The sequence below is a fragment of the Thalassospira sp. MCCC 1A02898 genome, from assembly GCF_001618185.1.
In the GTDB taxonomy this organism is placed as follows: Bacteria; Pseudomonadota; Alphaproteobacteria; order Rhodospirillales; family Thalassospiraceae; genus Thalassospira; species Thalassospira tepidiphila.
Genome location: NZ_LPXK01000011.1, coordinates 344,651 through 459,993, shown reverse-complemented (window position 1 = coordinate 459,993; position 115,343 = coordinate 344,651). Strand labels below are relative to the sequence as shown.

At 54.6% G+C, this 115,343-nt stretch carries 98 protein-coding genes and 1 tRNA gene (2 of these 99 running past the window's edge); 41 read left to right on the top strand and 58 right to left on the bottom strand.

Translation table 11 applies throughout. From position 1 onward, the window contains the following. The 3 genes in view from AUQ41_RS13115 to AUQ41_RS13105 are tightly spaced (at most 11 nt apart) and all read right to left on the bottom strand, a layout consistent with a single transcriptional unit that may run on beyond the window. Positions 1–1,912, bottom strand: the 5' portion of a protein-coding gene (locus AUQ41_RS13115; protein ID WP_063088803.1) for a sarcosine oxidase subunit alpha. It extends 1,082 nt beyond the left edge of the window; the window shows 1,912 of its 2,994 coding nt (coding positions 1–1,912); its start codon is at positions 1,910–1,912; its stop codon lies off the left edge, out of view. Continuing rightward, positions 1,909–2,211, bottom strand: a complete 303-nt coding sequence (locus AUQ41_RS13110; RefSeq protein ID WP_063088802.1) for a sarcosine oxidase subunit delta — start codon at positions 2,209–2,211, stop codon at positions 1,909–1,911. The genes AUQ41_RS13115 and AUQ41_RS13110 overlap by 4 nt, the downstream gene beginning before the upstream one ends. An 11-nt stretch (positions 2,212–2,222) precedes the next feature. Next, a complete protein-coding gene (locus tag AUQ41_RS13105) occupies positions 2,223–3,476 on the bottom strand; it encodes a sarcosine oxidase subunit beta family protein (RefSeq protein ID WP_008889546.1) in 1,254 nt (417 codons plus the stop codon). A 97-nt stretch (positions 3,477–3,573) separates the two neighbouring features. Between AUQ41_RS13105 and AUQ41_RS13100 the strand changes: the two genes are divergently transcribed. Then, positions 3,574–4,593, top strand: a complete 1,020-nt coding sequence (locus tag AUQ41_RS13100; RefSeq protein ID WP_083952726.1) for a GlxA family transcriptional regulator — start codon at positions 3,574–3,576, stop codon at positions 4,591–4,593. On the opposite strand, the gene AUQ41_RS13095 is transcribed toward AUQ41_RS13100, so the two are convergent. Next, positions 4,594–5,661, bottom strand: coding sequence for a hybrid-cluster NAD(P)-dependent oxidoreductase (locus AUQ41_RS13095; protein WP_063088800.1), 1,068 nt, complete (start codon positions 5,659–5,661; stop codon positions 4,594–4,596). Positions 5,662–5,665: 4 nt separating this feature from the next. Beyond that, on the bottom strand, positions 5,666–6,907 hold the full coding sequence (locus AUQ41_RS13090) for an aromatic ring-hydroxylating dioxygenase subunit alpha (RefSeq protein WP_083952666.1): 1,242 nt from the start codon (positions 6,905–6,907) through the stop codon (positions 5,666–5,668). 149 nt (positions 6,908–7,056) lie between these two features. Here AUQ41_RS13090 and AUQ41_RS13085 point away from each other — a divergent pair, with 149 nt between their 5' ends. Next, positions 7,057–7,935, top strand: a complete 879-nt coding sequence (locus AUQ41_RS13085) for a LysR substrate-binding domain-containing protein (RefSeq protein WP_008889542.1) — start codon at positions 7,057–7,059, stop codon at positions 7,933–7,935. Between the two features lie 49 nt (positions 7,936–7,984). Here the strand turns inward: AUQ41_RS13085 and AUQ41_RS13080 are convergent, their stop codons facing one another. Next, positions 7,985–10,021, bottom strand: coding sequence for an NADH:flavin oxidoreductase (locus AUQ41_RS13080; protein WP_063088799.1), 2,037 nt, complete (start codon positions 10,019–10,021; stop codon positions 7,985–7,987). 148 nt (positions 10,022–10,169) lie between these two features. Here AUQ41_RS13080 and AUQ41_RS13075 point away from each other — a divergent pair, with 148 nt between their 5' ends. Further along, entirely contained in the window at positions 10,170–10,811 is a 642-nt protein-coding gene (locus tag AUQ41_RS13075; protein WP_063088798.1) for a TetR/AcrR family transcriptional regulator, read from the top strand. 53 nt (positions 10,812–10,864) lie between these two features. On the opposite strand, the gene AUQ41_RS13070 is transcribed toward AUQ41_RS13075, so the two are convergent. The 3 genes from AUQ41_RS13070 to AUQ41_RS13060 form a co-directional block, all read right to left on the bottom strand. Next, the gene (locus AUQ41_RS13070) at positions 10,865–12,040 is read right to left on the bottom strand and encodes a CmpA/NrtA family ABC transporter substrate-binding protein (protein WP_063088797.1); all 1,176 of its coding nucleotides are present in this window, start codon (positions 12,038–12,040) and stop codon (positions 10,865–10,867) included. 3 nt (positions 12,041–12,043) lie between these two features. Then, positions 12,044–12,631 carry an ANTAR domain-containing response regulator gene (locus tag AUQ41_RS13065; protein WP_063089024.1) on the bottom strand — a complete coding sequence of 196 codons (588 nt, stop codon included), beginning with the start codon at positions 12,629–12,631 and terminating at the stop codon, positions 12,044–12,046. Positions 12,632–12,779: 148 nt separating this feature from the next. Next, positions 12,780–14,087 (bottom strand): MFS transporter, encoded by a 1,308-nt coding sequence (locus AUQ41_RS13060; protein WP_232308388.1) that lies wholly within the window; start codon positions 14,085–14,087, stop codon positions 12,780–12,782. Between the two features lie 94 nt (positions 14,088–14,181). Between AUQ41_RS13060 and AUQ41_RS20730 the strand changes: the two genes are divergently transcribed. The 5 genes from AUQ41_RS20730 to AUQ41_RS13035 all read left to right on the top strand — a co-directional run bounded on the left by AUQ41_RS20730 (position 14,182) and on the right by AUQ41_RS13035 (position 21,367). Beyond that, positions 14,182–14,559, top strand: coding sequence for a hypothetical protein (locus AUQ41_RS20730; RefSeq protein WP_083952667.1), 378 nt, complete (start codon positions 14,182–14,184; stop codon positions 14,557–14,559). Between the two features lie 303 nt (positions 14,560–14,862). Then, positions 14,863–17,334: a nitrite reductase large subunit NirB gene (gene nirB, locus AUQ41_RS13050; RefSeq protein ID WP_063088794.1), complete on the top strand. Its 2,472-nt coding sequence runs from the start codon at positions 14,863–14,865 to the stop codon at positions 17,332–17,334. Positions 17,335–17,339: 5 nt separating this feature from the next. Continuing rightward, the gene (gene nirD / locus AUQ41_RS13045) at positions 17,340–17,690 is read left to right on the top strand and encodes a nitrite reductase small subunit NirD (RefSeq protein ID WP_063088793.1); all 351 of its coding nucleotides are present in this window, start codon (positions 17,340–17,342) and stop codon (positions 17,688–17,690) included. Next, positions 17,680–20,388: a nitrate reductase gene (locus AUQ41_RS13040; RefSeq protein ID WP_063088792.1), complete on the top strand. Its 2,709-nt coding sequence runs from the start codon at positions 17,680–17,682 to the stop codon at positions 20,386–20,388. The genes nirD and AUQ41_RS13040 overlap by 11 nt, the downstream gene beginning before the upstream one ends. Beyond that, positions 20,360–21,367: a bifunctional precorrin-2 dehydrogenase/sirohydrochlorin ferrochelatase gene (locus AUQ41_RS13035; protein ID WP_063088791.1), complete on the top strand. Its 1,008-nt coding sequence runs from the start codon at positions 20,360–20,362 to the stop codon at positions 21,365–21,367. The genes AUQ41_RS13040 and AUQ41_RS13035 overlap by 29 nt, the downstream gene beginning before the upstream one ends. A gap of 409 nt (positions 21,368–21,776) precedes the next feature. On the opposite strand, the gene iolB is transcribed toward AUQ41_RS13035, so the two are convergent. The 9 genes from iolB to AUQ41_RS12985 all read right to left on the bottom strand — a co-directional run bounded on the left by iolB (position 21,777) and on the right by AUQ41_RS12985 (position 32,596). Then, positions 21,777–22,580 carry a 5-deoxy-glucuronate isomerase gene (gene iolB, locus AUQ41_RS13025; protein ID WP_063088789.1) on the bottom strand — a complete coding sequence of 268 codons (804 nt, stop codon included), beginning with the start codon at positions 22,578–22,580 and terminating at the stop codon, positions 21,777–21,779. Continuing rightward, positions 22,580–23,485, bottom strand: coding sequence for a myo-inosose-2 dehydratase (gene iolE / locus AUQ41_RS13020; protein WP_063088788.1), 906 nt, complete (start codon positions 23,483–23,485; stop codon positions 22,580–22,582). The genes iolB and iolE overlap by 1 nt, the downstream gene beginning before the upstream one ends. A gap of 4 nt (positions 23,486–23,489) precedes the next feature. After that, entirely contained in the window at positions 23,490–25,319 is a 1,830-nt protein-coding gene (gene iolD / locus AUQ41_RS13015; protein ID WP_063088787.1) for a 3D-(3,5/4)-trihydroxycyclohexane-1,2-dione acylhydrolase (decyclizing), read from the bottom strand. Continuing rightward, positions 25,316–27,229 (bottom strand): 5-dehydro-2-deoxygluconokinase, encoded by a 1,914-nt coding sequence (gene iolC / locus AUQ41_RS13010; RefSeq protein WP_063088786.1) that lies wholly within the window; start codon positions 27,227–27,229, stop codon positions 25,316–25,318. The genes iolD and iolC overlap by 4 nt, the downstream gene beginning before the upstream one ends. Beyond that, positions 27,229–28,008, bottom strand: coding sequence for an ATP-binding cassette domain-containing protein (locus AUQ41_RS13005; protein ID WP_063088785.1), 780 nt, complete (start codon positions 28,006–28,008; stop codon positions 27,229–27,231). Before AUQ41_RS13005 ends, iolC begins: the two co-directional genes overlap by 1 nt. After that, positions 28,008–29,105 (bottom strand): ABC transporter permease, encoded by a 1,098-nt coding sequence (locus tag AUQ41_RS13000; RefSeq protein ID WP_063088784.1) that lies wholly within the window; start codon positions 29,103–29,105, stop codon positions 28,008–28,010. The genes AUQ41_RS13005 and AUQ41_RS13000 overlap by 1 nt, the downstream gene beginning before the upstream one ends. A gap of 70 nt (positions 29,106–29,175) precedes the next feature. Beyond that, positions 29,176–30,117, bottom strand: a complete 942-nt coding sequence (locus AUQ41_RS12995; RefSeq protein WP_063088783.1) for a sugar ABC transporter substrate-binding protein — start codon at positions 30,115–30,117, stop codon at positions 29,176–29,178. A 428-nt stretch (positions 30,118–30,545) separates the two neighbouring features. Then, positions 30,546–31,550: an inositol 2-dehydrogenase gene (gene iolG, locus AUQ41_RS12990; protein ID WP_063088782.1), complete on the bottom strand. Its 1,005-nt coding sequence runs from the start codon at positions 31,548–31,550 to the stop codon at positions 30,546–30,548. 215 nt (positions 31,551–31,765) lie between these two features. Further along, on the bottom strand, positions 31,766–32,596 hold the full coding sequence (locus AUQ41_RS12985; protein WP_063088781.1) for a MurR/RpiR family transcriptional regulator: 831 nt from the start codon (positions 32,594–32,596) through the stop codon (positions 31,766–31,768). A gap of 108 nt (positions 32,597–32,704) precedes the next feature. Between AUQ41_RS12985 and AUQ41_RS12980 the strand changes: the two genes are divergently transcribed. Continuing rightward, complete coding sequence (locus tag AUQ41_RS12980; protein WP_063088780.1) at positions 32,705–33,832, top strand: Gfo/Idh/MocA family protein; 1,128 nt, start codon at positions 32,705–32,707, stop codon at positions 33,830–33,832. Positions 33,833–33,940: 108 nt separating this feature from the next. Here the strand turns inward: AUQ41_RS12980 and AUQ41_RS12975 are convergent, their stop codons facing one another. Then, positions 33,941–34,339 (bottom strand): hypothetical protein, encoded by a 399-nt coding sequence (locus AUQ41_RS12975; protein WP_063088779.1) that lies wholly within the window; start codon positions 34,337–34,339, stop codon positions 33,941–33,943. Between the two features lie 196 nt (positions 34,340–34,535). On the opposite strand from AUQ41_RS12975, the gene AUQ41_RS12970 reads away from it, so the two are divergent. After that, entirely contained in the window at positions 34,536–34,757 is a 222-nt protein-coding gene (locus AUQ41_RS12970) for a hypothetical protein (RefSeq protein ID WP_063088778.1), read from the top strand. Positions 34,758–34,780: 23 nt separating this feature from the next. On the opposite strand, the gene AUQ41_RS12965 is transcribed toward AUQ41_RS12970, so the two are convergent. The 5 genes from AUQ41_RS12965 to AUQ41_RS12940 all read right to left on the bottom strand — a co-directional run bounded on the left by AUQ41_RS12965 (position 34,781) and on the right by AUQ41_RS12940 (position 38,643). Beyond that, positions 34,781–35,515 (bottom strand): Crp/Fnr family transcriptional regulator, encoded by a 735-nt coding sequence (locus AUQ41_RS12965; protein ID WP_063088777.1) that lies wholly within the window; start codon positions 35,513–35,515, stop codon positions 34,781–34,783. A gap of 479 nt (positions 35,516–35,994) precedes the next feature. Then, entirely contained in the window at positions 35,995–36,855 is an 861-nt protein-coding gene (locus AUQ41_RS12955; RefSeq protein WP_063088775.1) for a transglutaminase family protein, read from the bottom strand. Between the two features lie 54 nt (positions 36,856–36,909). Continuing rightward, positions 36,910–37,713 carry a transglutaminase family protein gene (locus AUQ41_RS12950; protein ID WP_063088774.1) on the bottom strand — a complete coding sequence of 268 codons (804 nt, stop codon included), beginning with the start codon at positions 37,711–37,713 and terminating at the stop codon, positions 36,910–36,912. Between the two features lie 55 nt (positions 37,714–37,768). After that, on the bottom strand, positions 37,769–38,104 hold the full coding sequence (locus AUQ41_RS12945) for a hypothetical protein (RefSeq protein WP_198155637.1): 336 nt from the start codon (positions 38,102–38,104) through the stop codon (positions 37,769–37,771). 185 nt (positions 38,105–38,289) lie between these two features. Then, a complete protein-coding gene (locus tag AUQ41_RS12940) occupies positions 38,290–38,643 on the bottom strand; it encodes a hypothetical protein (protein WP_063088772.1) in 354 nt (117 codons plus the stop codon). A 566-nt stretch (positions 38,644–39,209) separates the two neighbouring features. Here AUQ41_RS12940 and AUQ41_RS12930 point away from each other — a divergent pair. After that, complete coding sequence (locus tag AUQ41_RS12930; RefSeq protein WP_143588659.1) at positions 39,210–39,485, top strand: hypothetical protein; 276 nt, start codon at positions 39,210–39,212, stop codon at positions 39,483–39,485. Positions 39,486–39,666: 181 nt separating this feature from the next. Here the strand turns inward: AUQ41_RS12930 and AUQ41_RS12925 are convergent, their stop codons facing one another. The 8 genes from AUQ41_RS12925 to AUQ41_RS12890 all read right to left on the bottom strand — a co-directional run bounded on the left by AUQ41_RS12925 (position 39,667) and on the right by AUQ41_RS12890 (position 48,281). Continuing rightward, on the bottom strand, positions 39,667–40,662 hold the full coding sequence (locus tag AUQ41_RS12925; protein ID WP_063088769.1) for an ABC transporter permease: 996 nt from the start codon (positions 40,660–40,662) through the stop codon (positions 39,667–39,669). Positions 40,663–40,688: 26 nt separating this feature from the next. Then, on the bottom strand, positions 40,689–41,429 hold the full coding sequence (locus AUQ41_RS12920; RefSeq protein ID WP_063088768.1) for an ATP-binding cassette domain-containing protein: 741 nt from the start codon (positions 41,427–41,429) through the stop codon (positions 40,689–40,691). Positions 41,430–41,493: 64 nt separating this feature from the next. Then, complete coding sequence (locus tag AUQ41_RS12915; protein ID WP_063088767.1) at positions 41,494–42,477, bottom strand: ABC transporter permease; 984 nt, start codon at positions 42,475–42,477, stop codon at positions 41,494–41,496. Between the two features lie 3 nt (positions 42,478–42,480). Beyond that, positions 42,481–43,998 (bottom strand): sugar ABC transporter ATP-binding protein, encoded by a 1,518-nt coding sequence (locus tag AUQ41_RS12910; protein ID WP_063088766.1) that lies wholly within the window; start codon positions 43,996–43,998, stop codon positions 42,481–42,483. Positions 43,999–44,097: 99 nt separating this feature from the next. Further along, positions 44,098–45,045, bottom strand: coding sequence for a sugar-binding protein (locus AUQ41_RS12905; protein ID WP_083952669.1), 948 nt, complete (start codon positions 45,043–45,045; stop codon positions 44,098–44,100). A gap of 134 nt (positions 45,046–45,179) precedes the next feature. After that, positions 45,180–46,256 carry a Gfo/Idh/MocA family protein gene (locus AUQ41_RS12900; protein WP_083952670.1) on the bottom strand — a complete coding sequence of 359 codons (1,077 nt, stop codon included), beginning with the start codon at positions 46,254–46,256 and terminating at the stop codon, positions 45,180–45,182. A 12-nt stretch (positions 46,257–46,268) separates the two neighbouring features. Beyond that, complete coding sequence (locus tag AUQ41_RS12895; RefSeq protein ID WP_063088765.1) at positions 46,269–47,252, bottom strand: substrate-binding domain-containing protein; 984 nt, start codon at positions 47,250–47,252, stop codon at positions 46,269–46,271. Positions 47,253–47,300: 48 nt separating this feature from the next. Next, entirely contained in the window at positions 47,301–48,281 is a 981-nt protein-coding gene (locus AUQ41_RS12890) for an NAD(P)-dependent oxidoreductase (RefSeq protein WP_063088764.1), read from the bottom strand. A 302-nt stretch (positions 48,282–48,583) separates the two neighbouring features. Here AUQ41_RS12890 and AUQ41_RS12885 point away from each other — a divergent pair, with 302 nt between their 5' ends. Next, positions 48,584–49,636, top strand: a complete 1,053-nt coding sequence (locus AUQ41_RS12885; RefSeq protein WP_198155636.1) for a LacI family DNA-binding transcriptional regulator — start codon at positions 48,584–48,586, stop codon at positions 49,634–49,636. 554 nt (positions 49,637–50,190) lie between these two features. After that, positions 50,191–50,511 carry a U32 family peptidase gene (locus AUQ41_RS12880; RefSeq protein ID WP_063088763.1) on the top strand — a complete coding sequence of 107 codons (321 nt, stop codon included), beginning with the start codon at positions 50,191–50,193 and terminating at the stop codon, positions 50,509–50,511. Positions 50,512–50,705: 194 nt separating this feature from the next. On the opposite strand, the gene AUQ41_RS12875 is transcribed toward AUQ41_RS12880, so the two are convergent. Both AUQ41_RS12875 and AUQ41_RS12870 read right to left on the bottom strand, forming a co-directional pair. Continuing rightward, positions 50,706–51,011, bottom strand: coding sequence for a carboxymuconolactone decarboxylase family protein (locus tag AUQ41_RS12875; RefSeq protein ID WP_063088762.1), 306 nt, complete (start codon positions 51,009–51,011; stop codon positions 50,706–50,708). Positions 51,012–51,022: 11 nt separating this feature from the next. Next, positions 51,023–51,721, bottom strand: coding sequence for a helix-turn-helix domain-containing protein (locus tag AUQ41_RS12870; protein ID WP_063089020.1), 699 nt, complete (start codon positions 51,719–51,721; stop codon positions 51,023–51,025). A 257-nt stretch (positions 51,722–51,978) separates the two neighbouring features. On the opposite strand from AUQ41_RS12870, the gene AUQ41_RS12865 reads away from it, so the two are divergent. The 9 genes from AUQ41_RS12865 to AUQ41_RS12825 all read left to right on the top strand — a co-directional run bounded on the left by AUQ41_RS12865 (position 51,979) and on the right by AUQ41_RS12825 (position 63,651). Continuing rightward, positions 51,979–53,343 carry a nitrate/nitrite transporter gene (locus AUQ41_RS12865; RefSeq protein WP_063088761.1) on the top strand — a complete coding sequence of 455 codons (1,365 nt, stop codon included), beginning with the start codon at positions 51,979–51,981 and terminating at the stop codon, positions 53,341–53,343. Positions 53,344–53,404: 61 nt separating this feature from the next. Beyond that, positions 53,405–54,799 (top strand): NarK family nitrate/nitrite MFS transporter, encoded by a 1,395-nt coding sequence (locus tag AUQ41_RS12860; protein WP_281491858.1) that lies wholly within the window; start codon positions 53,405–53,407, stop codon positions 54,797–54,799. A 68-nt stretch (positions 54,800–54,867) separates the two neighbouring features. Beyond that, complete coding sequence (locus tag AUQ41_RS12855; RefSeq protein WP_063088760.1) at positions 54,868–58,608, top strand: nitrate reductase subunit alpha; 3,741 nt, start codon at positions 54,868–54,870, stop codon at positions 58,606–58,608. After that, a complete protein-coding gene (narH, locus tag AUQ41_RS12850; protein ID WP_063088759.1) occupies positions 58,605–60,128 on the top strand; it encodes a nitrate reductase subunit beta in 1,524 nt (507 codons plus the stop codon). Before AUQ41_RS12855 ends, narH begins: the two co-directional genes overlap by 4 nt. Next, positions 60,128–60,832, top strand: coding sequence for a nitrate reductase molybdenum cofactor assembly chaperone (gene narJ / locus AUQ41_RS12845; protein WP_063088758.1), 705 nt, complete (start codon positions 60,128–60,130; stop codon positions 60,830–60,832). Before narH ends, narJ begins: the two co-directional genes overlap by 1 nt. A gap of 11 nt (positions 60,833–60,843) precedes the next feature. Further along, on the top strand, positions 60,844–61,539 hold the full coding sequence (gene narI / locus AUQ41_RS12840) for a respiratory nitrate reductase subunit gamma (RefSeq protein WP_063088757.1): 696 nt from the start codon (positions 60,844–60,846) through the stop codon (positions 61,537–61,539). A 57-nt stretch (positions 61,540–61,596) separates the two neighbouring features. Then, positions 61,597–62,415: a peptidylprolyl isomerase gene (locus AUQ41_RS12835; protein ID WP_063088756.1), complete on the top strand. Its 819-nt coding sequence runs from the start codon at positions 61,597–61,599 to the stop codon at positions 62,413–62,415. Between the two features lie 46 nt (positions 62,416–62,461). Beyond that, positions 62,462–63,085 (top strand): carbonic anhydrase, encoded by a 624-nt coding sequence (locus tag AUQ41_RS12830; protein ID WP_063088755.1) that lies wholly within the window; start codon positions 62,462–62,464, stop codon positions 63,083–63,085. Positions 63,086–63,132: 47 nt separating this feature from the next. Further along, on the top strand, positions 63,133–63,651 hold the full coding sequence (locus tag AUQ41_RS12825; RefSeq protein WP_063088754.1) for a DUF2478 domain-containing protein: 519 nt from the start codon (positions 63,133–63,135) through the stop codon (positions 63,649–63,651). Between the two features lie 350 nt (positions 63,652–64,001). Here AUQ41_RS12825 and AUQ41_RS12820 read toward each other — a convergent pair whose 3' ends face one another. The 4 genes from AUQ41_RS12820 to AUQ41_RS12805 all read right to left on the bottom strand — a co-directional run bounded on the left by AUQ41_RS12820 (position 64,002) and on the right by AUQ41_RS12805 (position 69,384). Further along, the gene (locus AUQ41_RS12820; RefSeq protein ID WP_063088753.1) at positions 64,002–65,057 is read right to left on the bottom strand and encodes an isocitrate/isopropylmalate dehydrogenase family protein; all 1,056 of its coding nucleotides are present in this window, start codon (positions 65,055–65,057) and stop codon (positions 64,002–64,004) included. Further along, the gene (locus AUQ41_RS12815; protein ID WP_232308387.1) at positions 65,057–66,175 is read right to left on the bottom strand and encodes a 4-oxalomesaconate tautomerase; all 1,119 of its coding nucleotides are present in this window, start codon (positions 66,173–66,175) and stop codon (positions 65,057–65,059) included. The genes AUQ41_RS12820 and AUQ41_RS12815 overlap by 1 nt, the downstream gene beginning before the upstream one ends. A 5-nt stretch (positions 66,176–66,180) precedes the next feature. Next, the gene (locus AUQ41_RS12810; RefSeq protein ID WP_063088752.1) at positions 66,181–68,160 is read right to left on the bottom strand and encodes a tripartite tricarboxylate transporter permease; all 1,980 of its coding nucleotides are present in this window, start codon (positions 68,158–68,160) and stop codon (positions 66,181–66,183) included. A gap of 123 nt (positions 68,161–68,283) precedes the next feature. Beyond that, positions 68,284–69,384: a tripartite tricarboxylate transporter substrate-binding protein gene (locus tag AUQ41_RS12805; RefSeq protein WP_063088751.1), complete on the bottom strand. Its 1,101-nt coding sequence runs from the start codon at positions 69,382–69,384 to the stop codon at positions 68,284–68,286. Between the two features lie 53 nt (positions 69,385–69,437). Here AUQ41_RS12805 and AUQ41_RS12800 point away from each other — a divergent pair, with 53 nt between their 5' ends. Then, complete coding sequence (locus AUQ41_RS12800) at positions 69,438–70,289, top strand: response regulator transcription factor (RefSeq protein WP_232308386.1); 852 nt, start codon at positions 69,438–69,440, stop codon at positions 70,287–70,289. After that, on the top strand, positions 70,286–71,695 hold the full coding sequence (locus AUQ41_RS12795) for a sensor histidine kinase (protein ID WP_063088749.1): 1,410 nt from the start codon (positions 70,286–70,288) through the stop codon (positions 71,693–71,695). The genes AUQ41_RS12800 and AUQ41_RS12795 overlap by 4 nt, the downstream gene beginning before the upstream one ends. Positions 71,696–71,771: 76 nt before the next feature. Here AUQ41_RS12795 and tcuB read toward each other — a convergent pair whose 3' ends face one another. Together tcuB and tcuA are read right to left on the bottom strand one after the other, a co-directional pair. Beyond that, entirely contained in the window at positions 71,772–72,902 is a 1,131-nt protein-coding gene (gene tcuB, locus AUQ41_RS12790) for a tricarballylate utilization 4Fe-4S protein TcuB (protein WP_063088748.1), read from the bottom strand. Next, a complete protein-coding gene (gene tcuA, locus AUQ41_RS12785) occupies positions 72,886–74,274 on the bottom strand; it encodes an FAD-dependent tricarballylate dehydrogenase TcuA (RefSeq protein ID WP_063089017.1) in 1,389 nt (462 codons plus the stop codon). Before tcuA ends, tcuB begins: the two co-directional genes overlap by 17 nt. A gap of 121 nt (positions 74,275–74,395) precedes the next feature. Here tcuA and AUQ41_RS12780 point away from each other — a divergent pair, with 121 nt between their 5' ends. After that, positions 74,396–75,046 carry a GntR family transcriptional regulator gene (locus tag AUQ41_RS12780; RefSeq protein WP_063088747.1) on the top strand — a complete coding sequence of 217 codons (651 nt, stop codon included), beginning with the start codon at positions 74,396–74,398 and terminating at the stop codon, positions 75,044–75,046. Positions 75,047–75,163: 117 nt separating this feature from the next. On the opposite strand, the gene AUQ41_RS12775 is transcribed toward AUQ41_RS12780, so the two are convergent. The 4 genes from AUQ41_RS12775 to AUQ41_RS12760 all read right to left on the bottom strand — a co-directional run bounded on the left by AUQ41_RS12775 (position 75,164) and on the right by AUQ41_RS12760 (position 80,050). Further along, positions 75,164–75,240: transfer RNA gene (locus tag AUQ41_RS12775), tRNA-Ile, on the bottom strand. A gap of 106 nt (positions 75,241–75,346) precedes the next feature. After that, the gene (rpoD, locus tag AUQ41_RS12770; RefSeq protein WP_063088746.1) at positions 75,347–77,428 is read right to left on the bottom strand and encodes an RNA polymerase sigma factor RpoD; all 2,082 of its coding nucleotides are present in this window, start codon (positions 77,426–77,428) and stop codon (positions 75,347–75,349) included. Positions 77,429–77,544: 116 nt separating this feature from the next. Further along, positions 77,545–79,434: a DNA primase gene (dnaG, locus tag AUQ41_RS12765; protein ID WP_008889524.1), complete on the bottom strand. Its 1,890-nt coding sequence runs from the start codon at positions 79,432–79,434 to the stop codon at positions 77,545–77,547. 160 nt (positions 79,435–79,594) lie between these two features. Beyond that, on the bottom strand, positions 79,595–80,050 hold the full coding sequence (locus AUQ41_RS12760) for a GatB/YqeY domain-containing protein (protein WP_008889523.1): 456 nt from the start codon (positions 80,048–80,050) through the stop codon (positions 79,595–79,597). Between the two features lie 367 nt (positions 80,051–80,417). On the opposite strand from AUQ41_RS12760, the gene carA reads away from it, so the two are divergent. The 3 genes from carA to greA all read left to right on the top strand — a co-directional run bounded on the left by carA (position 80,418) and on the right by greA (position 85,500). Continuing rightward, the gene (gene carA / locus AUQ41_RS12750) at positions 80,418–81,584 is read left to right on the top strand and encodes a glutamine-hydrolyzing carbamoyl-phosphate synthase small subunit (RefSeq protein ID WP_063088744.1); all 1,167 of its coding nucleotides are present in this window, start codon (positions 80,418–80,420) and stop codon (positions 81,582–81,584) included. Positions 81,585–81,680: 96 nt separating this feature from the next. After that, positions 81,681–84,923, top strand: a complete 3,243-nt coding sequence (gene carB, locus AUQ41_RS12745) for a carbamoyl-phosphate synthase large subunit (RefSeq protein ID WP_063088743.1) — start codon at positions 81,681–81,683, stop codon at positions 84,921–84,923. A 103-nt stretch (positions 84,924–85,026) separates the two neighbouring features. Further along, on the top strand, positions 85,027–85,500 hold the full coding sequence (gene greA, locus AUQ41_RS12740) for a transcription elongation factor GreA (protein ID WP_008889520.1): 474 nt from the start codon (positions 85,027–85,029) through the stop codon (positions 85,498–85,500). A 145-nt stretch (positions 85,501–85,645) separates the two neighbouring features. On the opposite strand, the gene AUQ41_RS12735 is transcribed toward greA, so the two are convergent. The 3 genes from AUQ41_RS12735 to AUQ41_RS12725 form a co-directional block, all read right to left on the bottom strand. Continuing rightward, positions 85,646–87,109, bottom strand: coding sequence for a methyl-accepting chemotaxis protein (locus AUQ41_RS12735; protein WP_063088742.1), 1,464 nt, complete (start codon positions 87,107–87,109; stop codon positions 85,646–85,648). A 17-nt stretch (positions 87,110–87,126) separates the two neighbouring features. Next, a complete protein-coding gene (locus AUQ41_RS12730; protein ID WP_063088741.1) occupies positions 87,127–87,504 on the bottom strand; it encodes a hypothetical protein in 378 nt (125 codons plus the stop codon). 369 nt (positions 87,505–87,873) lie between these two features. Further along, positions 87,874–88,359: an Lrp/AsnC family transcriptional regulator gene (locus AUQ41_RS12725; protein ID WP_044827853.1), complete on the bottom strand. Its 486-nt coding sequence runs from the start codon at positions 88,357–88,359 to the stop codon at positions 87,874–87,876. 345 nt (positions 88,360–88,704) lie between these two features. Here AUQ41_RS12725 and trxB point away from each other — a divergent pair, with 345 nt between their 5' ends. The 4 genes from trxB (at position 88,705) to AUQ41_RS12705 (ending at position 94,534) form a co-directional block, all read left to right on the top strand. After that, on the top strand, positions 88,705–89,655 hold the full coding sequence (trxB, locus tag AUQ41_RS12720) for a thioredoxin-disulfide reductase (RefSeq protein ID WP_008889516.1): 951 nt from the start codon (positions 88,705–88,707) through the stop codon (positions 89,653–89,655). 311 nt (positions 89,656–89,966) lie between these two features. After that, the gene (locus AUQ41_RS12715) at positions 89,967–90,899 is read left to right on the top strand and encodes a LysR family transcriptional regulator (protein ID WP_063088740.1); all 933 of its coding nucleotides are present in this window, start codon (positions 89,967–89,969) and stop codon (positions 90,897–90,899) included. A gap of 919 nt (positions 90,900–91,818) precedes the next feature. Next, on the top strand, positions 91,819–93,207 hold the full coding sequence (locus AUQ41_RS12710; RefSeq protein ID WP_063088739.1) for an adenylate/guanylate cyclase domain-containing protein: 1,389 nt from the start codon (positions 91,819–91,821) through the stop codon (positions 93,205–93,207). 856 nt (positions 93,208–94,063) lie between these two features. After that, positions 94,064–94,534 (top strand): Dps family protein, encoded by a 471-nt coding sequence (locus AUQ41_RS12705; RefSeq protein WP_063088738.1) that lies wholly within the window; start codon positions 94,064–94,066, stop codon positions 94,532–94,534. Positions 94,535–94,682: 148 nt separating this feature from the next. Here AUQ41_RS12705 and AUQ41_RS12700 read toward each other — a convergent pair whose 3' ends face one another. Both AUQ41_RS12700 and AUQ41_RS12695 read right to left on the bottom strand, forming a co-directional pair. Next, positions 94,683–95,717 carry a TRAP transporter substrate-binding protein gene (locus AUQ41_RS12700; protein ID WP_063088737.1) on the bottom strand — a complete coding sequence of 345 codons (1,035 nt, stop codon included), beginning with the start codon at positions 95,715–95,717 and terminating at the stop codon, positions 94,683–94,685. A 152-nt stretch (positions 95,718–95,869) separates the two neighbouring features. After that, complete coding sequence (locus tag AUQ41_RS12695) at positions 95,870–96,886, bottom strand: aromatic ring-hydroxylating dioxygenase subunit alpha (RefSeq protein ID WP_008889504.1); 1,017 nt, start codon at positions 96,884–96,886, stop codon at positions 95,870–95,872. A gap of 175 nt (positions 96,887–97,061) precedes the next feature. On the opposite strand from AUQ41_RS12695, the gene AUQ41_RS12690 reads away from it, so the two are divergent. Both AUQ41_RS12690 and AUQ41_RS12685 read left to right on the top strand, forming a co-directional pair. Then, positions 97,062–97,784, top strand: a complete 723-nt coding sequence (locus AUQ41_RS12690) for a GntR family transcriptional regulator (RefSeq protein WP_040822962.1) — start codon at positions 97,062–97,064, stop codon at positions 97,782–97,784. Between the two features lie 133 nt (positions 97,785–97,917). After that, positions 97,918–98,883 carry a PDR/VanB family oxidoreductase gene (locus AUQ41_RS12685; protein WP_063088736.1) on the top strand — a complete coding sequence of 322 codons (966 nt, stop codon included), beginning with the start codon at positions 97,918–97,920 and terminating at the stop codon, positions 98,881–98,883. A 50-nt stretch (positions 98,884–98,933) separates the two neighbouring features. On the opposite strand, the gene AUQ41_RS12680 is transcribed toward AUQ41_RS12685, so the two are convergent. Next, positions 98,934–100,208, bottom strand: a complete 1,275-nt coding sequence (locus AUQ41_RS12680) for an amidase (RefSeq protein WP_063088735.1) — start codon at positions 100,206–100,208, stop codon at positions 98,934–98,936. 245 nt (positions 100,209–100,453) lie between these two features. Between AUQ41_RS12680 and msrP the strand changes: the two genes are divergently transcribed. Then, complete coding sequence (gene msrP, locus AUQ41_RS12675) at positions 100,454–101,422, top strand: protein-methionine-sulfoxide reductase catalytic subunit MsrP (RefSeq protein WP_063088734.1); 969 nt, start codon at positions 100,454–100,456, stop codon at positions 101,420–101,422. An 87-nt stretch (positions 101,423–101,509) separates the two neighbouring features. Here msrP and AUQ41_RS12670 read toward each other — a convergent pair whose 3' ends face one another. Further along, positions 101,510–102,280 (bottom strand): ABC transporter substrate-binding protein, encoded by a 771-nt coding sequence (locus AUQ41_RS12670; protein WP_063088733.1) that lies wholly within the window; start codon positions 102,278–102,280, stop codon positions 101,510–101,512. Between the two features lie 112 nt (positions 102,281–102,392). After that, positions 102,393–104,528: an excinuclease ABC subunit UvrB gene (gene uvrB, locus AUQ41_RS12665; RefSeq protein ID WP_063088732.1), complete on the bottom strand. Its 2,136-nt coding sequence runs from the start codon at positions 104,526–104,528 to the stop codon at positions 102,393–102,395. A gap of 316 nt (positions 104,529–104,844) precedes the next feature. Between uvrB and AUQ41_RS12660 the strand changes: the two genes are divergently transcribed. Together AUQ41_RS12660 and AUQ41_RS12655 are read left to right on the top strand one after the other, a co-directional pair. Continuing rightward, a complete protein-coding gene (locus AUQ41_RS12660) occupies positions 104,845–106,047 on the top strand; it encodes an aspartate transaminase (RefSeq protein ID WP_008889491.1) in 1,203 nt (400 codons plus the stop codon). 153 nt (positions 106,048–106,200) lie between these two features. Further along, a complete protein-coding gene (locus tag AUQ41_RS12655; RefSeq protein WP_063088731.1) occupies positions 106,201–107,007 on the top strand; it encodes an alpha/beta fold hydrolase in 807 nt (268 codons plus the stop codon). A gap of 92 nt (positions 107,008–107,099) precedes the next feature. Here the strand turns inward: AUQ41_RS12655 and AUQ41_RS12650 are convergent, their stop codons facing one another. Beyond that, complete coding sequence (locus AUQ41_RS12650; protein WP_008889484.1) at positions 107,100–107,636, bottom strand: carboxymuconolactone decarboxylase family protein; 537 nt, start codon at positions 107,634–107,636, stop codon at positions 107,100–107,102. Positions 107,637–107,819: 183 nt separating this feature from the next. Continuing rightward, positions 107,820–108,347: a peroxiredoxin gene (locus AUQ41_RS12645; RefSeq protein ID WP_008889483.1), complete on the bottom strand. Its 528-nt coding sequence runs from the start codon at positions 108,345–108,347 to the stop codon at positions 107,820–107,822. 165 nt (positions 108,348–108,512) lie between these two features. Between AUQ41_RS12645 and AUQ41_RS12640 the strand changes: the two genes are divergently transcribed. The 4 genes from AUQ41_RS12640 to AUQ41_RS12625 are packed head-to-tail and all read left to right on the top strand — an operon-like array spanning position 108,513 to position 112,049. Further along, the gene (locus tag AUQ41_RS12640; protein WP_063088730.1) at positions 108,513–109,436 is read left to right on the top strand and encodes a LysR substrate-binding domain-containing protein; all 924 of its coding nucleotides are present in this window, start codon (positions 108,513–108,515) and stop codon (positions 109,434–109,436) included. A 54-nt stretch (positions 109,437–109,490) separates the two neighbouring features. Further along, positions 109,491–110,456, top strand: a complete 966-nt coding sequence (locus AUQ41_RS12635; protein WP_063088729.1) for a rhomboid family intramembrane serine protease — start codon at positions 109,491–109,493, stop codon at positions 110,454–110,456. A gap of 36 nt (positions 110,457–110,492) precedes the next feature. After that, entirely contained in the window at positions 110,493–111,533 is a 1,041-nt protein-coding gene (locus AUQ41_RS12630; RefSeq protein ID WP_063088728.1) for a zinc-dependent alcohol dehydrogenase family protein, read from the top strand. Positions 111,534–111,536: 3 nt separating this feature from the next. Next, positions 111,537–112,049 carry a DUF2478 domain-containing protein gene (locus AUQ41_RS12625; RefSeq protein ID WP_063088727.1) on the top strand — a complete coding sequence of 171 codons (513 nt, stop codon included), beginning with the start codon at positions 111,537–111,539 and terminating at the stop codon, positions 112,047–112,049. 9 nt (positions 112,050–112,058) lie between these two features. On the opposite strand, the gene AUQ41_RS12620 is transcribed toward AUQ41_RS12625, so the two are convergent. The 4 genes from AUQ41_RS12620 to AUQ41_RS12605 all read right to left on the bottom strand — a co-directional run. Next, positions 112,059–112,796 (bottom strand): GMP synthase, encoded by a 738-nt coding sequence (locus AUQ41_RS12620; protein WP_063088726.1) that lies wholly within the window; start codon positions 112,794–112,796, stop codon positions 112,059–112,061. Positions 112,797–112,939: 143 nt separating this feature from the next. Continuing rightward, positions 112,940–114,043 (bottom strand): redox-regulated ATPase YchF, encoded by a 1,104-nt coding sequence (gene ychF, locus AUQ41_RS12615; protein ID WP_063088725.1) that lies wholly within the window; start codon positions 114,041–114,043, stop codon positions 112,940–112,942. A gap of 64 nt (positions 114,044–114,107) precedes the next feature. After that, positions 114,108–114,887, bottom strand: a complete 780-nt coding sequence (gene pth / locus AUQ41_RS12610; protein WP_063088724.1) for an aminoacyl-tRNA hydrolase — start codon at positions 114,885–114,887, stop codon at positions 114,108–114,110. Positions 114,888–114,902: 15 nt separating this feature from the next. Then, on the bottom strand, positions 114,903–115,343 hold the 3' portion of the coding sequence (locus AUQ41_RS12605) for a 50S ribosomal protein L25/general stress protein Ctc (protein ID WP_063088723.1). It continues 189 nt past the right edge of the window; 441 of the gene's 630 nt are visible here — the last part of the coding sequence; its start codon lies beyond the right edge, outside the window; the stop codon is at positions 114,903–114,905.

Here is a 115,343-nt window from a genome sequence, read left to right as displayed (position 1 = left end):
TCGGGAAGTACCATGCACGGCGCCACAGGCTAACCGGCTCGTAAGCGGCACCATTTTCTTCGGCCCAGCTATCAATCGGAGTTTTTCGCGTCACTTCGAAGTGACTGCCCTTGTGATAACCACAGAAGGCGCCAAAGGTCGTCGGGGTGTAAGGCGGACGAAAAGTTGTCAGGCCAACTTTCGGCTGCGGCACACCCAACGCGTCAGAGGCAATGTTAAGGCCGTTGATGTTCGACATCTTGCCCTGATCGGTCGCCATGCCGTTGGTGGTGTAACGTTTGACATGTTCGATCGAACGCATGCCTTCGCGTACCGCCAGACGAAGGTCCTTGGCGGTCACGTCGTTCTGGTAATCGACAAAGGCACGTGCCTTGCCAGCATCCAGATCGGTCGGCAGTTCCTTGTGGCTGACACCGGTCCCCGGACGGTCGTTGGCAACGCCGTAGCTTGCAGCCTTGGCCTTTTTGCCAAGGCTTTTGGCCACAGCCGCGCCCATTTCCGCCCCGTCATTCAGAACGGCCTCAATGCCCCACAGGCCACGGCCCGCACCGGCGATTTCGCATTCCTCTGCCTTGTGGTCCGGCAGGAAGGTCTGGCGTTCGTCGTCCCACTTAAGCGTTCCCTTGGTGTGGGAAAACAGATGCAGCGACGGCGTCCAGCCCCCCGACATCAAAAGGCAATCACATCCGATCATTTCAGCCGGACCGACCGACGATCCACTGACCGGGTTAACGCGAACCGATTTGACACGCAGGCGGCCCTCGGTGCCGGTCACAGTATGACCGGCCATGATGCGAATGCCACGTTTGGTGGCCTCGGCAATCAGATCGGTATTCTGTTCTGAACGGGTATCAACGATGGCAGCAATGGTGGTGCCCGCATCGGCAAGATCAAAGGCCGCGTACCATGCGCTGTCATGGCTCGTGACGATGACAGCCTTGTCACCAACCCGAACGCCATAACGGTTGAGGTAGGTCTGGGCCGAACCGGCCAGCATCACGCCCGGGCGGTCATTGCCATCAAAGACCAGCGGCTTTTCAAGTGCGCCTTGCGCCAGAACAACCTGCTTGGCGCGGACACGCCACATGCGTTCACGCGGGGTTTCTGCATCCGGGCTGGCCAGGTGATCGGTCAGCTTCTCACACAGACCAACCATGTTTTGGTGGTAATAGCCAATCGCGGTCGTGCGGGTCATGACTTTGACGCCAAGCTCTTTGAGCTCTGCCACGGTTTTGGCAACCCAATCCCATGCCAGCATGTCTTCGATCATCGCTGATGGCTCAGACAGAAGCGAACCGCCCGCTTCGGGGTTTTCGTCAACAAGGGTCACTTGCGATCCGGCACGCGCCGCCGTAAGGGCCGCAGCAAGACCGGCAGGACCAGCACCAATGATCAGAACATCGGTATGCAGATACCGCGATGCATAGTGATCCGGATCGGGTTCGGTCGGCGAAACGCCAAGACCGGCTGCCGCACGAATGAACGGCTCATAGACCTTGTCCCAGAAGGATTTCGGCCACATGAAGGTCTTGTAATAGAACCCGGCCGAAAACAGCATGTAGGCCTTGTCATTGATCGCACCAATGTCAAAGGACAGGCTGGGATAGCGGTTCTGACTGTTGACCTGAAGACCGTCCCAGATTTCCTGAACAGTTGCACGGGTATTCGGCTCAAACCGGCCCGGACCACGGCGCGTGCCGACCAGTGCGTTCGGTTCTTCGGAACCGGCCGTCACGGCACCACGCGGGCGGTGATATTTGAACGAACGACCCATAAGGTGAATACCATTGGCCAGCAGGGCCGACGCAATGGTATCGCCTTTAAAACCTTTGATTTTCTTGCCATCAAAAGTGAACTGGATCGGTTGGGTGTGATCGACGCGACCACGCCCGGAAACGCGGAAGCTGCTCATTTCGATTTCTCCAACAATTTGGACAGTTCAGGACGGGGATCATCGATTTTATAGGTGATCAGGAACCGGTCACTGACAGTGTCACGCACTGCGTTGAAATATCGACCGCAGCCATGGAAGTGGCGCCAGCGTTCATAATGCGGGCCCTTCACGTTGGTGCGGATGAACAGGAAATCACGCCATTCTTCGTCACTGACCGACGACGGATCGGCCGGACGTGCAATATGCGCTTCACCGGCATAGGTAAATTCCAGTTCCGGCAGGGTCTGATTGCAATAGGGGCAATGGATCAGAAGCATGTCCGGTCTCCTTAGTGCGCAACAGCGGCAGCAGCGGCTTCGTCAATCAGACGACCGGTGCTGAAACGTTCAAGGGTGAAGGGCGCGTTGGCCGGATGCGGATCATCCTTGGCGACGGTCCATGCCAGTGTGTGGGCGGCACCCGGGGTCGCCTTGAACCCGCCTGTCCCCCAGCCACAGTTGACATAAAGACCCGGTACCGGCGTCTTGCCAAGGATGGCCGAACGGTCCGGGGTCACATCGACAATACCACCCCACTTACGCAGCATGCGCATGCGGTTAAAGATCGGGAAAATCTCGCAGATCGCGGCAACCGTATGCTCGATCAACGGCAAACCGCCACGCTGGGAATAACTGGTATACTGGTCGGTCCCCGACCCGATCACGAGCTCACCCTTGTCAGACTGGCTGATATAGGCATGCACGCTGTTGGACATGACAACACAGGGGAAGATCGGCTTGATCGGCTCGGACACCAGTGCCTGCAACGGATAGCTTTCAAGCGGCATGCGCACACCGGCCGTATCCATCACGACCGAGGTATGACCCGCGGCCGAAACAGCAACCTTTTTCGCACCAATGAAACCCTTGGCGGTTTCAACACCGGTGACACGGCCATCCGGGCCACGGCGAATGGCAGTTACCGGGCAGTTCTGAATGATATCAACACCACGTGCCGCCGCCCCACGGGCATAACCCCATGCCACCGCATCATGGCGTGCAGTACCCGCGCGACGCTGAAGCGCCGCGCCAACGACCGGGTAGCGCGCAGTCGGCGAAATATCGAGGGGTGGGCAGAATTCCTTGGCTTCCTCGGCCGACAGCCAGACGTTATCGACACCGTTAAGGCGGTTGGCATGCACATGGCGCTGGAAGCTTTGAACGTCATGGACATTGTGCGCGAGCATCAGAACGCCGCGCTGCGAATACATGACGTTGTAATTCAGCTCCTGGCTCAGGCCATCCCACAGATCAAGCGCGTGGTCATAAAGCTTGGCACTTTCGTCATAGAGGTAGTTCGACCGAATAATCGTCGTGTTACGGCCGGTGTTCCCACCGCCAAGCCAGCCCTTGTCGATCACGGCAACATTGGTGATGCCGTGTTCCTTGGCCAGATAATAAGCCGCACCAAGACCATGACCACCCGCGCCGACGATGATGACATCGTATTCGGCCTTCGGCTCACTGTCGGGCCATTGCGGCTCCCAGTTTTTTTGGCCGCTAAGGGCGTTTTTGATAAGCGATAGCGCAGAAAAATGGGTCATGATTATACGATCCCCCGATTTACCGTTGCCGGAACTCTATCAATGTCCATGCTCTGCGGACTGGATAATTGCGACAATTTCATTGTATATTTTTGCCATGAACTCTTTTTCGAGCCCGGGATCAAACCCCGGCAAACCCAATGCAAAAAAGCGCCTTCGCGTCGCCTTTCTGCTGGCAGACAATTTCACGCTGACAGCGTTTGCCAGTTTTGTCGATGTCTTGCGTCTTTCGGCCGATGAAGCCGACCGTTCGCGGCCCATTCATTGCGACTGGACGGTGCTGTCTGATACCATGAATCCGGTGCGTTCAAGTTGCGGGGTCAAGGTGCAGCCCGACACGCGTCTGCGCAATGCTGGTGACTACGACTATATCGTGGTTGTCGGCGGCCTTATTCAAGAACAAGGCGGGTTTTCATCCGATTGCATTGCCTATCTCAAGGCGGCTGCCGCCAAGGGCAAAAACCTGATCGGGTTGTGTACCGGTGTTTTCGCGCTGTATGAGGCCGGGTTGCTTGAAGGATACCGATGCTGTGTTAGCTGGTTTCACCATGACGAATTTGTCGCAAGGTTCGAAGCCGCCCAACCGGTTTCCGATCAAATCTTTGTCGTGGATCGGGATCGCCTGACCTGTTCGGGTGGGCATGGGGCCGCGCATTTGGCGGCCTGGGTGGTGGAAAAGCACATCGGGCGCACGGCGGCGACCAAAAGCCTGAGTATCATGATCATCAACGAGGCCATGACCGGTGAAAATCCGCAGCCAGGCTTTCAGACCGATCTGGTTGCCAAAGACGCACTGGTCAAAAAGGCGCTATTGCGGATGCGCCAGAATATTGAGTCGCCCGAAACCGTCGCCAAAATGGCCGAAAAACTTGGCGTCACACGCCGTAAGCTCGAACGCGCGTTTAATGCCGACATAGGCATTTCACCATCACGTGCCGCTTTGCGCATCCGGCTAGATGCCGCCAAAAAGCTGCTGGGCGAAACGGGAAAAACCACCACCCAGATCGCGCTTAGCACCGGCTTTTGTGATGCATCGCATTTCATTCATGCCTTCAAGGCCGAAATCGGCATGAACCCGTCGGAATACCGAAACACCGTTCCGACGGCCCAGCCGTAGTCAGGCATCAATGGTGACTTGCCCGATCGGGTTCGAGCAGCAGGCAAGGATGTAACCCTCTTCGATATCGTCGTCCGTGATCCCGCCATTATGAACCATATGAACCTGCCCTTCGGTCTTGCGCACCTTGCACGTCCCGCAAATCCCCATCGAACAGCCTGACGGGATCACAAGGCCTGCCGTGCGCGCCGCGGCAAGGACGGTATCGGTTTGGGTGCAATTTGCCGTGATGCCAGATGCGGTGAATGCGATGACCGCCTTGCTGTCTTCATCAGGCACGACATCATCTGGCACGTCTTCTGCTTCGAGTGTCGGCGCGTGGAAGCTTTCCTGATGGTAGCGATCCATATCATAGCCAAGCCCGACAAGAACTTCGCGCACCGCCTGCATGAACGGTTCCGGTCCGCAACAGAACACTTCACGTTCAAGATAATCCTGCGCCATCAGGCCCAGCATCAGCTGATTGAACGTGCCCAAATACCCGGTCCATGGCTTGTAGGGATCGGCTTCTTCAACCACCCATTTCAGGGCAATACCGTTAATCCGCGACGCGCTGTGTTCCAACCGTTCGCGAAAGATGATCTCGGACGGGCGTTTCGCACAATTAACGAAGACAATGTCGGGATCACGCCCGGCGTCATAAAGATAGGTCGTCATCGACATCATCGGTGTGATGCCCGACCCCGCCGAAATGAACAGGTATTTATCCGCCGGATGGTTAATCAGTGAAAAGCTTCCAGCCGGCCCCTTGGCCCGAATGCGCATGCCCGGACGCAAATTATCCAGCATCCAGCGCGTACCGACCGACCCAACTTGCGCCTTGACCGTTACCGTCAAGGATGTCGGGCGCGATGGCGAAGATGAAATCGTATAGGTGCGATAAAGCGGTCCACCCGGCACCGGGAGCTCCAAAGTCAAAAACTGCCCCGGGTCATAGCTGAACAACGCGCCCGATACCGACTGGAAGCAAAATGTCATGACATTGGGGGCTTCTGGCAGGAACGAAACACATTCCAGTTCCTCAGCGTCCGACCAGAAGGCAAGCTTTGGTTTTTCGATCACAGACATCGCCCTACTCCGCCACGATCAATCTGTTTTCGGCAAGCTTGTCCGACAGGGTTTTCGCATACCAGTTGCCAAACTGGGCAACACCGGCTTCGTGGATTTCGGAATACGGACCGACCTTGTAGGCTGGTGTCGCGATACCACGCTGATTGTTTTCGACCACTTCCTTGTCTTCGGCATTGGTCGCAAGCCAGACTTCGGTCAGACGTTTCAGATCATAGTCACGGCCTTCAACCGCGTCCTTGTGCACAAGCCACTTGGTGACGACTTCGGTTTCCATCGGGCTGATCGGCGTTACACGGAAAACAAGCGCATGGTCCGACAGAAAATGGTTCCAGGTTGACGGATAATGGAACTTTAAAAGTGATCCGGCATTTTGGAACGGGATGTTGGAGTTCGGCAGGCTGACAGCCGCCTTGGTGTCGAGTGTATAACTTTCGGCTTCCCCCAAAAGCGGCACACGCACCAGACGCCATTCACCACTATCGGACATCTGATAGGCAGATGGCGCGCCGACCGCCTCGCAGCGGGCCACATGATCATCAAGCACACTGGCCACGACACCATCAGATGTGCTGCCGATCGCACGCGCATCTTCCGGGAAGGTCCGGCACAGCGATGGGTGATTGCCCCCACAATGATAACATTCCCGATTATTCTCCCAGACCAGCTTCCAGTTGGCTTTTTCGATAATCGTGCTTTCAAACGCGACCTTGGAATTTTCCAGATCGTGCGGCGCAAGATAGCGTTCGGCGGCCTTGGCAAACGGTTCAATATCCGGCGCATTTTCAGCCAGGCAGATATAAACCAATCCGTGGATCACCCGGCAATGAACCGGGCTTAACCCGAATTTTGAGTTATCAAAATCCGGACCCATATCACGCGCCCAAAGCAACTTGCCATCAAGGTCATAGGTCCACTGGTGATACGGACAAACCAGCCTTGGATTTCGGCCCTTTTTGGTTTTGCACAGAACCGAGCCACGATGACGGCATGAATTGTGAAAGGCACGCACCACCTGATCATTGCCGCGCACGATCACGACGGAATAAGCACCGACTTCATAAATGACGTAATCACCCGCCTTGGGGATTTCGCATGCCGGGATCGCAAACAGCCATTCCTTGTAATGAATGTTTTCAAGGTCGAGCTCAAAGATCGACTGATCGGTATAGAACGGCTGTTCCAGGGAATATCCAGGAACGCGACGCGCCAAAAGCTCTTGAACTGATTGCGGCATAACAGGCATGGCGGAAATCCGTTTCTTGATGGTTGGAAGCAACCAAAAGTGTGAACTTCATGCCACGATTTACAACGGCATTAATTTTCATCTTGGTTTAGCTCACCTAATCTGAAAAACTCACAGAAATTACCTTGCGCTGTTTTCAGGAGAGGCCGTTGGCCCGCCCATATGATCTGTCTTCAATAAATGCCCTGATCTGCTTTGAGGCAGCTGGTCGCAACATGAGTTTCAAGGATGCGGCTGCGGAATTGAACGTGACACCTGCGGCTGTAAGCCATCAGATCAAGGCACTTGAGGCCGATATTGGCAGCGCCCTTTTCATTCGCCGCAACCGCGGGGTGGAGCTGACCGAGAAAGGCGCCTTCCTTCTCGTCGCCCTGCAACGGGGCTTTGAAACCATTTCCGACACGGTCATTCAGTTGCGCGATCAACCTGAAACGGTTGATGTCACAATCCGGACGACAACGGCAGTCAGTTCACTTTGGCTTACGCCAAAAATTGCCGCCTTCTGGAAAATTCATCCCAATATCACGGTGTCGCAAATTGTATCGGATGTGCCGGGCATGACGGGGTATTGCGATCTCAGCATCCATTACAGCAACCCCGATGATGGGGCGGACGGATATTATAAACTGTTTCAGGATCGCGTGGCCGCCATCGGCACACCGGCGTTTAAGGCCGAACAAAACATCGAAACGATTGATGATCTTTTGCGTGCACCCCTGATCCACCTGCATAACGAGGAAACGGACTGGACAACATGGACCGACTGGTTCCGTGCATTGGGACGCCCGGCCCCTAAGGGCCGCAGCTTTAAGCTCAACAATTACACGATTGCATTACAGGCCGCGCAGGATGACGTCGGTGCGGTGCTTGGATGGGACGAACTGGTTGGGCCACTGCTGGAAGACGGGCGCCTGATCAAACTTGTGCCTGACGAAATCCCCTCGCCGATGGGGTTTTATCTACGCGTCCATCCGCGCGCATCCGAAAAGGCCCGCATATTTGTCGACTGGCTGATTGACGCCGCCTGACAGGAAGGCAAATGGCAAGCGCAGCACATCGCCACACTTGCCGCACAGATCAGACGTCTTTTAACAAACGCAATGCATCATAGATCGCCGCATGGGTATTGCGTGCTGATACTGCATCCCCGATCCGGAAAAGCTGATAGGCACCATCTGGATTGCGCACAACCGATTGCGGTTTTCCGGCCAGAAGGTCGTCATGCGACATTTCACCATGGTTCGATGAGCCGGGCTTGAGATCGAAATAGATGTCATCAAGCGGAATGGTGCCGTGGTTAACCACGATCTGATCGACAATGCGTTGCTTGGCGACCCCGCCATAATCACTGCCAACATGCGCGATGAGTTGGTTGCCCTGCTTTTCCACCGCCTCAAGGCGATAGGTCACCGTAAAGGTCGTATCAAGCTTCTGCATGCTGCGCATATAGGGCACAAGGTTCATCGCCATGACTTCCGGTGCAAAGGACCGATCCGGTGTCATGATTTCGACTTTGGCACCACTTTGGGCAATCAGCTCCGCTGCCTGCAAACCGGCATGATCCCCGGCATCGTCATAGACCAGAACATTGGCGCCCGGCTTGACGTCGCCCGAAATGATATCCCAGGTCGACACGACCAGATCATTGCCCTTTGACAGGACTTCGGTATCGGGCATGCCGCCGGTGGCGATGATCACCACATCCGGGTTTTCGGCCGTAATCGTGTCGGCCTCGGCCCAGGTATTGAAATGGAAGGTTACGCCAAGTCGGGTGCACTCGGCCATCCGCCATTCAATGATGCTGATCATTTCGCGGCGGCGTTCATTCTGTGCGGTCAGGCGGATCTGCCCGCCCGGATTAGGCGCGGCTTCATAGACAACAACTTCATGACCACGTTCGCCGGCAACACGGGCGGCCTCCATCCCGGCCGGACCGGATCCGACAATCACGACCTTCTTTCGAGTTTGAGCCTTTTCAATGATTTGGGGCATCGAAAGCTCACGGCCGGTGGCGGCGTTATGGATGCAATAGGCCGACCCGCCCTGATAAATGCGATCTAGGCAATAGTTGGCCCCAACGCACGGGCGGATCTCATCTTCGCGCTTTTCAATGATCTTACGCACGATATGCGGATCGGTGATGTGTGCGCGCGTCATGCCGACCATATCGACCTTGCCCGATGCAATCGCATGGCGCGCAGTCGCAACATCGGGGATCTTGGCAGCATGGAATGTCGGAAAATCTGTGGCGGCGCGAATTTCACCGGCAAAATCCAGATGCGGCGAGTTCGCCATGCCCTGGATCGGGATCACATCCGTCAGACCGGCATCCGTATCGATATGCCCGCGAATGACATTGAGGAAATCGACCATGCCACTGTCTTTAAGCCGCTTGGAGATCGACAGGCCATCTTCCTTGGTCAAGCCACCCTCAAGGTCTTCATCACCGGTATAGCGCACACCGACAATGAAGTCGGGCCCGACCCGCTTGCGAATTTCAGTCAGAACATCAAAGGTGAACCGCAGGCGGTTATCAATGCTGCCGCCATAAGGACCATCTAGTTCATTGGTCAGCGGCGACCAGAACTGATCCATCAAATGGCCATAGGCCTGAAGCTCGATCCCGTCCATACCGCCTGCCTTCATGCGTTCGGCCGCATCGGCATAATCCTTGATGATGCGTTCGATATCCCAGTCTTCCATCTTTTTCGGGAAGGCCCGATGGGCGGCTTCGCGCTTGTGCGATGGGGATACTACCGGCAACCAGTTCGCCTTGTCCCAACGCGTGCGACGGCCAAGATGGGTCAGCTGGATCATGACCGCGGCACCCTGTTCATGCACCGCGTCGGTCAGGTCCTTCATCCAAGGAACGACTTCGTCTTTCCAGACCAGAAGGTTGTTGAAAACCGGCGGACTGTCCTTTGACACTGCAGCCGAGCCCGCCGTCATCGTCATGGCAACACCGCCCTTGGCGCGTTCGACATGATAGGCGCGATAACGGTCCTTTGGCATGCCATCCTCGGGATAGGCCGGTTCGTGCGACGTCATCATGATGCGGTTACGCAGCGTCAGATGTTTAAGCTGATAAGGCTGAAGAAGCGGGTCGTTGGACATGTGCGGGGCTCCGGGTTTGGACTCTCTGCCCATGACGATATTCAGAAATGTACAGTTGTGTCAATTTTAAGTTCACTGATGTATATTTTGGATACATTCATGTACACTCTGCTTGTCGCGATCCGGGCAGTTTGCTAAGGAAACGTCCATGGAAGAACAGATTGAAGATATCGCCGGACAAAATAGTGGCTGGCGCGGATCGGCCGAGATTTGGCTGAACGCGGCCTACGACGCCCTGCTTGAAACCGGCGTCGATGGCGTAAAAATCCAACCATTGGCAAAGCGCCTGAACCTGTCACGCACCAGCTTCTATTGGTTTTTCAAGGACCGAAAGGAGTTGCTTGGTGCCCTGCTGGATCTGTGGCGCGAAAAAAACACCGGTAATCTGATCAAACAAACAGAGGCCTATGCCGAGACCGTCTCGGAAGCGATGCTGAACATCATCGATTGCTGGCTGATGCCCGACCTGTTTGACTCGCGTCTTGAATTTGCCGTACGCAGCTGGTCGATGCAATCCGACGATGTAAGGGCCGAAATTGAAAAGGCCGATCAGCAACGCCTTGATGCGCTTGCCAAACTGTTCATCCATTTCGGACAGGATGAACGCATGGCCGACGTCCGTGCGCGTGCGATCTATCTGGTACAGATCGGCTATATCTCGATGAAAGCAAACGAAGATTTAGCCGTGCGCATGGCGCGCATTCCAGGCTATGTCGAAACATTCTGCGGCCAGGCCCCGACGCAAAGCGAACTCAACCGGTTCTATGCGCGGCACAATTTTGCACCCTGAACCGGGAAGCGGCATTCATCCGATTTTCACGGCGAACAAAGCCACCTTTGGGCTCAGAACTCTGCCTTGAAAATCGTATCATCAAGGAATTGATCCATACCTACAAGAGATCGATCCGGTGCATCTGCGGCACCTTCGACGCGCCAGTCATCCTGCGGAACCAGAACATCCAGCCCGGCAACCGCCGTTCGATAAAGGTCCGGTCGAAAGACATCTGGAATGACGGCTTTAAGATCCGTGTCTTGGGGAATTTGTCGCCAACGCTTCATTTGTTCGCCAATCCAGCGACCCTGTGACAACCACGGAAATGTTGCTGTGTACCGATAAAAGACATGACGGTCAGGAAGATCGATGGGTGGCTCACCCGGACGTAACACCGGCTTACCGCTCAGCGATGCCTTCAGCACTTCAAACGGCGCGCCGACATTGGCCTCCTCAGACAGTATGTGGGCCAGCTCAACGCGGTTCCCTGGCTGGTCCGCCCATTCAGCAGCCCGGACAAGCGCACGCACAAGTGCAGAAACAAGTTCCGGATTGCTCTGCGCCCAGTCTTCCCGCAAACCAAGAACTTTCTCCGGACTTCGTGACCAGATATCGTCCTTAAGCGCAACAATCACGCCATCGCCGTGAAACACCGCGCGCTGGTTCCATGGTTCGCCAACGCAGTAACCATCCACCCAGCCATTGCGCAGACTGTCAAACATGCGCGGCGGCGCGATCACACCGATATTCACATCCATGTCCGGATCAATACCGGCTGCCGCCATCCAGTAACGAAGCTCATAGTTGTGGCTTGAGAACGGAAACACGGTGGCAAAAGACAGGATCGGGCGCCCTTCAGCCTTGTCTTCATCAATGACCTTTTTAAGCGCCCTGGCCGACCGACCGCGCGGCCCAAGCATCGCATTCGGGTCGGCCTCCAACATGCGCTGATAAAGCTGGGTCGAGACCGTAATCGCATTGCCACCACGACCCAACGCCATCGGCACGACGATATTTTGAACCGGTAGTCCGCCAAGGCCAAGCCGCGCGGCGATCGGAATTCCCGCCAAAAGATGGGCTGCTTCAAACATGCCAAAGGAAAGCTTGTCACGAATGGCTGCCCATGACATTTCACGGACCAGTTCCAGATCGATATTTTCCTGCTGGGCAAACCCCATGGCACGCGCCACCACCGGAATGGCGCAATCGACCAGTGGAACAAAACCGAGACGAACCTTGTTAGCCATCCATCAAAACTCCAACTGAAACGCCGTGATGACGCTTTGCGCGATTTCATAAATCTTGCGATTTTGCTTCATGGCGTTTTTGCGCAGCAGCGCATAAGAATCTTCTTCGGACAGACCTTTTTCTTTCATCAGGATGCCCTTGGCCCGTTCAATCAGTTTGCGTTCATTGAGCTTCGCCTGCGCTTCATCACGTTCGCGGCGCAGCCGATCAAAGACGTTGAACCGTGAAATCGCCATTTCGACAATCGGGCGAATGCGGTCCTGACGCAGGCCATCAACCACATAGGCACTGACGCCTGCCGAAACCGCCTCGTGGATCATGGATGCGTCACTTTGATCAACGAACATCGCAATCGGGCGCGCAATGGCGCGCGACACCTGAAACATCTGTTCAAGCGTATCGCGGTCGGGGTTTTCAAGATCGATGATGATGATGTCTGGCGCCAACGCCTGAATGCGCTCAACCAGATTATGGGACGTGCCGATACGGGCCACGCGGGTATAGCCGCTTTCAACCAGACCACGTTCGACAATCGCCGCACGGTCCGGATTTTCGTCAATCACCAGAATATTGAATTCTTCCAGCTTCACCAACTAACCCTAACTCCCTGACAGCCTGACATGGCTGCGCCTCTCTGAGATATTTTTTATATGTTCCGCCCCGTTTGCGGGGCCGGATTATTGGTTTCGGGATGCGGCACCGACCGCATCCCGAGAAGATCATATCAAACAGCGTATCTTATTCAGCCGGAACCGGCTGCGCTGTACCCGAAGTCCCAAAACGTTCTGACTGTGCCGCATCGAAACGCGCCTTTTCTTCGGCCTGGGTTTCCGCCGAGAAACGCACCGCCAAAGCTGCGAACGAGCAGACGATCACGGCCAGACCGAGATACAGAAGACCTTCCTGATAGGTAAGTGCTTCGGACTTGAACAGGAAGCCCGCCGCGACCGCGCCAGCATTACCGCCCGCACCGACAATACCTGCAACAGAGCCAAGCGCCTTGCGATTAACGAACGGCACAATCCCGAAGGTCGCACCTTCTGACATCTGAACAAACAGCGAGAAGACGATCATCACCGAAACGGCAACAACCAGTGCTTCCATCTGCGAGAAGGCCACAAGTGCGACGCCTTCGATGAACAGTGCCATGAACAGGAATTTCACACGACCCGAAAGGCCGCCCTTGGCAGCAAATTTGTCAGAGAACACACCGCCCAGCGTGCGGGCAAAGATGTTCATCAAACCAAACAGACCGGCAATCATGCCAGCGGTTGCCAATGAAAGCTCGAACTTGTCGAAGAAATAGATCGCCGCAATGTTGTTGATCGTCAGCTCGACACCAAAGCAGGCGGCATACACCAGGAACAATGCCCAGACACGGTAATCGGAAACGGCTGCCATCATGCCCTTGGCGGCACCGGCAGTATCGTCTTCCGGCTTAAGCGCGCCACTTTTACGCATGTCGGCATAGTTGCCTCCCGGGCAGTCGGTGGTGAAGACCCAGTACAGCACGGCAACAACCAGCATGATCGCACCCGGGAACACCATCGCCAGACGCCAGCCCATGGTTTCAGCCACGCCAAAACCAAGAACCATCGCAAGGATTGCTGGCATGACCATTTGGGTCACGCCACCGCCAAGGTTACCCCAACCCGCCGTCGTGGCATTGGCCGTACCGACAACGTTTGGCGCAAACATCATGGAGGTATGATACTGCGTGATGACAAAGGATGCGCCGATTGACCCAATGGCCAGACGGGCAAGCAGGAAGGTTTCATAACTGTCGGCAAGACCGATCAGCATGACCGGAAGCGACCCCAGCACCAGAAGACCGGTATAGGTCTTGCGCGGGCCGATCTTGTCGCAAAGCGGTCCGATCAAAAGTCGGACCAGAACCGTAATCGCGACCGAGGCAATGATGGTACTGCCGATTTCGCTTTTGCTAAGGCCCAGATCATCGCGCACCAGCGGCATCAGCGGTGCGATCCCGAACCAGCCAAAGAAGCACAGGAAGAATGAAAGCCAGGTGAGGTGGAAAGTACGCATCTGGACAGTCTTGAGACTGAATAGATTTATGCGTGTAGCCTTGTTCTTGATTTCCATAACATTGAAGCCCTTCGTTTAGGTCGCGCAGAGCTTGATGTTTGCTTTGTACGACCGACGGTTTTTCCCCATGGGCCTCATGCTTCATCTGGAAGATGTCCGCAGGCGGCCCGTCATTCGTATCGGAAAGGCTGCGCGCTCATCGCGCTGCTGTTCCAAACGTCTGATCGTCCGCCGTTGGACGAAGAACTGTGAGCCACCCGTCATTGGGCATGCTTTCGTCAAAGCTGCTCACACGAAACCGGTATTGCAAACACCGCGCCAGTTCTTCCGCGATGCGGGACAATTCCATCAAATGGTTGAAAATAATCATAATTTGACGACCGCATCTGCACAGGATGTTTTTCAGTCCGCCAAAATGACTATTTTTTGCACAAATTTAAATCACTCGCTTTTATTGATGATTACTTTTTAATCATTACGGTGAACCCAGCCAAATTCGTCAATCTGCCGAGCAAACCTTTTCATCAATATTTTCAGTTTGTTAAAAGATAATTTTCTCAATCTTCAATTCTGGCACGGCACTTGAATACATTGATGCAAGAGCGCGGGCAGTGTCGCCTGCGGCTCCGGCGAAAAAGCCGATTGTATATATAAAGAATCCAAAGACGGGTTCACCGGATAACGACGTCCGTTGCGAAATGCCTCTTTTCAGGGCAGGCCGCATCGGGCGTTTTTTTGTGCCAATTCGCATCCCGCGACGAGGAGCCAGAGACAAATGAACCACGTCACTGCTGCATTACGAACCGCCAAAGCCCGCCTGGTTGTCATCGGCAACGGCATGGCCGGCATGCGGACCGTTGAAGAAATCCTGAACCGCGCCCCAGACAAATATGACATCACCGTTTTCGGTGCCGAGCCGCGCGTGAACTATAACCGCATCATGCTGTCGCCATTGCTGTCTGGCGAAAAGGATTTCGACGAAATCGTGATCAACACCCCGGAATGGTACACCGAAAACAACATCCATCTTTATTCCGGCGACCCGGTGATCAAGATCGACCGCGACCGCAAAGTGGTGATTTCCAAAAGCGGAACCGAAACCGAGTATGACCAGCTTTTGCTGGCAACCGGTTCTGATCCGATCATCATCCCGGTTCCCGGTCACAAGCTTGACGGCGTTGTCACCTTCCGCGATGTCGATGATGTCGACACCATGCTGGGTGCTGCTGCCAAGGGCGGCCCGGCAGTCGTCATCGGTGGCGGCCTTCTGGGCCTTGAAGCGGCCGTTGGCCTGCAATCGCGCGGCATGGATGTCACGGTTTTGCATCTGGCCGGCCATGTAATGGAACGCCAGCTTGACCCGTCGGCAGGTTACCTTCTGGCGCAAGAACTGGAACGTCGCGGCATTACGGTGATTACCGAGGCCGATACCGCCGAAATCGTTGGCAATGAACATGTTACCGGCGTTCGCCTTAAAGACGGACGTATGATCCCGGCAGATCTGGTGGTTATGGCTGTTGGCATTCGCCCCAATGGGCGCCTTGCCGCAGACGCGGGTGTTGCAGTCGAACGCGGCATCGTGGTTGACGATGTCATGACCACCAGTGATCCGGCGATCTTTGCCGTTGGCGAATGCGTTCAGCACCGCGGTCAATGTTATGGCCTGGTTGCCCCGCTGTTTGAAATGGCCAAATCACTGGCCGATCACATGGCCGAAATATACACTGATGGCTATACCGGCTCAGTCACCTCGACCAAGCTTAAGGTGACGGGCGTCGACGTCTTTTCCGCAGGTGATTTTTCCGGCGGCGGCGAGACAGAGGAAATCGTTTTCCGCGATGCCGGTCGCGGCGTTTACAAGCGCATCGTCCTTGAAGACGGCAAGATCAAGGGTGCGGTCCTGTATGGCGACACATCCGATGGCGGCTGGTATTTCCAGCTGATGAAAGACGGCGAAGATGTCACCGAACTGCGTGACACACTTGCCTTTGGTCAGGCATTTGCGGGGGGATCTTCTGGAAACCCTCTTGATGCCGTTGCAGCCCTGCCAGACGATGCAGAGATCTGTGGCTGTAACGGCGTTTGCAAAGGATCGATCGTTGCCGCGATCAATGAAAAAAGCCTGACCACCCTTGATGAGGTCAAAGGCCATACCAAGGCATCGGCATCCTGCGGGTCATGCTCTGGCCTTGTTGAAAACCTGTTGGCTGCAACCCTTGGCGGCGACTATCAGGCCGCGACGGTCAAGCCGATCTGTACCTGTACCGATCATGATCATGACAGCGTCCGTCGTCTGATCATTGCCAAAAACCTGAAATCCATGCCTGCCGTCATGCAGGAACTTGAATGGAAGTCATCCGATGGCTGCCATGTTTGCCGCCCGGCTTTGAACTATTATCTGCTGGCGGCGTGGCCAGGTGAATATGTCGATCACGGTGCGTCACGCTTTATCAACGAACGCGTTCACGCCAACATCCAGAAAGACGGCACTTATTCAGTTATTCCGCGCATGTGGGGTGGCTTGACCAACCCGCGTGAACTGCGGGCGATTGCCGATGTTGCCGACAAGTTCGAAATCCCCACCGTCAAGGTTACCGGTGGTCAGCGCATTGACCTTTTGGGGGTCAAAAAAGAAGACCTGCCGGCTGTCTGGGCCGATCTGAATGCGGCGGGCATGGTATCGGGTCATGCCTATGGCAAATCGCTTAGAACGGTCAAAAGCTGCGTCGGGCAGGAATGGTGTCGCTTTGGCACCCAGATGTCGATGGGCATGGCCGTCGAACTGGAAAAAATGACCTGGGGGTCCTGGATGCCCCACAAGTTCAAAATGGCCGTATCGGGTTGCCCGCGTAACTGCGCCGAAGCAACCATTAAGGATTTCGGCGTTGTGGCCACCGATGGCGGCTGGGATCTGCATGTTGGTGGCAATGGCGGCATTCATGTCCGTGCGACCGATCTTCTATGCAAGGTCACCTCTGACGACGAGGTCAAGGAATATTGCGGCGCCTTCATTCAGCTTTACCGCGAAGAGGCCCGTTACCTTGAACGCACGGCCCCCTGGATCGAACGGGTTGGCCTGAAACATGTTCAGGAACGGGTTGTCGATGACGAAGCCAACCGCAAGGCGCTGTTTGAACGCTTCATGATCAGTCAGAAAACATCGCAGATTGATCCATGGGCAGAACGCGCATCCGAAGGCGTTGACGCGCACGAATTCACCCCCCTTTCGATGGTCGCAGCGGAGTAAGACAGATGAGCAACACTCTGACATGGGTAGAAGTCGGGCCCGCAGCCAACATCCCGCAGCAAGGGGCACGCACCCTGCAAACCGAAACGGATCGCATTGCGATTTTCAGAACACTTGATGATCAGATCTTTGCATTGCTTGACCGCTGCCCGCACAAACAAGGGCCGCTGGCACAGGGCATCGTCCATGGTCATTTCGTGACCTGTCCGTTGCATAACATGGTGTTCTCGCTCGAAACCGGCGAGGCACAGGGGCCCGATGACGGCTGTGCCGCCAAGGTGGAATGCAAGGTCATTGATGGGATTGTGCGCATTGGCCTGACCGAACTGCAAGCTGGATTGCGCCATGCAGGATGAGGTCAAAACAACCTGCCCCTATTGCGGTGTTGGCTGTGGCCTGATCATTTCGCCAACCCGTGATGGATGGGCTGTCGGCGGTGATCCGGATCATCCGGCCAATTTCGGGCGGATATGCTCCAAGGGTGCCGCGCTGATCGATACCATCATGGCCGAGGAACAGCGCGATATTCGCCTGCTGGAACCCGAAGTCGATGGCAAGCCGGTCGCATGGAATGATGCCATTGGCGAAACGGCAAAGCGCCTGCGCGCAACCATCGAACAGCATGGCCCGAAGTCGGTGGCGTTCTATGTCTCGGGTCAACTTCTGACCGAGGATTACTATGTCGCCAACAAGCTGATCAAAGGCTTTATCGGATCACCGCATATCGATACCAATTCCCGGCTGTGCATGGCCTCGACCGTTGTCGGGCACAAACGGGCGTTTGGCGCGGACGTTGTGCCGGGCTGTTACGAGGATCTTGAAATCGCCGATCTGGTCATTCTGACCGGATCAAATTTGGCATGGTGTCACCCGGTGCTGAACCAGCGCCTGCGTGCGGCCAAGGAAAAACACGGCACAAAGATCGTCGTGATTGATCCTAGGCGGACGGCAAGTTGCGATATTGCTGATCTGCACCTGCCGATCAAACCGGGCAGCGACGTTGCCCTGTTTAACGGGTTGCTGGCCTGGCTTGATCAAACCCGCAACACCGACCTTCGTTACGTGGCCCGTCATGTGACCGGCTACGAACACGCCGTGGCAGAAGCACGTTCTGACTGCCCCGATATCGAGACAACCGCAGAAAAATGCGGGCTCGACACCCATGAAAGCGCTGATGAACTCGGCTCGGGCCTGGGAAAACTGGAAACGTTCTTTAATTGGTTTGCCGCCTTTGAACGCACTGTCACGGTGTTCTCGCAAGGGGTAAACCAGTCCTCAAGCGGATCGGACAAGGTCAACTCGATCCTGAATTGCCATCTGGCAACAGGGCGCGTAGGAAAGCCGGGTTCAAGCCCGTTTTCCGTCACCGGCCAGCCCAATGCCATGGGCGGACGCGAAGTTGGCGGGCTTGCCAATCAGTTGGCCGCCCACATGAACCCCAAAGACCCGGTTGATGTTGATCGCGTGCGTCGGTTCTGGAAATCCGATGTTCTTGAACAGGGCGAAGGATACAAAGCGGTTGATATGTTCCGCGCCGTTGAACGCGGCGAAATCAAGGCCGTGTGGATCATGGCGACCAATCCGGCAGTCAGCCTTCCGGATGCCGATCGTGTCCGGCTTGCGCTGTCGCGCTGTCCGCTTGTGATTGTTTCGGACGTAGTGAACGATACCGATACATTGCGTCATGCTGATATCAAACTCCCCGCTGCCGGTTGGGCCGAAAAATCCGGCACGGTCACCAATTCCGAACGTCGCATTTCGCGCCAACGCCCGTTCCGTCAGGCCCTTGGCAATGCCAAGCCAGACTGGTGGATCATGTCCGAAGTCGCCAAGGCCATGGGCTTTGCCAAGGCGTTCAAATACAAGGACCCAAGCGACATCTTTGCCGAGCACGCCGCCCTGTCGGAATTCGAAAATGATGGCACACGTGCCTTTGATATCGGTGCATGGCACAAGGCCAGAAAATCGGCCTATGACAGCATGGCACCTTTTCAATGGCCGGCCTCGCGCAAATCTCAGCCTGCGAATGGCGCAACCCGCCTTTATGGCGACGGCATTTTCACCACATCAAGTGGGCGCGCCAAGATGCTTGGCCTTACCCACAGCGGCCCGCAATCTCAAACCAGCCGGGAATACCCGCTGATTGCCAATAGCGGCCGTTACCGCGATCAGTGGCACACCATGACGCGCACGGGAACTGCCGCCCGGCTCAGCGCGCATCGCCCTGAACCGTTGCTTGAAATTCACCCAAAGGATGCTGCCCTTTACGGCCTTGCTGATGGCGGGATCGCCCGGATCAGAAGCCCGCATGGCACTGCGTTGATGCGGGTGGCAACTACGGATGCACAAACACCAGGACAGGTTTTCGTTCCGATGCACTGGAACGATGTCTTCTCGGCCGCGGGTGGGATTGGTCGACTACAGCCCCCCAATGTTGACCCCCACTCCGGCCAACCCGAAAGCAAACATATTCCGGTCACCCTCGAGCCGTTTAGCGCCAAATGGCAGGGATTGCTGTTTTCAAGTACGCCGGTCGATCTTTCCAAACTGCCCTACTGGGTCGGTGCGACCGGACCGGGCAGCATGGTGTACGAAATCGCCGGTGATGCCCCGATCCTGTTCAAATCCCTTTTGCCGATTACAGCAAACAGGGACGTTGAGCAGATCATTGAATACTCGGATGCCAACAAGGGTGTCCATCGGTTTGCCCGCCTCGAGGGTGATCGCATTACCGGGGCGCTGTTTGTCGGCCCCGATCGTCAGGCACTTGGTCGTGACTGGGTTTCAAACCTGTTTGGTGCGGATGCCATCGCGCCGGTTGAACGCAACGCGCTTTTGGCCGGGCGGATGCCCGATGCCGGGGCGATCAATGATCGTCTAATTTGTTCATGCTTCTCGGTCGGCTTGGCCGCAATCAGCAAAGCCATCTCTGAACAGAATGCCGTGACGGCGACCGATATCGGCCGCCTGCTTCAGGCCGGGACAGGATGCGGATCCTGCGTGCCGGAGATAAAGGAGATTCTCGATGACGTATTACCGCGCGCCGCAGAATAGCACTCTGAACGCCACGGCACATCGGGCAACCACCGATCAGCCGGACGAAAAATTCGCCTACTTCCCCGCATTCGTGAAAGTGCAGGGCAAGAAGGTCGTTGTGCTTGGGGGCGGCGAAGTTGCCGCAGGCAAGCTCCGCCTTCTGCTGCGCAGTCACGCCGACATCACGGTGATTGCGCCTGAAGTGTGCGATGATGTTGCAAACATGCACAATGCCGGCCAGATCACATGGGAACGCGCCCCGTTTGTCGATACCATGATTAATGGCGCGATCATGGTGTTTGACGCAACCGACAATCCCCACCTGACCAAGCGGGTCGAGGCGGCAACCAAACGACGCAATATCCTGCTGAATGTCGTCGACAAGACCGCGCATTGCGATTTCATTGTGCCCGCCATTCTTGATCGCGCACCAATCATGATCACGATTTCGACGGGTGCCTGCGCCCCGGCACTGGCGCGCATGTTGCGGCAACGACTTGAAACCGTGTTCCCGGCAACCTTGTCAAACCTCGCCAAAATCGCCCGTGATGCCCGCGAAACCGTGGCCGCACATTTAAGCGACAGCTTGTCTCGACAGCGCTTCTGGACGCGTTTTTTCCAAAACACCTTGCGCGCGGACAACACCGGCAAAGTCACCCCGGATGACCTTGCACATGAACTCCGCACCTTTGTCCCGCAAGGCAGCAGCGCAACCGTGCCGTCCGGCCAATCCTTGCAGGTCACGATCAGCGCCAATAACGCCTATGACATCCCGCATGGCGTTGCCGGCAACATCGAAACAGCCGATATCATTTTCCACGACAAAGATGTGGCACCCGACATCCTTGCCCTGGCCCGCCGGGATGCGACCCTCATCAGAATGAGCCCGTCTAGCGACAAACACGTCGAAATACCCGACGCCGGATTGGCGACCAGCAAACAGATCCAGTTCTTTACCCAACAGGGCATGAACGTCCTGCGGCTTTGTCGAAACTAACCAACAAAGCAAGCAGTTGGAGGTTATTCACCCCCCGACGATCAAGACCACTGGTGGCTTTTGCAATGTGAAGCGAGGTGATATCAAACCTCACCCGAAATCATAATCCGGTTTTAATACGACCACCCACATGGCGTTGCAGAGCGCGCGTTTGCAGGGCTTCCGCGTTCAGGTTGTTTGGAATCAGGCAGGCCCTTAAAGAGCCAGGTCCGACAGGCCATGCCCGTAATCGGAAAAACTTCGGTCGCCTCGTTCAGAATGTTGGAGCTGAGCAACGACGACGAAGAAAGAGCGGCACTAAACCAGAACACCACAAGCACGCTAAGCACAGCCATGACAACATGCACCGCAAGGCGTGTCACAACGTTGTAATTGTGCGCCTTGTTGGGTCCTGGATCAAATAAGGGCATCACTTGCTGTCGCGCTGGAATATCCAGTCATGGTCCGGGTGGTTCTGGAAACGCCATTTGCGCACCGGCCCTGCCATGACATTGAGGTAATACATCTCATAGCCATAAGGGCTGCCACATGGGTGATGTCCCTTGGGCACCAGCACAACATCACCGTCTGACACCGCCATGGTTTCATCAAGTTCGCCATCTTCGGTAAAGACGCGCTGGAAACCAAATCCCTGTCTGGGATTGAGGCGATGGTAATAGGTTTCTTCAAGATAGGTCATGTCGGGATAGTTATCCTCGTCATGGCGGTGCGGCGGATAGCTTGACCAGTTACCTTGCGGGGTAAAGACCTCGGTCACCAGAAGGCTATCGGCGATGTCTTTTTCTTCCATCGCAATCGGGTGGATATATCGGGTATTCGCCCCTTTGCCACGCTCCACGAGCTCAATGTTTTCGATTACGCGTGCAGGGAAATTTCCCTTGCCGGGTGCGGTACAAACCGCAAGCGTGCAATCGGTGGTCGCAACAGCTTTCCAGTTGGCATCATTGGGCGCATAGACACAGGCTGGCGGGATACGCTCAAACACGCTCATGCGTTTGCCGAGCTCACCGAAATCCTGATCATCGACAGATATCTCTGCCTTGCCTTCAACCAAGACCAGAATGACCTCACGGTCGCCGGTTGCTTCCCGGGCAGTTTCACCGGTTTTCAGATGATACAGCCCAAACCCGACATAACCCCAATTGGCACTATCCGTTGTGATATCGTGGACCTTCCCGGTCGTTCCATTCGGCTTTCTGAGCAGATCAGCCATCAGGCGTCTCCTTTATCCAGTCCGGTTTTCCGTGCCATGTCGCGCAGCGATTTCAGCCCCAAGGACTGATATTCAAACGGGTTACGAACGTTCGGATCCTGTTCTGCCTCGATCACCAGCCAGCCGGAATATCCATGGTCGGCTGCGATTTTCAGGACCGGTTCAAATGCAACGCCCCCCTCGATATCGCCAGGGACGGTAAAGACCCCGCGCCGCACACCTTCAAGGAAGCTAAGCCCTTCTTCACGGACCTGTTTGCTAATAGTCGGGCGCACGTTTTTGCAATGGATATGGCCGACACGATCCATGTAACGCGCCGCCAGTTCTTCGGGGTCGGCACCCCCGAACCAGGCATGACCGGTATCAAGCAGAAGCTTGGTTTTCGGCCCGGTATTTTTCATGAAGGCATGAATTTCATCGGCCGTTTCAACAATCGTGCCCATGTGATGGTGATAAACCAGATCAATGCCCTGATCGGCACAATAGGCGGCGATTTTTTCGACATCCGCACCGAACTTGGCCCAATGATCGGCATGGAGAACCGGGCTGTTATTAAGGGCTGCGTTATCATTGCCGTGAATGGCGTTTGACGTTTCACAGACAATGCAAACCTTGCATCCCATCGCCTTCAGAAGATCCAGATGCGGCTGAATGGCCTTTTTCTCGTCCTCGACCGAGTGGGTCAGAAGATTAAGCGAATGCCAACCTGAAATGAATTTAAGGCCATGTGGCGCAAGGGCAGCTTTCAGTGCGGCCGGCTCGGTCGGCATCTTGTGACCTTTTTCAATGCCGTCAAAGCCAATCTTTCCCGCCTCCGACAAACAGGTTTCAAGGCTGATGTCTGCGCCAAGGGTCTGGTCATCATCATTGGACCAGGCAATCGGATTGGTACCGTAAAGGATCATTATTTTAATCTCCCGGGCGCTGCTTTTTCAGCGCGGCTTCATAATTTTTTCTGGCTTCGTTGACGCTTGGGCGAACCGATACTTCCGGCACGGCGACATCCCACCAATGACCACCGGCTTCCGTGCTTGGCAACGGATCGGTATCAATCACAATGACGTAGGATCGATCAGCCTCTTTGGCGCGCACCATGGCGTCTTCAAGCTCGGTGATCGACGATACCTTTTCGGCAATCGCCCCCATCGCACCGGCATGCGCGGCAAAATCAATTGCCGAGGGCACGACATGGCGCGCGGTATCAAGAAGGTTGTTAAAGCTTTCCCCGCCGGTTGCCATCTGCAAACGGTTGATACAGCCAAAGCCCCGGTTATCAAGGACCACAGTGATGATCTTGTGCCCCAGCATCACACTGGTCGCGAGCTCGGAATTCATCATCATGTAGGAGCCATCCCCGACCATAACGACAACTTCGCGATCCGGGCAGGCCATCTTGACACCAAGCCCCCCGGCGATCTCGTATCCCATGCACGAGAAACCATATTCAACGTGATAGCCATTGGGTCGGGCTGCTTTCCAAAGCTTGTGAAGTTCGCCAGGAAGCCCACCGGCTGCACAAACAACAATCGCATTTTCATCTGTGCTGCGCTGAACCGCACCAATCACCTGTGCGTCCGTTGGCAACGCGTTTCCTGTTGGCGCCGCGGTGACACCCTCAACCGCATCCATCCAGCTTTGCTTGAGCGCCGGGTCCACCGCACTTGCACGATAGTCGCCCAGTTCCTTGGTGAGCTCCGTCAACGTGACCTTGGCATCACCGACGACGGAAATCGCGTCATGTTTACGCGCATCATAGGCCGCGACATTGATCGAAAGAATACGACGATCAGGGTTCTTAAAAAGCGACCAGCTGCCCGTCGTGAAATCTTGAAGACGTGTGCCAACCGCAATGATCAGATCGGCGTCCTCGGCAATGGCATTGGCACTGCTTGCCCCGGTAACACCAATCGAGCCCATATTGAGATCATCATCCCACGGCAAGGCGGATTTCCCTGCCTGCGTTTCGGCCACCGGAATATTGTGACGATGGGCAAATTCACGCAGATCACCGCAGGCTTGGGCATAATGCACGCCACCACCGGCAATAATCAGCGGCTTTTTCGCTGATTTGATCGCGCGAATGGCGTCTTCAATCTGTTGAAGGTCCGCACGGGGACGCAGGTGTTTCCATGTCTTTGGCGCAAAGAAACTTTCCGGCCAGTCATAGGCTTCTGCCTGCACATCCTGACAAAATGCCAGGGTCACCGGCCCACAATCAGCCGGATCTGCCAGAACCGCCATTGCGCGCGGCAATGCTGTCAGAAGCTGTTCCGGGCGGGTAATACGATCAAAGTACCGACTGACCGGTTTGAAGCAGTCATTGGCCGAAATCGTACCGTCCCCGAAATCTTCGATCTGTTGTAAAACCGGGTCCGGTGCACGATTGGCAAATACATCGCCGGGTATAAAAAGAACCGGCAACCGGTTCACATGCGCCAGTGCCGCGGCCGTCACCATATTGGTCGCACCTGGCCCGATCGACGTTGTCACGGCCATGGCCCGCTTGCGATTGGAGGCCTTGGCATAGGCAATCGCCGCGTGGGCCATGCTTTGTTCATTATGACCACGCCATGTCGGAAAACTGTCGCCAGCACCATGAAGCGCCTCGCCCATTCCGGCGACATTGCCATGACCGAAAATGGCCCAGCAGCCCCCGAAAAAGCTCTCGCCGTCGTGATTGCGCTGTACGCTGAGATACCGCACCATTGCTTGGGCGGCGGTTAATCGAACGGTTTTCATGCCGCTCCTCCCGATTTTTTGCGTGCCGCGTCCCAGATATCACACAGGGCGCGATATTTTTGGGCCATTACTGTAACAGCCTGATCATCGGCAATCGTACCTTGCATCCAGTCACGCGCAACATCGATAAAGATCGTGCGCCCGACAGCAAAGCCTTTGACCATGTTAAAGCGCGCCGCAACCTCGAAGCTTTCCACGAGCTCCGCTTCTGGTGCATCAAGACCAAGCACGACGATACCCCGGCAATAGGGATCATTTTGGGCAATCGCATCGCAGGCATTGCGCCATGCCGCATCCGATTTCATCGGTTCAAGCTTCCACCAATCGGGATAAACACCGATTTCATAGAAACGCTTGATCACCTTGGCCGTTGTTTCATCATCACAATCGCGAACCTTCGACGGAATAACTTCCAGAAGGAATTCCAAGCCATTGCCGCGCGCTGCATTGGCAAGCCGAATGATGGTGGCTTCCTGATCGGCCTTGGTCACATCATCATCATCGGGATGATAGAAACACAAAACCTTGACCACATGCTCCACCGGCCATTCCGCCAGTTTCGTGCCAAGATCGGGACCAATTTCCAGTTCAAGCGGACGCGATCCCGGAAGTTCAACCGGTCGCCCGATCCAAAGCCCGGTGCCCGCCGCCGCATAAAGGGCATCACGCCCCAGTCGGAGGTCGCAAAGGATGCCGTATCCATCCCTGCCGCCCGAAACATTCTGGACCGCGCGCAGGCACAGTTCCTTGAACGGACCAATGCGGTCATGCGAAACGCTGAGATCATCGGCAAGATCTTCAAGCTGCATCCGGTGATCAAATGCAAAAACCCGCATCTCCGGCCATTGGCCTGTGCGATTGGTTGACCAGTGGATTTGCTCCAACTCTGCATCGTTACGCAGTTCCGTCGTTTTGATACCGCGATCAAAGAAGAATTGCAGCTCATCCCAACTCGGATAGGCCGGTGTACAGCCATGTCGCGACACCGCGAATGCACCACAGGCATTGGCGTATTTCAGGGACGTTTCCCAGTCCGCGTCGCTCAGCCATCCTTTCAACAGGCCCGACATAAACCCGTCACCAGCCCCCAGGACATTAAACACATCAACCGTAAAGCCCGGCCCGGAAATACCGTCATCAAGGCTTTTGCCAATTGTGTCCGCAAACGCCACAGCCCCCATTGGACCACGTTTGCAAACCAGTGTCGCATTCGAAATCACCCGAACATTTTCAAGCGCTTCGAGCGTGTCAGTCACACCACCGGCAATATGGAATTCTTCCTCAGTGCCTACAATCAGGTCAAACAGATGCAGCGTCGCCTGCAATTCCTTGGTAACAGCGTCGGATGCAATGAAACGGTTTTCACCATCCCCATGCCCCGACAGCCCCCAAAGATTGGGACGGTAATCAATATCGAGTGCGGTTTTGGCACCGGCATCACGGGCCAGTCGAACAGCCTTAAGAACGGCCGCACGGGTTTTGGGATGCGAAAGGTGCGTCCCGGTAACCGTCACACAGCGTGCACTTGCAATGAAGTCGGGATCGATATCATCCTCACACAACGCCATATCAGCACAGTTTTCGCGATAGAAAATCAACGGAAACTGCTCCTGATCGCGCACGCCCAAAAGCACAAGTGCAGTCAGGCGCTCAGGGTCGGTTATGACACCCTGAACATCAACGCCTTCAGCAACCAGCTTTTCTCGGATGAAACGCCCCATATGCTCGTCGCCAACCCGCGTGATAAGCGCAGATTTCAATCCCAGCCGCGCAGTCCCGCACGCCATATTGGTCGGGGAACCGCCGATATATTTTTTGAACGACGCCATGTCCTCAAGGCGCCCGCCAATCTGGGTGCCATAAAGGTCAACGGATGATCGTCCAATCGTAATGACATCAAGCCGCTTCATTAAATCGTCCCTCCAAGGGACCCTTCGAGTTCGGCCAGTTCCTGACCGCCCGCCATAAGGTCTTGAAGCTCTTCGGGTTTGATTTCACCCCGCTTCGCCGTGCCGTGGGTTTGGCCGCGGTTCAAAACCGTAAACCTGTCGCCCACTGCCATGGCGTGGCGCACGTTGTGGGTAATGAAGATGACGCCAATTCCGGCTTTGCGCACCCGATCAATGGTCGCCAGAACGTTTGACGTCTGGCGCACACCAAGTGCCGATGTCGGTTCATCAAGGATCAGGACCTTGGCACCAAAATATACGGCACGCGCAATCGCAACTGTTTGCCGCTCCCCACCCGAAAGCGTGCCAACCGCCTGTTCAGGTTCGCGCAGATTGATGCCCATCGATGCCATTTCATCCAAGGTGACCTTGTTGGCATGTTTGAAGTCGATCCATTTGAATGGGCCAAAGCTTTTGCGTGGCTCGCGCCCCATCCAGAAATTGCGCGTTACAGACATCAGCGGGATCATCGCCAGATCCTGATAAACGGTGGCGATCCCGGCTTCCATCGCATCACGCGGACTGTCGAAAACCGTCTCCTGACCACTGACCCGCATGACACCCTTGGTCGGCTTGTGTACGCCTGACATCGTCTTGATGAAGGTCGACTTGCCCGCACCGTTATCACCCAGAAGACAGTGGCACTCGCCTTCCATCACATTGAAGGAAACACCGCCCAACGCGATTACCGGTCCAAAATGCTTTTCGATATTGTCCATTTCAATCAATGGCGTGCTCATTACCGTTCTCCCGTAATCATGCGGCGGATATAGGTATTCATGATCACAGCAAAGATCAGGATACCGCCCAGAAACACCCGGAAAAGCGAACTTTCCGCACCGGCAAAGAACAGGCCTTGCTGAACCACACCAAAGATCAAAGCCCCCAGCGCAGCACCAATGACCGAACCATACCCACCTGTCAGAAGTGCGCCGCCGATCACCACACAGATGATGGCTTCAAATTCCTTGAGCAAACCACGGTCGGCTGCAGCCGAACCAAATTCCATGACCTGGCAGGTCGCGAAGACGGTTGCGCAGAATGCGGTGAACATGAACATCAGGATTTTAACGCGATTGACCGGAACGCCAACATAACGTGCGGCCTGCGCATCCCCGCCTGATGCGAAGATCCAGTTGCCGAAACGTGTTTTGGTCAAAAGCCAATGACCAAAAATGATCAATGCCAGCGCCCAGATGACCAGCATCGGCAGACCTTCAACGACCGGCTGCCCGATACGGGAACCACGGGTAAAGGTATCAATGACACCGATATCGCCAAGCCATTGGAAGAAACCCTTGAAGATCACGCCGCCAAACAGCCAGGCAAGCGGGTCTCCCTCGGCAACTTCCTTAACCCCGCCAATAATGGTCTGTCGGGTTGTCAGAATGGAAAGCCAGATGGTCAGACCACGCAGAATATATAAAAATGCCAGGGTGACAATGAAGCTCGGCAGGCCTGTTTTGATCACCAGAAAACCGTTCAATGCGCCCAGTGCCGTGCATACGATGAAGGCCGCAATAATAGACAGCCAAACCGGCAGCCCCCATTGAACAGACAGAATGGCAATCACCACACCTGCAAAGCCGATCATTGAGCCGACCGAAAGATCGAACTCACCGGCAATCATCAACAGGCAAGCACCGACTGCGATGATGGCAAACTGGGCTGATACAACACCCCAGTTCTGGATGCCTTCCGGGGAAAACATGCCGCTATCACCGGCAATCATAAAGAAGAAAACAAAGACCAGGATCGTACCGCAGATCGCACCGAGTTCGGGCCTGATCATGGCACGGCGAATGGCTGAGACTTGCTTGAGCCGCTCGTCCGACATGGCATCACTCTTTTAACTATCAGGTGGGTACCAAGGGCGGCCTTGGGCGCGCCCTTGGCGGGAGGAAATCTTAACGATATTCGCCGGCGTATTTTTCGACCTGCGCGATGTTGTCTTTGGTAATGAAACCAGGGCCCGAGTTGATATGCCCAGACGGCAGAACGCTATAGCGCGCATAGTTGGTCAGAATGACGACCGGAAGATAACCCTGAAGGTAAGGCTGCTGATCGATGGCAAAGTTGATTTCACCAGCCTTGATGGCCTCGGCAATCTCGGATGACAGATCAAACGTGCCAAACATCATTTCACCGGCAAGACCCGCGTCACGCAGGGCTGCAAGGGTCGGATGGGCAGAGTTCGGGCCCAGTGTCAGCACAGCATCAACATCCTGATTGGTATTGAGATACGCGCTAACCTTGTTCTTTACTTCCGACGGGTCCTGACCGCTATCGATCATCTGGCTACCAAGCTCGACACCAAGCGCATCGGCAAAGCCACGGCAACGCTCAACAGACGCCGGGTTGGTGATGTAGTGGTTCACACAGACAAAGCTTTTCGCACCCGCTGCGGCGGCACGTTTACCGGCACCAAATCCGGCATCATATTCCGGCTGGCCGACATGCATCAGCGCGCCAAGTTCTTCGGATTGTTCCTGCGTGCCGGAGTTAATAGTAATGACCGGAATGCCCTTATCCACGGCATCGGTGATCGGCCCCTTAAGGACGTTGAAGTCAGCAATGGTAACGATGATGCCATCCGGATTGGTCGCAGCAGCCTGTTCGACAATACGCGCCATATCGGCAAGGTCACCGGTCGGCGGGTTACGATATTCGACTTCTGCACCCATCTGATCACCCGCGACCTTGATCGCGTTTTTAATCACGTTCCACCAGCTATCAGAATCTGGTGCGTGGCTGATGAGAACGAATTTTTCATTTTCTGCGGATGCGGTTGTGGACAAACCGGCAAATGCAAATGCTGCTGCCGCGATGGCAGTAAGCGCCTTTTTCATCTGTTGCCTCCCTAGTCGGCTGAAATATTGGGATTTTCCCATTGAATTTATGTGTTCCTCTGGCAGTCAGTCGTCTTTGTGCAACCTTTCTGCTTCTGGCGGCGTGGGTTGATATGACCCGTTGAAACCGTTGAATAGAATTTTTGTTCTATTTTATGCCGAAATCAACATTTTTTTTCTATTGCACTGCAAGATAACCCTCTGCCCCTGCCACAAGGCCTTGCCAAACCGCCTGAAACCGCCGCTCACCCCACCCCGAACCAAATGCGATAGGCGACAACGTCCTTGCAAATAAAGGTAGTCGCCATCGGTCGTTTTAAGTTTTCGGGACGACTCGCATGGCACAGATCCCTGATCGCCAAAAGAAAACCGGCGCAGCTGATGGGCCACGCCGGCTAATGTCCAAGCCCTGATCTGGACGCGTTTAATCAGGGCAGAATTTCTTTTGCGACATCAACGCTCCGTCCCTCGCGCGCAGAAAGCGCGGCTGCCTCGGCGACGACCAGGGCATTGATGCCATCCTTCAGGGTCACTGGAAGGGGGGATGCCCCCTGCACGCCCTCAATGAAACTGTTCCATTCAATTTGATAGGCCTTGGCATAACGCTCGAGGAAGAAATGCTCCGGCTTGGCCTTGGTTGCACCTTGCGCGGTGATTTTCTCAATCGTGTTTTCCAGAACATTATGTGCGGCAAGCAACCCGTCCGAGCCCAGAAACTCGATGCGCTGGTCATACCCATAGGCCGCACGACGGCTGTTTTTAATCACGGCGATACGTCCACCCGAAAACTCAAGCGTCGTAACGGCAGTATCAAAGTCACCTGCCTTTCCGATCTCCGGATCGACAATGCTTGATCCGATGGCGGTGACTTTGTCGGGCAGCGAACCATACATCCAGCAGGCCATATCAAAATCATGGATCGCCATATCGCGGAAGATCCCGCCAGATACCTTCACATAGCTTACCGGCGGAGGTGCCGGATCAAAGGAAGTGATCGAAAGCAGCTCCCCCTTGCCGATTTCGCCTTGATCAAAGGCCGCTTTCAGATGGGCAAAGTTCGGATCAAAGCGGCGGTTAAATCCAACCATGATGGGCTTGCCGTGCGGTTCACATCGCGCAAGACAATCGAGGGCACGCTTTAGATCAAGATCAACTGGCTTCTCACACAGAACCGCCTTGCCTGCTGCTGTCGCGGCCTCAAGCAGGTCGGCATGGGTATCGGTCGGTGTTGCGATCAACACGGCATCTATTGACGGATCGGCAATGATGTCCTCGCTGCTACGAACAGTAGCACCATACATCTGCGCGAGCTTCTCGGCAGGCTCATCAAATTTGTCCGACACCGCGACCAGTTCACTTTGCGGGTGCGCGACAATATTCACCGCATGGACCTGCCCGATACGTCCAGCGCCCAGCAAACCTATTTTAAGCATTCAGATGTTCCTTCCCTTCGGCGTTCCCGCCTTGACTTACGTTGACCTTCCCGAACTACCTGCGACACGCCAGCAAGGACCTGGCAGACCAATTTGCAGATCGATGATTTCGGGATGATCACGCGGATGTCTCTCGCACCCGTTTATGCTGATACGCATATTCTGCTTGGAATACGCTATGGAATTTTTATTCCATTATTTTTGTTTTTCAATAATTATTTTCCATCGATCAGTTTCTCGCGCTTTGCCCCGACAGAGACGGCCAAGGCAATCGCCAACGAGATTGTCGCCGAAAGTGCTCTGAACGCCCCGACATCGACTTCGGAAACCGATAACATCAAGGCTTCTGTCTTGCGCATCGGCCCGCTCAGCGAATCACTGATCGCCACAACCTTGTTTCCAAGGTCATGCGCATAGGCTGCAAGATCAATTGTTTCCTGTGAATAGGGCGCAAAGGTGATTGCAATCACCACATCACCCTCGCGGATCGCGTGGCGTGGATTAAGGTTACCCACACCGTCATGCAGAACGGCGGCAATGTTCATCTTTTCGAACGCATAGGAAAGATAACTCGCGACCGGAAAGGCACGTCTGAAACCAACCACATGGATCATCGGGGCTTCAGCCAGAACATCGACCGCCTTTTCCAGCGTTTCCAGATCAACCGTTGACGCCAGATTTTCCAGAGACAACCGCCCGGCTTCGACAAACTCGGCCAGCAGGGCACTGGGGCTGTCATCCCCTGTTGCGCGCAGATTCTCAAGCCGGGTGGCGTAGTCCGGCCATTTTTGTGCATAGGTTTCCCGAAACATTTTCTGCATTTCGGAAAATCCGGAAAATCCCATCAACTGGCAGAACCGCATGAAGGCCGAGGGTTGCACACCTGCACCGACCGATAGTTCGGCAACTGTGGAAACAGCGATGCGGTCCGTATTTTGCGCAACAAACTCCGCACATTGGCGCAGTCTTTTGGGCATGGTCTCCGATATTTCGGCCAGACGGTGATTGAATTCCTCAAGCGAAACAGGTGCGGTCTGATCACTCATGGCGTTTATTCTTCCTTGTTTTGTTTCTGCTTGACGCACGGCGCGTTCCATGACCATCCATTAAATAGAACAAAAATTCTATTTTGACTAGGTGAGGAGTTCCGGCAAATGAAATCTCTTGGCATTGGCCTGATTGGCACTGGCTTCATGGGAAAGGCGCACGCGCTGGCATTTGGTGCAGCACGGGCTGTTATGGGCGATGTGCCGGAGTCTCATCTTGCGGTTTTATGTGATACGCCGGTCGAAAAAGCCAAACAGATGGCCGATCAGTTCGGCTTTGCCAAAAGTACTGCCGACTGGACATCGCTGATTTCAGATCCGGATGTCGATATCGTCTCGATTACCACGCCGAATGCGCTTCACTTCGACATGGCTATTGCCGCCATCAAGGCGGGCAAACATGTTTATTGTGAGAAACCCCTGGCTCTGACACTGGATCAGGCGCGCGAAATGCGCGATGCCGCGCGCACAGCAGGCATCAAAACCATGGTCGGGTACAATTACATCAAAAACCCGGCATTCACACATGCCTGTCGGCTGATCCAGGGTGGTGAAATTGGTGAGATCGTTCATTTCCGCGGCTGGGTGGACGAGGATTATCAGGCTGACCCCGCACTCCCCTGGACATGGCGGGCCAAGCTTGCCGATGCCGGTCTTGGGGCCTTGGGGGATATGGGATGCCATCTGGTATCAATGGCATATGGCCTTGCCGGACCAATCGACAGCTTGATTGCCGATATGCAAACCGTTCACACTACGCGCCCTCTCCCCGATGGAACCGGGCGGGCGAAGGTCGAAAACGAGGATACGGCATCTGCCTTGGTGCGGTTCGCCAATGGCGCTCAGGGCAGCCTTTCGACATCGCGCTCCGCCTGGGGGCGAAAAAACCGGCTGGCTTGGGAAGTTCATGGCACCAAGGGTATGATCTGCTTTGATCAGGAGCGCATGAACGAGTTGCAGCTTTATCGCAATTCTGGCGACAAGGCGCAGCAGGGTTTCACCACCATCCTGACCGGCCCGGCGCATCCGCCTTATGGCGAATTCTGCCCGGCACCGGGACATCAGCTTGGCTTTAACGACCTCAAGGTCATCGAAGCTGCCGCACTGCTTCGTGCGATCCGCGATGGCAACCCGGCCTACCCCGATTTCGAACACGCTTACGAATTCGAAAAAGTCATCCACGCAATTGCGAAGTCCGCGACTGACGGCACGAGGGTCTCGTTATCCGAGGTATAGCCCCGAGTTATGAGAACGTCCGAGGCAATAAAGTACGACAATTGGAAGATCGGGAGAGGTTATGACGGAAAATAGTCATATAATATTACTAATCGTCCAAAAATGAACTCAGTCGAGGCTATCGCCGGCAACCTCGACTTCCCTTTGCGTGACCGACATCCCCTCATTCTCACCGCGTTCAATTGCAAACCGATCGAACTTAGAAACCCTCGAAATGCTCTCGTCAGTATGAAGATCTCTTAAAACCCTCACGCCATCTTGCAAGGCTGCACGATCAAAATCTTCAGGATCAATGCCGATGCCTCCGACCTCAATGGGCACACCTGAGTTAGGGGTATGATACAGGCGGGACTTAACACGCCTAAAATCAAGCGGCTCGCTTCCTGACGACAACTCTTCTTCTATTTCTATGCTGTAACGCCCGGGCAAAAAGCTTTGCATACAGCCGTCTAGACTGAATGGGTAGGAAAAGTCGTAGGTTTTATGCGTTGTTTTCATCGCATTCATGACTGCCAACTTCCCTGATGCAAAACGTATGTGCCACATGAATATGCGTCATTAAGTAATCAATTTTAAACAGTCACGAACATCTCACAAAATAAAACTCAAATACACATCACAGGTTAGTTTGCGCTTTTAAAACACGTCCATAATGAATTTTCCAAAATGAGAAAAAATTAAAAATCAACCAAAGGAAAATGACATGTTTGGATTTACAGGTGGCGAGACGCCCGAAACGCTTAAACGCAAAAAAGGCTACCTTGCCGACGCCAAAAACAATTGGAACTTCCTGACCCACTATGACCTGTCAACGATCAAGACCAAGGGGCAGCTTTGTAACATGATCAAAGTTCGCCGCGCCATTTCCGAGGAAGAAGCCGTTGCTGATGTAGAAAAGTGGATGATTGGCAAGGATTTCTCGTAACCAACACCGTTGGTCAGGATGACTTACGATACAAGTACGGGGCCGACCTGATCGAGGTATCCCATTTCGAATTCAGCAAGTTCGGTCAGTTTTTTCAAATCGTTGAACTGGACAACTCCCTTTTGGAAAGTGACCAAATTCTGTTCGCGCAGTTGGCGCAAAACTCGATTGATGTGGATCGCGCTAAGGCCAAGCGTATCGGCCAGTTGGTATTGCGATAAAGGACACGGATAACCTTGCGCATCACCGACACCGATTGATCTCAGCCGCGCACCAAGTTCCAGAAGGAAGTGTGCAGTTCTCTCGATCGCCGAGCGCCTGCCGATATTGACGAGATGCTCCACAACCATCGCCTCGTCGCAGGACACTGACCACAATATCGACATCGCCAAACGCGGTGCAGATGAAAAAGCCGATAGCATATCTTGCGCTTTGACTTCGCCAACCAGAACATCCGTTACCGCCTCAAAGCTATGGTCCGACGTTCGAAGCAACAAACTTCGCAACCCAAGGAAGTCACCGGGCACCTGAAAGTCAATAATCTGGCGCGCACCTTCGGGAAGCAACTTGTAGGACATCACCCAACCGTCCTGCAAAATGAAGGCACGATGCCCGCTTTGCCCCTCGTGAACGATTTCTCCACCAGCAGAAATCATCCGCGACGGGCCAATCATCCTTGAAAGGGTATCGAGCTCCTGCTCTGTCAGGTCGATATAGTTTTTCAGTCGCTTTGAAACAGCCGCCGTCGAGGAAACCATCAAACCCGTCCTCTCCATTGAATATCGGCACCCCTCATTGTCGCACGGATGTCAGCACACCCTGTTAAGACCGACCTGCCAATGCTGCGCCGGACCGAGGGGCGATAGGAAAAGCTGAACCTAAAACACGGCTTTGCGTGCCAAAGCGCACAGAAGAAAGGGCGAACCATGAACTCTTCTATGGATATCCAGGGATCTGCAGCGCTGTCGATTTGCGAGTCTACTCTAATATGCTTGGGCGATCTTGGAATTCTCAGCACGGAGGATATCGCCGGTATTCTTGAGGATGCGAGAGGCGCACATAATCCCGCAACCGCAGGCACTCCTTCCCAGACAGACCATCAGGCTGTCCACAGCCTGATCGATAGGATCATCAAGGGCGGGAATGCGCTGAAACTTAAATAGATCATGTTCGCTGGCAACAATGATATCCGTTGGGAGCATCAGCAAAGAACACGGTCATTGAACTGGCGCTTAATTTAAGTGATGGAGACGGCAACGTTCATGTCGATAAGGGCGCCCGTGCCTCCAGTGAACTCACCGGCAACCGGAACAGCCTGCGTCATTTCACGAACCACGGCGACCGAAATAAGATTGCCCGATCCCACACTGCGGTTTGTCGGATCAAAGGCAACCCAACCCGCACCGGGAAGAAAGACCTCCGCCCAGGCATGCGTTGAACCTGAACCATCTGATCCTCTTAAGCTGCTATCTGTATTCACCAGATACCCGGACACAATTCTTGCCCCGAAACCAAGGCAACGGGCTGCCGCAACGAACAAAACAGCAAAATCGCGACACGACCCTTCCTGATTATCCAGAGTTTCCAGCGGTGTTTGAGTGCCTTCGCTCTCCCGCCTTCGGTAGGTCGTGCGTTGCGATATCCCGAAGCTAATGTCCTTTAACAAGGACAGCGTGTCTGTCGGGCTGCTGAAAATAAAACCATTCACCCAGTCTGATAACCGCCCGGTCGGATCTGGGTAATGCTGTGCTGTCAAAGCACCGAGATCAATCCATTCATCGTCTGAATATGAGAACGGAAAAGTACACGCCGCGGCCGAGATTGTAAAAACCGGCCATTGCGAGGCGGCCATCTCGATTTTGGACCGGCTTTCAATTTTAAGATAGTCGGTCTTGTCCTTGAAATTTGCTGTTGCGATCGCGTTGCCCGCAACATCATGAGTCCAGACCAACTCTGTTTCCGGGCTCATTGTGACCTCAAAGGACACCAACCGGGTATCGCGCGCCTCTCGTGGGCGGAGCATCAATCGATGCGGCCCAAGTAAAACCGGCCAGTGATAGCGGTAGATCGTTGAATGGACCAGATCAAGAGACAGCATAAGGCGGCCCCGCTATCTCTTGAGCGGTTTTTGGGAACCCATCATGACAAAGCATCATAATTCTTCCGTCCAAACACGGAAGTCTCGCAAAATGCTTTCGCCAAAGGTTTGCAGCAATGGCACATCGGCCGCATCCCGTCCTCTGGCGATCAATACACGACCGACCCGCGGGGAATTGTTTCTGGGATCGAACACCCACCATCGGCCAGAAAGGTAAACCTCCATCCATGCCGCAAAATCGCCGCTCGGATGGGGCAACGGTTCCCCGATATCACTGAGATATCCGGTGCAGTAACGCGCCGGAATATTCATGCAGCGACACAATGCGATGGCAAGATGCGTGAAATCCCGGCAAACGCCGCGTCGCTCCTTAAGCGCCTCTGATGCTGTCCGCGTCGCACGTGCATCAAGATATCCAAACGTAATGTGATCGTAGACAAAATCACAAATCGCCTGGACTCTTCCCGAACCCGGCGGTGTGCGTTCAAAAAGTCGCCACGCTTCATTTGACAGCAAGTCAGTATCGCAATAGCGACTGCCAAGAAGGTAAATGATCGTATCAGATGGCAAATCCTCAACCGCATGCTGTTTGGCATCCCGGCATGGCTCATCCTCGGTCCCGTCGTCGAAGATAACGCCGTCTGATTGCAAGACGAATTTACCGACCGGCGCAGTCCAACGCGTACAGATGTTGCCAAACCCGTCGACATAACGTGTTTGAGCCAGTTCCGGTACTGTCTGCAGGCGGTCGTCGCCCTCAAGATCATGAACGCGGGAGTGATGAACATTTAGCAGCGCAATCATTGGTGTGATTTGCTGCAACTGATACTGGAAATAATATCCAATGCTTAAACGCATTTAAGGTGTCCTGACCGAGTTGAGTGGGACAAAGCAACAGCCGTGCAAAGCGCCCTCAAGATAGTGAAAGCTTCGCAAGGGCCTCGGCTGCAAGGGCATGCTCGCGGTCGTGATAGTGCCCGAGGAAAACGCCATCCACACTGATTTCCCAGATGTTGTTCTTTTTGATCAATTGCACACGATCGACACGGCCGCTGCGCTCGATACGCTGTGCATAGGGTGCATGGACAAAGTCGACACCGCCCTGTTGCCTGACCGACGTGCTCTTGTTCAGCGCGGATTTGTCACGATCGGTCAGACCTTTAGCCTCAAGCAACATCACAGCGCGAATGAAATCTTCGGCATATTCGTCTGTTTCTTTGTAGCGATGCTCATGAGGCGCCCGCGACATCGGCACAACAAACCTGTCTTGCAGATGCTCAACGAATCGCGGATCGCTTCGCGACATGTAGGCGATAAGCGATTGCAAAATCCGCTCATGGGCAAGAACCCGCCGCTCCAAGGATGTCGCCTCAGGCGGCAAAGAAGAAGTCGTCCTCTCGTCTGACACTATCTTTATCTCCTTGGGTTTCGCAATTATGACAACTCCGGCTCAAGCGCTTTGACGCAGGCTTGTGCAAGATCGCGGTTTGGAATTTCAGTGCCTGGCATCGTTGCCCAACCGGCTTCCATCAGAGCTTCTCTTTGCTGATAACTTGAAGCCCCCCGGATCGTTTCGAGTTTTGCCGCACGATTTAAATCCGCACTCGCCTTGGCAACACAAACAGGCACCAACGCGGCGATCACTTTGTCATCGGACATCGTCTCTGACATCTGACGCGCGTCACCGCCCGTCACCCAGCCGCCCCAGGTAAAGCCGACAACCGTTGCCAAAGCCGCACCGGAAACCGCACCAAGAACATAAGGCTTCAACCAATCGGGATAGTTCATAATCTTGTCCTCCAAAAGGGCAGATAAAGGGCTCAAATGTCTGGATTGTTTCGCGCAAAGAGGACTTGATAAAACACTGCTCTTTGCTTTTCGAAGTAAGCATAACGACGCGAACGAACATGCGTCGCGATTTTTCAAATGATTGGAAAATTGCGGATTGATACAGCGATCAAATCGGCGCCTGTCAGCAACCCGCAGGCAGAGACCGGCCTTGATGTTAATCCAAGCCGACCGGTTACGAGATGCGATCCAACATCGCAGAACATTTAATGAAGACTACTCTTTTACACCGATTGTGTGCCTGCGGAGCTAACCTCGGTTAGTTTTGGCAAAATGGTCCGTCTGCAATTGGAAGAAATCCGTTCAGATGCGAGATCGATTTTGGCAAAGGCGAGCAGCCCTTCTTTCTGCGTGCCAAATAGCGTTATGAACGCTGAACTAATCCACATTAGCTCCGCCCCGCACAGCTTGATCCATAATGTCAACCACATGGCATTTCGCCAGGGCGGTTAAATCAGGCTTCTTGCCAAAGATCGAACACCGACATTTGCATGGATTGGTCTATCATGATGGAAAACTATCCAAACGGCCTCGACACACGATACGACAGGTTTCTGCAAACAAAAATCGGTGCAGGTTTGAACGGTACGCCTGTGACGACACTTTCGATGCTGGCCAGACTTGGGCTGGATCCATGGCAAGTCGCGCGCGACCTCAGCGCAATGTCAAAAGAAACCGCTTGGGCAAAACTTGAAAAAGTAATGATCAGTTTCGCAGACCTGACGCACTCAGCTAAAAGTCGTCAGAACATTGTAACGGGCTTGATTGCGTCCTTGCACTAAACGACATGATCCGGTCCGACAGAACAAAGTCTGTGACCGAGAGGTTTCTAGGAGGCTGGGATATCAGACTGATTTTTGCGCGAAGATTGAGAGCGATGGAGCAGTGGTTACGTTTTGCAATCACTGCTCCATTGTTATGTGCCACAAAAGCTGACATTTCTCTCAAAGTACGTTTGCAGGTCTATGACTTTCTCTGCCTGAAACGGTCAAACGCCACGGCAATCACAATGAACGATCCAACAAACGTTCCCTGCCAAAATGTGCTTATGCCAAGCAAAATAAGGCTGTTGCGGATCACTTCAATCAACAAAGCACCGACCACGGCACCAAACGCAGTGCCACCACCACCTGCAAGATTGGCACCGCCAATGACCGCGGCGGCAATGACGGTCAGCTCCATGGCCTGACCAAGATTGGTCGTAACCCCACCGAGCCAGCCAACTTCCAGGACCCCGGTAATACCTGCCATCAGGGCTGAAAACATATAAACGCTGACTTTGATGCGCGCGACGGGAATGCCGGTCAGAACCGCTGCGTTTTCGTTACCGCCAATCGCGAACAAGTGCTGACCCCAACGTAAATGCCTGAACGCAAACGCCGTCAGGCAGGCCAGAATCACCATGATGATCAACGGATGCGGAAGACCAAGGGTCGAACCGCCCCCAAGCCAAAGCAAGAAGTCGTGATCCGGCCCGAACTCATAGATCATTTTGTTATCAGAAAGCACCATTGCCAGACTGCGCGCGACCGACAACATGCCAAGCGTCACCACGAATGGCGGCATTTTCGCATAGGCAATCAGCACGCCATTAACCGCGCCCACAAGCAACGAGATGCCAAGTGCGGCGATACAACCGAGCCAAAACGGCATTCCTGCGGACATGATGACACTGATCGTCATCGCGGAGATCACCAGCGTAGAGCCAACAGATAGGTCAATCCCGCCGGATGCAATAACCGCCGTCATGCCAAGCGCAATGATCCCGACAAACGCAAAATTGCGGGTAACATTAAACAGGTTGCGCTCTGTTGCGAAACTGTCGGTTAGGATCGTCAATGCCAGGCAGGCAAAGACAGCCGCCATAAACACCCAAAAAATCTGTTGGCTTGTGATCCGCGCGATCAGCCCATGATGCTGAGAACGATTGATGACTTCAGCAAGAGTCGGCGTTGCCATATTCATTGTTCCTTTTTTAGGTCCACTCATGCGTGCTCAATCGCGCCGGTAATCAGGCCCGTAATTTCTTCTGGCGAAGACTGCGATGCGTTTTTGTCTGCAACAAGTTCGCCGCGCCTTAGGACAACAACCTTGTCTGCGACCTCAAAGACATCGGGCATTCGATGGCTGATCAGAACGACGGCGATACCCTGATCACTAAGCTGCCGGATAAGATTGAGGACTTCCGCCACCTGCCGAACAGAGATCGCAGCCGTTGGCTCGTCCATCAAAACGATCTTGGCATCACTCAAAAGGGTCCGTGCGATCGCAACAGCCTGGCGCTGCCCGCCGGACATTTTGTGCACCAGATCACGGGGACGGGTTTCCGATTTCAATCGCGCAAACAGTTCGGCGGATTTGCTGCGCATGAAGGCATAATCCACAACCTTGATCGGCCCTATCCTGCGGGTCGGTTCACGCCCCAAAAACACGTTCGACGCTGCACTCAGATTGTTACAAATCGCCAGATCCTGATAAACGACCTCGATACCGGCCTTCTGTGCATCCAGCGGCTTGTTAAACGCCACTTTCTTATCGGAAATAAGGATATCGCCCGACGTCGGGGCAAAGTTCCCCGCAATCACCTTGACCAAGGTGGATTTCCCTGCCCCGTTATCGCCCATAAGTCCGACAACTTCGCCCGGCGCAATGGCAAGTGACACGCTATCGAGTGCCTGTATGGCGCCATAACGTTTGGATATGTTTTTAAGTTCAAGCACATTCATGAACACCCCCCATATCTGCTAATGCACCTGACGCGGTAACAAGCAGACGGTTTTCTTTTGTGATTTATGGTTTGTGCAGCAAGCCCAGCGCCCTTTCGGTATTTTTTCTGGTGCGATAGGCTGCAAATTGCTGATCTGCCAGAACACCCAGCAAAATCACAGCGCCCATCACTGCGAAATTCAGCGAAGATGGAATGCCCAGCAAATTCACCAGGTTCTGCAGTTCCTGTAGCAACACGGCCCCAAGAACGATCCCGATGACTGAACCTTCGCCCCCGCGCAAAGAACACCCGCCCAAAACAGCCGCCGCAATTGCATACAGCTCGTAAAAGTTACCGTGCGAAGACGGCTGGACGGACTTGGTGAACATTGCGAAATATATTGCCGCAATCGATGCGAGCACGGCACAGATCACATATGCCATCACCGTGACGAAACGGGTGTTTATCCCCGAAAAGCGTGCGGCTTCCTCGTTCTTGCCTACCGCGCAAAGGTGACGACCAAAAACTGTGTGATGCAAAACAACCCACATCACCGCCGCAACAATCAGCATCGCGACGAACGAGTGCGGGACGCCGAAGCTCCGCCCAATTGTAAGCCATTCAAGCTGAGGATAACTGGAACCAAAAGGAAATCCTGCAGTTGATTCCGCTGTGTATCCACGTGCGATGCCGCGATAAATCAAAAGCCCGCACAAGGTAACGACAAATGGCTGCAGCCTAAATCGTGTAATCAGGATACCGTGCGCCAGCCCGATCAGAACACCAAGACCTATGATGATCGCCACGGCCAATGGCCAGGGAACACCGAACTTACCGACCATGTCGACAAATAACACACCAAGCAGCGCGATCACCGATCCAACGGAAAGATCAATACCCCCGGTCATGATGACAAACCCTTGCCCAATGGCAAACAGGCCAAACAGGCCGATCAGATTTGCGGTATTGCCAAGGTTGATGGGCGACAGGAAAAGCGGGTTGCGCATATAAACAATTGCGCCAACCACGATAATCAGAATGCCAAGACCGATATCTTTTTTTTGCATTTCTCAGGCCTCTTCCAGCACTTTACCGACGGCGAGATTGAGCACATTGCTCTCGGAAAAGCGAAAGCGCGGTAATTCCCCAGTAATCAGCCCGTCTTTCATCACGACAATCCTGTCTGAAACCCCGATTACTTCTTCCATATCGCTCGATATCATCATCACCCCCACTCCGCGATCGGCCAGCGATCGCATCAATCCATAAATCTCGGCTTTTGCACCGACATCGATCCCCCGGGTCGGCTCATCGAAAATGATGACTTTGGGATCCATGGACAGCCACTTTGCCAGAACGACTTTTTGCTGGTTGCCACCAGACATTTCATTTGCGGCCCGGCGAACATCATGTGTCTTGATCGCCAATGCACTGCGCTGGGATTCCGCCACAGCGATCTGACGTTTCTGGGAAACAAGCCCGCGTGATGTGTATGCCGGCAAGTTGGCCATCGTGACATTTTCCAAGGTCGGAAATTCAAGGATCAACCCGGCCCGCTTGCGGTCTTCCGGCACAAGATAAAGCCCTGCTGCGATGGCATCGGCCGGGCTATTGATCTCGGTCTTTCTGCCATCAATCAGAATGTCCCCGCCAAGCTTGTCGCCGACACCAAATATTGCCTCGGCCAAGTCTGTACGCCCTGCCCCGATCAAGCCCGCAACGCCAAGGATCTCGCCTGCCATCACATCAAAGCTTGCCGTGCGATCAGGCTTGCTTTTGATCGCAAAGTTTTTGACGGAAAGAACGGGTTTGGTCGCAGGCACCGAAGGTGGTGTGTAAAGTGCTTTGAGCTCTCGTCCGATCATCATGCGGATCATCGCATCATGCGTAACTGCCTGACGCTCAAGCACGCCAACATTATGGCCATCGCGCAGGACAACCGCACGGTCGACGCATTCCTCCACCTCGCTCAGGCGATGTGAAATATAGATGACGGCAATCCCTTGCGCCTTAAGGTCGGCAATGACCTTAAGCAGCATGTTGGTCTCAGAAAGTGTGAGGCTTGATGTTGGCTCATCCATGATGACCAACCGCGCATTCATCGACAACGCCTTGGCGATTTCCAGCAACTGGCACTCCGCCAAGGACAATGTGGAAACCGGTGTTTCTGGCTTGAACGGCGCGCCAACACGCTCGATCAGCGGCTCCGCCATCTTATTCATGGCTTTGCGATCCGTCAGTCGCAAAGGCCCACGCACCAGTTCCCGGCCAAGGAAGATGTTTGCGGAAACATCCATGTTATCGAAAACATTCAGTTCCTGATGGACGAACGCGATCCCTGCTTGTTGGGACTGTTTGACGTCAAAGGCGTCATACTGCTGTCCATCAAGAATAATTTTCCCGGACGTTGGGGCTATCAACCCGCCGAGAATCTTCATCAGGGTCGATTTTCCGGCCCCGTTTTCACCAAGAAGTCCAACAACTTCGCCAGCTTTGATCTGCAATGAAACATCATTAAGGGCCACCACACCGGGATAAACCTTGGTGACACCTTCAAGTCGCAGATCAAGCCCATGCACTGCACTCATATATTCGGCTCCCCAATGTCCATTCGACATCGTTGGAAAGGTGCGAGCAGGCGCACTCGCAGATTTCACACGCCCGCTCGCTAGGCAGGGGGAAGAAAATTACCCGCCTATTCTTTCCTTAACGACAGCCTCGAACTCATCAACATTGGATTTGTCGATCACCTGGGTCGGCACGATGATCAAGCCATCTGCGGGCACCTTCGACATATCGCCCTCAAGATAATCCGCCATCAGGTGCATGCCCTGATAGCCCCACTGGTACGGGTCCTGAACAACCGTGCCAGCAAAGCTGCCCTCGCGAACCGCGCCAAGCGTCACAGGGTCTTCATCAAAGGCAACAACGGTCACCTGCCCCAACTTGCCAGCAGCCTGCAATGCTTCGTAAATTTTCGGCGGGTTGTAGGAATAGAACCCGACCATGCAATCAATGTCGGGATTTGCCGCAAGCACGTCATCGACATTTGATCGCGCACGCGCAAAATCAACATCATCACCACGCACATCCACAAGCTCGATACCGCTGCCTTCAACCGCCTGACGGAAACCGGCAATGCGTTCAATCGCGTTGTCGGCACCAAGGAACCCGACAAAGCCCATGCATTTTCCGCCGTTTGGCAGTGCTTTCACGGCAATCTCACCAGCCTGAACGCCAGCGGCAACGTTGGATGATCCAAGATAGGCGATGCGATCACTTTGCGGGGCATCACTATCGGTAGTAAAGAGCGGCACCTGGGCCGCAATGCGGTTGAACGCATCAATAGAGTTCTTTGGATCGGCCGACGAAATCATGATCGCATCCGTTCCCCCGGCGACCAAATCATCCATCAGCGCATTCTGAAGTGCTGCGGTTCCCTGTGCAGGATACCGGAACTGCAGCTCATATTCGGGGAGTTCTGCCTGTGCGGCCTCGACCCCTGCTTCTGCCAGTTTCCAAAAGTCCGATGCAGCATTCACCACGAATGCAAGCTGCTGCTTTTCTTGTGCAAACGCCCCGCCAGCCAGAACCATTGACAGACCGAGGGTTGCGAATGTTGTTGCAAATTTCATGCGTTTAATCCTCCCGATTAACAATCCGCACGACTGTATTTATAAATTATCTGTGCGGCTCATAATTAATAATATCATTAATAATTTCGGATCAAGCGTTTTTCACCCCCGGTTGTGTAAGTTGATGGTTTTAATCACAGATTGGCCCACGTTTTTTGCTCTTCGCTCGCAAAAACCGCGTCAAGAACACGCATGGAGGCAATCGAATCCTCGATGCCGTATGGCAAACCTCTTCCTGTCAGAATGGCCTGCGCAAACATTTCCGCCTGCTCTGTATACTGATCACACGCAGGCACGATCTCGCAGCCAGCCAGACTGCCATCCAGGCTCTCGCCCGCATCGACAATCAGGGCGGTTTCTTTATCTGCCGGCGCATTGTAGGGGATCATGATTTCGGCCCGCGCCTTCGTGCCAAACACGTTCAAGGTCTGATACGGGCACAGTTGCGTCGAAACCATGAATGACAATTGCCGACCGCCGCCGAAGTCCGCAACCACACTCGCCATTCGATCGGTTTTGAATGCGGGATCTCGATCGATCAGGGCCATGACGCGCACCGGCTCGTCTTCGAACAAAAACCGGCCCGCCGTGATCGGGTAGCATCCGATATCCATGACGGCACCGCCGCCGGCCTCTGGCCTGTTGCGGATATTCTGACCATCATCGTTAAAGTAACTGAATGCCGCCTGGATCGCCCTGACCTCACCAAGCTCACCGCTTCTGACCATCTCGCGCACACGTATCCATTGCGGGTGGTAGCGCACCATAAAGGCCTCTGCGACCAACACATTTTTCGGACACGCGCGCAGCCGTTCTGCATCGCGCGCATTTAACCCGATGGGCTTTTCACACAACACATGCTTACCCGCCCGTGCTGCAGCCAGCGTCCAGTCGACATGCATGTGGTTTGGCAACGGGTTGTAAATCGCGTCAATTTCCGGATCAGCAATCAACGCCTCGTAGGACGCGTAAGACTTTTGAATTCCAAGATCATTGGCCACTCTCGCCGATCGCCCTGCATTGCGCGATGCAATCCCCAGCACATTCGACGAGGGTGATTTTTTGATTGCCGGAATAACCTTCTCCACGCCGATATTGGCCGTCGAAAGAATGCCCCAGTTGATTGTTGTTTTTGTCACGTTGTCTTCCGCCCTGTGTAAGTCCGGATAAAAATCGAGCCGGATCTGATCAACAAATCCGGCCCAGTTCATCAAGGATTGGTATTAGTTATCCGCGCAAAAACCCGGATCCGACTGATTGCAAACATCCAGCCCCGTATAGAGTGGATCATCTACCTTTTTGCCATTGATCAGTTCGATCATCACGTCAGGCGCCCGATACCCCATCTCAAACGGACGCTGACCGACCTGCGCATGACTGCGCCCATCGCGGAATGCCTGGGTTTGCGGAGGAAGTGTGTCGCCCGCAATCAGGATCAGCTCCTTGGATTTCAGACGATCCATGACCTGATCGGTAACCTGTGCATAGGCTTGCGGCGCAAACTGCGCCCAGCCGCCAATCAGAATAAAGGCATCAAGATCGGGATTTGCCGTAAAGGTGTCGGCCATCTGCTGGTTGGCAAGATCGACCTGATCATTGGTAAAGACTGGACACCCTTCAATTTCCGTCCAGCCATTGCTGTTCGCAAGGCGTTCCGTGCCCTTAGCCCCTGAAATCGTGTCGCGGAAGCCAGAAGCACGCGCGTTGATATTGTCCGCCGCAACGTTCCCCAACTGCAAACATACCGATCCCCCATCCGGCTTAAGCATCATGGCTTCTTCGGCCATTTTGACACCCATCAGATAGTTGTCAGTCCCCAGATAGGTCGCACGCAAGTCGCGATCTTTTTCAAGGAAATCGGCATCAATCGTCATCACCGGAACATTCGGGTTGATCTGACGAATTCGGTTTGCCATCGCCGGCGCATTTGACGGCGAAATTGCGATTGCGGCAACACCGCGGGTCAACAGATCATCGACGATCTGAACTTCGCCAGCCTCATCAGCACTGGATGCAGGCCCGGTGTACAAACACTCGTATTCGGAGTCCATGTTCTCCGACATCCACTTCTGACAACCCAGATTGATTTGCTCGAAGAACGGGTTATCCAAGCCTTTCACCACAATGGCCAATGTCTTTTTCCCATCGGCATTTGCAGCGCCAACACCTGTCGCAAGAATGAGCGCAGATGTGAGAGTTAGTAACATTTTATGTTTCACGTTTAGCTCTCCCTAGTTGGTCTGGCCCGGAATTGATTACCCCGGATACCAGATTTTCCGAGGATCGCTCGGGCTTCTTTCATATGCCCAGGCCCGCTCGATCATCTCCTCGAAATCTACTTGCGGCCGCCAACCTAGTGCGTGCCGTGCCTTGGTGTTATCAAGCCAGTTGCTGTGAAACGGTGTGGGGATTTCCACGGGTTCCATATCGCGCGTTCGCACCAGGTAATCTGCGACCTGCGCGTAATCGACTGGCTCATCCATTGAGATATTGAAAAACTCCTGCATCGCGGCAGGGTGATCGAGGGCTGCCATCAACGCAGCAACCAGATCATCGACATGCACAAAGTTGCGCTTAAGAGCCGCGCCCTTTTTATCACGCATCAATGGCACAAAACTGCCCTCGGCAAGGCGCACAGCCTTTTCCGCGCTTATCAAGTCGCTCCAGACCGGACCACCAAACTGGTCCGGACCAAACGAAAGCGCATATTTGAAATCGTCTTTTTCCATGATCCAGGGCGCACGCAAAACGGTGCCATTCAGGCCATACTGGATCTGATATTGCTCGATCATCACCTCTTCGAGCACCTTCGTCAGCGCATAACAGCCGCTATAAGCCTGCCGCGGGGAGGTTTCTGTGATAGGCGCCGGATAATCCTTGAAAATGTGCCCAACAGAGCAATCACCACCTATCAGAACGAACTGCTTAAGCGTCGATGACTGGCGCGCGGCTTCCAGAAGCAGGAACATCCCCTTGATCGCAACATCAATGACCAGATCGGGGCTTTCTTTCACCGCCGCCATATGAAGAACGTGGGTGACACCCTCCATCGCGTGCGCAACCGCATCCGGATCAGACAGAGACCCCGTAATGACCTCTACCCTCTCACCCGCTTCGATCTTGCGGTTATGACACAGCGCCACGATCTTGGCCGATGCATACCTGGGGCTATCAAGAAATGCCGCCAAAAATGCCTTGCCGACCTTGCCGGCTGCACCCGTAATCAAAATTTTCATTAATTATCCTCCCTATTGAATTAATAATATTAATTAATAATATGGAGTCAAGTGACCTCAGGATAGAATGCCGATATAAATTCAACTGGAAGAATGATTACTAATTATGCCGCAGGCGCGGCAGACGGCTTGTCTTGATCGTCTTGAATAAGGTATTACCAATATCGGCTTGGTGGTTCAGACGTGCGCCAACCTGTTCAATTCTAAGGGCGAAAACGTTGTCTATCGGTCGTTTTTGCACCATCTGACGCAATCACCGCAAAATATCGGTTGGCTAAAAGACCAGAGGCAAAACGAGTTCAATGTCGCAAAAGAAACATTACGGTGGCAAAAATCGCCCGACTATGATGGATGTTGCCTCGATGGCGGGCGTATCGCAGGCAACAGTCTCACTGGTCCTGAACGGGAGCCCGGCCAAACTGACTGAATCCACACGTCAGCGTGTGATCGATTCCGCGAACAAACTTGGCTATCAGCTTGTTCGACGTGAAAACCAGGTTGCGCCAAGCAACAAGTCACGGTCAGTCATTATCTTCATCGCAGATGAAATCAGCACCGATCCATGGATGGCACTGGCCTTTGAAGGGGCGCACAACAAGGCCCTGGAATACGGGATCAATGTTTGCCTCGCGGTCAGCCACGGCAATGCGAACATCGAAGCCAGCATCGTCAATCAGCTGGCAGACTCGAACGTCATCGGGATCATTTACGGTACAATTCTTACCCGACTGGTGGAATTACCACCGATCCTGTCAAAGAAGCCCACTGTCCTTGTCAATTGCTACGACAGCACCCGCACCCTCCCGTCTGTTTTGCCAGGTGACCTGCTGGGGGGACGGGCGGCAACTGAACGTCTGATACAAGCCGGTCGCAAGCGCATCGCGATCATTAATGGGCAAAAAGGTGTCGACGCCTCGCGCGACCGTCTCAAGGGATACCGTCAGGCACTCTCAAGCAACGATATACCGTTTGATCCAGCACTTGTCCGGCCAGGCAACTGGGAGCCCTCAACCGGTTATTCGATGACCCATGAGCTCATGGCACTCGATAATCCGCCAGACGCGATTTTTTGCGCCAATGATTTGATGGCGCTTGGTTGTTTTGACGCGCTGCGCGAACTAGGGAAAAGCATCCCGGAAGATGTGGCTGTGATCGGCTTTGACGACCGCGAAATCGCCCAGCACACGCACCCTGCCCTGACGACACTTATTCTACCGCACTACGAAATGGGCGAAATCGGTGCCGAACTCCTGATAGACAGCGTTGGCGGCCTTCTTGCGACACCAAACCAGATCAAGGTCGAATGCCTTATGGTAGAACGCGATTCAGTCGAGAAATCCGAAGAAAAGGCGTAATTCCCAAGAATTATGACCGACAAATAGCTGACAAGCGCTGCGGAATTGTCAGAAAAGATGACAACTTTCATTTTCCAGCAAAAATGCCCAAATCAATTCCCCTCTCATCAAATCTTTTGAAGAGAGGGGAAAGCACATACCAAGATTGATTTGGTCTAAACGCGTGCTGATTTCCTGATTAGCTGTATCGTCAGTTCTGCCAATTCGCGGCAATCACAGTTTCCACTTTAGAGAATGCATCGCTGTTACGATCAATCGTGTTTGCAATGACATCACCGACGCCGTCATCCCCAGCGTCAACTCGATCAGGTACTGGTGAACATCCGAAACCAATGTGCACTCGTCCAGAAGGAGAGACTTGTTGCCTTCGCATGCACGCCTCTCGCATTCTGCTCCTGCATAATGAAACTTGGCAAAGTGCCGCCGCCCTGCTGGAAGTTTCCTTAATCCCGAACTTTTGATCCAGCGCTTCAGCACCGCTTAAACAAAAATCAGCCCGTCAGATCATGCACAAGGACGGGTGCCGGTACGTTTGCGGGGACCACCTTGATCGCATGGATGTCGAAACACTCGACGATACGCCATTTCTGGCGGTCAACGGTTTGCAAACCCTGTCCAGCCACTATGTTGAAATGGCGGACAATATCGCACAGATGCAAACCGCCGGTGTGACAGCGTTCCGCCTGTCGCCACATAGTCTGGACATGACCAGGGTTTCGGATCTCTATCGTCAAGTTCTCGCGCGTAAAACCGATCCGGAAGAACTCAGACACCGCCTGAAGGAAATGCGTTTCCCGATGAACTTTGCCAACGGCTTCTTGCACGAAGCCCCTGGGGCCGAGTTTCGTCAGACGCACGCTCCGCAGGCAGAATAAGAACCACGGCAGGCAGAACTCACAATGAAAGAAAGGGCTGCAATCTTACCGATTGCAGCCCTTCAATACATTCACAATTCGGGGAGTTCGCATGACATTACATTGTGAACACCAATCAGCATAACACTGCGATGGTAGGAACCCTTGACAATGATCAACTGGAAGCACCCAAATGGAACCATGTCGGAAGGGCCCTAGATGTCCTCAATCCAGGTTTTCGCGGCAACCGCACGCGGCAAACCGACGGGTCCGATAGACAACATCGCAATCTGCAACAAATCTTCTTGGGCGATACCTTCGGCCTTGGCACGCCGGGTGTGTGAATGTACCGCTCCTTCAGAACCAATACCGATTGCAAGCGCAAGCTTTACAAGGCGGCGTTCCCGATCCGTCAAAGGTCCTGCCTCTGCAGCGGCCTTACCAAGTTCAGCATAAGCCTTCCAGATATCGGGATACTGGTCCGCCAGTGTTCCGGCAGCACCGGGCATAGATTTAACCATAGGCTCTCTCCTTACGTTTGATCATCGTCAATAAGAGATGTCGGCTTGGCAAACTTCTGAAGAAGGGCGGGGTTAGTTATCTCTATTTTTTCTCCGTTAACCGCGACCCCATATGCCTGAAGTGCCTTGAACGCGCGGCTGAGATTTTCAGGTGTCATCCCTAAAACCGACGCAAGTTGCCGTTTTTCCAGATCAAGATCGAAACTCGCCGGCGCACCATAGGCCCGATGTCGGGACAGCAAATAGTTCGCCAGACGTTCGAGGGCTGTACGCAACTTCAGGTTCTTGGTGGTCTTGATCACTGAACGGTAACAGGCGGCCAATTCGACGACAACCGCACGTGCAAAGCCTGCATCAAGGTCAAAGATCGCCCGGACATCCTGACTGGGGATCATGACAATCCGGCTTTTCTCCATTGTTCTGGCCGACATCAAATAACGAGCATCGCGAATGGTAGCGGCAAGAATGAAAGTTGAAACCGGCTTGACGATCATGACACTCGTTTCCCGGTTATTCCAACGCGAAAAAAGATCCACCGCGCCTGAGACCAAAACATGAAGGAAATCAGCACCTTCACCTTCACCTATCAGGTCAACATGCGGCGGAAATGTTTGCAAATAAGCGCCGCGCATGAGCTTGGCATAGTTCTCGTCGCTCATATCAGCGAAGAGATCCAGACTGCGTACCTCCGGGAAGGTCGAATCGGACATTTTTTCCTCACTTATAACCCTGCGCAGAAACATGCCTGCTGCTTACTTGATATTTATCAAGCGGGCATTTGCTCTTGCTCTCTCTGTGTATTGAGGTTCGGCAAACCGCCGGACCACATACTTGGCGTGGCTGTTTATTTCACCGAAGCGTTCCACGTTTTCTGATTTAGATCAACCCTGACGAGGGTCCCCTCAAACAATGATCAGGCCATTCGGACACGCTCCAATGTAACGACAGATGCTCGAGGGGAATTGCCATGCATACGTTAAAAGGGGTTTCACAAACAGACCAATACCGTGCTCTGGGACTGAGTACTTTCGCCTTCACGGTATGCTTTGCGGTTTGGACGATCTTTTCCATTATCGGGGTGAAGATCAAACAGGAACTCGGCCTGAGTGATACACAATTCGGGCTGTTGGTCGCGACACCGGTTCTAACCGGCTCGGTCAGCCGCATCTTCCTTGGCGTATGGACAGAGCAATTTGGCGGTCGGGTTATGTTCCCACTGCAGATGCTGATTACAGCCGTCTGTGTCTGGCTCCTGACGTCCGTCCACAGCTATGAAATCTTTCTTGTTGCCGCCCTTGGTCTTGGCCTTGCTGGTGGGTCCTTTATCGTTGGTGTCGCCTATACGTCGCGCTGGTTCGAAAAGGAACGTCAGGGCACTGCGCTGGGGATTTTTGGCGCCGGTAACGTTGGCGCGGCTGTAACGAACTTTGCCGCCCCATTTCTGGTAGTCGCCCTTGGTTGGGAGGGGACGGCCCGCGTTTATGCTGTCGTCCTTGTCATCACAGCCGTACTGTTTTTCTTGCTGGCAAAAACCGACCCGGTCCAGCAAGCGCGCAAGGAATCTGGCGAAGGCCCGGTATCAGCCAGCTCGCAGCTTGAGCCACTTAAGAACATGCAGGTCTGGCGTTTTGCCACCTATTACTTCTTTGTCTTTGGTGCCTTTGTCGCGCTGGCAAGCTTTTTGCCGCGCTACTATGTCGGCGCCTATGGGCTGGAACTAACCACGGCGGGCGTCTTTGCCGGACTTTATTCTCTCCCCGGCTCGGTGTTTCGGGCACTGGGGGGCTGGATGTCGGACAAATGGGGTGCACGTGCGGTGATGTATCTGACCTTCATCGTCTCCCTGGTCGTTCTGTTCATCATGAGTTACCCGCAGACGACCTATCTGGTTTCGGGCATCAACGGACCCATCGAGTTTGATTTCGGTGTTTCGGTTGGCATGTTTGTCGCCCTGACAGTCGTTCTCGGCTTTGTCATGAGTCTGGGCAAAGCCGCCGTCTACAAACACATCCCGGTTTACTACCCACATCACGTCGGATCGGTTGGTGGTCTGGTTGGCATGATCGGTGGCCTTGGCGGTTTCTTCCTGCCAATCGCCTTCGGAGTGCTTCTTGATCTGACCAATGTCTGGACCGCGCCATTCATGCTGCTGTTCGTGCTGGTCGCGGTGTCCACGATCTGGATGCATGTCGTGATCCGCCGCATGGAACGTTCGCGTCATCCGGCACTGGCAGACGAAAAATACCTTTCAGATGTGCCCGACAAACCGCTGGAGAAACCGGCACCTGCCACTGGCAAACCATCGGGCGTTACCACCAAACCTGCTCAGTAAGACAAACCGGCAGAGCGCAGATTGCGCTCTGCCTCTCCAACAGTTTCATCGGGAGGTTCCTTTGGAAATCACGCACGCAGACAATGGTCAAAAAGGCGCTGTCCTGACCGATTGGCGACCAGAAGATACAGAGTTCTGGTCAAGCAAAGGCAGTGCAATCGCCACCCGCAATCTCTGGATCTCCATTCCCTGCCTTTTGCTGGCGTTTTCGGTCTGGATGGTTTGGTCGGTTGTTGTCGCAAAGCTGCCGGGCATTGGCTTCACCTACTCCACCGGCCAACTTTTCTGGCTGGCCGCACTGCCCGGTTTGTCGGGGGCAACGCTTCGTATTTTCTATAGCTTTATGGTGCCAATCTTTGGTGGCCGTGTCTGGACGACGCTGAGCACAGCATCCCTGTTGCTGCCTGCGCTTGGCATCGGCTTTGCCGTGCAGGATCCCAATACGTCCTACAGCTGGTTCCTTATTCTTGCACTGTTGTGCGGGTTCGGGGGCGGCAACTTTGCCTCCTCGATGGCAAACATCGCCTATTTCTATCCGAAAAGAACAAAGGGCAACGCCCTGGCCCTGAATGCCGGACTTGGCAACCTTGGTGTTTCGGTCATGCAGTTTGTGGTCCCGCTTGTGATCACGGCCGGTGTGTTCGGCGCCTTTGGTGGCGCAGCCCAAAGCGTTGCTGGTGGGGGCGAAATCTTCTTGCAGAATGCCGGTTTCATCTGGGTGCCGTTCATCGTGGTTTCGACCATTGCTGCCTGGTTTGGCATGAACAGTATCGCGGATGCCAAAGCCAGCTTCAAAAAGCAGTCGATCATCTTTAGCCGCAAACACAACTGGATTATGTGCATCCTCTATACCGGGACATTTGGCAGTTTTATCGGCTATTCCGCCGGGTTCCCGCTTCTGATGAAGACCCAGTTCCCAGAAGTCGATGCCTTGCAATATGCATTTCTTGGTCCGCTGGTTGGCGCGCTGAGCCGTGCTGGCACAGGATGGATTTCTGACAAGCTTGGTGGCGGACGGGTAACGTTCTGGACCTTTATCGGCATGATTATTGCGGTTGTCGGCGTCCTGCAATTCCTGCCGCTTGGCGGAACCAGCGGTCATTTTTGGGGTTTCTTTGCCTGCTTTATGGCTCTGTTCTTCCTGACCGGTGTCGGCAACGCATCGACCTTCCAGATGATTCCGTCGATCATGCGTCAGGAAATCCCGCGCCTGATGCCCGATGCTGATCAGGCAGCCCAGCTTAAACAGTCGGAACTCGAGAGCTCGGCCATCATCGCCTTTACCAGTGCGATTGCTGCCTATGGCGCGTTCTTCATTCCAAAAGCCTATGGCACATCCATCGCACTGACTGGCGGTCCCGCAGGCGCGCTTTGGTGCTTTGCCGGCTTCTATGCGGTCTGTGTTGCGATCACCTGGTTCTACTACAGCCGCAAGAACGCACCGGTTTCGTGCTGATCACTCAAATTTATCCCTGCCCAGCCTAACCCGTTTGGGCAGGGTCCGCAGCCTTCAGGAGAAACGCCATGAGTCACCTGTTAGACAGACTGAACTTTTTCCAGAACAAGGAACTGGAAAGGTTTTCAAATAATCACGGTCAGGTCACCCGCGAGAACCGCGACTGGGAAGATACCTATCGCAACCGCTGGCGCCACGACAAAATCGTTCGCTCGACACACGGTGTGAACTGTACCGGGTCTTGCAGCTGGAAAATCTATGTTAAATCCGGGATTGTTACCTGGGAAACCCAGCAAACCGATTACCCACGCACCCGTGCCGGATTGCCAAACCATGAACCGCGCGGCTGTGCCCGAGGGGCAAGCTATAGCTGGTATCTGTATTCTGCCAACCGCGTCAAGAATCCGCTCATCCGTGGCAAGCTTTTGAAGCTGTGGCGCCGGATGCGTTCGACAATGAACCCGGTTCAGGCATGGACAGCCATTCAAAATGACCCTGTCTTGCGCGCAAGCTATGTAGAGAACCGCGGCAAAGGCGGGTTTGTCCGAGCAACTTGGGATGAGGCAACCGAATTGGTTGCAGCCGCCAACGCCTTTACCGCGAAAACATATGGCCCTGACCGTGTGTTTGGTTTCTCGCCCATTCCGGCAATGTCCATGATCAGCTATGCGGCCGGTTCACGCTATCTCAGCCTTCTGGGCGGCGTATGCATGTCGTTCTATGACTGGTATTGCGATTTGCCACCGGCATCGCCAATGACCTGGGGCGAACAAACCGACGTTCCGGAATCGGCAGACTGGTACAATGCTGGATATCTGATCCTTTGGGGATCGAACGTGCCGCAAACCAGAACACCAGATGCCCATTTCTATACCGAGGCCCGGTATCGCGGAACCAAATCGGCCGTCATTTGCCCGGATTATTCCGAAGCAGCAAAATTTGGCGATGTCTGGTTGAACGTCAAGCAGGGTACGGACGCCGCGTTGGCAATGGCGTTTGGCCATGTGATCCTGCGCGAATTCCATCTCGACCGTCAGACAGATTATTTCGAAGAGTATTGCCGCAAATATTCAGATTTTCCGATGCTGGTCAAACTCGATGAAAAGAACGGTTCCCTTATTCCGGGACGGTTCCTGCGTGCCGCAGACCTGAGCGACAAACTTGGCGAAGAAAACAATCCGGAATGGAAGACCATCGCACTCGACGAAAAGTCGGGCCGCATGGTCGCACCAAACGGATCAATTGGCTATCGCTGGGGCGAGGCTGGCGAATGGAACCTTGAAGAACGTGCTGCTGGTGCTGACACCAATCTCAAAATGTCGCTGGTCCTTGAAGAAGATCATGACGAGATCGCCGAGGTCGATTTCCCCTATTTCGGTGGTGATGCCTCGGAACACTTTGCGACGGATGCGCAACACCCGGATGTTCTAACCCGTAATATCCCGGTCAAACGTATCCAGACCGCTGAAGGCGAGGTTGTGGTCGCGACTGTATTTGACCTGTTCTGTGCCAACTATGGCCTTGATCGCGGGCTGGGTGGTGACTGGGTCACCAGTGACTATGCCGACGGCATGCCCGGAACCCCGGCATGGGCGGAAAAGATTACGGGTGTTCCAGCTGACAAGATCATTCATGTCGCCCGGGAATTTGCCGGAAATGCCGAAAAGACCAAAGGCAAATCAATGGTCATTATCGGCGCTGCGATGAACCATTGGTACCACATGGACATGAACTACCGTGGTGTCATCAACATGCTGGTCATGTGCGGCTGTGTTGGCCAATCGGGTGGCGGTTGGGCCCATTATGTCGGGCAGGAAAAACTCCGTCCGCAAACTGGCTGGCAACCACTGGCGTTTGCTCTTGATTGGGGACGCCCGCCTCGGCACATGAATTCGACCAGTGCCTGGTATGCCCATACCGATCAGTGGCGTTATGAGACACTGACGGCCAAAGAAATCCTTTCTCCGACCGCCCCGGAAGGCGATTGGGACGTTTCAATGATCGACTACAATATCCGTGCCGAACGGATGGGCTGGTTGCCATCTGCCCCACAGCTCAAGACCAATCCGCTCGATGTTGCAAAGGCAGCCAAAGAAGCCGGCAAGGAAATTCCGGCATATGTCGCCGAAAAACTCACATCGGGCGAACTGGAAATGTCCTGTGAAGATCCGGATGATCCCAAGAACTGGCCACGCAACCTGTTTGTCTGGCGTTCCAACTTGTTGGGGTCTTCGGGCAAGGGGCACGAATATTTCCTCAAACACCTTCTTGGTACCGATCATGGTGTCATGGGCAAGGATTTGGGTGAAGAAGGCCATCAACTGTCCAAGGAAGCCAAATGGCATGAAGAAGGCCCGCGTGGAAAACTTGATCTTCTGGTCTGTATTGATTTCCGGATGAGCACCACCGCAGTCTATTCCGATGTCGTTCTGCCAACCGCAAGCTGGTATGAAAAGAACGATCTGAATACGTCAGACATGCACCCGTTCATCCACCCGCTTCAGGCGGCCGTCAACCCGGCCTATGAAAGCAAGTCTGATTGGGAAATCTTCAAGGCCATTGCCAAGAAGTTCCAGGAAATCGTTCCGGGATATCTTGGCAAGGAAACCGACATTGTCGCCCTGCCGATCCTTCATGACACCCCGGGTGAACTCGCCCAGGATCAGGTCAGAGACTGGAAGAAGGGTGAATGCGAACTTATTCCCGGCAAGACTGCACCGAACTATATCGCCGTCGAGCGCGATTACACCGCAATCCATGATCGCTTTACCGCACTTGGCCCGTTGCTAGACAAACTGGGCAATGGCGGCAAAGGGATCAACTGGAAGACCGAGGTCGAGGTTCAGCATCTTCGTGATTTGAACGGTGTGTGGCAGGAAGGATCTGCCAAGGGCTGTGCGAAGATCGATACCGATATCGATGCCACCGAGGTGGTTCTGATGCTGGCACCGGAAACCAATGGTGAGGTTGCGGTCAAGGCATGGGATGCACTTGGCAAGATTACCGGACGTGATCACAAGCATCTTGCCCTGCCCAAGGAAGATGAAAAAATCCGCTTCCGCGACATTGCCGCCCAACCGCGCAAGATCATCTCTTCGCCGACCTGGTCGGGCCTTGAGTCCGAGCATGTCTGTTACAACGCGGGCTATACCAACGTTCACGAGCTGATCCCGTGGCGTACCCTGACAGGACGTCAGCAGCTTTATCAGGATCACTTGTGGATGCGGGCCTTTGGCGAAGGGTTTGTCTCCTATCGTCCACCGGTTGACCTCAAAACCATTACAACGGAAATCAACGACGAAGCCCGCGACGGTATGCCCCATGTGGTGCTGAACTTCATCACACCGCACCAGAAATGGGGCATCCATTCGACCTATAGCGACAACCTGTTGATGCTGACGCTTAACCGTGGTGGTCCGGTGATCTGGATCAGTGAAAACGACGCAAAACGCGCCGGGATCGTCGATAATGACTGGGTGGAACTGTACAATACCAACGGTGCCCTGACCGCCCGCGCAGTCGTTTCCCAGCGCATAAAGGATGGTACGACCTTCATGTACCATGCGCAGGAAAAAATCGTGAATACGCCCGGCTCCGAAAAGACCGGCAAACGCGGCGGCATTCATAACTCTGTCACCCGCACGACACTTAAACCCACACACATGATTGGGGGCTATGCCCAGCAATCATACGGTTTCAACTACTACGGAACCGTGGGTGCCAACCGTGATGAGTTCGTCATTGTCCGCAAAATGCAGAAGGTCGACTGGCTCGACGAAGAAGCAAACGACAAGGAGGTCGGGAAATGAGAGTCCGCGCACAAATCGGCATGGTGCTGAACCTCGACAAATGCATTGGGTGCCATACCTGTTCGGTAACTTGCAAAAACGTCTGGACCAGCCGTGATGGTGTTGAATATGCCTGGTTCAACAACGTCGAAACCAAACCTGGCACCGGCTATCCGACCGACTGGGAAAACCAGAACCGCTGGAATGGTGGTTGGGAACGCACCAAGTCGGGCAAGCTGCAGCCCAAACAGGGATCGAAATGGCGGATCCTGGCAAACATCTTTGCCAACCCGGATCTGCCGGAAATCGACGACTATTACGAACCGTTCGATTTCGATTACGATCACCTGAAATCCGCCCCGGAAACGAAGGCCTTTCCGACCGCACGTCCACGCTCGCGCATCTCTGGCGAACGGATGGAAAAAATCGAAAAAGGCCCGAACTGGGAAGAAATTCTTGGCGGTGAGTTTTCGAAACGCTCGGAAGACTACAACTTCGAAGGCATCCAGAAAGATATTTACGGCGAATACGAAAATACATTCATGATGTATTTGCCGCGTCTGTGTGAACACTGCCTTAACCCGGCATGTGCTGCAAGTTGCCCGTCTGGGGCGATTTATAAACGTGAAGAAGACGGCATTGTTCTAATCGATCAGGAAAAATGCCGGGGATGGCGCATGTGCGTATCGGGCTGCCCGTACAAGAAGGTTTATTACAACTGGTCAACGGGCAAATCGGAAAAATGTACGCTGTGCTATCCGCGCATTGAATCAGGCAATCCGACGGTCTGTTCGGAAACCTGTGTCGGGCGCATCCGATATATCGGTGTCATGCTTTATGATGCCGACAAGATCGAAGCCGCGGCCAATGCCGAAGAAACCACCGATCTTTATGATGCCCAGCTTGGTGTGTTCCTTGACCCCAAAGATCCGGAAGTTATCGCGGCGGCCCGTGCCGACGGTATCCCTGAAGACTGGATCAAGGCAGCCCAGGACAGCCCGATCTGGAAAATGGCGATGGAGTGGAAAGTTGCCTTCCCGCTGCATCCGGAATACCGCACCCTTCCGATGGTTTGGTATATCCCGCCACTTTCCCCGATCCAGAATGCTGCCGAAGCCGGCGCAATCGGCATTGATGGGGCAATGCCCGATGTCCGCAACCTTCGCATTCCTTTGAAATACCTTGCCAATATGCTGACGGCTGGTGACGAGGAGCCAGTGGCAAATGCTCTCGAACGGATGTTGGCCATGCGGGCCTATATGCGGTCGAAAACCGTCGATGGTGTCATTGATGAGTCGGTCGCCAAGCGCGTCGGTCTTGATGGTGCAACCATCGAGGACATGTACAAAATCATGGCGCTTGCCGATTACGAAGACCGGTTCGTCATCCCGACCACCCATCGCGAACAGGTCGAGGAAGCCTATGACCTGCGTGGCGGCGAGGGGTTCACCAACTGCAACGGTTGTTCTTCGGGCATCAGTCAGGGGTCCCTGTTTGGTGGCAGCAAGAAGCCTCTGAAAATGCCAGAGGAGGTACGCTGATGGACCGCACACTCAAATCGTTCTCGCTTCTGCTGAGCTATCCGACAACAGAACTGCAAGAAGCCATGCCCGAAATTGGCGGCGTTCTGGCATCGGACACCCGCCTTACGGCGGCGGCACGTCGCGGTTTGCGACCGCTGGTCGAAGCGCTGTCAAACGATGACATTTACGATCTTCAGGAACGTTTCGTCATGCTGTTTGATCGTTCGCGCAGCCTGTCACTTAACCTGTTCGAGCATGTCCACGGTGAAAGCCGTGACCGTGGTGGCGCCATGGTCAGCTTGCTTGAAACATACCGGGCTGGCGGCTTTGAACCGGCAACAACGGAGCTTCCAGACCATCTTCCTGTGCTGCTGGAATTCCTGTCAACCCGGCCGCGTGCAGAGATGCAGGACACATTGGCTGACGCAGCACACATCTTTGAGGCAATCCGCGCCCGTCTTGAAAATCGCGAAAGCCCCTATCAGGCGGTGTTTTCCGCCTTGCAGCAACTGGCCAATGTCACGGCTGACGCCAATGCCGTTGCCGAGCTCCTTGAACAACCCGAAGACGACCCCAATGACCTCGAGGCCCTCGACGAAGTCTGGGAGGAAAGCGAGGTCACGTTTGGACCGGACCCGAATGCCGGTTGCCCGCAGGTGCGTGACATTCTGTCGCGTATTGATCAACCCGCTGGACCGGTACCGCCGGCAGCAGCAGAGTAAAGGAGGCCCAAATGCATAACTTCCTTTTCGGGATCTATCCCTATATCGCGCTATCGGTCCTGATTATCGGCTCTATCGCCCGATATGAACGTGATCCCTTCACCTGGAAAACATCATCAAGTCAGCTTCTGCGTCGCAGGCAATTGATGCTGGGCTCCGTTCTGTTCCATGTCGGTGTTCTGGTCATTTTCTTTGGCCATCTGGTCGGACTTTTGACGCCAATCTGGATTTTTGATGCCCTTGGGATCACTCACGGTGCCAAACAGACCCTGGCAGTTGTGGCCGGTGGCATTGCCGGTGTCATGGCCCTAATTGGTGGCCTGATGCTGTTTCATCGTCGGATCACCGATCCGCGTATCCGCAAAACGTCAAGCTTTGCCGATATTGGCATTCTGGCCCTGTTGCTGACACAGCTTGTTCTTGGGATCGGCACCATCTTTGTGTCGCTTGAACATCTCGACGGGTATGAAATGACCAAGTTCATGGCTTGGGCACAGGGAATTTTCACCTTCCAGTCTGATGCCGCCAGCCACATTACCAATGTGGCCTGGATCTTCAAACTGCATCTGGTTCTGGGCCTAACGATTTTCCTGGTGTTCCCGTTCACGCGCCTTGTGCACATGCTGTCAGTTCCAGTGCGGTATTTCTTGCGTCCAGGGTATCAGATTGTCCGGTCACGCCGCACCAGACCTTTGTCACATCGATAATGGACAGTCGGCGCATTCATGCGCCGGCGACCTCCTGAAAACAAAGGACAAAGCGCTATGAATACGCAAATGTTTCCCGATCTCGTCATCAATGGCGAAACCATTCCGCAAACAGCGGTTGCTGCGGAATTGCAAAACCACACGGCGTCAAAGGACAATTTTGCCGACGCCTTGCGTAACGCGGCAAATGCACTGGTCATCCGTACCCTGTTGCTTCAGGAAGCGCGCAAAAACGGTATTGAAGCTGTCCCGCTGGAAGTCTCTCCAAACCGGTTTGAAACCGGGGAAGAGGCCATGATCCGCGCATTGCTTGAAGCAGAGATCGATATCATTCCCCCAAGCGAAGAAGCCATTCGTGCCGAATGGCAAAAGGATCCTGAACGGTTTCGCTCGATGCCGTTGTGGGAAGTGTCCCACATTCTGTGCAAATGCGATCCGAATGACGCCGTGGAGAGAGAACTGGCCCTCAGACGGGCAAACGATATCCTCAGCGACCTTCGCAAAGACGGCAAGACGTTCGAAAAGATTGCACGCACGCAAAGCGACTGTGGATCGCGTTCAGCAGGCGGATCGCTTGGTCAGTTGCGCCCCGGCGACACGGTGCCCGAATTTGAAGCCGCTCTTCGCCAGCTTTCTGAGGGCGAAATCGCGCCCGAGCCTGTACTGAGTAGATATGGCTATCACGTCCTCCGGCTAGATGCACTGGCAGAGGGGCATCCCCTGCCGTTCGAAACCGTGAAACCAAAAATCTCCGAAGCGATGGAAAAAGCCCAGTGGGTCCGCAAGGCAAAGGCGTTTGTCGACGGCCTTATCGCGTCCTCCTCCATCACCGGAGCCGACCTTGGACGCGGGACCAACAATACGAAACCGAATTAGACGCGCGGTTATAGCGCATATAACCCACAAAAGGTGTGAGGTTTGCATGCTTGAAAACCTTTTGGAACGAAACAAGGTCTGGTCGCGATCACGGCAAGACGAAGAACCTGGATATTTTTCCAGACTGGCAAGCCACCAGGCGCCAGAGTTTTTCTGGATCGGATGTTCAGACAGCCGGGTACCGGCCAACGTTGTTGCCGGGCTTGATCCCGGAGAAGTTTTTGTTCACCGCAACGTTGCAAACGTGGTGCATTCATCAGACCTGAACCTTCTGTCTGCGCTTGAGTTTGCCGTCGATACCCTGAAGGTCCGCGAGATTATTGTTTGCGGTCACTACGGTTGTGGTGGAGTGAAAGCGGCGACCGAGGACCTTCCCCATGGCTTGGCCGATTACTGGCTTGAACCGATCCGTCGTCAGGCCCGCTATCATGCCCGTGCACTTGACCTGCACAGTGACATCGAGGTTCGGCGTGACAGGCTCGCGGAGCTCAATGTGATCGAGGGTGTCAGCCGGGTGGCGGAAACCCCGATCATGAGACGTGCCTGGCGCGCTGGCGCAGACATCAAAATTCACGGCCTGATTTATAGCCTGAAAGACGGCCTTCTGCGTGACCTTGGATGCACGATCCGTTCCTCGGATTTTCCCAATTCCGAGGAACGGGCTTCCTGACTCAGGTGAGCGATCTCCCCCGACGAAACGAGACAAGGAATACCAAGATGAAAATCGCATACACGATGGCAGCGGGTAGAGGCGACACAGACCTGCTTTTGTCGAGCGTTGCCCGGCGCCTCTCGGACACGGGCTTGCGCGTTTGCGGAACAGTCCAGATCAATTCAGAACGGGAAATCGACGATCCGTGCGATATGGATGTCAAGGTACTGCCGGATGGTCCGGTTATTCGCATTTCTCAGGCACTAGGCAAACATTCACGCGGCTGCCGCCTCGATACAAGTGCACTGGAAGATGCCGTTGGCTTCGTCACCCAGGAGCTTCAAAAAGGTGCCGATGTTCTCGTTATCAACAAATTCGGCAAGCACGAGGCCGAAGGGCGCGGTTTTCGGGATGTCATTGCCGATGCTTTGGTAAAAGACATCACGGTACTGGTCGGCCTGAACCAACTAAACCTCGAAGCATTCAAGGAATTTGCCGGAGGCCTGGAAATCGCCTTGCCACCAAAAGAAAACGATCTTTTTGATTGGCTTGAGGAGAATTGTGCGTTGGTCCAGCCTGCCTAGCACGCGCATTAACCCGAACTATGACAATCCAATAGCTGCACCGACGCATATATGCGTCGGTCTCAGGCGGCATAAATTTTTCGGGAAAAGTTGTCAGGTGCCACAAAAGGTGACATCCGACCTCTCGCGAAATCAATGCCTTAGCATTTCCGATTGTCAGATAAGTTGTCATCGATTGTCACAAAAGCTGACAAAAAGCTGCAGAATTGACAGAAAAGCTGACATTTTTCTGATTGGCTTGAATACTGCTCCAACGGAGGGGTGTAAGCACTATGGGCTAAAAGCTAACGCAAATTGTCCGTCCATCATCACACATATATAACGGCAATTATCTTGTCGAAACGAGCTCCCTAAAGCTTTTCGACCAAGATCGAGCCAAAATCACTGCAAGACAGTGTCCCGCCAAGGTCAGTTGTTCGCGTGTTCGGATTTTTGAACATTTCAGCGATTACCAGATCGAGACAGTTGGCAGCCTGCTGCAAATCGTTGCGTCCGGCTTTTACTCCCTTCCACTCCAGAAGCAATGCAGTCGACAGCAAAAGCGATACGGGGTTGGCGATATTCTTGCCTGCAATATCCGGCGCGGAACCATGCGACGCCTGCGCAATCGCATTTTCATCGCCAACATTAAGTGATCCGGAAAGACCAAGCCCGCCTGCAAGCTCGGCCGCCTCGTTTGAAAGGATATCGCCGAACATATTGGTGGTGACAATCACGTCAAACGCGTCAGGGGTTCTGACCAGAAGTGACGCCATGGCATCAACATGTTCTTCACGAACCTCAAGCCCGCCTTGCTTTGCGGCTGCTTTTTCTGCTTCGGACAGGAAAAGACCGTCGCTCAACTTCAAAACGTTGGCTTTATGCACGATGGTCAAGTGCCCCCGGCGTTTCGCGGCAAGTCGCGCCGCATAGGCGGCAACACGGTAACTGCCCTGACGTGTTACCTTGCGCGTGGCAAGCGCAAGATCAGGCGTCGGCATCACCTCGCCAGTTCCGGCATACATTGTGCGATCTGCATAAAAACCTTCTGTGTTTTCACGCACAATCACCAAATCCATGTTCGCAACAGCCGACGGAAGGCCCTCAAACACCTTTGAAGGCCTTACATTGGCATACAAATCCAGATTGATGCGCAGTGCCGCCGATGGGTTGATCCCGCCCTGATCCGCCGGTGGGTAACGCGCAGTATCAACCGGTCCGATAATAGCCAAATCGGCTTTCCGCACACGTTCGATCAGTTCTGGCGTAATGGTGGTGCCATGCTTTTCAAGCGACGTAAATCCGACGTCTTCATTGCTAAACTTTAGTCCCAGGGAAAACGACCGGTCCAATGCCTCCAGCACTTTGCACGTGACAGACGTAATTTCCGGCCCGATCCCATCGCCCGGCATCAATACAACATCCATCAACCCGCAACCTCCGTCAGAATATTTTCAGGGACAAGGACCCTGCCTTCAAACAACCGGCGCGCTGTGCGGATCACACCACCCGATATCACTGAAAGATTTGGCCCAGACCCTTCGATGGTGAGTTCCACGGCAATCACGCCACTTGGATGTTCGATCTGGATCCATTGCTGCGGCTGAGCCTTAAGCTCGATCATCCCATCAACGATGCTTCCCGAAAGTGACGCGCAACTGGCAACACATATTGCCCCGGTCACCGCATGGGTTGCATGGCAATTATGCGGCACAAAGTAACGTGATGTAATATCACCACCTTTCGTTGGTTCCGACAAAATTGCCATTTTGGGGACGACCTTACCAGTACAGTCGCCCAGCCCCATCAATTCCGATGCCTTGCGACGCACGGTTTCCATCCGGGCAATCAATTCCGCATTGCTATCAAGCTGTGCCTTGGTCTCGTTCCCCTTAATCCCAAGATCACGGGCCCGAAACATCACCATCGGCACCGCCACATCAATACAGGTCACTTCAAGCCCGTCGATATAGTTGATCGGTTTGCCGGTCGGCAAAAGCCGTCCGGTTTTACTGCCCATGATATCCTTGAACCGCAATATCAAGGGCGACGCAGTACCAGGTACGCCATCAATCGCAGCATCACCGCTATAGGTCACCTTACCGCCCGGCGTGGCAACCAGCACGTCCACCAATGCACCGACATTTTGGTTGTAAATCCGCACCAAGGTTTGATCCCCCGTAACCGGCACCAAACCAGCCTCGATCGCGAATGGTGCAACGGCGGCGGTCATGTTTCCGCAATTCGGATTGACATCAACCTCAGCCCTGTCAATGGCGACCTGCGCGAACAGGAACTCGACATCGGCGTCCGGTCGGCTGGATGGCGCAACAATGCACGATTTGCTGGTTAACGTATCGGCACCGCCAATACCGTCAATCTGACGTTTGTCGGGCGACCCCATTGCCGCAAGCAAAAGGCGATCGCGCATTGCGACATCTTCGGGCAAATCACTGGCCAAAAAGATCGGCCCCTTGGAAGTGCCGCCACGCATAATCACACAGGGAACGGCATGTTGGTCATTCACAATCATGGTATTTTTCATGTCGATCACCCCAGCGGCCAGGGAAGTTCAATCAGGTCCTGAAGCATCCCTGCCGGGAAATCGAGAACCAGCGACCAGGCAAGAATGCAAAGCCCGATAACCGCCAACCCGGTCAAAAGCAGCGTCAGAAACCAGGACGCTTTGGCCTTGATCCGAAGGAAGGCAATAAAGAAGCCGGTAATTGCAATCAGGAACCCAAACACCGCCGTTCCGACCACCAAGCCTGTAACCCACAGCACGTAGTGCCAAAGACCGGCGGTTGGTTTCACATCCTGATGATCAAGATCATATTCATGGTCGAAATTGGCGGCATGTGAGGCGGGTGATGACACCAACTGCCAAATCAGGATGGCCGACGCGATCAACATCACAACCGACACAGCACCGGTAAAGACGCTGCCAAGGAAGGAATGCTGGGTTGCATCCCAAATACCAAAAGCAAAGAAGGCAAAGAGTCCGCCAGCAAACATGATTTGCGGCCAGCGTTTCGGATTATGCGAATGGCTGCTTTCTTCTTCCTCAACCGGGTTTGCCGGGTGTTTGCGCATGCCCATCAGAACCGAAATGATGGTCAGGGCTGCGATAATCAGTACGCCAGGGCGTGTCAAAAATTCCCAATTGTAGAATTGCAACGCCTGATAAAGGTAGGTCTCGGTATTGGAAGCAAGGACGAAGCCGATCAGAAATGCCGGACGCGGCCAGCCAAAGCGCTTCATCAGCACGCCAAGAACACCAAGCACCAACAACGCAATCATGTCTGACAGCGAACGCGTTGCCTGAAACGCGGCAAAGCAGATCACTGTAATCATGAACGGTGCAAGATAGCCGTATTTGATGGTCGTCAGACGGGATACAAACGGTGAAATCAGCAACGCGCCACCGGCACCAACCACGTTGGCAATCGCAAGCGACCAGATAATCGTGTAGGTGATATCAAGGTCACGCCCGACCATTGCAGGGCCGGCTTCAAGACCAATCAGCACCATACCGCCAAGGAAAACAGCCATGCTGCCCGAACCGGGAATACCAAACAGCAAGGTCGGGACAAGCCCACCGCCTTCCTTGGCATTATTGGCACTTTCCGGCGCCAGAACACCTCGAATGTCGCCCTTGCCAAACTGGGATTTGTCTTTTGCAGTCTGGACGACATGACCATAGGCGATCCAGTCGACGACACTTCCGCCAAGACCGGGCAAAGCGCCAACGATACTGCCAAGACCGGCGCAACGCAGGCAAAGCCATTTATGACGGATCATATCGCGAACACCGTCCCGCCATCCGAGACCGAGGGTGCCCTTGTCTGAAATAGATCGATTTTGCCGGCAAAGATCGATGATTTCAGGAAACGCGAACATTCCCAGACCGACGATGACAAGCGGCAGGCCATCCATCAAATAAACGGAGTCAAAACTCATGCGGAGTTCGCCGGTCGCGGGTGCCGCGCCAAGTGCGCCCAATAACAAACCAAGACCCGCAGCAATGACGCCCTTTGGCAGGCTCTGACCGGCAAGAACGCCAACCATCGACAAACCAAGAACAGCCAGCATGAACAGCTCGGCCGAGCCAAATGCCAGAATAAGGGGCCGCGCAATCACAACGAAGCCGGTAAGGATAACGGCCCCAACCAAGCCACCGACCAATGATGCCGAAAATGCAGCGCCCAGCGCACGGGCACCATGGCCCTTTTTCGCCAATGGAAATCCATCAAGAACGGTTGCCTGTGATGCACTTGATCCCGGTATCCCCATAAGGACCGAAGTAAAGGTGTCCGAGGTTGGGATAACCGCGACAAGGCCGATCAGCATGGCAAGGGCCGAGATTTGATCCATGCCATAGATGAAGGGCAACAGAAGAGACAGCCCTACAATTCCACCCAAACCGGGCAAAATACCAACAACCATGCCCATTCCAACACCCAGCAAAAGATAGATCAGATGGGTTGGTTGCGCGAAATGAGCCAGCGCGGTCATCATTGCATCAAGCATTTGGAAACTCCGTCAAAAGACAAAGTTCGCCCGTTCCCTTAAAACGACCAGACAGTCGAAGGGTGAAAAAAGCGGGGTGGACTAGGCCACCCCGATCAGGATACGGGAGACTTCAGATTTTAATTAGAACTGCACCGAATACTTCTCGGTCAGCCATTTTTGGACCCACTCACGAGCATCTTCAGGAACGTTTACAGCCGTGCGGAAAATTCGTTCTGCAGGTTCGCCAACGATCTGTTTGTACTCGCCAAGGGTTGCCTGTCGATCAGCCACAAAGCTCTCATCTTCGGTGGCAAGCTGTGCCGCGTCACGATACGCCTGGACGATTTCTTCAGGTGTGTCTTTTGGCAAAAAGACCATCTTCTGCGCAGGGAAACCGGCGATGAAGAATGCTTTGTACGCTTCCCATGCCGGGCCTGAAGGCTTTTCACCCTTCATTTTCTCATATGCTTCCGGGAAGCTCGGCAGATCAGGGAATGAAGGATCGCGTACGATGTTGCCATCGTCATCCAGTGCCCCCCAGGAGAACAAAGGAACAGCACTTCCGATATCAACAAGCGGCCGGACGTTGTTGATGAAAGCCGAAGACGTCTGGTAATCGATATTGACCTCGCCGCGCTCAAAGGCAAGACGACCGGCCCCACGGCCCTTCATGCCAAAGACCGCATCAACATCAAGTCCCAGCAGTTCAAAGGCAAGCAACGGAACGAGATCAAGGGATGTCGCCCCCTGGCTGCCATAACGCAACTTGACGTTTTCCAGTGCTTTCATGTCGTCGGCCGACTTGAGGCCAAGATCTGAATTCACGTAAACAACACCACCGGTCGGCGATGCAAGAACAACACGCCAGTCACGCATTTCATATTGTACGCGCTTGTCACGCAGAAGGTACGGAAACTGGGTAGAGCCGGAAGTACCGATTGCGGTCAATCCATCGGGCTCGGCACGGGCCTGAAACTGATTGGCACCAGATGTAGAGCCGCCACCCGGAATATTCTTGACGACAACAGTCGGGCTTCCCGGAAGGAAGACACTGAAATACGGTGCCCAGAAACGGCCCCAAGTATCAGTCCCACCACCTTCGCCAAACGGAATGATCAGTTCGACGCGGTCTCCCTCGAAATTTGCATCCTGTGCGGTTGCTGTACCGGCAAAGCCAAAGGCAATTGCCGCAGCCGCGCACGCGGACTTGAATGACAGATTAAAGTTCTTTCCCCATGACATTGGGCGTTCCCTCCATAACGGTTGTTTTATCTCGAACGGAAGGAAAGAAACGGGTGACGCAGATCGCGCCATCAATTGTCGATTTCCTCCCATTCAGGCTTTCGGCTGTTATTGTTTTTTTCCGGTCGTTGCCGGGAGTGCCGCTTGCCCCTGAAGGAAAATCTAAACGAAAAAGCTGTCAGTTAGCTGTCGATGGTCAAATTTTTAATTTTCGCAGCTGTTTTCGATGTTATTTAAGGGAAATGCGCATTCTGATCGTAGAAGACAACCTTGTTCTGGCCGATAAAATCGCTGCTGCTCTCCGGCAGACCGATCATGCTGTCGATATGGTTCATGACGGCGAGGACGCGCTCAACCTTGTTCTGCAAGAGACGTTCGATCTTCTGATTCTCGATTTATCACTGCCGGGACTGGACGGAATTGAAATTCTGAAAACCGTGCGAGCACGCCAGATCAATTTGCCGGTTATGATCCTGACCGCGCGTGGTAATCTCGATGAACGTGTTGCCGGTCTGGATGCCGGGGCAGACGATTATATGGTCAAACCTTTCGAGTTATCAGAACTCGAAGCCAGAGCCCGGGCTCTTCTGCGACGCAATATTGGCAAGCGCAATCCCTATATCACGGTTGGAAAACTGTCCTTCAATTCGGTCGACAGATCCGTGACCATTGATGGTCAGCCTGTCTCGCTGACGCCGCGCGAACGCGGGGTGCTTGAAATTCTGCTGCTGAATATAAGTCAGGTGATCAGCAAGGAAAAAATCGCCCTGCATCTTTTCGGTTTTGATGATGAAGCCAGCGTAAAATCAATCGAGCTTTACATCAGCCGCCTACGTAAAAAAATTGCTTCAGGTGATGTCGAAGTCCGCACCATTCGCGGACTTGGTTACATGATTGACGAATGAACGAAAACGCCACAGCCATCTCCACTTCTTTACGCGCAAGGCTTCTGCGCTGGCTTTTGCTGCCGGGTTTCTTGCTGACCTTCGGGCTGTTGGCAAAGAACTACCTGACCGTCAGTGAAATGGCCAACCGCATACAGGATCGCCTTCTGGTCGCGCTGGCGGTGACCATTTCCGAACATGCGATTAATTCCGGCGGGGATCTGTTGTCGCGCGATATTGAATTGTTGCTTGAACAATTCACCCGCGAAAACACCTATTACCGCGTTCAGGGCCCGGACGGGGCGTTTGTAACAGGTGATTTCGGCCTCCCTCGCCTGCCTGAAGGCGTAACGCTGGAACCCGGTGTTCCCCATTTCTACAATGCACATTACCGTAACGAGGACGTGCGCGCGGTCACCATGAAGTACCTGGTCGCCAATCCATCCTCGAACATCTACGGCTGGGTGACCATTGATGTCAGCCAGACCCGTCGCGAACGCGACAATCTGATTTATGACGAACTGCTGGGATCGACCACGGACTTTCTGGTTTTGATGTTTCTCGGCGGCGTTTTCGCGTGGATCGGTGTTTCACGCGGGCTTGCGCCACTCAGACGACTGCAACAGGCAATCCGGCGCAGATCAACGGATGATTTGCGCCCGATCCGCCATGCCATGCCCAAGGAAGTCACCGAGGTCGTCAAGTCTCTCAACGCGCTTCTGGCACGTCTCGAAAGCTCCATCACGGCCAACCAACGTTTCATTGCCGACGCCTCGCACCAGCTCCGCACCCCTCTTGCGACGGTGCAGGCCGAAGCCGAATGGGCCTTGCGCAATGCAAGCAACCCGGAAGACCGGCAGGCACTTGAACGTATCGTTGACCAAACCCGACAAACGGCAAGATTGGCCAGCCAGCTTCTCAATCTTGCACGGGTATCCCCCGAAGGCCGAAAAGCTGTTCGCTATGTGAAAACCGATCTGCTCGCACTTGCTGCCTCGGTAACATCTGGCATGGTCCGTCAGGCAATCCGCCACGATATTGATCTTGGCTTCGACGATCAAAGCGAAGGCATGAACTGCCAAATAGAAACCGGCAACGAGGTTTTACTTCAGGAAATGCTGAGCAACCTGATCGATAATGCCATTGTTTATGGCACGCCCGGCACGATCGTAACGGTTCGGCTAATCGGGGGTGGCGTTGCTGTCGGTCCGGTTCTCGAGGTCGAAGACAATGGCCCGGGAATACCGAAAGAAGATCGCAAAGCAGTTCTGGAGCGTTTCGTAAGACTTGATGAGCAAAACGGACAAGGCTGCGGTCTTGGTCTCGCTATTGTCAGGGAAGTTGCAGACGCACATAGGGCACGCTTGACACTCGAAGACGGTAAAGACGGCAAAGGCCTGAAGGTCCGGATCGAATTCCCGCTCTAGGCGTTATTTGCCGCGGTTCACCGACCGACTTGGCAATCGGCTGGCACATGATGTGCCAGCCTTTGACGTCATAAATTCAGATAGTCTTCTTGGCCTGGCATACACCGACCACCTGTTTGTGATCGTTTTTTTCTACCGCAAAGACAATCAACGCAATCAACCGGTAGAACCCGTGGATAAACTTGCCATAGGGCATCGACAAAAACAGGGTCATCACAACGCCCAGATGAAGGCTTAGCATCACCCCGACATAGTGCGTATCACGCACAAACATCAGGCAAAGTCCCGTGAGACTGGTCAAAAACAGCAACACCAGGAAACTGACATCCATACCTTTGTTGGTTTTGCCCTTCGGGGCGGAATCGGCCTTGGCCTTAAGCATCAAAAGACCGGCGGGTCCGACAATAAGACCGATCCCGCCAAGGATGCCAAACAGCTTTGGCAGGCTTAAGTACCCATAGGGTGCAGGAAGATCGAAGCCGTAATGCAATATCGTGGCGCTTGATGTCGCAGCAAAGCACAACATAAAGCCCCAGAAAGTCATTTGATGGAACCAACGTCTGGCCATTGATGGCGTCTCACTGGGATAGGAACACCCCTGACCATTCCCGCCATCAAGGTATTTGAGGGAAAGTGCATCCTTTATGCCCTGCATGACGCGGGGATAATCAAGCATCAGCGGACTTGGCAAATTCATTGTCCGCCAAAACTTCAAAACCGATCCCACCAGCGCGACCAAGACAAACCCGCCAACGATGCCAAACAGGGTTGCCAAGACATTGTGCGAGATGACGCCATAAAATGCATTCTCATGCGCTGCAAAGAAGTCGGCCCCTGTCAAAATGGCGGTCGCCCCGAAAAACAGTGTGATAACGATGACGGACAGAAGACTGCCCCAAAGGCCATTATTGGCAAACAGCTGGCCCATAAAGCCCGGCCATGCATAAACCCCGTAGTTTTCCTGACGGAGCTCGGCCATTGCCGCCGGGACGTTCAGCTGAAATTCGTGCGGCGGCGCATATTGGCAATTGTGGTAACAAGCCCCGCAGTTGTGGCAAAGGTTTGCCAGATAATCGAGCGTGTCCGAGTTGAATTCCAACCGCAGTTCCATCGCCTGGAAAACAGCGCAGTGCCCCTCACAATAGCGGCAAGCGTTGCAGATGGTCATCACACGCGCGGCTTCGGTTGTTTTATCGGTTGAGCGCATAATCGGCAGCCTCGCTTCCTGCAATTCGTCCAAATACATTGCCAATCGTCATGCCAATCCCGGCAAGATATCCTTGGCCTAATACGTTGCCGGCCATGATTTCACCGGCCGCAAAGATGTTCGGGCTTTCGGTTCCGTTCGCCATCTGCATCTGCGCCTTTTCACTGACTTCCACACCGAGATAGGTGAACGTGATGCCAGGTCGCAGCGAATAGGCACTGTAGGGGGGATGATCGAGTGTGCGCGCCCAGTTGGTTTTGTTCACCGCAAGCCCGCTGGTATGCACGCCATCAAGCTCGGTATGATCGAACTGCCCCGGTTGAACCGATGCGTTATAGTCGTTGACAGTTTTCTCAAGTGTTGCCGGGTCGAGACCAATTTTTTCGGCCAGTTCACCGATTGTATCGGCAACAACGGGTGGGAAGACCGGCGGCATGAAGGCTCCGCGTGTTTTCTGGTCAATAATGACATGGGCGACCTGATCCGGCTGGTCGGCAACAAGGCGCCCCCAGATTGCATAGCGCTTTGGCCAGAAATCTTCGCCTTCATCGTAAAATCGTTCGGCGTTCTTATTGACCACAATGCCAAGCGACACGCAGTCAACCCGCGTACAAATCCCGCCATCAAACTTTGGCGCGCGTCCGTCAATTGCAACTGCATGGCATTGATTGGGCTCACCAATCTGTTGGGCCCCGGCGTCGAGAAGAATACGCAGCAAGTCACCCCGGTTATACGGTGTCCCACGGATCAGGAAGTTTTCGGCGATGTCACCCCATGCTTCCTTCAGCCATTCAATGTTTGCTTCAAACCCGCCAGCAGCGGCAACGAAGGCCTTGGCAGATATCGTATGCTCACCAATCTGAAGGCTTTTGAATTCTCCGTCTGCAATATCGACGGACGAGACCATCGCATCGTAGTGGACTTCAACGCCAAGCTTTTCGGCATGGCGATAAAGCGCATTCAACAGCTGCTTGCCGCCCCCCATGAAGAAGGCGTTGGTTCGTCCTAGATGCAGAGTTCCACCCAATGGCGGCTGAAACTGTACGCCGCGCTGTTCAAGCCAGGCAACCGCCTCTGTCGAATTTCGCAAAGTCATACGCGCCAGCGTTTCGTTGGTCTTACCCTTCGTCACGCGCATCAGGTCATCCCAATATTCGGCCTCGTCATAGGTGCCGCTCAGGACTGATAAGGGACCAATATGCATCGGGCGCAAATTACGCGTGTGGCGTGTATTCCCACCGCGGTGAGTCCGAGGCGCACCTTCAAGCAAACAAACGCGCGCCCCTTTTTCCGCTGCCACGATTGCTGCAATAAGCCCAGCCTGCCCACCGCCCGCGACAAGAACATCGTAATGATCAAATCTGGTTTTCACAGCACCCACACCTCTCTTTGTATGTTTTTGGATACCTTTGTATACAATTGTCTGCAAGACTTGTGATTTCACAAGGCGTGTGTCAAGTTAAAACCAGACAGAACAAAGCAGGTGCCGCTCAATGAGCCCAGATTCCGCCAATCAGCAGCCTCGCAGCGAAGTTGCCTATCAGAAGCTTTTGGCAGCGATTCAGCACGGCGAGCTTAAGCCGGGAACCCGAATCCGCGAGGTGGAGGTTGCTGAAAGGTTTGGGATTAGCCGCACCCCGGTCCGCGATGCCATCCGGCGCCTAGAAAGCGATGGATTGCTTATCCACCTGCCAAGGCACGGTGCGGTGATCCGGGAACTGGATCATCGCGAAGTGATTGAACTGTATGAAATCCGCGAAGTTCTGGAAGGAACAGCCGCCCGCTATGCCGCGCGCCACGCATCGGAGCTCGAAATTGCCGAGCTTGAAGACCTCAATGAACTGATGCTGAAAAATGGTGATGACCCGGTAAAAGTCGCAGAAGCCAACCGATTGTTTCATCAGGCGCTGTATAGAACGGCAAACAACCGTTTTTTGATTGATGCGCTGAATTCTCTGTCGAACTCAATGGCCCTTCTCGGCGGTACGACTCTTCAGTATGCGAACCGGCCAGAAAGCGCTTACCAAGAGCACAAAGACATCATCGACAACATCCGCTCCGGCAATGCCGACCAAGCCGAAGCAACCGCGCAACATCACATCCGGAACGCACAAAGACTAAGGATCAAGCTATTGCGCGAATAGGATTTGCAGCCACGCTCAAGAAACCGGATCAGGAGCGGACCGAGAATATAAAAGTATGATGATTGGAGAAGATGGAAATTACCACGGGCAATAGTCATATAATATGAGTATTGCCCGTGGTAGGCCCGGAGGGACTTGAACCCCCAACCAGACCGTTATGAGCGGTCGGCTCTAACCAATTGAGCTACGGGCCCCCAAGACAAAAGTCCGGGTAAAGAAAAGACCGCACCGGTGGTCCGGTGCGGTCCCGAAAACTAGCGATTTTCCGGCCAAGGTCAAGCCCGAACGTCGCGTAATTTCTTAATAATCGAGGAACGAACGCAGTTTGCGCGAGCGCGACGGATGCTTGAGCTTGCGCAGCGCTTTTGCTTCGATCTGGCGGATACGTTCGCGGGTCACGGAGAACTGCTGACCAACCTCTTCGAGGGTGTGGTCGGTGTTCATGCCGATCCCGAAACGCATACGCAGAACACGTTCTTCACGCGGGGTGAGCGATGCCAGAACGCGCGTGGTGGTTTCACGCAGGTTGGCCTGGATCGCAGCATCAAGCGGCTGAACGGCGTTCTTGTCTTCGATGAAATCGCCGAGATGGCTGTCTTCCTCGTCCCCGATCGGGGTTTCGAGCGAGATCGGCTCCTTGGCGATTTTCAGAACCTTGCGGACCTTCTCAAGCGGCATCTGCAGTTTTTCTGCCAGCTCTTCCGGTGTTGGTTCACGGCCGATTTCATGCAACATCTGGCGCGAGGTACGGACCAGCTTGTTGATGGTCTCTATCATGTGAACCGGAATACGGATGGTGCGCGCCTGATCGGCGATCGAACGCGTGATCGCCTGACGGATCCACCAGGTCGCATAGGTCGAGAACTTGTACCCACGGCGGTATTCGAATTTATCCACCGCCTTCATCAGGCCAATGTTGCCTTCCTGAATCAGGTCAAGGAACTGAAGACCACGGTTGGTGTATTTCTTGGCGATCGAGATCACGAGACGCAGGTTGGCCTCGATCATTTCCTTTTTCGCACGACCGGCTTCGCGTTCACCCTTGTTGACCACGCCGTAGACGCGGCGGAATTCGCCAACCGGCAAACCAACCTCGGCCGAAACACCACCAATGCCTTCGCGCAGGTTGGCGATTTCTTCGGAATAGCGTTCAACAAAGGTTTTCCAGCCCTTGCCCGGCAAGCCGCCAACACGTTCCATCCAGTTCGGGTCAAGTTCATGGCCCTGATACTGTTTGATGAAGTCGGGGCGTTTGATCTTGCAACGATCCGCAAAGCGCAGAAGCTTGCCTTCAAGGCCGAGCAGACGGTTGTTCAAACCGGTCAGGTGATCGAGAAGTTCCTCAATACGGAAGTTGTTCAGGTGAACATCTTCCATCAGGTCAACCATCTCGTTCTTGAGCTTGTTATAGCGCTTTTCAGTCGCGGCCGGAACGGCCTCGCCCTTGTTCATTGCCACCAGACGCTGTTCCTGCGCCTTGTGCAATTTCTCATAGGTCTTGGCGATCAGTTCGAACTTCTCGAGAACCTGTTCGGTCAGTTCCTCTTCCATTTTGGAAAGCGAAACGTTGACCTGCTCGTTCTCGTCATCGTCGTCATCATCGTCGCCGCGACCTTCGCCTTCACCCTCTTCATCCTCGGACTTTTCAGACTCGTCGTCCTCTTCGTCCTCGTCTTCTTCGGCCTCATCGGTGAGGCCGGCCGGGGTTTCGGTCTCGGCTTCTTCGTCATCGTCGTCATTGGCCGACTCGAAGCTTTCGACATCTGCCTCTGCATCGACGTCGGTATCTTCTTCGTCTTCACCTTCGGCCGCGGCAATTTCCGCTTCCGGGCCACCGCCATAGGTGGTTTCAAGGTCAATGACGTCACGCAGCAAAAGTTCGCCGGCCTGAAGCTGGTCATGCCAGTTCACAATCGCACGAATGGTCAGCGGGCTTTCGCAAATCCCGCCAATCATCATGTCGCGACCGGCTTCGATACGTTTGGCAATGGCGATTTCGCCTTCGCGCGACAGCAGTTCAACACTGCCCATTTCGCGCAGATACATGCGCACCGGATCATCGGTCCGGCCAACATCATCTTCGGAGATGTTGCCACGCGGATCAGCATCGGAATCGTCGTTGTCGTCATTGTCGTCGGCTTCATCGCCATCGATGACATTGATGCCCATCTCGTTGAGATTGCTCATCACGTCTTCGATCTGCTCCGAGGAGAAATGCTCGGATGGCAGGGCCGCGTTCAACTCATCGACCGAGATGTGGCCCTTCTCCTTGCCTTTGGCAATGAGCTTTTTTATGGCCGACTTATATGTATCGAGAAGAGGTCCGTCTGCGTTTTCAGAAGAGTTCTTTTTCTCTTCAGCGTTCGAAGTCTTAGACGACATCTATTCCCCGTTTCCCGCTGGGTACGTTCGTACCGTTGTTGTCCCAAGCGCCGTGTCTTTCAGCGCAAATCACAAATAGCCCGATCGCTGATCCAGACCACACACGTGATCAATGATCAGTCGTCGAGCTTAAACACTTTCTCCCGGCGTCGGGCCAGATCCTCTCGTCTGTGAGAAAATCTTTCCCATTCCTCCTCGCTGGTATCTGCTGCCAACTGTCGGACGGCGTATTTTGCCTCTTCGTCCTCCAGGGAGCTTACAGCCATGGAAAAAACCTGTTTCCAACCCGTCAGGGCCCGTTCGAGCGGCGTTTCGGGCTTGGCGAAAGCGGCGTGCGCAATAACATCGGCACTAACCACCCGCAAAACTGTCTCTGACAGCCCGTCGCGCTCCAATTGGGCCTTGATCGTTTCGCAATCAAGTCCAGGATCATCGTCAAGCAGCTTTAAGACGGCCCGACGAAGATTGTCAAGCGCGGAGTCTGCACAACTATAGATTCCCAGCTGTTCACCAATCTCATCATGCAAGGCAGGATGGTTGATCAATGTCAGCAAAAGAATGGAGTCTTGCAGGTCACGCTTCTTTTGCATGGGCGGTCGCGACATGCCCGGAACCGCTTTACCGGCCGGACCCCAGAAATGGTCATTTTTTCCGCGTTTGCCACCCCATCCGGATTTTTTATTTTGGAAATTGCCCGAATTTCCCGAACGGTTTGCGGGCTTTCCGCCCCGATCCCCCTTGAACAGCTTCCAGATACGATCACGGAAAAACGAATTGTATTGCGACCGCACGGCTTCATCCGCGATCACGGAAATGCGTTGATTTATCGTCGCCTCAAGGGCTGCACGACGTTCCGGGGTGTCAATCTTGTGCGTGCCCGCATCCATGCGCCAGACAAGCTCGGCCAACGGCACGGCATGTTCGATGATTTTGCGGAAACTGTTAAAGCCATCCGGGGCTGCCATCAGGCTATCAGGGTCTTCGCCCTCGGGCAGGATCGAAAACAGCAATGACTTGCCAGGGCGCAAAATCGGCAGTGCGCGTTCTGCGGCACGCACTGCTGCGCGCTTACCGGCAACATCGCCATCCAGACACAGGATCGGCTCGTTGGTCATTTTCCAAAGTTCGCCAATCTGTTCTTCGGTCACCGCGGTGCCAAGTGGGGCCACCGCCCCGCGAAAGCCCGCGCGATGCAGGGCGATCACATCCATATAGCCTTCGGTAACAATGATCGGCGCATCCTGTTGCGATGCTTCGCGTGCCTGCGGCAAGCCATAAAGCAACCGCCCCTTGTGAAACAGCGGCGTATCCGGGCTGTTAAGGTATTTCGGCTTGCCATCACCCATGACGCGCCCGCCAAAGGCCACCACCCGTCCACGCCGATCCAGGATCGGGAACATGACCCGCCCTCTGAAGCGGTCATAGCTTTGCCGGTTGCCATCTTCGGGCTCGATCAGAAGCCCGGCCTCGATCATCAGTTTTTCGTCAATATCTTCGCGCTTGAGCGCTGCCTTCAGCGCCCCGCGGCTGTCCGGGGCATAGCCCAGCCGGAAGTCGGATATCGTCTTGTCATCCAGTCCGCGCTGATGGAAGTAATCAAGCCCTTCCTTGCCTTCGGGCATGCGCAACATGCGTTCGAAAAACGCACAGGCTGCTTCCATGACCTCGTAAAGGGTTTTGGCCTTCTGTTCACGTTCCTGGGCTTCGCGGGACTGTTTGGGAACTTCCATGCCGACCTGATTGGCCAGCACCTCGACCGCCTCGATAAAGGTCAGGCCACGGGTATTCATCACAAAGCTGATGACATCGCCATGCGCGCCACAACCAAAGCAGTGATAGAAACCCTTCTGCTCATTGACCGTAAAGGACGGGGATTTCTCAGAATGGAACGGGCACAGCCCGGAATATTCCCGGCCGCGTTTGATCAGCTTCACCGATGTACCGACGACATCCGCCAGTCCCACCCGCGCCCGCAGGTCGTCTAGAAACGACTGGGGAAAGCTCATGTGTGCCCCGTTCCCGTAATGTCACAGCAGTGTGCTGCAACGCTGTTGATTGGTCCCTGCCCCGGTCGACCTGATTGATGTAATTATTGTCCGGTCCCGGGACGACGAAAGCCGGACGATTTTACACGCCCGGCTTTCAAATGACATAGTCCTGTTGCGATTAACCCAACAGTTTTTTGGCGACGCCACCGGCTTTGCCGAAATCCATCGTGCCGCTGTATTTTTCACGCAGGGCTGCCATGGTGCGGCCCATATCCTTAAGGCAGGTCGCACCAATTTCCGAAACAGTGCCACGCACGGCGTCTTCGATTTCTTCATCGGACAGCTGGGCCGGCAGGAACTTTTCGATGACCTCGATCTCGGAGGCTTCCTGTTCGGCCAGTTCCGGGCGATTGCCCTTGGTGTACATTTCAATGCTTTCGCGGCGCTGTTTTACCATCGCCTGAAGCAGATTGATGATTTCATCATCTGAAATGCCATCGGTGTTGCCGTCGCTCCGTGCGGCGATATCGCGTTCTTTCAGTGCCGCCAGAATAAGGCGCACGGTGGTTACGGAGCAGGCATCCTTGGCAAGGACGGCCTTTTTCAAAGCGTCGTTAAGCTGCGATCGCAGCATGGCTCATCTCTGATTCTGTGGAAGAAAGGAGCGAACATACCGCAAAACGGCATTTGACGCAAAGAAAACGTTAACGTGTAAGTTATTGATTTTATTGTAAAAATAAAAGTTTAGATGCGTCCTTGACATGCCATGGCGACTCCCGTAGACATCCGCCAATTTGCCTGCCGGGATCACGCTTTGCCCCGCTTTCCGCACACCTTGCTGACGCTTTTGCGCTGTCGGCATACCTTGCTGGAAACCACTTGGCACGTCTGCATGGCCGGTATGCAGGTTAACAGCAGCCGTTTTTGTCGGCCTGCGCAGAATTATTATATATAAAAAGAATCCGTGTTTCACCGTGGAAAGATCGAAAGGACATTTGCCAATGTCAGCGCCCACGCACACCCCGCCCCCTGGTGCTTCTGCCGTTCTGGTTCTCGCAGATGGTTCAGTTTTTTGGGGACGCGGCGTCGGGGCCCGAGGAGAGGTCGTTGGTGAAGTCTGCTTCAACACGTCGATCACGGGCTATCAGGAAATCATGACCGACCCTTCCTATGCCGGTCAGATGATCACCTTTACCTTCCCCCATATCGGCAATGTCGGCACCAACGACGAAGATATCGAAAACGCCAAACCGGTCGCCCTTGGCTGCATCCTGCGCCAGGACATTACCGAGCCGTCAAACTACCGCGCCCAGAAACATTTCAACGACTGGCTGGCTGAACATGGCCGGATCGGGATCGCCGGTGTGGATACCCGCCGCCTGACCAAACGCATCCGGACCGAAGGCGCGCCAAACGGTGTGATCTGCCACAGCGAAGATGGCAGTTTTGATATCGAAGCCCTGATCGCCAAGGCCAATGACTGGCCGGGCCTTGAAGGCATGGACCTTGCCAAGGACAACAGCTGCACCACCGGTTACGACTGGGACGAAGCGCTTTGGACCCGCGAAGGCGGATATGGCAAGGTTGGCAATGCCAAGCACCATGTCGTTGCCATTGATTACGGCGTAAAGCGCAACATCCTGCGCAATCTGGCAAGCCTTGATTGCAAGGTCTCGGTCGTTCCGGCCACCACCTCGGCCGATGAAATCCTTGCGATGAACCCGGATGGGATTTTCCTGTCAAACGGTCCGGGCGATCCGGCCGCCACGGGTGAATATGCGGTTCCGACCATCAAAACCCTGATCGAAAGTGGCAAGCCGGTATTCGGGATTTGCCTGGGTCATCAGATGATGGCGCTCGCCCTGGGTGCGAAAACCATGAAAATGGATGTCGGCCACCGTGGTGCCAACCACCCGGTCAAGGACACGACCACGGGTGTTGTTGAAATCACATCCCAAAACCATGGCTTTGTCGTCGACAAGGACAGCCTGCCTGACAACGTCGAAGCAACGCACTTCTCGCTGTTTGATGGTTCCCTTGCGGGTCTGCGCCTGAAAGACAAGCCGGTCTTCGCTGTTCAGTATCACCCCGAAGCATCGCCGGGGCCGCATGACAGCCACTACCTGTTCAAACGTTTCGTTGGTCTGATCGAGGACGCCAAAGCCTGATCCCCGGATCAGGATACGCCCGAGATTACGCGATTAACGGACTTAAACGAGGCGGTGCAGCCATAGCGCCTGCCCTTGCGAAAAGCGGAAAACGACATGCCGAAACGTACAGATATCAAATCAATCCTCATCATCGGTGCCGGCCCGATTGTTATTGGTCAGGCTTGCGAGTTTGACTATTCCGGTGCCCAGGCCTGTAAGGCCCTTAAGGAAGAAGGCTACCGCGTCATTCTGGTCAACTCGAACCCGGCGACCATCATGACCGACCCGAACCTGGCCGATGCGACCTATATCGAGCCGATCAAACCGGCCATGGTTGCCAAGATCATCGAAAAGGAACGCCCGGACGCGATCCTGCCGACCATGGGCGGTCAGACGGCGCTGAACACCGCACTCGCCCTGTTTAACGACGGCACGCTTGAAAAATACGGTGTCGAGATGATCGGTGCGAAAAAGCACGTCATCGAAAAGGCCGAAGACCGCCAGCTGTTCCGCGAAGCCATGGACAAGATCGGCCTTGAAAGCGCGCGCTCAGCCATGGTTCGCACCTTTGAAGATGCGGTCAAGGCACTTGAAGTCACCGGCCTTCCGGCGATCATTCGCCCAAGCTTCACCCTTGGCGGTGAAGGCGGCGGCATCGCCTATAACCGTGAAGAATTCGAACAGATCGTCCGCAATGGTCTGGCGATCTCGCCGACCCACGAAGTGCTGATCGAAGAATCCATTCTCGGCTGGAAAGAGTATGAAATGGAAGTCGTCCGCGACAATGCGGATAACTGCATCATCATCTGCTCGATCGAAAACGTCGATCCGATGGGTATCCATACCGGCGACTCAATCACTGTCGCCCCGGCGCTCACCCTGACCGATAAAGAATACCAGATCATGCGCGACGCCTCGCTGGCGGTACTTCGCGAGATTGGTGTTGATACCGGCGGCTCGAACGTTCAGTTCGCGGTCAACCCGGATGACGGTCGCCTGATCGTGATTGAAATGAACCCGCGCGTGTCGCGTTCTTCCGCCCTGGCATCGAAGGCAACCGGTTTCCCGATTGCCAAGATCGCAGCCAAGCTTGCGGTTGGGTATACCCTGGATGAGCTTGATAATGACATCACCGGCGTTACCCCGGCCTCGTTCGAGCCGACCATCGACTATGTCGTCACCAAGATCCCGCGCTTCACCTTTGAAAAGTTCCCGGGCGCCAAGCCGCTTTTGGGGACTGCCATGAAGTCGGTCGGCGAAGCGATGTCCATCGGTGGCTGCTTTGCCGAGAGCCTGCAGAAAGGTCTGCGGTCGATGGAAACCGGGCTTACCGGCCTGAACGAAGTCAAAATCGAAGGTGCGCCGGACAAGGCGGCTATTCGCGCCAAGCTGACCCAGCCGATCCCGTTCCGTATCCTCTACGCTGCCCAGGCATTCCGTCATGGCCTGACGCTTAAGGAAATTCAGGGTGCGACCAAGTTTGACCCCTGGTACCTCAAGCAGATCGAAATGCTGGTCGCCGAGGAAGAAAAAGTTCGCGCAAACGGCATTCCGACCGACAAGCAGGAATTGCTGCGCCTCAAAAAGCTCGGCTTCTCGGACGCACGTCTTGCCGAACTGGCTGGCAAGGACGAAGACGCCGTTCGTGCGGATCGTCACGCCCTTGGCCTGCGCCCGGTTTACAAGCGCATTGATACCTGTGCGGCCGAATTCCCGTCGCGCACCTCGTACATGTATTCCATGTATGAAGGCGATGGTTTCGTTGAGCCGGAAAACGAGGCCGAAGTCACGGATCGCAAGAAAGTCATCATTCTTGGTGGCGGCCCGAACCGTATCGGTCAGGGCATCGAGTTTGATTACTGTTGCGTACACGCGGCCTATGCGCTGCGCGAAGCCGGTATCGAAGCGATCATGGTCAACTGCAACCCGGAAACGGTTTCAACTGACTATGACACCTCGGATCGTCTGTATTTCGAACCGCTGACCGCCGAAGACGTAATCGAGCTTTGCCAGCTTGAACAAAGCAACGGCGAACTGCTGGGTGTGATTGTTCAGTATGGCGGCCAGACCCCGCTGAAACTTTCCGCGGCCCTTGAAAAGGCTGGTGTTCCGATCCTCGGCACCAGCCCGGACAGCATTGATCTTGCCGAAGACCGCGACCGGTTCCAGGCCCTGATCAACAAGCTTGGCCTGCGTCAGCCAGCCAACGGCATTGCCCGTTCCGTCGACGAAGCCGTCAAAATCGCCGAAGGCATCGGCTACCCGATTGTCATCCGCCCAAGCTACGTTCTGGGTGGCCGCGCAATGGAAATCGTTCACACCACCGAAGACCTTCTGCGCTACATGCACGAAGCCGTTCAGGTTTCCGGCAAAAGCCCGGTTCTGATCGACAGCTTCCTTCAGGACGCGATCGAGATTGATGCCGACGCAGTTTCGGACGGCGAGAACGTCTTTGTCGCCGGCATCATGCAGCATATCGAAGAAGCCGGTATCCATTCCGGGGATTCGGCCTGCTCCCTGCCGCCCTACTCGCTTGATGAAACGATGATCGAACGCCTTAAGGAACAGACTGTTCAGCTTGCCAAGGCGCTTGACGTTATTGGCCTGATGAACGTTCAGTTCGCGATCAAGGATGACATCATCTATCTGATCGAAGTAAACCCGCGTGCCTCACGTACGGTGCCGTTCGTTGCCAAGGCAACCGGCAATCCGATTGCCAAGATCGGTGCGCGCATCATGGCCGGCGAAAAGCTCGGCGACTTTGAAATTGATCATGGTCCGTTCAAGCATATCGCGGTCAAGGAAGCCGTCCTTCCGTTCAACCGCTTCCCGGGCGTTGATACCTTGCTTGGCCCGGAAATGCGTTCAACCGGTGAAGTCATGGGTCTGGACACAGATTTCGGTCGCGCCTTTGCCAAGGCACAGATGGCTGCGGGCCACACCCTGCCGCTTGAAGGCAAGATCTTCATCTCGGTCAAAAACTATGACAAACCGGCCGCTGTTCAACTGGCGCGCGACGCCATTGCGCTTGGCTTTGGCATCGTTGCGACCCATGGCACTGCAGAAGCTCTTGAAAAAGAAGGGCTAGACGTCACCCCGGTCAATAAGGTACAGGAAGGACGTCCCCATATCGTGGACATGATGAAGAACGGCGATATCAAGCTGGTGTTCAACACCACCGAAAGCAAGCAGGCCGTGGTCGACAGTTTCTCGATCCGCCGTACTGCGCTTACCGATGACATCCCGTACTACACCACTGTCGCCGGTGCCCGCGCTACCCTGCGCGCCATCGACAACCTGAAACGCGGCGCACTTGAAGTCCGTCCCGTTCAGGAATATCTTGGGGACAAGTACTAAGGTTCTTAATCTGAACCTGACGGAAGAATTCAGACCGCCCGGCGGGATGCCGGGCGGTTGATTTTGTAGTATCGACCGCTAATAAGAATAGGCTGTGAGCGCGATGGAAAAAGTACCAATGACCCCCCAGGGGCATCAGCGTCTCGAAGAAGAACTGAAGCATCGCAAGTCCGTCGAACGTCTTGAAATCATCAAGGCCATCGCGGATGCCCGCGAGCATGGCGATCTTTCGGAAAATGCCGAATACCATGCCGCACGCGAACGCCAAAGTTTCTGCGAAGGTCGTATTGCCGAGCTCGAAGACGTGCTCAGCCGCTCCGAAGTTATCGACATCAAATCCCTTGCGGGTGATGTCGTGAAATTCGGCGCCAAGGTTCAGCTCGTTGACGAAGACACCGACGAGGAAACCACCTATCAGGTGGTTGGCCCGATCGAAGCCGACATCAACGCTGGTCGCATCTCGACCACGTCGCCAATCGGCCGTGCGCTGATTGGCAAGTCGGTCGGTGACTCTGTCGAAGTCACCGTGCCCGGCGGCACCAAAAGCTATGAAATTCTCAAGGTCGATTTTTCCTGACCGGGAAACAACTGATGCGTATCAGGGCCCGGGCATTCCCCGGGCCTTTTTCGTTTCAGAATTTCATTCGAGACAAATACAAAAAGACAAAGAAAAAGCCGGGCAAATGCCCGGCTTTTTCGCACGTTGGGACGCGTATTCCGATTTATCCCGATTTCGCCAACTGATCGAGAACCTGCTCAACATTCTGGTTCAGATCGGATGCTTCCGAACCAAGATGATCCGCACTGCCCAGAAGCTCTGTTGCGGTTTCCCCGGTCTGATCGGAAATTTCGGAAAGCTGATGGATCAGGTCCGAAAGGTCGCGGGTTGCGTCAACCGTGACATTCAGGCTTTGCGCAATCTCGCGCGTTGCGCCTTGCTGTTGTTCCATCGTCGCTGAAATCGTGGTTGTGACTTCAACCAAATCGCCAATGGTTTCCGAAACCCCGTTTACGGCCGAAACGGAATCCCCCGTCGCCGCCTGAATTTCAGAAATCTGCTGGGCAATCTCATCGGTCGCACGTGCTGTCTGGTTGGCAAGGTTCTTGACCTCGTTGGCCACAACCGCAAAACCTTTGCCCGCTTCACCGGCACGCGCCGCCTCAATCGTGGCATTGAGTGCCAGCAGGTTGGTCTGGGACGCGATATCGGTAATCAGGTTGACCACTTCACCAATTTTCTCGGCCGCCTTGGACAACCATTCGATCCGCTCGCTTGCGGTTGAGGAGCGCGCAACCGCATTGTCGGTGATTTCACGGGCGCGCACAATCTGACGCGAAATCTCGTCGGCGGATGCGTTGATTTCTTCTACCGCAGAGGCCGCTGATTGAACATTCTGCGAGGTTTCCTCGGACGCATGAACCGCGCCGAGCGATGCTTCACGGCCCTTACGCGCCCGATCATTCAGGCGCTGCGCACGCTTCTGCAATTGAACCGATTCCGCATCCACGGCACCGGCAGATTTCCCAATCATCTTGGTAATCTGATCTGCCAATTCGCGCTTGAAGTTATCGCGTTCAATGTTGCGCTGTTTACGAAGCTGTTCGTTCTGGGCCAACAAATCCTGTGCCGATTTAGCGGCCTCTTCGGCTTCGCTGCGCGCGATATCGGCATGCGCCAACGTCGAATAAAGGCTTTTACACGACCAGACCAGAACCCCGGCCTCAACAATCACCACCACCGCATGCAAAACCACACGGAAGAAATCGGCACCTTCCGGAAAGACCCAATAGGGCACAACAAAGTTCAGGATCAGGTGGTGCAGGGCGATCACGCCGGTTGCAACAACAATCGTTTTCCAGCACACCAGTGCGCCAAGCACAGCAAGTGCTGCAAAGAAATACATATGAATGTCGATCTGCCATTCATGTCCGCGGAAGGCATAGACCAGTACCGCGACCTGCAAAATCATCGCAGAAGAAACAATAAAGCGCGAAATCTGTGCCTGCGGACCAGCGGCCCGGCACACAACAAACGCAATGGCCGCAAAAATCGCACTGGCGATCAGCGGCGAAACTGCATCACCGCTTGCGAAGTAACCGGCAATCGCGCTGAGCGGAATATGCACGGCCAGAATGACAAACAGTGCCTTGATCGCATTGGCACGAATTTCGAGTAACTTTTCCATTGGCTTAAACCCAAATATCAGAAGGCGTTTTTCGGTGAGTCAGCATCAAAACAGGCCGAAGCAATTAGCGGAGACAGGGTAAACAATGCGCCGAAATCCCCGGCCTCTGGCAACGTACCGTCGTCACGCACAACGACCGCCATATGCCCAAAGCCCCCAAATCTCGCAACGCGACCACCGGAAGCCCCCACCAGTTCAAGGATTTCCTGTTCGCTCATATCAAAAGGAAACACCATCCCGACACCGGCCATCGCATCGGACGGCCGATAGGACAGAACCACCAGCAACATCACACCGACAAACGCAAACAGCATGGTCGGTACGATCCCGCGCCAACCGTCATCATCGATGGACAGAATGCGGGTGGTTTCCGGAGTTTTTTGAAATGCTTCCAATTACTATCCCTAAATATATAGCCTATCCTATTCGTATAGGTATCTTGTATGTATGCCCTTCGCCCGAGACTGACAAGGACTTTCATCCATACGTTTAATAACGGGCAGCCAGCACACCTGATCGCGACAAGGCGATAAATGGCTGTTTTCGTGATATTTTTACGAACGAATCGCGATCCGGATCACATTTATTGACCAGTGCATGGCACCATTGCCCGGATCGAATAGCCCATAACAACACGTATAGGTTTCATGCAGGTGATAGCGTGCCCTCGCCCTTGCAAGGGTCGAGAAACAAATAAACCGGCGCAGTTTTGCGCCGGTTTCTGGTCTTCTTGGAAATGTCAGTCGCGGGTCAATGGCCTGTAATCAGTCCTCGACCTCGATATCAATCGGAACGCCCGGCATGTTCTTGGCGGTGCGAATCGAAAGGGCCGATTTGACGTGATTGACGTTCTCGGCAACCGTCAGCTCGGTGGTCAGGAATTTCTGATACTCATCCCAGCTGTGCGACACGATCTTAAGCAGGAAGTCCATCTCGCCCGCCACCATGTGGCATTCGCGAACTTCGGGCCAGCTGGCCGCACGGGCCTCGAACGCACGCAGATCGTGTTCGGCCTGGCTTGCCAGACCGACCATCGCAAACACCGTGACGTTATAGCCAAGTGCCTGCGCATCGACTTCGGCGTGATAGCCCTGAATGAATCCGGTTTCTTCGAGTGCGCGCACACGACGCAAACAGGGAGGAGCCGAAATACCTGCACGGCGTGCAAGTTCCACATTGGTCATGCGGCCATCTTCCTGCAGATCGCGCAAAATTCTGCGGTCGATCTTGTCGAGTTTGACCCGTTGCATTTATTCCTCGATTCTGTGCGCGAAACTTACCCCGATTGAAACAATATTACAGCGAGGCAAGTTGATGGCAATAATATAATCCGCATCAGAATGCAATCTTGTGCTTGGATGCCGTAACTGAAAACGCTGAAAAATCTGCTTTTTGGCGCAAATTTCCGCCATCCTGCACGAGCATTCCGATACGCTTCGATGCCACAATAAAACTACCTGTTTCAAACGTAAAATTTCACCATTCAAAAAACGCGAAACAAGGTGCTCAAACTTTGCGTGAAGCGGTTGCGTCTTGCCCGGACTGCTCATATGTTCGATCTCTGTTTTTACTCATCTCGGACGTATACAAAGAACATGGCCCAGGAACATCAGACCAAAGTCCTCATCATTGGCTCCGGCCCTGCCGGGTACACCGCAGCGATCTATGCCGCGCGCGCGAACCTTGAACCTATGATGGTGATGGGTCTTCAGCCGGGTGGCCAGTTGACGATCACAACTGATGTCGAAAACTATCCGGGCTTCGCGGATGTCATTCAGGGTCCGTGGCTGATGGATCAGATGAAGGCACAGGCCGAACATGTCGGCACCAAAATGGTCCACGACCTGATCACCGAAGTCGATTTCTCCAAACGTCCGTTCGTCTGCAAGGGCGACTCCGGCGACACCTATATCGCAGACACGGTCATCATCTCGACCGGCGCACAGGCACGCTGGCTTGGCCTTCCGGGTGAAGAGAAATTCAACGGCCGTGGCGTTTCGGCCTGTGCGACTTGTGATGGTTTCTTCTATCGCAATAAGCCGGTCACGGTTGTCGGTGGTGGCAACACCGCGGTTGAAGAAGCCCTTTATCTTGCCGGTATCTGCTCCAAGGTCACCCTGATCCACCGTCGCGATGAACTGCGTGCGGAAAAAATGCTCCAGGACCGTTTGCTGAAGCACGAAAAGATCGAGGTCGTCTGGGACAGCGTGGTTGAAGACATTCTCGGCGGCGATGGTCCGATGGACGGTGTTGAAGGTGTGCGCGTTCGCAATGTCAAAACCGATGCGCTGCTTGATATCCCGGCCGACGGTTTCTTTGTTGCCATCGGCCATGATCCGGCAACGGCTGTGTTCAAAGGCCAGGTCAACATGGATGACGAGAACTATATCCTCGTCAAACCGGGCAGCACGGTGACCAATATCGAAGGCGTCTTTGCCGCAGGCGACGTTACCGACAAGGTCTATCGTCAGGCGGTGACTGCTGCTGGTATGGGCTGCATGGCCGCCCTCGAGGCAGAAAAGTTCATCGCAGAGCAAGAAGCCTGATCTTCTGGCGTAAATGAGCTTAAAGACCAAAGGGGACGCATCTGGCGTCCCCTTTTTTAATCGTTTCAAACGGCCGCGATCCGGCCAATTGACTGACATTGCGTCGAAAACCGCACCCCGCCATGGACTTCGCAGGAAAATGTCTTCTTGCAGAAAATGTCACAGGCCTCATATTGATTGAATAATCATGCACTTGGTCAAAGCTTGTGATGCACTTAATAGTGTGGAAACCAAATTGGCCATAAAAGAAGAGAACAATTATCAGGGGTCCTGCGCATCGACCGTGCGCTGGCACATCTAGGAGCAGGTCTATGGACTGGGACAAGCTGCGTGTTTTTCACGCTGTTGCCGAAGCCGGGAGCTTCACCCACGCAGGGGAAAACCTTAATCTGAGCCAGTCGGCCGTCAGCCGACAGATCAGCGCACTCGAAGAAAGCGTGAAAGTCCCGCTTTTCCATCGCCATGCGCGTGGCCTGATCCTGACAGAACAGGGCGAGCTGCTGTATCGCACCGCACATGATGTTTTTGCCAAGCTTTCCATGGCAGAAGCCCGCATTCGCGAATCAAAGGAACGGCCAAGCGGTCCGCTCAAGGTCACGACAACCGTTGCCTTCGGTTCGACCTGGCTAACGCCGCGCATCAACGAGTTCCTTGAACGGTATCCGGAAATCGAACTGTCGCTGGTGCTCAATGACGAGGAACTCGACCTTGCCATGCGCGAGGCCGATGTAGCCATCCGCATGCAGCCTCCCCGTCAGGCCGACCTTGTCCAGCGCCAGCTCATGACGCTGCGCTATCACGTGTTTGCATCGCCGGAATACATCAAGCAACACGGCATGCCCAAAACACCAGAAGAGCTCAAGGACCATCGCCTGATCATCTATGGCGCGGATGCCCGTCCGCCGGTTTCCAACGTCAACTGGATGATGGCAACCGCACAGCAGTTCAAACCAGACATGCGCCCGATCCTGAAGCTCAACAATATCTATGGCATTTTCCGCGCCACCGAGTCCGGCCTTGGTATTTCGGCACTGCCCGATTACTTGCTGCCAACCAACAGCAATCTGGTCCGCATTTTGCCGGAACTCGAAGGGCCAAGCTTCGATGCCTATTTCGTCTATCCGGAAGAACTGCGGCACTCCAAACGTATCGCCGTATTCCGTGACTTCCTGATTGAGGAAATTTCAAAGGTCAAGGCAAAGGCCGCGGCAGCCGCCAGCGCAAGCGCCACGACCGAGAAATAGAATCCCGGACATCATTATCCGATTCTGCAACAGCCCGGCCCTGCCGGGCTGTTGGCGTTTATGGGGTGTTTTGCCAATAACGGGGCACATCAAATATCAGTCGTGCCATAATGTCTTAAAATTGCTGACATTTTATTGTCATGCGCCTGACGCATGGTTGACTTGTAGTCATTCTATTTTTGGTCCACCCAAGGATCACTTATATTCATATCATAAGTTGTGAGCATCCGCACAAAGCGAGCTTGCTCCGGCTTCTTGATCTTTGGACGATCCGTCCGCCGGAACGATATCCGGCCTGGAATCTTCAAGAGATTCCCTGCGTCTCCCAGACGTAAGCCTCCCTGTTGATCTTGCCGGTAGCTCCCCCGCTACCGGCTTTTTTTTGTGCCCCTGCACAATGAATTATCCCCGCAAACAGTGATCTAGCCAGAAAACCGTCGAAACGACCTCGTAAAAATATATAAATATCAATTACTTAATACCGTTCTAAACGCTTCCATATATTTATGCAGAAAATGCATGGCTGAAAAAGCAATTTGGCAGTGGTCATTATCGTCAAAAACGCTATCTTCTCCCTCGAACCGCAGCGGAACACTCCGCACCGCGGTACAGAGTTTTCTCCCTGACCGATTATGTCGGTCTTTAGCCGGACGCCCTGTCCGGCTTACCCAGGGCCCTGCGAAGGGTCCTACGTCTCCCAGACGTGAAGCCTCCCTGATAAACTTGCCGGGCACATTTGTTGCCCGGCTTTTTTTTTGCTTTATCGGCTTCCTCGCCTTCTCCCCATTGCGCCCGCTCGCACGCAGCTGTGATCAGCCGTCACCCGATCTCGACTTGGCAAGTGCCGCCCTTGGTTTCACTATGGGCAATCAATGTGTCCAATAGGGACACCCATCTGCATGATCGGGACATCGGCTCCATGAAAAGCACGCTGAGCGCCTTCCTGTTTGGCAAGAATGCCAACAGTCACTTGCCAGAGCGCGTCCAGAGCGCAATCGAAAAGCAACAATATGAAAGCGAAAAGCTGATCGGCTGGGTTCAGCTGTTGCTGGTCACGATCTTTGCAAGCCTCTATGCCATCTCCCCCAAAACCGTGATGTCCGATGGCATCCATCCTGTGCCGTGGGCATTGGGCCTTTATTATCTGTTTACCCTCAAACGCCTTGCCCTGACCTATCGCAACAACCTCTCGACCTGGTTCCTCACTGCATCAGTGATCGCCGATATCGGTCTTCTGATGGTCCTGATCTGGAGCTTCCATATCCAGTACATGCAGCCAGCAAGCTTCTATCTCAAAGCACCGACCGTGCTCTATGTCTTCATCTTCATTGCGTTGCGCAGCCTGCGCTTTGATCCGCGCTATATCCTGATAGCTGGCGGGACAGCGGCGGCAGGCTGGATCATTCTGACTGGCTATGTCATCTGGTCGGAGGGCGGCAAAAGCATGATCACGCGTGATTATGTGACCTACCTGACCTCAAACTCGATCCTCATCGGGGCTGAAATTGACAAGATTATCGCAATCTTGCTGGTTACAGCTGTTCTGACGGTCGCCGTGATGCGGGCCAAAAGATCGTTTATCCGGGCTGTCACTGATGAAATTGCCGCGCGCGACCTGTCGCGCTTTGTGTCGCCCGAAATTGCCGACCGCATCACCCATGCCGAACAACAGATCCGGCCGGGTGACGGTGAAGCAGTCAACGCGACCGTAATGTTCACCGACATCGAAGGATTTTCATCAATCGCCGAAAAGCTCGCGCCAAAAGAACTGGCCACCATGCTCAATGAATATTTCACCGAAACCAACGCGGTAATTTCGCATTTCGGCGGGGTCATCACCCAGTTTGAAGGCGATGCGATGCTGATCACCTTTAACGCCGTGACCCCCGATACCGATCATGCACTCAATGCCGTGCGCACCGCCCTTGCCATTCAGGAACTCGCCAATCGGCGCATTTATTCTCATGGCGGGCAATTGAAAACCCGCTGCGGGATCAATTCAGGTGAAATTGTTCTGGGTGCGGTCGGCTCCGAAAGCCGCCTGACCTTTACGGTGCATGGTGACAACGTCAATATCGCATCCCGGCTTGAGGCACTGAACAAGGAATTTGGCACCTATATCCTTGCAACAGAGGATACAGTGCGCGCCTGTGGCAACCACGACGATATTCCGGCATGGACCCCGCGCGGTGATGTCACTGTGCGGGGTCGGGAAAACCCGACAAAGATCTTCTCGCTCTCACCGATCAAAATCACCGGTCACACCCCGGCACAAGACACAGCCCACCAGACGGTATCACGCGCCTGAAAATCGTGACCAACGGCACGCCCCGGACAAATTAAAAGCCCGGGGAGCTGTAAGCTCGCCCGGGCTTTGGGGACAGATGGTCTTGGGAGACCTGTCAGATGCGCTGCCTTGCCCGTGGGGTGCATGACGCCTTGGGGGATAAGGGCGTCCGTTCCGGGCCTCGATGCGCCGTGAGGGAGGGGCACGGCATCGAAGTTTTCGCATCCGACAGTTAGGAATATGCCTTTGAAATGCGGCTCAAAATACGGTGTCTGATGACCATTTGGGGGCAAATTGGGGCAATTGTGGCGGCGCTGATATAGGGTGATCTTGCTGCCCCGCCATCCGGACAAAAAAGTGGGGCGGGATAAAACCCGCCCCAATTTATTCGGGGTCATTCATGGTCTTGGGGAGACCAAGTCAGCCGGGGTATTTCAGGTGGGGGAACAACCTGAAACCATCTGGGCCAGTATCGTGAGGGGGGACAGAGACTGCTGACCACGTCCTCGACTGACAGTTGTGAATATGCCCGGAAATCAAGGCGGGAAAACAGGTCACATTGGGCCATTTCAGGGCGAATTGTGTTCCAATAAAGGCACCTGAAACGCAACCTGTTGAATTCATTGAGTCCGGCAAATGCCACCTCGGCCCAAAACGTCTTAAATTCCTTTTTTTGACCCAGATGTCTACGACGCACCAACGACCGGATTCAGCCATATCAAAGGCCCACTGAAATATCCCTACTTCAGTAATAGAATTGCCCTATCGCAAACAATTAGACAATCAATTGGTGTAATTAACAGCAGTCATTCATACTGCCTTCAACACGAAAAAGCACAAAGCCCGCTTGGATTGAAAGCGGCGAAAGGAGATAAACATGCAGATCGATATCGGCATCAATGAATCCAACCGCACCGCTATCGCCGACGGACTTGGCCGCGTTCTGGCCGACAGCTATGCGCTATACCTGAAAACGCACAATTTCCACTGGAACGTAACGGGTCCGATGTTCCAGACCCTGCACACCATGTTCGAAGAGCAGTACACCGAACTGGCGACCGCGATTGACGAAGTTGCGGAACGCATCCGTTCGCTGGGCGCCTATGCCCCGGCCAGCTTCTCGGCCTACGGCGAACTTACCGCGATCAAGGAAGAAAAAGGTGTGCCCGTCGCCAAGGACATGATTGCGCAACTGGTCGAAGGCCATGAAACCGTGATCAAGACCGCGCGTTCGCTCTATCCGATTTGCGATAGCTCGGACGATGACGCCACCGCAGACCTTCTGACCGCCCGCATTCAGGTCCATGAAAAAACCGCCTGGATGCTGCGTTCCCTGCTTGAAGGCTAAGCACCAACTTTTCGCGTCCCCAACGCAAAACGGCCCGGAACATTCCGGACCGTTTTTATATATGTGCGTCACAAGAACACCACACCCTTGCGACGCACGATGCCTGTGACCGGGAAAGGAGCAACCCGATCAGCGGGCTGAAAGCTACTTACTGGCTATGCTTGGCAATCGCCGCACGTGCGGCCGCGACAATGGCGGCACCATCAACACCTTTGTCGTTCATTTCCGCGATCCAGCGATCAATCACTTCGTCGGCCTTTGCGGCGAACTTTGCGGTTTCATCGGCTGAAAGCGTCACCAGCTCGCCCGATTTGGCGAAAATCTCTTCACCGCGGGGTTCAATTGCGTCCCATGCCTCGCCAATTTCGCGCGCAATGTTCTGGCCAGAGTTATCATCAATGACCTTTTTCAGATCATCTGGCAGGGCTTCATAGCGATCCTTATTCATCGCAAACATGAAGACCAGCGTGCCAAACCGGACACCCTGATCCCCCTCGATGGCATACTGGGTCATATCCGGGATCTTGAACGGAATGGCGACCTCGTGCGGGATCAGCGCACCGTCAACAACCCCAAGCGACAAGGCCTGCGGCAAATCAGGAACCGGCATACTGACCGGCTGTGCGCCCCAACTTTCGAGCATCCAGGCGCCGGTACGCGACGGTGCCCGCAGTTTCATGCCTTCGACATCAGCAAGGCTTTCGATCTTTTTCTCGGTGGTGAAAATCGCCTGTCCGGTATGGACATGGATCAGCAAAGGCTTGATATCGTCGAAATCCTGCGACAGGTGCTCTTCATAGATATCCTGAATGGCCATGTTGGTTATGGCCGCACTGCCGGTATGAACAAATGGCAGCTCAAACACTTCACTGCGCGGATAGACACCCGGCGTATAGCCAAGTGCACTCCAACCCAGATCAACCGCGCCATCACGGATATGACTGTAAAGCTCGGTCGGTTTGCCACCCAGCGCCATCGCCGGGTAAATCTCGATCTTGATGCGACCGTCAGATTGTTCCTCGATCCGCTGGGCCCATGGCTCAAGGAATTTGGCCTGTGCCGTTGCCTTGGGCCCCAGCACATGTTCCAAAACGAAGGTAAATTCCGGTTCGGCCTGCGCAGAAAGCGCGCTTGCCAAACAGCCAGCAGCAACTGCTGCCGATACAAACAGGCGTTTTAACATTTTCAACCTCAGACGTTTTCCCTGAAAATGCGCTCAGCACCCCCGCCCGCTTGGCACGGTTTTGGCGCGGTGTTTCACAGCACTGAGCGTCTCTCTCTTTTGGTAGCGTTCTTTGACCGGTTCGGATCCGGCTTTGTCTTTTTATGCGTTGGTTATTCCGCCGCAGCAGCAAGTGCCCGATCAATCAGACGGCGCGCACGCACACCGCCCGCATCAATATTGAAGTTCAAAAGCTTGCGTTCCGGATGGCGCAGCATGTTGGCCTGCTGACCTTCAACCACTTCAAGATCCTCATAGAACACCTTGGCCTGCGCATCTTTGATGTTTTGGGTCAAGCCGTTATCATCGATGTCAAAGTTGCGCACCATGCCCCAGTAATAGCGGCACGTGGTTTCTGTTTCCGGCGTCATGCAGTTCACGACAATGCCGGTCACACCTTTGGATCGGTCGCCCTGTTGCGCACCGGTCCCGGCAAGCGCAACGCCGACATCAATCATCACATTGGATGGCAGGGTAAAGGTACAGATCTGCCAGCGGTCGCAGACTTCCTTGGATTTCAGGTTATTGGCCCAGAACGGCGGCGGCACGATGTTTTCCATCCAGCGTTCGACCGTGACACTTTCGTCATCGGACCGTGTCTGCGGCAGGCTCTCGGTGATTTCAAGCTGACCGATGCTGGACGGATGCACATAGGTCTCGTGGCTCAGATCCATCAGGTTATCGACCAAAAGCTCGTACCCGCATTTCACATCATAGGTCCCGCCGTCAAAGACCCAGCCTTCTTCGGATGCATGCGGGATGTCGGGCACAAGCGCCTCGTCGGCCTTTTCCTTGTCGCCGATCCAGACCCAGACAAAGCGGTCCTTCTCGACCACCGGATAGGCGCGCACACAGGCCTCGGGGTGGATGCTTTGCTGGTTGGGCATATGTACGCATGCACCATCACCATCAAATTCCAACCCGTGATAGCCGCACACAAGACGATCGCCTTCGACATAACCCTGGCTCAGCGGCAGAAGGCGATGCGGGCAGCTGTCTTCAAGTGCGACCAGTGACCGGTCGGCACGGCGATACAAAACGACATTTTCATTGCAGATCGTGCGCGCGACGGGGGTGCGACCAATTTCGCCATCCCAGCCTGCGACGTACCAGAAGTTACGCAGGAACATGTTTCTCTCCCTTGGCGCAAGGCCAATCAAGGTTGCTTGCAGGTGGAATTTTTACCACCAAGATTTCTTGTTATGCTTCTAAGCGTAATCAAATTGGATCCAATTTGGCAAGATGCTTTTTAAACAATTCGATCTGAACTATGATCGCCCGGCAGTCACAAAAACGGAAACCGGCATGAGCAAACACGGCCAGCGCGTCCTGATCACCTTGCGGAAAATGATCGCCAACGGGGAACTCCCACCGGGCGAACGGGTTGCAGAAATCCCGATTGCTGAACGGCTTGGCGTATCGCGCACACCGGTCCGAATTGCCTTTCGGACACTAGAACAGGAAGGCCTGCTGCGCAAAGGGGATCGTCGCGGCTACACCGTGCGCGCCATCACCCCGACCGAAATTGCCGACGCCATCGAAGTGCGCGGTGTACTCGAAGGACTTGCCGCCCGCCTTGCCAGCGAGCGCGGCATTTCCCTTCCGGCGCGCAGCCATTTGATTGAATGTCTGTCCACGGGTGATGCCTTGTTTTCCAAGGGTTTCCTGACCGATGAAGACATGGAAATCTATCACGATTTCAACATGCGCTTTCACAACACCATCATCGAGGCCAGCCGCAACATCGCCATCGAAGATGCTCTGTCGCGCAATGATCACCTGCCGTTTGCATCCGTGTCCTCCATCGCCTTTAATCGCGATGACATGACCGGCGAATTCCGCCGATTCAATTTCAGCCACATGCAACATCACATCATTTTCGATGCCATCGATAATGGCCAGGGCGCGCGCGCCGAAGCCCTGATGCGTGAACATGCCAATGCGGCACTGCGCTATACGCAAATCCTTGGTCCGACACAGGATATGCCCGACAACTTCACCGTCATCGAACGCGAAGATACCGCATAATTCGCCCCGCCTTATATTTTCCGGCCCCATCAGGTTTGACAAAATTGGATCCAATTGATCTAATCTGGATCCAGTCAAGCCCACAGACAAACACACCCGGAGAAAATCCGGGGGCCTGGGAAGGAAAATCGCCATGCCTGAAGTTACCGTTCAACAGGTCCATGACCTGACCGACCGCATACGTGGTTTTGATCTTGTTGCCGCCAATGGCACAAGCCTGCCGCCTGCCGAACCGGGCGCGCATATTAAACTCACCGTCACCGACACAGCCGGCCAGTCTGTTAAGCGGTCCTATTCGATCATCAATCCGGGGGAGCCTGATCTCTATCGGATCGCCGTGCTGGGCGAAGAAGGCGGCGAAGGCGGGTCCATGTATATGCATCAAAAGGTCAATACCGGCGATGCCCTTGAAATCGACCTGCCGCAAAATGACTTCCCGCTTGTTGAGAGTGCGGCCAAAACCATCCTGATTGCCGGCGGCATTGGCATCACGCCAATCCTTGCCATGGCGACCGCGCTTCAACAGGCAGGCAAGGACTTTGTCCTGCATTATGCCTGCCGCAACCACACCGACATGGCCCTGATGACCGAGGCCCTTGATGCCGCCAACGGGCGATGCGCGCTTTATTTCGACGGTGGCGATGCGTCACGCAGCATGTCGCTTGCCAGCATCCTTGGCACGGCAGAAGCCGGCAAACACGTTTATGTCTGCGGCCCGGGCGGCCTGATCGATGCCGTGCTTGATACCGCACGCCGCAATCGCTGGGCGTCGGAGAATGTGCATTATGAACGCTTTACCACGCCTGCCGCACAGCTTGATGACACCAGCTTCGAAGTTCATCTGGCGCAAAGCGGCCAGACCTTCGAAGTCCCGGTTGGCAAATCTGTCCTCGATGTCCTGATCGATGAAGGCATCGATCCGCTTTACGACTGCAAAAAGGGCAATTGCGGGATCTGTACGTCGGTTGTGATTTCGCATGATGGCGATCTGTCGCATCGCGACGCCTATCTCAGCGACAGCCAAAAAGCCCAGAACGATCAGATGTGTATTTGCGTCTCCCGCATGCAAAGCAGCGGTTGCCTGACGCTGGATCTCTAAACAAAAACGGCCCGGAAGTTCCGGGCCGCTTTCTTGTTCAGTCAGCTTCTTCAGGCAAAAAGCGGATCAATCAACCGGGCCGCTGCCAGGATCGCCTGATCATGACCGTGTGGCGCCCCGATCATAAGGGCGGCTGGTGCAACCTCACCTTTGATCTGAACGGGCATCGAAAGCGCACAGGCATCGACAAGGTTCAGATAACCGGTATTACGCAGCATCAGGGCATTCAGGTTGTCAAAGTCGGCTTCGACCTCGGCAATCTTGGGTGCCATGCGCGGCAAGGTCGGCGCGATCATGACGTCAACATCCGCCATCGCCGCCCCGAACATCGATACAATATCGGTCCGCTTGGCATAGGCGTCGATCACTTCATCACTTGATAGCGTATCGGCAAACTTCATCCGCGACAAAACGCGCGGATCGCCCACGGTTGCAAGCTTTGCGAAATCCTTGGCATAGATCCGGTGCGCTTCAAACGACACCAGCATCTTATTGAGGATCGCGTTCTGGGCGATGAAAGCAAAATCAATCTCAATCAGTTCATGCCCGGCCTCTTTCAGCTTTGCACAGATCATCGCAAAGTCTGCCTTCACCCGGTCATCGAGCCCATCAACAAACGCGTTCATCGGCACGCCAATGCGAAGCGTCTTTTTCCCATCTTCCGGCGGTGTCACGGTGATGTCTGTCAGGACTTCAAACGCACGAATGGCGGTTTCAAGATCTCCTGCCAACGGCCCCGGCGTATCAAAACTTTTGGCCAACGGATGAATGCCCGCCCCCGGCACCAAAAGGCGGCTTGGCTTGATGCCATAAAGCCCGTTGACCGCCGATGGAATTCGGATTGATCCGCCCGTATCCGTGCCAAGCGCCAGATCCACAATCCCGTGCGCCACGGTCAAACCACCGCCCGAGGTTGAACCACCCGGAATGCCATCAGGGTCAAAGATGTTACCCGGCGTGCCGTAATGCGGATTAAGCCCGACACCGGAATAGGCAAATTCACTCAGCGTCGTACGGCCAAACGGAATGGCCCCGGCGGCCTTGATCCGACGCACGCATTCGCTGTCGGCCTCGGCCGGTACGCGCCCCTTCAAAAGTTCGGATGCCGCCGTGGTGGCAATGCCCGCCTCGTCATACAGATCCTTGACCGATACCAGCATCCCGGCAAGTGCTGCACCGGGATTTTGCGCGCAATATTGCTCCGCCTCGGCAGCAGCCTTTAAAATCCGCTCAGAATCAAACTCGGTAAAGATCTTGTCCTTAAGCTCGCCAAGTTGATTGACCTTGTCGATTGCCGCTTTTGCCTTGTCGATCATTGCACCCATCTGGCACCCCGATTTGTTGTTTTGTCGCGATCCGACGGCCCCATTCGATCCGCGCCGCGCATTTGTGTTTGACTGTCATAGGATGGCACCCGTGCCTGATCAAGGATCAGATCGGCAATTTCGCCCGTACAAAACGGGTAGTAACCGGAAATGATCAGGGTTTCACCCGCTGATCACCGAGCCGTGACTTGCCCAAAGCCGGTTTTCAAAGGACATTTAGAAAACCCGCGCAATTGGAGGACGAAATGCTGATACGCCGCAAAAAGGGTTGGGAAATTCCTGAACGAGACGCAACGCCGGAATCGATCTATAAAAACCGCCGTCAATTCCTTAAGGGGATCGCCGCCGGATCGATTGGCGCAACAGCATCAAGTCTCCCGCTTGGCAGCGCGCTCGCACAGGGATCCGGCTCCACCGCCGATCTTTATCCGGTGGATCGCAACCCGGCCTACACGGTCGAACGCGAAATGACCGAAAAGTCCAAGGCGCTGACCTATAACAACTTCTATGAATTCGGATCGCACAAATCGATCTCGCAGGCTGCCCAGGCCATGCGCATCCGACCCTGGACCGTGGTGATCGACGGGCTGGTTGAAAAACCGATTGAGATCGATTTCGAAGAACTTGTCCGCAAGATGCCACTCGAAGAGCGCGTCTATCGCTTCCGCTGTGTCGAAGCCTGGGCGATGACCGTGCCCTGGTCCGGTTTCCCGATGAAGGCACTGGTTGATTTCGCCAAGCCCCTGTCGGGTGCGAAATATGTCGAAATGGAAACCGCCAGCCAAAAGGACACCATGCCGGGCCTGCGTCAGTTCTGGTATCCGTGGCCCTATATCGAAGGTCTCACGATGGCCGAGGCCACCAATGAACTGACCATGATTGCCACGGGCATTTACGGCGAAGAACTGCCCAAGCAAAACGGCGCACCGCTGCGTCTGGTGACACCGTGGAAATACGGTTTTAAAAACATCAAATCTATTGTGCGCTTCACCTTCACCGACACGCGCCCGAAAAGCTTCTGGGAAGACATCAACGCCGATGAATATGGCTTCTGGGCCAACGTAAATCCTGAAGTCCCGCATCCGCGCTGGTCGCAGGCCTATGAACGGCTGCTTAATAACGGCGAAAGCGTCCCCACCCGGATCTATAACGGCTATGGCGATTTTGTTGCCGATATCTACAAGGGCATGGAAAACGAACGGCTGTTTATGTGACCCGCACGCCCGTAGCGCCCAAACGCAAAAGCCGGTGTTTTACGACACCGGCTTTTTTCTTGGCGATTCTGTTGGCCATCGGACACGTTACGAATCCGTATTCGCGTACCGGCCATAAATTTCCTCAAAGGTGCCGTCCTGGCGCATATCGATCAGGTGTTTTTCAAGTACGGTAAAGCTGCCATCGGTGAAAAAGTCCGACTGGCGCGATAGCGCAATGAAAGATGGCTTTCCCTGTAACAGCAAATCAGATCGTTTGATCCGAAACGGCCCGAACTTGCGGATATGAGCAACGGCAAGAAGCTCCGGTGCGATCAGTGCATCAATCCGGCCAAGATCAAGCATTCGAAATAGCGTCTCGTAATCCGCTGCTTCGACAAACCGGATATAGGGCGCCTCACTAAACTGCCAGCCATAACTGGCCCCGCGCAGCACCCCGGTCAGTTTGTGTTCAAGATCCTCGATCTCGATCACATTGGCATCCAGTGCGCCGGTATAAATCACCTTCGGCTCGCTCGGCAGGGCTGCGCCGAAATAATACATGTATTGCAGACGATCATCGGTGCGATTGGGACCAAGCATCAAATCCGCCTGCCCGCTCTCCATCAGGTGCAGGGCACGTTTGAACGGCACCACCTGAAACACAAGATCAATCCCCGCACGTCGGGCGGCTTCGCGCACGACATCAACATAGATGCCGCTATAGACCGGCTCATCGGTTGTTTCGGTCACAATACGATAAGGCGGGGCATCATTGATCGCGACGATCAATGTACGTGCGGCAACCTCGTTGCCAAACCAGCCTGCCCCAAGCAGGAACGCCGTGAAGACCAAACTCCAGGCTTTCAAACGCCGCATCAAGTCTTCTCCATAGCGATCACACAGCAATCTGTGTTGCTGTTGTTATATGTGATCACGACAAATATTCTCAACGGCGAATGCAACCTGTATTTGTAATTTTCTAAATATCCTAAGCCCCTTTTCTACGGCGCCCTTTGTATTTCGGTTTATTGGCCGATTTTGACCCGGGGCCAACAGTGCCAATGGTGCGCGCCATCGGCCCGGCCTCAGCCAGCCCAAGTTCCTGATCCTCAAGGCGTTTGATCTCGTCACGCAGACGGGCTGCTTCCTCGAACTCAAGGTTCCCGGCAGCATCGCGCATGCGTTTTTCAAGGTCTTCGATATGGGCACGCAGGTTATGGCCGACCATGATGTCGCCCGACACCCCGGTATCAACCGTGACGTAATCCTGTTCGGCGACACTTTCGAGGACGTCATTAATCCGCGACCGCACGGTTTCCGGCGTAATGCCATGTTCCTTGTTATAGGCCATCTGCTTTTCACGCCGGCGGTTGGTTTCGCCAATCGCGTATTCAAGGCTGTCGGTCATTTTGTCTGCATAAAGCAGCACGCGACCTTCAACGTTACGCGCCGCGCGGCCAATCGTCTGAACCAGCGATGTCTTGGAGCGCAGGAACCCTTCCTTATCCGCATCCAAAATCGCGACCAGCGCACATTCCGGGATATCCAGACCTTCGCGCAGAAGGTTAATCCCGACCAGCACATCAAACACGCCAAGCCGCAAATCACGGATGATCTCGATGCGCTCCAGCGTATCAATATCCGAATGCAGATAACGTACACGTACACCGTGCTCATGCAGGTATTCGGTCAAATCCTCTGCCATGCGTTTGGTCAGGGTGGTGACCAGAACACGCTGTCCCTTGGCGGCACATTGCTTGGCCTCGCCCAGTAGATCATCAACCTGGGTTTCCACCGGGCGCACGATACAGACCGGGTCAATTAGACCCGTCGGGCGAATAACCTGTTCGGCAAACACACCACCCGTGCGTTCCATTTCCCAGTTGCCGGGCGTTGCGGAAACAAACACGCTTTGCGGGCGCATTGCTTCCCATTCCTCAAACTTCAGCGGCCGGTTATCGACACAACTTGGCAGGCGGAAGCCATGCTCGGCCAGGGTAAATTTGCGATTATAGTCCCCGCGATACATGCCACCAATCTGCGGCACAGCCACGTGGCTTTCATCGACAAACAGCAATGCATTTTCCGGCAAATATTCAAACAGGGTCGGCGGCGGCTCCCCCGGATTACGGCCCGACAGCCAGCGGGAATAGTTTTCAATCCCCTTGCAGTGGCCGACCGTTTCCATCATTTCCAGATCAAAGGTCGTGCGTTGTTCGATCCGCTCGGCCGCAAGCAACTTGCCCTCGGCCTGGAACTGCGCCAGACGGTCTTTAAGCTCCTGCTTGATGCCGGCCATCGCCTGCACCAGCGTCGGGCGCGGGGTGACATGGTGCGAATTTGCATAAACCGTGACCGAGTCCATGCTGGCGAACTTGTGCCCGGTCAGCGGATCAAATTCGGCCAGTTCCTCGACCTCGTCGCCAAACATCGACACGCGCCATGCCCGGTCCTCGGCGTGGGCCGGGAAGATTTCCAAAACATCGCCGCGCACCCGGAAAGTGCCGCGCGAAAAGGCCGCATCATTACGGGTATATTGCAACTCCACCAGACGCTTCATGATGTCGTTGCGATCAACCTCGTCCCCGACCGAGATACGCTGGGTCATCTCAAGATAGGTTTCCACCGCCCCGATACCGTAAATGCACGACACCGATGCCACGATGATACAGTCGTTGCGCTCAAGGATCGCACGCGTGGCTGCGTGGCGCATCCGGTCGATCTGCTCGTTAATCGAACTGTCTTTTTCGATATAGGTATCGGATCGCGGGATATAGGCTTCGGGCTGGTAATAGTCGTAATAGGAAACAAAATACTCGACCGCATTATCCGGGAAGAAATACTTCATTTCCGCATAAAGCTGGGCGGCCAGCGTTTTGTTGGGCGCCAGAACAAGCGCGGGTCGCTGCGTCTTGGCGATGATGTTTGCCATCGTAAACGTCTTGCCCGACCCGGTCACGCCCAGCAGAACCTGATCGCGCTCGCCCTCACCGATACCGGCCATCAGCTCGGCAATTGCTTGCGGCTGATCACCGGCGGGCTCGTATTCGGTCACCAGTTTGAATTCCCGTGATCCTTCAACAGGCGGGCGACGTTTGGTCAAAAATTCCGGTAGCGCATTCATCGGGCAGATCCCTTTTCATTCCAACCCTAGTTATAGGTCAGATACGCCTGACCGCAAGCCCCCGCCCTGACAGTTCCTGTCAGGAAGTGTCAGGAGACGTCAGGATGTAAATCCGGGAACAACGGGTGTTTTGGCACGTTTGCAAAACAGTTCTTTCCGCTCGGACTTCTGAAAGGCTGCAAAATTGGATAAAATCATCCCAAAGAACCCGCAGAAGGGCCTAAACAGCCTTGAATTGGAATTAAGGCAGGCGTAGGGTCCGAACCGAAAGAACACGATTCTTTTCACTTCTCATAAATTCCAGGGAAACAGACCAATGGCGTTCATTGCCGACCGTTTGAGCCGTATCAAACCCTCTCCCACCATTGCTGTCACCACCAAGGCTGCCGAACTTAAGGCTGCTGGCGTTGATGTGATCGGACTTGGCGCAGGTGAGCCGGATTTCGATACCCCCGACAATATCAAAGAAGCTGCCAAAGCGGCAATTGACGCTGGCAAGACCAAATACACTCCGGTCGCCGGCACGCCGGAGCTTCGCAAGGCGATTGTCGAAAAGTTCAAGCGTGAAAACGATCTGGAATACACCATCGACGAAATCACCGTCGGTTGCGGTGGCAAGCAGACCCTGTTCAACGCGTTCTTCGCGACCCTGAACCCGGGCGACGAAGTCGTCATTCCGGCACCATACTGGGTATCTTACCCGGACATGGCGCTGATGGCCGAAGGCACCCCGGTCATTGTTGAATGCCAGGAAGAAAACGACTTCAAAATCACCGCTGCCGAACTCGAAGCCGCGATCACGCCGAAAACCAAATGGGTTGTTCTGAACTCGCCGTCGAACCCGACCGGTGCGGCCTATTCGCGCGCCGAACTGCGTGCGCTTGCCGACGTGCTTCTGAAACATGAAAACGTCTACATCATGTCTGACGACATGTATGAGCACCTTGTCTATGACGGTTTCGAATTCACCACCATCGCCCAGGTCGAGCCAAAGCTGAAAGACCGCACGCTGACCTGTAACGGCGTGTCGAAATCCTATGCCATGACCGGCTGGCGCCTTGGTTATGCTGCAGGCCCGGTCGAGCTGATCAAGGCGATCAACAAGGTTCAGTCGCAGTCCAGCACCCATACCTCGTCGATCAGCCAGGCGGCTTCGGTCGAGGCGCTCAACGGTACGCAGGATTTCCTGGCCGAACGCGCAGAAGTGTTCAAAAAGCGTCGTGACCTTGTTGTTGCCGCGCTCAACGAATGCGAAGGCCTGTCATGCAAGACGCCTGAAGGCGCGTTTTATGTCTATCCGTCCTGCGCGGGCGCAATTGGCAAAACCACCCCGGATGGCAAGAAAATCGAAACCGATACCGACTTCGTCACCTACCTGCTTGAGGCAGAAGGCGTCGCGGCGGTTCAGGGTTCGGCATTCGGTCTGGCACCGTATTTCCGCATTTCCTATGCGACCTCGGACGATGCCCTGATCGAAGCTTGCAAACGCATCAAACGTGCGTGCGCAGCCCTGAAATAAGGTCTGCTGCCCCGATCTTCGGGATTAAATCGTATCAAACAGGGTCCGGTACTTGCCGGGCCCTGTTTTTTTGGTCATGATCACAATTAAATAATTGCGCACCGAATTACCGATAAATCATCCGAACCACGCCCCAACAAAGATTGCCCTCACATGAAGATCGAAAATTTCTATGCCACCGTGAACGGTATCAGCTTGTCATGCCAGCGGATCATCCCCGAGGATGTCCGACCTGATGCGCCAACCATCCTGATGCTGCACGAAGCCCTTGGCACGATCCGCATGTGGCGCGATTTCCCGGCCAAGCTGGCGACCGCGACCCGCCACCCGGTGGTTGTCTATGAACGGCGCGGGCATGGCAAATCCGACCCGCACGCTGTTGGTGATATCCCGCGCGCGATTGATTTCCACAACACCGAAAGTGATGTCTATCTGCATGGCCTGATCACCGAACTGGGCCTCGCCAAACCGATCCTGTTTGGTCATAGCGACGGGGCAACCATCGCGCTTAAATACGCTGCGCGCTTCCCGGATAACGTCACCGCGGTAATTTCCGAGGCCGCCCACGTTTTTGTCGAGGATGTCACGGTTGCCGGCATCACAGAGGCGGCCAAAATCTATGCCCAGACCGACTGGAAAACCAAACTGCAACGCCACCACTTCGCCCAGACCGACGATGTCTTCCGCGCCTGGGTCGATACCTGGCGCCAGCCTGAATTCCGTGACTGGAACATGGTCGATGAGCTTGCCAGCATCACCTGCCCGCTTCTGGTCATTCAGGGCGATGACGACCAGTTCGGCAGCGATGAACAGGTCCACACCATCTGCGCACATACCGGCGGCCCGGTGACCAAAATGCTGATCAAGGATTGCGGCCACATCCCGCATTTCGATCAACCCGATCAGGTGGTCAAAGCCAGCCTCAACCATCTTGGCATTACAGAACCCGCATCAGCTTAACGGATGCCCCGACAAATCGACGCAAAACAAAAGCCCCGGCACCATAAGGTGACCGGGGCTTTCTGCCGGGCGATTGCCCGAATATTTTAGGCTTATTCGGCCAATGCGTCTTCCGCGTCAATAACGACGGCAACCGCATGGATAACCGATGCGATGCGGATGGCGTTCTGGATGGTTTCCTTTTTAACGCCAGCGTTCTTCAGCACCTTGTCGTGGCTGTCGATGCACATGCCGCAACCATTGATCGCCGAAACCGCGATCGAAAACAGTTCGAAGTCGGCCTTATCAATGCCCGGCTTGCCGATGATGTTCATGCGCAGGCGGGCCGGCATGGTGCTGTATTCTTCATCCGATACCAGGTGGTTGAACCGGTAATAGATGTTGTTCATGCCCATGATGGCAGCCGCACCCTTGGCAGCTTCAATCGCCTCAGGCGTCAGTTTTTCCTTTGCTTCTGCGGCAACGGCCTTGGTCAGTTTGGCGTTGCGCGATGCAAAGGCACACGCAAGGGCGGTGCCATAAACCTGCTGGTCGGTCATGCCCGGATTGTTGGCCATGCTCGAAAGGTTCAGCTTAAGGTCCTTGGCATAGGCCGGCATGGAGTCCTTGATTTCAACGATCGACGTCATGGAAAAAATCCTCTGAAGCTGTCTGAAACGATAAACGCGTAATTCAATAACGAATGGGGGGGATCGTCAGCCGTGGCAGTGCCGCACTTGGTCGGGCGCACAATGCGCAAGTCGGCAAACGTCACAGGCTGAAAGGCGGGACCGGGCCAAGGCCCGATCCCATAGACTAGGTCCGGACTGGACTTACAGGGTTTCGTCGCCCTGGTTCCAGTTGCAGGGGCAAAGTTCGTCGGTCTGCAGGGCGTCGAGAATACGAAGCGCTTCCTGCGGGTTACGACCAACGTTCAGGTCGTTGACCTGTACGTGACGGATGATGTTGTCCGGGTCGATGATGAAGGTCGCGCGGAGCGCAACACCGGCGTCTTTCGCCAGAACACCAAGGGCGGTCGAGAGTTCTTTTTTCTCGTCAGCCAGCCATACGAACGGGCTGTCGCCCAGGTCTTCGTGGTGGGTACGCCATGCAGCGTGCACGAAGTCGGTGTCGGTCGAGCAACCCAGAAGAACCGCGTCACGGTCTTCGAAGTCACCATTCAGTTCGCCGTAACCAACGATCTCGGTCGGGCAAACAAAGGTGAAGTCTTTCGGCCAGAAGAACAGGATCTTCCATTTGCCTTCATAGGACTTGTCGGTAACCGGTGCGAAGCTGTCCGGGGTTTTGCCCGAAACGCCGGTAAGATTGAATTCTGGAAGCGTATCACCAACGGTAAGCATTATGGTTACTCCTAACCCAGTTTGTAAAAACAATGAGCGGCCCCCGACAGGCCGCAAAAACTTTTGTGTGCAGTTGCAAAAAATGCACTGCTTGCTAGCGATTTGTAGAGAAATGCATTACCTAAGACAAATAGATAAAACTTGGATTCTTGATAGGAAAAATTTATGGCTGCCCAACCAAGCATCAAGCAGCTCAAATACCTTGTTGCGCTGTCCGAAACCGGACATTTTGGCCGCGCTGCAGAGACTTGCTTCATTACGCAGCCAAGTTTGTCGGCTGCGATAAGCGAGCTTGAGAACCTTCTGGGCGCCCAACTGGTCGAACGCAACAAGCGTCAGGTCCTGATGACTCCACTCGGTGAAGAGGTCGTCTCGCGGGCGCGAAATATCCTTCAGGAAGTCGATGAATTAACCACCATGGCGCAGGCCGCCTCCGACCCGCTTTCGGGCCCGATCCATATCGGTGTGATTCCGACCATCGGCCCCTATCTGTTGCCCGATGTGATGGCCGCACTCAAGGCGGGCTTCCCGAAATTGCAGCCGCTTTTGCGCGAAGACCAAACCGCCAAGCTGGTGGAACTTCTGATGGCCGGCAAACTCGACCTTGCCCTGATCGCGCTTCCGATTGATGAAAACTGGCTTGAAGAGTTCGAACTGTTCGAGGATCGCTTTGTCTTTGCCTGTGCGCCGAACAATCCGCTGACGCACAAAAAGTATCTCGAAATCAGCGACATCAAGGATGAAAAGCTTCTGCTGCTTGAAGACGGCCACTGTCTGCGCGATCAGGCGCTTGAAGTCTGTCAGAAGGCGGGCTGGAACAAGTCGGCTGATTTCCAGGCCAACAGTCTGTCGACACTGGTTCAGATGGTCGGGGCCGGTATCGGTGCCACACTGTTGCCGGAAATGTCGCTTGAAGTCGAAGCCCGTCGGCCGGATCTGCTTAAAATCGTACCGTTTGAAAATCCGGTGCCGATCCGGCGCATCGGCATGGTCTGGCGCCGCAGTTCGGCCCGTAAGCTGGAATATCGCCAGCTGGCAGCCTACCTGCGCGATCGCCTTGCCCCGCGTGATCAGGCCGTCGTCGCCTGATCGGCAGCCCGTTGCCCGCCGTACCACTTAGGACACAGACAACAGACATAGCCAATGCTGCCGATCAAGGACAACAACCCGACCACCATCACGCCATGGGTCACCTACGCGATCATTGCGATCAATGTCGTGGTGTTTCTGGGTACCGTCACCCTTGATCCGCGCGCAGCCATCCTGGTGAACCTGCAATATGGTGCCATCCCGGCCGTGCTGTTTGGTCATGCCGAACTGCCACCGGGCTTTTCACCCTTCCCGGCCGGTTTCGGGTTCCTGTCGATCTTTTCGGCCATGTTCATGCATGGCGGCTGGATGCATCTGGGCGGCAATATGCTGTATCTCTGGATCTTCGGGAACAATGTCGAAGACGCGATGGGGCATTTCCGCTTTCTGATCTTTTATCTCGCCTGTGGTGTTGCCGCTGCCCTTGGGCACGGGTTGCTTGATACCCAGTCGGAAATCCCCATGATCGGGGCATCCGGTGCGTTGGCCGGGGTGCTGGGTGCCTATTTCCTGCTTTATCCCAAGGCCCGCGTGCTGGTCTGGTTCTTCTGGGTGTTTATCTTTTATGTTCCGGCCGTGGTCGTGCTTGGCTTCTGGTTTATCACTCAGGTGATCAATTTCGGCAGTGGTGCAGGTGGCGGCATTGCATGGGTTGCCCATATCGCGGGCTTTGTCGCAGGCGTGGCCCTGATCCCGCTCTTCAAGCACCGCAATGTGCCACTGTGGCATGATGGTTCCCCCGCACCAGCCTTTGGCATCTATCGTCCTGGTCGTAAAACGCGTGGCAGCACATCGAACATCCCGCCCTGGGCGGCTGCCTATGAGGCAGAGCGTGCCGCCAAACGTGCCAATATGCGCCGTGATCAGCGCGGACCTTGGGGAAAAGAGGGCGAGGAGCGCGATGCATCCCCGTGGGGCCGCTATCAGCCGAAATCGTCACCAAAACCAAAATCCAAACCATCGGTTGGCGTCCCGAAAGTTGTCCGCTTGCATCCGGACCGCAACAAGGACGATACTTAGGCCAAAGAAAAAATATCGTCCCAGGAGGATAGCTTCATGCGCGCAGCCTACTTCACCGACTATCAGGGCCCGATCGAGGTTCAGAATGTCGCCGACCCGACCCCGCAAAATGGCGGTGTGGTCATCAAGGTCGAGGCCACCGGCCTGTGTCGCAGTGACTGGCATGGCTGGATGGGCCATGATTCCGATGTGCAGGTCCCCCATGTGCCCGGCCATGAGTTTGCCGGTACCATCGTTGCAGTCGGCAAGGACATCAAACGCTGGCAGGAAGGTGATCGTGTCACCGTCCCGTTCGTATCGGGCTGCGGCCACTGCCCGGAATGCCATAGCGGCAATCATCAGGTCTGCGATCATCAATTCCAGCCGGGCTTTACCGGCTGGGGAAGCTTTGCCGAATATGTCGCGATTGATTACGCTGACACCAACCTTGTCCGCCTGCCCGATGAAATGGATTTCGCGACCGCCGCCAGCCTCGGCTGTCGCTTTGCCACCAGCTTCCGCGGCGTGATTGATCAGGGCAAGGTTTCTGCCGGTCAAATCGTTGCCGTCCATGGTGCGGGTGGTGTTGGTCTGTCGGCGATCATGATTGCTGCGGCCGCTGGTGCCTATGTCATCGCGGTCGATATTGATGATGCCAAGCTCGACTTCGCCAAGGAAATCGGCGCCAATGCGGTGTTAAATGCCCGCGCGATTGATGACATCCCGGCCGCGATCAAGGACATCACCCGGGGTGGTGCGCATGTGTCGGTCGATGCATTGGGAAGTGCTGTGACCTGCTTTAACTCGGTCGCATCCCTGCGCAAACGCGGCAAACATATTCAGATCGGCCTTATGACCGGTGATCATGCCCATGCCAGGGTGCCGATGGATCGCGTTGTTGCCCATGAACTTGAAATTCTGGGCAGCCACGGGATGCAGGCATTTCGCTATGACGCGATGCTCGACATGATCCTTGCTGGCAAGCTTGCGCCGCAAAAACTGATTGCCGATCGCGTCACCCTTGCCGAAGGCGCAACCGCACTGATGAATATGGACAGCTTCTCCTCGACCGGTGTCACCGTGATTGATCGGTTCTGATCCATGCTGGCCGGGATTGCCTTTCAGCCCAAAGACCCGATTGATGATCTTCTGGCCGGGATTGCCGACACCATGTTGGCAAACGGCAAGTCGGTTGCCGGATACGTTCAAAAACGCCGCAAGGATGCCGATTGCGGAACTCTGGTGCATGTCCGCAATCTGCGCAGTGGCGATGAAATGCCGATCACGAAAAATCGTGGCAAAATGGCCAAGGGTTGCAAGCTTGATGGCGATGCGCTTTCGACCTTGGCCGCCCAGCTTGCCCGCGATGTCGAAGCCGGATCTGAGATCCTGATCATTGCCCGATTTGGCCGAAGCGAGGCCGAGGGCCGCGGGCTGCGTGATGTGATTTCACGCGCGCTCGATCTGGAAATTCCGGTTCTGGTCGGGGTGCGCGATGAATATCGCGCTGCGTGGGAGGAATTCCATGGCGGCTATGCCGATGCGCTCGCCCTTAGCACCCAAGCCATCAAAAACTGGCTCTCGCAAACGCGCGCAGATACGGTGGCTGTCTGAGGTTAGCCGTTAGCTGCTCTGCCCGACATCGCAGGACATGCGGTTCTTGACCAGCACCTTCTCGGCAAAGCGTTCAAACCACGCCCCGAACGCTGCATCATATTTCGCCCGCCCGGCCCGCTGGGTATCGGGGCATTGGGCGTTCGGGCGGTCGGTCTTGTCGGCCGCATTCGAAAGCCAGCGTTCATGGGCTTCGTCGTCCACCTCCGGGTGGAACTGAATGCCCCAGATGCGCTCGTCAATGTGATAGGCCTGATGGGGGAATGTCGGGCCGGTCGCAATCAATTCCGCGCCGTCGGGAATGCCAAACCCTTCACTGTGCCAGTGATAAACCATCAGTTCATCGGGAAACAGGTGTTCGCCTGCTTCTGTCGCCTGCACCGGGTAATAGCCGATTTCGGTCATGCCTTCGGGATGGGGCACAACATCGGCACCAAGATGGCGCGCCATCATCTGTGCGCCAAGACAAATCCCCAGATACATCGCATCGCTGGCCACCACATGCGGCAACCAGTTCATGATCGCACGCACATTATCGAGATGATCGTCATTGGCACTCATCGGGCCGCCAAACACGACAACTAGATGATATTTGCCAAGATCAGTCGGAAGCGGGTCGCCTTCACCGGGACGGCGAATATCGAACTCAAACCCATAGCGGCGCATCACCGTTCCCAACCGCCCCGGCTGTCCGGTGGCAGAGTTGAAAACAAGCAAAATGCGGTTTTTCGGGCTCAGATCGTTCATGCGGTCCTCATTGCTGCATTAGCGAAGGTAGACTGCACCACGCCGTTTTGACAAGCCCTGCGTCACCAAAACAGCCCGACCAAAACAAAAGTCCACCGCGCAATTTACGGTGGCCTTTGGAATGTTTCCGAAAAAGCGGGTGCTTAGACGTTGAATTTGAAGTGGAAGATATCGCCGTCCTTGACGATATATGTCTTGCCTTCCTGACGCAGCTTGCCGGCATCGCGCGCACCCGCTTCACCGTTAAATTCGATGAAATCGTCATAGGCGATGGTTTCGGCCTTAATGAAGCCGCGCTCGAAATCGGTGTGAATGACACCCGCCGCGTTCGGGGCGGTCGCGCCCTTGAACACCGTCCATGCGCGCGCCTCTTTCGGACCGACCGTAAAGAAGGTCAGAAGATTAAGCAGCTTGTAGCCTTCGCGGATGATACGCGCGAGACCGGTTTCCGAAAGACCAAGACCTTCAAGGAACTCTTTCTTGTCTTCAGCACTGTCAAGCAGGGCAACTTCCGCCTCGATGGCAGCAGAAATCACCACCGAACGTGCACCCTGTGCTTCGGCCATGGCGGCAACCTTGGCCGAAAGTTCATTTCCTTCGGCCGCACTGTCTTCATCGACGTTGCAAACATAAAGGATCGGCTTGCTGGTCAGAAGTTGCAGCATACGGAACGCCTTGGCTTCGTCTTCGCCGTCAATCTCGACCACGCGGGCCGGTTTGCCTTCACGCAGCACTTCAAGCGCGCGCTCGATCAGATCCATCGCCAGCTTGGCGTCCTTGTCGTTCGAACGCGCCTTTTTCTGAAGACCCGGAATACGCTTTTCCAGGCTCTCCATGTCAGCCAGCATCAGTTCGGTTTCGATGGTTTCCGCATCACGGACCGGATCGACCGAGTTGTCGACATGGGTGATGTCGTCATCTTCAAAACAGCGCAGCACGTGAACGATGGCGTCGGTTTCACGAATGTTGGCAAGGAACTGGTTGCCAAGGCCCTCGCCCTTCGACGCACCACGGACCAGACCGGCAATATCGACAAATTCCAACTGGGTCGGAATGATGTTGGCCGAATTTGCGATCGCCGCGATCTTGTCGAGGCGCTCGTCCGGAACGCTGACACGACCGGTATTGGGCTCAATCGTGCAGAACGGGAAGTTTGCTGCCTCGGCTGCTGCCGTCTGGGTCAGGGCGTTAAAAAGGGTCGATTTACCAACGTTGGGCAGACCGACAATACCGCATTTGAATCCCATCTTTCCGGGCTCCGTCACTTGAATTTCTGTTTATCAGGATCGGTTTGCACATGCGCAAACCAGACTATTTCTTTTTGCCAAATGCCTTGGCAAGCGCTTCGGCCATGGCCGAGGCTGCATTACTTACCGGGGTATCGGCGCGCTCAAGCCGCACCTTTGCCGCCCCTGAAAGATCATTGATGCCTTCACCTGCCTGCGGCTCGGTTGATGCATCCTTGTTTTTCTCGCCCTTTTCGGCGGCCGGTTTGTCTTTTTTCGGCGCCTTTGGCTTGGGCGGTGAAACGATGGCGGAAACCTTGCTCATAAAGCCGCCATCATCGCCCTTGGTCAGGCGCCCGAATTCCGCGGCCACCGCATCCAGAAGCGTCATCAGCCAGCCATCCTGTTCGGCCTTGGAGAAATCCCCAAGCACATGACCATGCACGCGGGACTTTTCCCCCGGATGACCAATGCCCAAACGAACGCGGCGATATTCCTTGCCACAATGGGCGTCAATCGATCGCAAACCGTTATGGCCACCATGGCCGCCGCCGCGTTTGACGCGCAGCTTGCCCGGTGGCAGGTCCAGCTCATCATGCAGGACAATAACGTCTTCGACCGGAATCTTGTAAAAGCGCAGCACTTCGCCAACGCTTTGCCCCGAAAGGTTCATGAAGGTTTCCGGTTTCAGAACCAGAACCTTTTGGCCGCTCAATTCACCTTCGGAAATCTGGCCCTGGAACTTTTTGCGCCAGGGACCAAAAGAATAGCGGCGGACGAGTTCGTCCGCCGCCATGAAGCCAATGTTGTGACGATTGGCGGCATATCCCGATCCCGGGTTTCCCAATCCAACCACCAGAAACATCGTAAGACCTCGATCTTATTCTTCGGTCGCTGCTTCTTCTTCGCCTTCTTCGTCAGAAGATTCGTTCTCTTCCGAACGCAGAGCAGACGGCGCAGCAACGGTTGCGACCGTGAAGTCACGATCGGTAATCGTAAGCTCGACACCTTTCGGCAGTTTGATCGCCGAAATGTGGATCGAGTCACCAACTTCAACACCGGTCAGGTCAAAGACCAGCTCTTCCGGAATTGCAGACGGTGCGCAAAGAACTTCGACGTCGTGACGAACGATGTTCAGAACACCGCCTTTTTTGAGGCCCGGGGATTTCTCTTCGTTTACGAAGCGAACCGGAACTTCAACGTTGATCGTCTGGCCCTTGGAGAAGCGCAGGAAGTCAACGTGCAGAATTTCGTCAGATACTTTGTCGAACTGAACGTCGCGCGGCAGAACTTCGTATTTCTCTTTGCCAACCTGAACGGT

Coding starts and splice junctions, on each gene's coding strand:
- AUQ41_RS12620 (WP_063088726.1), bottom strand. CDS start 112,796: ATGAACGATCTGAGCCCGAAAAACCGCATTTTGCTTGTTTTCAACTCT.
- AUQ41_RS13040 (WP_063088792.1), top strand. CDS start 17,680: ATGCAGGATGAGGTCAAAACAACCTGCCCCTATTGCGGTGTTGGCTGT.
- nirD (WP_063088793.1), top strand. CDS start 17,340: ATGAGCAACACTCTGACATGGGTAGAAGTCGGGCCCGCAGCCAACATC.
- AUQ41_RS13110 (WP_063088802.1), bottom strand. CDS start 2,211: ATGCTTCTGATCCATTGCCCCTATTGCAATCAGACCCTGCCGGAACTG.
- AUQ41_RS12970 (WP_063088778.1), top strand. CDS start 34,536: ATGTTTGGATTTACAGGTGGCGAGACGCCCGAAACGCTTAAACGCAAA.
- AUQ41_RS12810 (WP_063088752.1), bottom strand. CDS start 68,160: ATGCTTGATGCAATGATGACCGCGCTGGCTCATTTCGCGCAACCAACC.
- AUQ41_RS12715 (WP_063088740.1), top strand. CDS start 89,967: ATGGACTGGGACAAGCTGCGTGTTTTTCACGCTGTTGCCGAAGCCGGG.
- AUQ41_RS12705 (WP_063088738.1), top strand. CDS start 94,064: ATGCAGATCGATATCGGCATCAATGAATCCAACCGCACCGCTATCGCC.
- AUQ41_RS13035 (WP_063088791.1), top strand. CDS start 20,360: ATGACGTATTACCGCGCGCCGCAGAATAGCACTCTGAACGCCACGGCA.
- iolB (WP_063088789.1), bottom strand. CDS start 22,580: ATGGCTGATCTGCTCAGAAAGCCGAATGGAACGACCGGGAAGGTCCAC.
- AUQ41_RS12950 (WP_063088774.1), bottom strand. CDS start 37,713: ATGCGTTTAAGCATTGGATATTATTTCCAGTATCAGTTGCAGCAAATC.
- AUQ41_RS12870 (WP_063089020.1), bottom strand. CDS start 51,721: ATGTCCGATTCGACCTTCCCGGAGGTACGCAGTCTGGATCTCTTCGCT.
- iolG (WP_063088782.1), bottom strand. CDS start 31,550: ATGCTTAAAATAGGTTTGCTGGGCGCTGGACGTATCGGGCAGGTCCAT.
- AUQ41_RS12680 (WP_063088735.1), bottom strand. CDS start 100,208: ATGGGTGCAATGATCGACAAGGCAAAAGCGGCAATCGACAAGGTCAAT.
- AUQ41_RS12880 (WP_063088763.1), top strand. CDS start 50,191: ATGGATGTCGAAACACTCGACGATACGCCATTTCTGGCGGTCAACGGT.
- msrP (WP_063088734.1), top strand. CDS start 100,454: ATGCTGATACGCCGCAAAAAGGGTTGGGAAATTCCTGAACGAGACGCA.
- pth (WP_063088724.1), bottom strand. CDS start 114,887: ATGTTTCTGGTGGTTGGATTGGGAAACCCGGGATCGGGATATGCCGCC.
- AUQ41_RS12735 (WP_063088742.1), bottom strand. CDS start 87,109: ATGGAAAAGTTACTCGAAATTCGTGCCAATGCGATCAAGGCACTGTTT.
- narI (WP_063088757.1), top strand. CDS start 60,844: ATGCATAACTTCCTTTTCGGGATCTATCCCTATATCGCGCTATCGGTC.
- AUQ41_RS13100 (WP_083952726.1), top strand. CDS start 3,574: ATGAACTCTTTTTCGAGCCCGGGATCAAACCCCGGCAAACCCAATGCA.
- AUQ41_RS12795 (WP_063088749.1), top strand. CDS start 70,286: ATGAACGAAAACGCCACAGCCATCTCCACTTCTTTACGCGCAAGGCTT.
- AUQ41_RS13070 (WP_063088797.1), bottom strand. CDS start 12,040: ATGGCTAACAAGGTTCGTCTCGGTTTTGTTCCACTGGTCGATTGCGCC.
- AUQ41_RS12965 (WP_063088777.1), bottom strand. CDS start 35,515: ATGGTTTCCTCGACGGCGGCTGTTTCAAAGCGACTGAAAAACTATATC.
- AUQ41_RS12830 (WP_063088755.1), top strand. CDS start 62,462: ATGCTTGAAAACCTTTTGGAACGAAACAAGGTCTGGTCGCGATCACGG.
- greA (WP_008889520.1), top strand. CDS start 85,027: ATGGAAAAAGTACCAATGACCCCCCAGGGGCATCAGCGTCTCGAAGAA.
- AUQ41_RS12725 (WP_044827853.1), bottom strand. CDS start 88,359: ATGCAACGGGTCAAACTCGACAAGATCGACCGCAGAATTTTGCGCGAT.
- AUQ41_RS12635 (WP_063088729.1), top strand. CDS start 109,491: ATGCTGCCGATCAAGGACAACAACCCGACCACCATCACGCCATGGGTC.
- AUQ41_RS12645 (WP_008889483.1), bottom strand. CDS start 108,347: ATGCTTACCGTTGGTGATACGCTTCCAGAATTCAATCTTACCGGCGTT.
- AUQ41_RS12780 (WP_063088747.1), top strand. CDS start 74,396: ATGAGCCCAGATTCCGCCAATCAGCAGCCTCGCAGCGAAGTTGCCTAT.
- AUQ41_RS12920 (WP_063088768.1), bottom strand. CDS start 41,429: ATGAATGTGCTTGAACTTAAAAACATATCCAAACGTTATGGCGCCATA.
- AUQ41_RS12915 (WP_063088767.1), bottom strand. CDS start 42,477: ATGCAAAAAAAAGATATCGGTCTTGGCATTCTGATTATCGTGGTTGGC.
- AUQ41_RS12695 (WP_008889504.1), bottom strand. CDS start 96,886: ATGTTCCTGCGTAACTTCTGGTACGTCGCAGGCTGGGATGGCGAAATT.
- AUQ41_RS12760 (WP_008889523.1), bottom strand. CDS start 80,050: ATGCTGCGATCGCAGCTTAACGACGCTTTGAAAAAGGCCGTCCTTGCC.
- AUQ41_RS12650 (WP_008889484.1), bottom strand. CDS start 107,636: ATGACGTCGATCGTTGAAATCAAGGACTCCATGCCGGCCTATGCCAAG.
- rpoD (WP_063088746.1), bottom strand. CDS start 77,428: ATGTCGTCTAAGACTTCGAACGCTGAAGAGAAAAAGAACTCTTCTGAA.
- tcuB (WP_063088748.1), bottom strand. CDS start 72,902: ATGCGCTCAACCGATAAAACAACCGAAGCCGCGCGTGTGATGACCATC.
- AUQ41_RS12975 (WP_063088779.1), bottom strand. CDS start 34,339: ATGAATGCGATGAAAACAACGCATAAAACCTACGACTTTTCCTACCCA.
- AUQ41_RS12900 (WP_083952670.1), bottom strand. CDS start 46,256: ATGAACTGGGCCGGATTTGTTGATCAGATCCGGCTCGATTTTTATCCG.
- carB (WP_063088743.1), top strand. CDS start 81,681: ATGCCGAAACGTACAGATATCAAATCAATCCTCATCATCGGTGCCGGC.
- AUQ41_RS20730 (WP_083952667.1), top strand. CDS start 14,182: ATGTTTGCTTTGTACGACCGACGGTTTTTCCCCATGGGCCTCATGCTT.
- AUQ41_RS13005 (WP_063088785.1), bottom strand. CDS start 28,008: ATGAGCACGCCATTGATTGAAATGGACAATATCGAAAAGCATTTTGGA.
- AUQ41_RS12820 (WP_063088753.1), bottom strand. CDS start 65,057: ATGGATGTTGTATTGATGCCGGGCGATGGGATCGGGCCGGAAATTACG.
- AUQ41_RS12825 (WP_063088754.1), top strand. CDS start 63,133: ATGAAAATCGCATACACGATGGCAGCGGGTAGAGGCGACACAGACCTG.
- AUQ41_RS13075 (WP_063088798.1), top strand. CDS start 10,170: ATGGAAGAACAGATTGAAGATATCGCCGGACAAAATAGTGGCTGGCGC.
- AUQ41_RS12625 (WP_063088727.1), top strand. CDS start 111,537: ATGCTGGCCGGGATTGCCTTTCAGCCCAAAGACCCGATTGATGATCTT.
- uvrB (WP_063088732.1), bottom strand. CDS start 104,528: ATGAATGCGCTACCGGAATTTTTGACCAAACGTCGCCCGCCTGTTGAA.
- AUQ41_RS12905 (WP_083952669.1), bottom strand. CDS start 45,045: ATGAAATTTGCAACAACATTCGCAACCCTCGGTCTGTCAATGGTTCTG.
- AUQ41_RS12815 (WP_232308387.1), bottom strand. CDS start 66,175: ATGAAAAATACCATGATTGTGAATGACCAACATGCCGTTCCCTGTGTG.
- AUQ41_RS12855 (WP_063088760.1), top strand. CDS start 54,868: ATGAGTCACCTGTTAGACAGACTGAACTTTTTCCAGAACAAGGAACTG.
- AUQ41_RS13000 (WP_063088784.1), bottom strand. CDS start 29,105: ATGTCGGACGAGCGGCTCAAGCAAGTCTCAGCCATTCGCCGTGCCATG.
- AUQ41_RS12985 (WP_063088781.1), bottom strand. CDS start 32,596: ATGAGTGATCAGACCGCACCTGTTTCGCTTGAGGAATTCAATCACCGT.
- AUQ41_RS12630 (WP_063088728.1), top strand. CDS start 110,493: ATGCGCGCAGCCTACTTCACCGACTATCAGGGCCCGATCGAGGTTCAG.
- carA (WP_063088744.1), top strand. CDS start 80,418: ATGTCAGCGCCCACGCACACCCCGCCCCCTGGTGCTTCTGCCGTTCTG.
- AUQ41_RS12945 (WP_198155637.1), bottom strand. CDS start 38,104: ATGTCGCGGGCGCCTCATGAGCATCGCTACAAAGAAACAGACGAATAT.
- dnaG (WP_008889524.1), bottom strand. CDS start 79,434: ATGAGCTTTCCCCAGTCGTTTCTAGACGACCTGCGGGCGCGGGTGGGA.
- AUQ41_RS12655 (WP_063088731.1), top strand. CDS start 106,201: ATGAAGATCGAAAATTTCTATGCCACCGTGAACGGTATCAGCTTGTCA.
- iolD (WP_063088787.1), bottom strand. CDS start 25,319: ATGAAAACCGTTCGATTAACCGCCGCCCAAGCAATGGTGCGGTATCTC.
- narJ (WP_063088758.1), top strand. CDS start 60,128: ATGGACCGCACACTCAAATCGTTCTCGCTTCTGCTGAGCTATCCGACA.
- AUQ41_RS12835 (WP_063088756.1), top strand. CDS start 61,597: ATGAATACGCAAATGTTTCCCGATCTCGTCATCAATGGCGAAACCATT.
- AUQ41_RS13095 (WP_063088800.1), bottom strand. CDS start 5,661: ATGTCTGTGATCGAAAAACCAAAGCTTGCCTTCTGGTCGGACGCTGAG.
- AUQ41_RS12690 (WP_040822962.1), top strand. CDS start 97,062: ATGAGCAAACACGGCCAGCGCGTCCTGATCACCTTGCGGAAAATGATC.
- AUQ41_RS12710 (WP_063088739.1), top strand. CDS start 91,819: ATGAAAAGCACGCTGAGCGCCTTCCTGTTTGGCAAGAATGCCAACAGT.
- AUQ41_RS13080 (WP_063088799.1), bottom strand. CDS start 10,021: ATGTCCAACGACCCGCTTCTTCAGCCTTATCAGCTTAAACATCTGACG.
- AUQ41_RS12895 (WP_063088765.1), bottom strand. CDS start 47,252: ATGTTACTAACTCTCACATCTGCGCTCATTCTTGCGACAGGTGTTGGC.
- nirB (WP_063088794.1), top strand. CDS start 14,863: ATGAACCACGTCACTGCTGCATTACGAACCGCCAAAGCCCGCCTGGTT.
- iolC (WP_063088786.1), bottom strand. CDS start 27,229: ATGAAGCGGCTTGATGTCATTACGATTGGACGATCATCCGTTGACCTT.
- AUQ41_RS12805 (WP_063088751.1), bottom strand. CDS start 69,384: ATGTCATGGGGAAAGAACTTTAATCTGTCATTCAAGTCCGCGTGCGCG.
- iolE (WP_063088788.1), bottom strand. CDS start 23,485: ATGATCCTTTACGGTACCAATCCGATTGCCTGGTCCAATGATGATGAC.
- AUQ41_RS12930 (WP_143588659.1), top strand. CDS start 39,210: ATGATGGAAAACTATCCAAACGGCCTCGACACACGATACGACAGGTTT.
- AUQ41_RS12865 (WP_063088761.1), top strand. CDS start 51,979: ATGCATACGTTAAAAGGGGTTTCACAAACAGACCAATACCGTGCTCTG.
- AUQ41_RS12660 (WP_008889491.1), top strand. CDS start 104,845: ATGGCGTTCATTGCCGACCGTTTGAGCCGTATCAAACCCTCTCCCACC.
- AUQ41_RS12910 (WP_063088766.1), bottom strand. CDS start 43,998: ATGAGTGCAGTGCATGGGCTTGATCTGCGACTTGAAGGTGTCACCAAG.
- AUQ41_RS12980 (WP_063088780.1), top strand. CDS start 32,705: ATGAAATCTCTTGGCATTGGCCTGATTGGCACTGGCTTCATGGGAAAG.
- narH (WP_063088759.1), top strand. CDS start 58,605: ATGAGAGTCCGCGCACAAATCGGCATGGTGCTGAACCTCGACAAATGC.
- AUQ41_RS12700 (WP_063088737.1), bottom strand. CDS start 95,717: ATGTTAAAACGCCTGTTTGTATCGGCAGCAGTTGCTGCTGGCTGTTTG.
- AUQ41_RS12640 (WP_063088730.1), top strand. CDS start 108,513: ATGGCTGCCCAACCAAGCATCAAGCAGCTCAAATACCTTGTTGCGCTG.
- AUQ41_RS12955 (WP_063088775.1), bottom strand. CDS start 36,855: ATGCTGTCTCTTGATCTGGTCCATTCAACGATCTACCGCTATCACTGG.
- AUQ41_RS12885 (WP_198155636.1), top strand. CDS start 48,584: ATGTCGCAAAAGAAACATTACGGTGGCAAAAATCGCCCGACTATGATG.
- AUQ41_RS12670 (WP_063088733.1), bottom strand. CDS start 102,280: ATGCGGCGTTTGAAAGCCTGGAGTTTGGTCTTCACGGCGTTCCTGCTT.
- AUQ41_RS12875 (WP_063088762.1), bottom strand. CDS start 51,011: ATGGTTAAATCTATGCCCGGTGCTGCCGGAACACTGGCGGACCAGTAT.
- AUQ41_RS12940 (WP_063088772.1), bottom strand. CDS start 38,643: ATGAACTATCCCGATTGGTTGAAGCCTTATGTTCTTGGTGCGGTTTCC.
- AUQ41_RS13060 (WP_232308388.1), bottom strand. CDS start 14,087: ATGCGTACTTTCCACCTCACCTGGCTTTCATTCTTCCTGTGCTTCTTT.
- AUQ41_RS13105 (WP_008889546.1), bottom strand. CDS start 3,476: ATGACCCATTTTTCTGCGCTATCGCTTATCAAAAACGCCCTTAGCGGC.
- AUQ41_RS12890 (WP_063088764.1), bottom strand. CDS start 48,281: ATGAAAATTTTGATTACGGGTGCAGCCGGCAAGGTCGGCAAGGCATTT.
- AUQ41_RS12685 (WP_063088736.1), top strand. CDS start 97,918: ATGCCTGAAGTTACCGTTCAACAGGTCCATGACCTGACCGACCGCATA.
- ychF (WP_063088725.1), bottom strand. CDS start 114,043: ATGGGATTCAAATGCGGTATTGTCGGTCTGCCCAACGTTGGTAAATCG.
- AUQ41_RS13090 (WP_083952666.1), bottom strand. CDS start 6,907: ATGCCTGTTATGCCGCAATCAGTTCAAGAGCTTTTGGCGCGTCGCGTT.
- AUQ41_RS12995 (WP_063088783.1), bottom strand. CDS start 30,117: ATGAAAAAGGCGCTTACTGCCATCGCGGCAGCAGCATTTGCATTTGCC.
- AUQ41_RS12925 (WP_063088769.1), bottom strand. CDS start 40,662: ATGGCAACGCCGACTCTTGCTGAAGTCATCAATCGTTCTCAGCATCAT.
- trxB (WP_008889516.1), top strand. CDS start 88,705: ATGGCCCAGGAACATCAGACCAAAGTCCTCATCATTGGCTCCGGCCCT.